The 115343-nt window shown below is 35.9% G+C and carries 115 protein-coding genes, 1 tRNA gene and 1 pseudogene (1 of these 117 only partly in view); 49 read left to right on the top strand and 68 right to left on the bottom strand.

Annotated features, from left to right (window positions below; genetic code table 11):
• The 7 genes from recC to A6A10_RS00825 all read right to left on the bottom strand — a co-directional run.
• Positions 1-2154 carry the 5' portion of an exodeoxyribonuclease V subunit gamma gene (recC, locus tag A6A10_RS00855; protein WP_121123105.1) on the bottom strand. Its footprint begins 1131 nt before the window's first position, so 2154 of the gene's 3285 nt are visible here — the first part of the coding sequence; the start codon lies at positions 2152-2154; the stop codon falls past the left edge of the window.
• A gap of 54 nt (positions 2155-2208) precedes the next feature.
• The gene (locus A6A10_RS00850; protein WP_121123102.1) at positions 2209-2523 is read right to left on the bottom strand and encodes a DUF5374 domain-containing protein; all 315 of its coding nucleotides are present in this window, start codon (positions 2521-2523) and stop codon (positions 2209-2211) included.
• Positions 2513-3112, bottom strand: a complete 600-nt coding sequence (locus tag A6A10_RS00845; RefSeq protein WP_170143762.1) for a DUF2572 family protein — start codon at positions 3110-3112, stop codon at positions 2513-2515. Before A6A10_RS00845 ends, A6A10_RS00850 begins: the two co-directional genes overlap by 11 nt.
• Positions 3113-3167: 55 nt before the next feature.
• Positions 3168-3875, bottom strand: coding sequence for a hypothetical protein (locus A6A10_RS00840; protein ID WP_121123098.1), 708 nt, complete (start codon positions 3873-3875; stop codon positions 3168-3170).
• On the bottom strand, positions 3838-4350 hold the full coding sequence (locus A6A10_RS00835) for a pilus assembly FimT family protein (RefSeq protein ID WP_121123096.1): 513 nt from the start codon (positions 4348-4350) through the stop codon (positions 3838-3840). The genes A6A10_RS00840 and A6A10_RS00835 overlap by 38 nt, the downstream gene beginning before the upstream one ends.
• 119 nt (positions 4351-4469) lie before the next feature.
• Positions 4470-5000, bottom strand: coding sequence for a bifunctional 3-hydroxydecanoyl-ACP dehydratase/trans-2-decenoyl-ACP isomerase (gene fabA / locus A6A10_RS00830; RefSeq protein ID WP_121123094.1), 531 nt, complete (start codon positions 4998-5000; stop codon positions 4470-4472).
• A 113-nt stretch (positions 5001-5113) separates the two neighbouring features.
• A complete protein-coding gene (locus tag A6A10_RS00825; protein ID WP_121123092.1) occupies positions 5114-6745 on the bottom strand; it encodes an AAA family ATPase in 1632 nt (543 codons plus the stop codon).
• 162 nt (positions 6746-6907) lie between these two features.
• Between A6A10_RS00825 and matP the strand changes: the two genes are divergently transcribed.
• Positions 6908-7354 carry a macrodomain Ter protein MatP gene (matP, locus tag A6A10_RS00820; RefSeq protein WP_121123090.1) on the top strand — a complete coding sequence of 149 codons (447 nt, stop codon included), beginning with the start codon at positions 6908-6910 and terminating at the stop codon, positions 7352-7354.
• Positions 7355-7424: 70 nt separating this feature from the next.
• On the opposite strand, the gene ompA is transcribed toward matP, so the two are convergent.
• Complete coding sequence (gene ompA, locus A6A10_RS00815; protein WP_121123088.1) at positions 7425-8516, bottom strand: porin OmpA; 1092 nt, start codon at positions 8514-8516, stop codon at positions 7425-7427.
• 581 nt (positions 8517-9097) lie between these two features.
• Between ompA and ydiJ the strand changes: the two genes are divergently transcribed.
• Both ydiJ and A6A10_RS00805 read left to right on the top strand, forming a co-directional pair.
• Entirely contained in the window at positions 9098-12190 is a 3093-nt protein-coding gene (gene ydiJ, locus A6A10_RS00810; protein WP_121123086.1) for a D-2-hydroxyglutarate dehydrogenase YdiJ, read from the top strand.
• A 29-nt stretch (positions 12191-12219) separates the two neighbouring features.
• Positions 12220-12639: a hotdog fold thioesterase gene (locus A6A10_RS00805; protein ID WP_121123083.1), complete on the top strand. Its 420-nt coding sequence runs from the start codon at positions 12220-12222 to the stop codon at positions 12637-12639.
• Positions 12640-12686: 47 nt separating this feature from the next.
• On the opposite strand, the gene glnA is transcribed toward A6A10_RS00805, so the two are convergent.
• Complete coding sequence (gene glnA, locus A6A10_RS00800) at positions 12687-14108, bottom strand: type I glutamate--ammonia ligase (RefSeq protein WP_121123081.1); 1422 nt, start codon at positions 14106-14108, stop codon at positions 12687-12689.
• A 237-nt stretch (positions 14109-14345) separates the two neighbouring features.
• On the opposite strand from glnA, the gene A6A10_RS00795 reads away from it, so the two are divergent.
• Positions 14346-15011, top strand: coding sequence for an NAD(P)H-dependent oxidoreductase (locus A6A10_RS00795; RefSeq protein ID WP_121123079.1), 666 nt, complete (start codon positions 14346-14348; stop codon positions 15009-15011).
• A gap of 60 nt (positions 15012-15071) precedes the next feature.
• Here the strand turns inward: A6A10_RS00795 and A6A10_RS00790 are convergent, their stop codons facing one another.
• Together A6A10_RS00790 and ubiE are read right to left on the bottom strand one after the other, a co-directional pair.
• Positions 15072-15704 (bottom strand): ubiquinone biosynthesis accessory factor UbiJ, encoded by a 633-nt coding sequence (locus A6A10_RS00790; protein WP_121123077.1) that lies wholly within the window; start codon positions 15702-15704, stop codon positions 15072-15074.
• 25 nt (positions 15705-15729) lie between these two features.
• The gene (ubiE, locus tag A6A10_RS00785; RefSeq protein WP_121123076.1) at positions 15730-16503 is read right to left on the bottom strand and encodes a bifunctional demethylmenaquinone methyltransferase/2-methoxy-6-polyprenyl-1,4-benzoquinol methylase UbiE; all 774 of its coding nucleotides are present in this window, start codon (positions 16501-16503) and stop codon (positions 15730-15732) included.
• Positions 16504-16618: 115 nt separating this feature from the next.
• Between ubiE and hemG the strand changes: the two genes are divergently transcribed.
• Both hemG and mscL read left to right on the top strand, forming a co-directional pair.
• Entirely contained in the window at positions 16619-17149 is a 531-nt protein-coding gene (gene hemG / locus A6A10_RS00780; RefSeq protein WP_121123074.1) for a menaquinone-dependent protoporphyrinogen IX dehydrogenase, read from the top strand.
• A 94-nt stretch (positions 17150-17243) separates the two neighbouring features.
• Positions 17244-17642 carry a large-conductance mechanosensitive channel protein MscL gene (gene mscL / locus A6A10_RS00775; protein WP_121123072.1) on the top strand — a complete coding sequence of 133 codons (399 nt, stop codon included), beginning with the start codon at positions 17244-17246 and terminating at the stop codon, positions 17640-17642.
• Positions 17643-17686: 44 nt separating this feature from the next.
• Here mscL and A6A10_RS00770 read toward each other — a convergent pair whose 3' ends face one another.
• The 13 genes from A6A10_RS00770 to yiaK (A6A10_RS00710) form a co-directional block, all read right to left on the bottom strand.
• Complete coding sequence (locus A6A10_RS00770; protein WP_121123070.1) at positions 17687-18157, bottom strand: YchJ family protein; 471 nt, start codon at positions 18155-18157, stop codon at positions 17687-17689.
• 73 nt (positions 18158-18230) lie between these two features.
• Positions 18231-19868 (bottom strand): membrane protein insertase YidC, encoded by a 1638-nt coding sequence (yidC, locus tag A6A10_RS00765; RefSeq protein ID WP_121123068.1) that lies wholly within the window; start codon positions 19866-19868, stop codon positions 18231-18233.
• Between the two features lie 138 nt (positions 19869-20006).
• Positions 20007-21005, bottom strand: coding sequence for a 3-dehydro-L-gulonate 2-dehydrogenase (gene yiaK, locus A6A10_RS00760; RefSeq protein WP_121123066.1), 999 nt, complete (start codon positions 21003-21005; stop codon positions 20007-20009).
• Positions 21006-21096: 91 nt separating this feature from the next.
• Entirely contained in the window at positions 21097-22557 is a 1461-nt protein-coding gene (locus tag A6A10_RS00755) for an FGGY-family carbohydrate kinase (RefSeq protein ID WP_121123064.1), read from the bottom strand.
• Positions 22558-22567: 10 nt separating this feature from the next.
• Positions 22568-23455: an SMP-30/gluconolactonase/LRE family protein gene (locus A6A10_RS00750; protein WP_121123063.1), complete on the bottom strand. Its 888-nt coding sequence runs from the start codon at positions 23453-23455 to the stop codon at positions 22568-22570.
• Positions 23456-23528: 73 nt separating this feature from the next.
• Positions 23529-24638, bottom strand: coding sequence for an ABC transporter substrate-binding protein (locus tag A6A10_RS00745; RefSeq protein ID WP_121123061.1), 1110 nt, complete (start codon positions 24636-24638; stop codon positions 23529-23531).
• Positions 24639-24656: 18 nt separating this feature from the next.
• A complete protein-coding gene (locus tag A6A10_RS00740; protein WP_121123058.1) occupies positions 24657-25700 on the bottom strand; it encodes an ABC transporter permease in 1044 nt (347 codons plus the stop codon).
• Between the two features lie 49 nt (positions 25701-25749).
• Positions 25750-27264: a sugar ABC transporter ATP-binding protein gene (locus A6A10_RS00735; RefSeq protein ID WP_121123057.1), complete on the bottom strand. Its 1515-nt coding sequence runs from the start codon at positions 27262-27264 to the stop codon at positions 25750-25752.
• A gap of 80 nt (positions 27265-27344) precedes the next feature.
• The gene (locus A6A10_RS00730; RefSeq protein ID WP_121123055.1) at positions 27345-28331 is read right to left on the bottom strand and encodes a TRAP transporter substrate-binding protein; all 987 of its coding nucleotides are present in this window, start codon (positions 28329-28331) and stop codon (positions 27345-27347) included.
• Between the two features lie 15 nt (positions 28332-28346).
• Complete coding sequence (locus tag A6A10_RS00725; RefSeq protein ID WP_121123053.1) at positions 28347-29627, bottom strand: TRAP transporter large permease subunit; 1281 nt, start codon at positions 29625-29627, stop codon at positions 28347-28349.
• Positions 29624-30106: a TRAP transporter small permease gene (locus tag A6A10_RS00720; RefSeq protein WP_121123051.1), complete on the bottom strand. Its 483-nt coding sequence runs from the start codon at positions 30104-30106 to the stop codon at positions 29624-29626. Before A6A10_RS00720 ends, A6A10_RS00725 begins: the two co-directional genes overlap by 4 nt.
• 6 nt (positions 30107-30112) lie before the next feature.
• Complete coding sequence (locus tag A6A10_RS00715) at positions 30113-30580, bottom strand: NanQ anomerase/TabA/YiaL family protein (protein WP_121123049.1); 468 nt, start codon at positions 30578-30580, stop codon at positions 30113-30115.
• A 104-nt stretch (positions 30581-30684) separates the two neighbouring features.
• Positions 30685-31683, bottom strand: coding sequence for a 3-dehydro-L-gulonate 2-dehydrogenase (yiaK, locus tag A6A10_RS00710; protein WP_121123047.1), 999 nt, complete (start codon positions 31681-31683; stop codon positions 30685-30687).
• 234 nt (positions 31684-31917) lie between these two features.
• Between yiaK (A6A10_RS00710) and A6A10_RS00705 the strand changes: the two genes are divergently transcribed.
• Positions 31918-32721, top strand: a complete 804-nt coding sequence (locus A6A10_RS00705; protein WP_121123045.1) for an IclR family transcriptional regulator — start codon at positions 31918-31920, stop codon at positions 32719-32721.
• Between the two features lie 29 nt (positions 32722-32750).
• Here A6A10_RS00705 and A6A10_RS00700 read toward each other — a convergent pair whose 3' ends face one another.
• Positions 32751-33425: a 3-keto-L-gulonate-6-phosphate decarboxylase UlaD gene (locus tag A6A10_RS00700; protein WP_121123043.1), complete on the bottom strand. Its 675-nt coding sequence runs from the start codon at positions 33423-33425 to the stop codon at positions 32751-32753.
• Positions 33426-33744: 319 nt separating this feature from the next.
• Here A6A10_RS00700 and A6A10_RS00695 point away from each other — a divergent pair, with 319 nt between their 5' ends.
• Both A6A10_RS00695 and araD read left to right on the top strand, forming a co-directional pair.
• On the top strand, positions 33745-34605 hold the full coding sequence (locus A6A10_RS00695; protein WP_121123041.1) for an L-ribulose-5-phosphate 3-epimerase: 861 nt from the start codon (positions 33745-33747) through the stop codon (positions 34603-34605).
• Entirely contained in the window at positions 34599-35291 is a 693-nt protein-coding gene (gene araD, locus A6A10_RS00690; RefSeq protein WP_121123039.1) for an L-ribulose-5-phosphate 4-epimerase, read from the top strand. Before A6A10_RS00695 ends, araD begins: the two co-directional genes overlap by 7 nt.
• A 73-nt stretch (positions 35292-35364) precedes the next feature.
• Here the strand turns inward: araD and rplA are convergent, their stop codons facing one another.
• Positions 35365-36054, bottom strand: a complete 690-nt coding sequence (rplA, locus tag A6A10_RS00685) for a 50S ribosomal protein L1 (protein ID WP_121123037.1) — start codon at positions 36052-36054, stop codon at positions 35365-35367.
• Between the two features lie 3 nt (positions 36055-36057).
• The gene (gene rplK / locus A6A10_RS00680; protein ID WP_121123035.1) at positions 36058-36486 is read right to left on the bottom strand and encodes a 50S ribosomal protein L11; all 429 of its coding nucleotides are present in this window, start codon (positions 36484-36486) and stop codon (positions 36058-36060) included.
• A gap of 331 nt (positions 36487-36817) precedes the next feature.
• Between rplK and A6A10_RS00675 the strand changes: the two genes are divergently transcribed.
• Complete coding sequence (locus A6A10_RS00675; RefSeq protein ID WP_121123033.1) at positions 36818-37432, top strand: TetR/AcrR family transcriptional regulator; 615 nt, start codon at positions 36818-36820, stop codon at positions 37430-37432.
• Between the two features lie 101 nt (positions 37433-37533).
• On the opposite strand, the gene A6A10_RS00670 is transcribed toward A6A10_RS00675, so the two are convergent.
• On the bottom strand, positions 37534-38703 hold the full coding sequence (locus A6A10_RS00670; protein ID WP_121123031.1) for an FAD-dependent oxidoreductase: 1170 nt from the start codon (positions 38701-38703) through the stop codon (positions 37534-37536).
• 360 nt (positions 38704-39063) lie between these two features.
• On the bottom strand, positions 39064-39822 hold the full coding sequence (locus tag A6A10_RS00665) for a hypothetical protein (protein WP_121123029.1): 759 nt from the start codon (positions 39820-39822) through the stop codon (positions 39064-39066).
• A 273-nt stretch (positions 39823-40095) separates the two neighbouring features.
• Between A6A10_RS00665 and A6A10_RS00660 the strand changes: the two genes are divergently transcribed.
• Positions 40096-41622, top strand: a complete 1527-nt coding sequence (locus tag A6A10_RS00660) for a YifB family Mg chelatase-like AAA ATPase (protein WP_121123027.1) — start codon at positions 40096-40098, stop codon at positions 41620-41622.
• Between the two features lie 19 nt (positions 41623-41641).
• On the opposite strand, the gene A6A10_RS00655 is transcribed toward A6A10_RS00660, so the two are convergent.
• From A6A10_RS00655 to A6A10_RS00595, 13 genes are all read right to left on the bottom strand, one after another.
• Complete coding sequence (locus tag A6A10_RS00655) at positions 41642-42628, bottom strand: DNA polymerase III subunit delta' (protein ID WP_121123025.1); 987 nt, start codon at positions 42626-42628, stop codon at positions 41642-41644.
• 3 nt (positions 42629-42631) lie between these two features.
• Positions 42632-43261, bottom strand: a complete 630-nt coding sequence (tmk, locus tag A6A10_RS00650) for a dTMP kinase (protein ID WP_121123023.1) — start codon at positions 43259-43261, stop codon at positions 42632-42634.
• Between the two features lie 33 nt (positions 43262-43294).
• Complete coding sequence (gene mltG / locus A6A10_RS00645) at positions 43295-44323, bottom strand: endolytic transglycosylase MltG (protein WP_121123020.1); 1029 nt, start codon at positions 44321-44323, stop codon at positions 43295-43297.
• A 135-nt stretch (positions 44324-44458) separates the two neighbouring features.
• Positions 44459-45421, bottom strand: a complete 963-nt coding sequence (gene lipA / locus A6A10_RS00640; protein WP_121123018.1) for a lipoyl synthase — start codon at positions 45419-45421, stop codon at positions 44459-44461.
• Positions 45422-45430: 9 nt separating this feature from the next.
• Entirely contained in the window at positions 45431-46093 is a 663-nt protein-coding gene (lipB, locus tag A6A10_RS00635) for a lipoyl(octanoyl) transferase LipB (protein ID WP_121123016.1), read from the bottom strand.
• 64 nt (positions 46094-46157) lie between these two features.
• Positions 46158-46454: a DUF493 family protein YbeD gene (gene ybeD / locus A6A10_RS00630; RefSeq protein WP_121123014.1), complete on the bottom strand. Its 297-nt coding sequence runs from the start codon at positions 46452-46454 to the stop codon at positions 46158-46160.
• 125 nt (positions 46455-46579) lie between these two features.
• Entirely contained in the window at positions 46580-47752 is a 1173-nt protein-coding gene (locus A6A10_RS00625) for a serine hydrolase (protein WP_121123012.1), read from the bottom strand.
• Positions 47753-47778: 26 nt separating this feature from the next.
• Positions 47779-48687 carry a septal ring lytic transglycosylase RlpA family protein gene (locus tag A6A10_RS00620; RefSeq protein WP_229583605.1) on the bottom strand — a complete coding sequence of 303 codons (909 nt, stop codon included), beginning with the start codon at positions 48685-48687 and terminating at the stop codon, positions 47779-47781.
• A gap of 46 nt (positions 48688-48733) precedes the next feature.
• The gene (rodA, locus tag A6A10_RS00615; RefSeq protein WP_121123010.1) at positions 48734-49861 is read right to left on the bottom strand and encodes a rod shape-determining protein RodA; all 1128 of its coding nucleotides are present in this window, start codon (positions 49859-49861) and stop codon (positions 48734-48736) included.
• Positions 49854-51815, bottom strand: coding sequence for a penicillin-binding protein 2 (mrdA, locus tag A6A10_RS00610; protein WP_121123008.1), 1962 nt, complete (start codon positions 51813-51815; stop codon positions 49854-49856). Before mrdA ends, rodA begins: the two co-directional genes overlap by 8 nt.
• An 8-nt stretch (positions 51816-51823) precedes the next feature.
• Complete coding sequence (gene rlmH, locus A6A10_RS00605) at positions 51824-52291, bottom strand: 23S rRNA (pseudouridine(1915)-N(3))-methyltransferase RlmH (RefSeq protein WP_121123006.1); 468 nt, start codon at positions 52289-52291, stop codon at positions 51824-51826.
• The gene (gene rsfS / locus A6A10_RS00600; RefSeq protein ID WP_121123236.1) at positions 52292-52606 is read right to left on the bottom strand and encodes a ribosome silencing factor; all 315 of its coding nucleotides are present in this window, start codon (positions 52604-52606) and stop codon (positions 52292-52294) included.
• 195 nt (positions 52607-52801) lie between these two features.
• Positions 52802-52896, bottom strand: a tRNA-Sec gene (locus A6A10_RS00595).
• A gap of 63 nt (positions 52897-52959) precedes the next feature.
• Between A6A10_RS00595 and selA the strand changes: the two genes are divergently transcribed.
• Complete coding sequence (selA, locus tag A6A10_RS00590) at positions 52960-54357, top strand: L-seryl-tRNA(Sec) selenium transferase (RefSeq protein WP_121123004.1); 1398 nt, start codon at positions 52960-52962, stop codon at positions 54355-54357.
• Positions 54354-56192, top strand: a complete 1839-nt coding sequence (gene selB, locus A6A10_RS00585; RefSeq protein WP_121123002.1) for a selenocysteine-specific translation elongation factor — start codon at positions 54354-54356, stop codon at positions 56190-56192. The genes selA and selB overlap by 4 nt, the downstream gene beginning before the upstream one ends.
• 70 nt (positions 56193-56262) lie before the next feature.
• On the opposite strand, the gene A6A10_RS00580 is transcribed toward selB, so the two are convergent.
• Positions 56263-57585 carry an anaerobic C4-dicarboxylate transporter gene (locus tag A6A10_RS00580; RefSeq protein ID WP_121123000.1) on the bottom strand — a complete coding sequence of 441 codons (1323 nt, stop codon included), beginning with the start codon at positions 57583-57585 and terminating at the stop codon, positions 56263-56265.
• A 149-nt stretch (positions 57586-57734) separates the two neighbouring features.
• On the opposite strand from A6A10_RS00580, the gene dapF reads away from it, so the two are divergent.
• On the top strand, positions 57735-58559 hold the full coding sequence (gene dapF, locus A6A10_RS00575) for a diaminopimelate epimerase (protein WP_121122998.1): 825 nt from the start codon (positions 57735-57737) through the stop codon (positions 58557-58559).
• A gap of 62 nt (positions 58560-58621) precedes the next feature.
• On the opposite strand, the gene A6A10_RS00570 is transcribed toward dapF, so the two are convergent.
• From A6A10_RS00570 to A6A10_RS00545, 6 genes are read right to left on the bottom strand one after another with little or no spacing between them, the layout of a single operon-like run.
• A complete protein-coding gene (locus A6A10_RS00570) occupies positions 58622-58864 on the bottom strand; it encodes an FAD assembly factor SdhE (RefSeq protein WP_121122996.1) in 243 nt (80 codons plus the stop codon).
• Positions 58864-59808, bottom strand: a complete 945-nt coding sequence (gene ispH / locus A6A10_RS00565) for a 4-hydroxy-3-methylbut-2-enyl diphosphate reductase (protein WP_121122994.1) — start codon at positions 59806-59808, stop codon at positions 58864-58866. Before ispH ends, A6A10_RS00570 begins: the two co-directional genes overlap by 1 nt.
• On the bottom strand, positions 59809-60297 hold the full coding sequence (gene lspA, locus A6A10_RS00560; RefSeq protein WP_121122993.1) for a signal peptidase II: 489 nt from the start codon (positions 60295-60297) through the stop codon (positions 59809-59811).
• Between the two features lie 15 nt (positions 60298-60312).
• Positions 60313-60651 carry a nitrogen regulatory protein P-II gene (glnB, locus tag A6A10_RS00555; protein WP_121122991.1) on the bottom strand — a complete coding sequence of 113 codons (339 nt, stop codon included), beginning with the start codon at positions 60649-60651 and terminating at the stop codon, positions 60313-60315.
• An 8-nt stretch (positions 60652-60659) separates the two neighbouring features.
• On the bottom strand, positions 60660-61253 hold the full coding sequence (mog, locus tag A6A10_RS00550) for a molybdopterin adenylyltransferase (RefSeq protein WP_121122989.1): 594 nt from the start codon (positions 61251-61253) through the stop codon (positions 60660-60662).
• Positions 61254-61305: 52 nt separating this feature from the next.
• Positions 61306-61686, bottom strand: a complete 381-nt coding sequence (locus A6A10_RS00545) for a YbaN family protein (RefSeq protein WP_121122987.1) — start codon at positions 61684-61686, stop codon at positions 61306-61308.
• A 191-nt stretch (positions 61687-61877) separates the two neighbouring features.
• Between A6A10_RS00545 and dut the strand changes: the two genes are divergently transcribed.
• The 8 genes from dut (at position 61878) to nemA (ending at position 68469) form a co-directional block, all read left to right on the top strand.
• On the top strand, positions 61878-62339 hold the full coding sequence (gene dut, locus A6A10_RS00540) for a dUTP diphosphatase (RefSeq protein WP_121122985.1): 462 nt from the start codon (positions 61878-61880) through the stop codon (positions 62337-62339).
• A gap of 42 nt (positions 62340-62381) precedes the next feature.
• Positions 62382-62996: a nucleoid occlusion factor SlmA gene (slmA, locus tag A6A10_RS00535; RefSeq protein WP_121122983.1), complete on the top strand. Its 615-nt coding sequence runs from the start codon at positions 62382-62384 to the stop codon at positions 62994-62996.
• On the top strand, positions 62993-63217 hold the full coding sequence (locus A6A10_RS00530) for a YheU family protein (RefSeq protein ID WP_121122981.1): 225 nt from the start codon (positions 62993-62995) through the stop codon (positions 63215-63217). The genes slmA and A6A10_RS00530 overlap by 4 nt, the downstream gene beginning before the upstream one ends.
• Positions 63218-63289: 72 nt before the next feature.
• Positions 63290-63964 carry a cAMP-activated global transcriptional regulator CRP gene (gene crp, locus A6A10_RS00525; protein WP_121122979.1) on the top strand — a complete coding sequence of 225 codons (675 nt, stop codon included), beginning with the start codon at positions 63290-63292 and terminating at the stop codon, positions 63962-63964.
• A gap of 225 nt (positions 63965-64189) precedes the next feature.
• Positions 64190-65218 (top strand): tryptophan--tRNA ligase, encoded by a 1029-nt coding sequence (gene trpS / locus A6A10_RS00520; protein WP_121122977.1) that lies wholly within the window; start codon positions 64190-64192, stop codon positions 65216-65218.
• Between the two features lie 252 nt (positions 65219-65470).
• Positions 65471-66673: an iron-containing alcohol dehydrogenase gene (locus A6A10_RS00515; protein ID WP_121122975.1), complete on the top strand. Its 1203-nt coding sequence runs from the start codon at positions 65471-65473 to the stop codon at positions 66671-66673.
• A 21-nt stretch (positions 66674-66694) separates the two neighbouring features.
• Positions 66695-67315, top strand: a complete 621-nt coding sequence (locus A6A10_RS00510) for a glutathione S-transferase family protein (protein ID WP_121122973.1) — start codon at positions 66695-66697, stop codon at positions 67313-67315.
• 53 nt (positions 67316-67368) lie between these two features.
• Positions 67369-68469: an N-ethylmaleimide reductase gene (gene nemA / locus A6A10_RS00505; RefSeq protein WP_121122971.1), complete on the top strand. Its 1101-nt coding sequence runs from the start codon at positions 67369-67371 to the stop codon at positions 68467-68469.
• An 83-nt stretch (positions 68470-68552) separates the two neighbouring features.
• Here nemA and A6A10_RS00500 read toward each other — a convergent pair whose 3' ends face one another.
• Entirely contained in the window at positions 68553-69590 is a 1038-nt protein-coding gene (locus tag A6A10_RS00500) for a serine hydrolase domain-containing protein (protein WP_121122969.1), read from the bottom strand.
• Positions 69591-69678: 88 nt separating this feature from the next.
• On the opposite strand from A6A10_RS00500, the gene A6A10_RS00495 reads away from it, so the two are divergent.
• A complete protein-coding gene (locus A6A10_RS00495) occupies positions 69679-70569 on the top strand; it encodes a LysR family transcriptional regulator (RefSeq protein WP_121122967.1) in 891 nt (296 codons plus the stop codon).
• Here A6A10_RS00495 and buk read toward each other — a convergent pair whose 3' ends face one another.
• The 7 genes from buk to A6A10_RS00460 all read right to left on the bottom strand — a co-directional run bounded on the left by buk (position 70570) and on the right by A6A10_RS00460 (position 78546).
• Positions 70570-71637 (bottom strand): butyrate kinase, encoded by a 1068-nt coding sequence (buk, locus tag A6A10_RS00490; RefSeq protein WP_121122965.1) that lies wholly within the window; start codon positions 71635-71637, stop codon positions 70570-70572.
• Positions 71638-71657: 20 nt separating this feature from the next.
• Positions 71658-72572 (bottom strand): phosphate acyltransferase, encoded by a 915-nt coding sequence (locus A6A10_RS00485; RefSeq protein WP_121122963.1) that lies wholly within the window; start codon positions 72570-72572, stop codon positions 71658-71660.
• 73 nt (positions 72573-72645) lie between these two features.
• The gene (locus A6A10_RS00480; protein WP_121122961.1) at positions 72646-73695 is read right to left on the bottom strand and encodes a PTS sugar transporter subunit IIC; all 1050 of its coding nucleotides are present in this window, start codon (positions 73693-73695) and stop codon (positions 72646-72648) included.
• An 11-nt stretch (positions 73696-73706) separates the two neighbouring features.
• A complete protein-coding gene (gene lpdA / locus A6A10_RS00475) occupies positions 73707-75119 on the bottom strand; it encodes a dihydrolipoyl dehydrogenase (protein WP_121122960.1) in 1413 nt (470 codons plus the stop codon).
• Between the two features lies 1 nt (position 75120).
• Entirely contained in the window at positions 75121-76458 is a 1338-nt protein-coding gene (locus tag A6A10_RS00470; RefSeq protein WP_121122958.1) for a dihydrolipoamide acetyltransferase family protein, read from the bottom strand.
• Positions 76459-76469: 11 nt separating this feature from the next.
• On the bottom strand, positions 76470-77447 hold the full coding sequence (locus tag A6A10_RS00465; RefSeq protein WP_121122956.1) for an alpha-ketoacid dehydrogenase subunit beta: 978 nt from the start codon (positions 77445-77447) through the stop codon (positions 76470-76472).
• A gap of 1 nt (position 77448) precedes the next feature.
• The gene (locus A6A10_RS00460) at positions 77449-78546 is read right to left on the bottom strand and encodes a thiamine pyrophosphate-dependent dehydrogenase E1 component subunit alpha (protein ID WP_121122954.1); all 1098 of its coding nucleotides are present in this window, start codon (positions 78544-78546) and stop codon (positions 77449-77451) included.
• A 368-nt stretch (positions 78547-78914) separates the two neighbouring features.
• Here A6A10_RS00460 and A6A10_RS00455 point away from each other — a divergent pair, with 368 nt between their 5' ends.
• The 20 genes from A6A10_RS00455 to A6A10_RS00360 all read left to right on the top strand — a co-directional run bounded on the left by A6A10_RS00455 (position 78915) and on the right by A6A10_RS00360 (position 95078).
• Positions 78915-79394, top strand: a complete 480-nt coding sequence (locus A6A10_RS00455; protein ID WP_121122952.1) for a hypothetical protein — start codon at positions 78915-78917, stop codon at positions 79392-79394.
• Between the two features lie 8 nt (positions 79395-79402).
• Entirely contained in the window at positions 79403-80614 is a 1212-nt protein-coding gene (locus A6A10_RS00450; RefSeq protein ID WP_121122950.1) for a beta-ketoacyl-ACP synthase, read from the top strand.
• Between the two features lies 1 nt (position 80615).
• The gene (locus A6A10_RS00445; RefSeq protein WP_121122948.1) at positions 80616-81065 is read left to right on the top strand and encodes a hotdog family protein; all 450 of its coding nucleotides are present in this window, start codon (positions 80616-80618) and stop codon (positions 81063-81065) included.
• Entirely contained in the window at positions 81062-81790 is a 729-nt protein-coding gene (gene fabG / locus A6A10_RS00440) for a 3-oxoacyl-ACP reductase FabG (protein WP_121122946.1), read from the top strand. The genes A6A10_RS00445 and fabG overlap by 4 nt, the downstream gene beginning before the upstream one ends.
• Positions 81791-81833: 43 nt before the next feature.
• Positions 81834-83072 (top strand): beta-ketoacyl-ACP synthase, encoded by a 1239-nt coding sequence (locus A6A10_RS00435; RefSeq protein ID WP_121122944.1) that lies wholly within the window; start codon positions 81834-81836, stop codon positions 83070-83072.
• A 63-nt stretch (positions 83073-83135) separates the two neighbouring features.
• Entirely contained in the window at positions 83136-83591 is a 456-nt protein-coding gene (locus tag A6A10_RS00430; RefSeq protein ID WP_121122942.1) for a hypothetical protein, read from the top strand.
• Positions 83592-83769: 178 nt separating this feature from the next.
• Positions 83770-84522, top strand: a complete 753-nt coding sequence (locus A6A10_RS00425; protein ID WP_121122940.1) for a beta-ketoacyl synthase chain length factor — start codon at positions 83770-83772, stop codon at positions 84520-84522.
• Positions 84507-85268, top strand: coding sequence for a lysophospholipid acyltransferase family protein (locus A6A10_RS00420; protein ID WP_121122939.1), 762 nt, complete (start codon positions 84507-84509; stop codon positions 85266-85268). Before A6A10_RS00425 ends, A6A10_RS00420 begins: the two co-directional genes overlap by 16 nt.
• A 3-nt stretch (positions 85269-85271) precedes the next feature.
• A complete protein-coding gene (locus A6A10_RS00415; protein WP_121122937.1) occupies positions 85272-85529 on the top strand; it encodes a phosphopantetheine-binding protein in 258 nt (85 codons plus the stop codon).
• Positions 85530-85538: 9 nt separating this feature from the next.
• Positions 85539-85793, top strand: coding sequence for an acyl carrier protein (locus A6A10_RS00410; protein WP_121122934.1), 255 nt, complete (start codon positions 85539-85541; stop codon positions 85791-85793).
• 5 nt (positions 85794-85798) lie between these two features.
• Positions 85799-86449, top strand: a complete 651-nt coding sequence (locus tag A6A10_RS00405; RefSeq protein ID WP_121122932.1) for an ApeI family dehydratase — start codon at positions 85799-85801, stop codon at positions 86447-86449.
• A complete protein-coding gene (locus A6A10_RS00400) occupies positions 86442-86999 on the top strand; it encodes a COG4648 family protein (protein WP_121122930.1) in 558 nt (185 codons plus the stop codon). The genes A6A10_RS00405 and A6A10_RS00400 overlap by 8 nt, the downstream gene beginning before the upstream one ends.
• Positions 86992-88308 carry a class I adenylate-forming enzyme family protein gene (locus tag A6A10_RS00395; RefSeq protein WP_121122928.1) on the top strand — a complete coding sequence of 439 codons (1317 nt, stop codon included), beginning with the start codon at positions 86992-86994 and terminating at the stop codon, positions 88306-88308. The genes A6A10_RS00400 and A6A10_RS00395 overlap by 8 nt, the downstream gene beginning before the upstream one ends.
• Positions 88308-89039 (top strand): glycosyltransferase family 2 protein, encoded by a 732-nt coding sequence (locus A6A10_RS00390; protein WP_121122926.1) that lies wholly within the window; start codon positions 88308-88310, stop codon positions 89037-89039. Before A6A10_RS00395 ends, A6A10_RS00390 begins: the two co-directional genes overlap by 1 nt.
• Complete coding sequence (locus A6A10_RS00385; protein WP_121122924.1) at positions 89036-89962, top strand: LpxL/LpxP family acyltransferase; 927 nt, start codon at positions 89036-89038, stop codon at positions 89960-89962. The genes A6A10_RS00390 and A6A10_RS00385 overlap by 4 nt, the downstream gene beginning before the upstream one ends.
• 38 nt (positions 89963-90000) lie before the next feature.
• A complete protein-coding gene (locus tag A6A10_RS00380; protein ID WP_121122922.1) occupies positions 90001-90426 on the top strand; it encodes an excinuclease ABC subunit A in 426 nt (141 codons plus the stop codon).
• A gap of 74 nt (positions 90427-90500) precedes the next feature.
• Complete coding sequence (locus A6A10_RS00375; RefSeq protein WP_195759404.1) at positions 90501-90944, top strand: acyl-CoA thioesterase; 444 nt, start codon at positions 90501-90503, stop codon at positions 90942-90944.
• Positions 90941-91531: a LolA family protein gene (locus A6A10_RS00370; protein ID WP_121122918.1), complete on the top strand. Its 591-nt coding sequence runs from the start codon at positions 90941-90943 to the stop codon at positions 91529-91531. Before A6A10_RS00375 ends, A6A10_RS00370 begins: the two co-directional genes overlap by 4 nt.
• A gap of 10 nt (positions 91532-91541) precedes the next feature.
• Positions 91542-93824: an MMPL family transporter gene (locus A6A10_RS00365; protein ID WP_121122916.1), complete on the top strand. Its 2283-nt coding sequence runs from the start codon at positions 91542-91544 to the stop codon at positions 93822-93824.
• 18 nt (positions 93825-93842) lie between these two features.
• On the top strand, positions 93843-95078 hold the full coding sequence (locus A6A10_RS00360) for an NAD(P)/FAD-dependent oxidoreductase (protein ID WP_121122914.1): 1236 nt from the start codon (positions 93843-93845) through the stop codon (positions 95076-95078).
• A gap of 282 nt (positions 95079-95360) precedes the next feature.
• On the opposite strand, the gene nusG is transcribed toward A6A10_RS00360, so the two are convergent.
• From nusG to A6A10_RS00330, 6 genes are all read right to left on the bottom strand, one after another.
• The gene (gene nusG / locus A6A10_RS00355) at positions 95361-95924 is read right to left on the bottom strand and encodes a transcription termination/antitermination protein NusG (RefSeq protein ID WP_121122912.1); all 564 of its coding nucleotides are present in this window, start codon (positions 95922-95924) and stop codon (positions 95361-95363) included.
• 1 nt (position 95925) lies between these two features.
• Positions 95926-96339, bottom strand: a complete 414-nt coding sequence (gene secE / locus A6A10_RS00350) for a preprotein translocase subunit SecE (protein WP_121123234.1) — start codon at positions 96337-96339, stop codon at positions 95926-95928.
• A 139-nt stretch (positions 96340-96478) separates the two neighbouring features.
• A complete protein-coding gene (torD, locus tag A6A10_RS00345; protein WP_121122910.1) occupies positions 96479-97060 on the bottom strand; it encodes a molecular chaperone TorD in 582 nt (193 codons plus the stop codon).
• A complete protein-coding gene (torA, locus tag A6A10_RS00340) occupies positions 97057-99528 on the bottom strand; it encodes a trimethylamine-N-oxide reductase TorA (RefSeq protein ID WP_121122908.1) in 2472 nt (823 codons plus the stop codon). The genes torD and torA overlap by 4 nt, the downstream gene beginning before the upstream one ends.
• Before the next feature lie 9 nt (positions 99529-99537).
• The gene (gene torC, locus A6A10_RS00335) at positions 99538-100710 is read right to left on the bottom strand and encodes a pentaheme c-type cytochrome TorC (RefSeq protein ID WP_121122906.1); all 1173 of its coding nucleotides are present in this window, start codon (positions 100708-100710) and stop codon (positions 99538-99540) included.
• Positions 100711-100726: 16 nt separating this feature from the next.
• A complete protein-coding gene (locus A6A10_RS00330) occupies positions 100727-100882 on the bottom strand; it encodes a nitrate/trimethylamine N-oxide reductase NapE/TorE (RefSeq protein ID WP_121122904.1) in 156 nt (51 codons plus the stop codon).
• A gap of 401 nt (positions 100883-101283) precedes the next feature.
• On the opposite strand from A6A10_RS00330, the gene hslV reads away from it, so the two are divergent.
• Positions 101284-101805: an ATP-dependent protease subunit HslV gene (gene hslV / locus A6A10_RS00325; protein WP_121122902.1), complete on the top strand. Its 522-nt coding sequence runs from the start codon at positions 101284-101286 to the stop codon at positions 101803-101805.
• 116 nt (positions 101806-101921) lie between these two features.
• Positions 101922-103250 (top strand): HslU--HslV peptidase ATPase subunit, encoded by a 1329-nt coding sequence (hslU, locus tag A6A10_RS00320; RefSeq protein WP_195759403.1) that lies wholly within the window; start codon positions 101922-101924, stop codon positions 103248-103250.
• Between the two features lie 64 nt (positions 103251-103314).
• Here the strand turns inward: hslU and glpC are convergent, their stop codons facing one another.
• The 3 genes from glpC to glpA are packed head-to-tail and all read right to left on the bottom strand — an operon-like array spanning position 103315 to position 107562.
• The gene (gene glpC / locus A6A10_RS00315; protein WP_121122898.1) at positions 103315-104598 is read right to left on the bottom strand and encodes an anaerobic glycerol-3-phosphate dehydrogenase subunit GlpC; all 1284 of its coding nucleotides are present in this window, start codon (positions 104596-104598) and stop codon (positions 103315-103317) included.
• Positions 104595-105881, bottom strand: coding sequence for a glycerol-3-phosphate dehydrogenase subunit GlpB (gene glpB, locus A6A10_RS00310; RefSeq protein WP_121122897.1), 1287 nt, complete (start codon positions 105879-105881; stop codon positions 104595-104597). The genes glpC and glpB overlap by 4 nt, the downstream gene beginning before the upstream one ends.
• Positions 105871-107562 carry an anaerobic glycerol-3-phosphate dehydrogenase subunit A gene (gene glpA, locus A6A10_RS00305; protein WP_121122895.1) on the bottom strand — a complete coding sequence of 564 codons (1692 nt, stop codon included), beginning with the start codon at positions 107560-107562 and terminating at the stop codon, positions 105871-105873. Before glpA ends, glpB begins: the two co-directional genes overlap by 11 nt.
• A 262-nt stretch (positions 107563-107824) precedes the next feature.
• On the opposite strand from glpA, the pseudogene glpT reads away from it, so the two are divergent.
• From glpT to nadN, 4 genes and pseudogenes are all read left to right on the top strand, one after another.
• A pseudogene (gene glpT / locus A6A10_RS00300) lies at positions 107825-109264 on the top strand (glycerol-3-phosphate transporter).
• A gap of 69 nt (positions 109265-109333) precedes the next feature.
• A complete protein-coding gene (glpQ, locus tag A6A10_RS00295; protein ID WP_121122893.1) occupies positions 109334-110422 on the top strand; it encodes a glycerophosphodiester phosphodiesterase in 1089 nt (362 codons plus the stop codon).
• 124 nt (positions 110423-110546) lie between these two features.
• Positions 110547-111161, top strand: coding sequence for a hypothetical protein (locus tag A6A10_RS00290; protein ID WP_147404746.1), 615 nt, complete (start codon positions 110547-110549; stop codon positions 111159-111161).
• Between the two features lie 20 nt (positions 111162-111181).
• Positions 111182-112978 carry an NAD nucleotidase gene (gene nadN / locus A6A10_RS00285; protein WP_121122889.1) on the top strand — a complete coding sequence of 599 codons (1797 nt, stop codon included), beginning with the start codon at positions 111182-111184 and terminating at the stop codon, positions 112976-112978.
• A gap of 65 nt (positions 112979-113043) precedes the next feature.
• On the opposite strand, the gene nrdD is transcribed toward nadN, so the two are convergent.
• Together nrdD and nrdG are read right to left on the bottom strand one after the other, a co-directional pair.
• Positions 113044-114822 (bottom strand): anaerobic ribonucleoside-triphosphate reductase, encoded by a 1779-nt coding sequence (gene nrdD / locus A6A10_RS00280; RefSeq protein ID WP_121122887.1) that lies wholly within the window; start codon positions 114820-114822, stop codon positions 113044-113046.
• Between the two features lie 2 nt (positions 114823-114824).
• A complete protein-coding gene (gene nrdG / locus A6A10_RS00275; RefSeq protein WP_121122885.1) occupies positions 114825-115283 on the bottom strand; it encodes an anaerobic ribonucleoside-triphosphate reductase activating protein in 459 nt (152 codons plus the stop codon).
• Between the last annotated feature and the right edge of the window lie 60 nt (positions 115284-115343).

Raw genomic sequence — 115343 nt, 5'->3', positions numbered from 1 at the left:
TTCCGTTGAGAGCAGAGCCTCAAGGAATAAGTAACGATCATCATCACGTTTAGCACGGTCGCCTTTTTGTGGGGCATATTGCATCAGATCAAAACTATTCAATGTTTGCTGACGAGGAAATTCGCCCTCATTCATTCCCAATAAACACACCACTTTAAATGGAATGGCTCGCATTGGTAACATTGTACAGAAATTCACTTTCCCCACTAAAAATTGAATATGGCTACGAGTGTCATTCAAGGCTTGCTCAAAGACTTGATATAAAACATCAATATCAATGGCCTCCTCAAATTGAGTTTGTTTAATTTGATCGGTAATGGATTCTACAGTTTGACTTAATAACAACAATGATTCGGTATTTTCTGCATCATCGGCATAAAAAGATTGGAGTAAATGATTAAGCTTTTCTTTCCAGCTCTCAATAGATTGCGGATTTTGTAGCACCTGAACCCAAGCGGTCAGATCCTCGATAAATTTTGCAAGTGATCCAACAAGTTCTGCCCCTAATCCGTAGCTTTCATCAAATGCTAAAATAGATTGCCAAGCATTATGTTCTGATTTTAAACTAACGCCAAGCAATAGACGATTGAGTCCATTTTCCCACGAGTTATAATTTTCCCATTCAGGATGATCTTTTTCTAAACCTGCACGAATTCCTACTCGAACAATCCAATCTCTTAACAGGGTAATATCTTCTTCGCTAAAATTAAATTTTTCTCGTATCGCTTGAATCTCCAGAAAATCTAAAATTTCTTCCGCCGTAAATTTTCTGTCTTTAATTGCGAGCAGATTTAAAAAACTTTCAATAATCGGATTCACATTACTGATTTTTTGGTCGGAAATAGAAAATGGAATAAAACGAGGATCTGGCAGATTTTTCTTACTATCAAATTTGTACTGAGAAAACACAGCGGTAATATAAGGCGCATAACTATCAATATCAGGCGACATTACCACAATATCTGTCGGAGATAAGTCGGGATTTTCCTCAAAAATCTGCAATAAACGATTATGTAAGACCTCTACTTCCCGCATTTTACTGTGGCAAGAATGAATTTGAATTGAACGATCATTTTCTAATAGCTCAAATTCAAAGTCGTGTTCTAATTCAGCAATAGAGTGCTGTACGCGATTTAATAGACTAATTTGCTCTTTCTTTTCATCATAGAAAAAATCATAGCCTTGAATATCTTGTTCAAGTAGAGAGTTTAGAAATTCTTTGCCCTGTTTGCCCCACGTTGTTAATAACGGATTACCTTGATAATCTAATAAATCGAGGTTTTTCAATTTAGGCAAATGTGATTTCAATGCGAGTTTTTCCACTACACGATCTTCAATCACATCCCCCCAAAATGTATTGGTTGGCATTGTAAAAAAGAGATAGATACGGCAATGCTCACTCAATTTTTCTAATACGGCAAGTTGGGAAGGCGGTAAAGAAGAAATACCAAAAATGAAAATACGTTTAGGTAATTTATTTTTTTCCGCTGAAGTGAGATTATCCAGTTTTTCAAAATAGCGTTGTTGCAAATAAGCACGATGAGAGGTTGAAAAAACCGCTTCATCTGTTTCTTGCTTGAGTTCATCCACTAAGGCATTCCACAAAATACTTTGCCATTGAATACTGCCCCAAATATCTTCCTCATAATTTTCTCGACTAGAGGTGCGTTGTTTAATTTCATTAAAGACCGATTGTAAATCCCCTTCTTCCCAATGGATCAACCAGTGAGAACGGTAAACTAAATATTGGTCGAAGAGTGCAGCAATTTTTATCGCTAGTTGATAAAGCTTTAATTGATCTTGTTGTTGTAAGTATCTTTCAAGAGATAAGAATGCAGGTGTTTTAATAAACTTAGGAATTAATGCCATCAATCGCCAAACTAAAATGCGTGGCTCAAAGATATTCTCTTTGGGTAAATTGGGGAATAATAGTCGGTACTGTTGCCATAAAAAGCTTGTAGGATAAGGAAATTCAACATTGCCCGCGATACCCAATTCATTAGCAATTTGTAGTTGTAACCATTGCGACATCCCCACACTTTGAACCAAAATAGTTTCAGGTTCAAATGGATTAGGATTGGGATCATTCTTTAATATTTGAATTAAGATATCTTTTTGTTGAGCAAGTTTGTTTGAGTAATAGACATTAAGCATTGCGGCATCCTCTTATGGTGAAATTATTTTATCCATTTCACTATGAAGAATCTATCAATTAGGCTGAATTATTACCTCTCCCAAGGGATAATTGACTTTAATTTTGCGAGAAGAACAAATGATAGTAAAAGAGGCATTATTTTGAATCACGTTTTGTTCGCATTCTCTACCCGACATTAGCCTACTGATTTGGTTTTCTGCAATTTGTAGAGCTTGCTGTTTTTGAAACACTCGTATCGTTTTTTGATTATACGAAGATTCCCAGTGCATATAGCCCAAGGTTAAAATAACAAATACATTGATTGCAACTAGAATACCTAAAGTGCTTTGTGCTTTTATTCTATTTTTCGTTTTTATTCTACTTTTCATTGGATAAAATATTTTTTGATTGAGGTAAATAATACCAAGTGGATAATTGTTGTTCGAGATTATCAATCACTTTCCTTTTATAAGTTAAATTACGCTCTTTTCGTGCATTATCATAAGAAGAATAAATAACACCATATATTTTCTTGCCTGTAATATCAAAATAATGATTGGTAATAACAATACCGTAAAAATTCTTTTTCAGCTTTTCATCAATATCATTGAGTGCGACAACAACTTTAGGGTCATTTATTGAGCTATGAGGCAGTTCTGATAATGAAGCAATATAATGTATATGTTCTTGATAAGTGGTTAAGTCTAACCATTCATTGATATTATCCACCTGAATATATTTACTTTTTGTTGGTTTCGGTTTGATAAAGATACTATTGAAAGTACAGTTAAATCCATAATTGATATAATCAAACTCAATATTATTTTGTGGTTGCTTGGATAAACGACAACGCTGATCATAATTATCATTTACCATAGTCAATAAATTGATCTTATCATTTAGATAGCGATGATAATCTGCTAATCTTTTTCTATCTTTGATTAATAATGAATCATAAGATAAGAAAATAAATAGCATAATACTCATTATCATAAATAATGAAATAAACAATACATTCGCTCTATATCGCATATTATGGATTAATATGATTAAAAATATAGCTATAGATCACCGCACTATATTTAATATTTTTATATTTTTTAGATTGCATTGCCAGTTCTGTTCTCATCAATTTCCCTTCTTCTACCCATCTAAAAGATAAATTTTCTACTGCATAATCAGCTAAGGCTGTCAATTTACGCCATTTCCCCTTATGACACTGAGTAAGTAATTGCTTACATCTTTCTTTTCTACAATTTCTCATTGAATCATCTTCAAAAATATAAACTGATTTCGACTTTAATTTGAAACCAAAGATCTCTTTACTGATATCTTTAGTTTTATTCTTAACTTTTGTTGTACAACTTCTTTTTTTGTATCGATGCCCAATACACCCATCACTGTCTAAATCATATAAAAAGAGAAAACAATCGGGTGAATTTAAAGAATAAGGCTTTCCATTATCAGTAAATAAAGAGTAATTACTCTTTTCTCTAAATTCACCTTGGTAGCCGATATGTTGTAAATGTTGCTGGAAATAATCCAATAATTGATGGGTTTGCTTTTGAATATTCAATAACTCATTATTTTTTGAATGTTGAATATAAATATGGCTATAAAATTTTGATAAAGAAAAAATCAATAATGTTCCTATCGCTAAAGAAATAAGAATTTCTATCATACTAAAAGCAGGTTTAACTATCTTAACTACATTTGCTACGTTTTTTCTTCTGAATAACATTAATTAGCCCATTCTGATCAAACTGTAAAACTCTACCTTCATTATTTCTTCGTAATCCTAAACATTTGGATTCTAATTTACCCGATCTACCATCAATGCTTAGGAATGGCTTTGGATATAATCCATTACTCTTTAATAAAATATCATTTGAAATATTACGATAAATAAAATACTCAGATTGAATATCACATAAATTAATAGAAAAACAATTACATTTATTAAATAGCCCATCTATTTTTTTAATAGCAATAATACAAAAACTCTTATCATCTTGTTTAATATTCACTGAATAGTTTTGTTTTGTATATCTCGCTTTAGATTGAATAAGATAAAAGAATGATCTTATATTTTCGATTTCACTAGATAAGATAATCTGATCTTGTAAACGATAAATAACAGGGGAAATGAAATAAATAGAGATGAAAGTAATCGACAGTACAGTCAGTAGCTCAATCAGAGTAAAAGCACGATACATATATCTTCCCCGTTATTTATTGGGGAAGATATTAAACTGAACAGTTTTTATGTAAATATTGGATAGGTAATTCTACGATGCGTATCGCAAAACTAGCAGACTGTACTAGAAAGCTAGATTTAGAATGTAGTAGTATCTTGGAACAATCCCACTTTTAGATCTGTCGCGGTATAAATAATGCGACCATCGACTTCCACTTCACCATCAGCAACGCCCATCACAAGTTTACGATTGATGACTCGTTTCATATTGATTCGATAAATCACTTTTTTAGAAGAGGGTAAAATCTGACCCGTAAATTTAACTTCACCTACACCGAGTGCGCGTCCTTTACCTTTACCACCAATCCAACCAAGGAAGAAGCCAACTAATTGCCACATAGCATCTAGTCCTAAACATCCTGGCATCACTGGATCACCAATAAAATGGCATCCAAAGAAAGGCAAATCATCATGAATATCTAATTCAGCCTCAATATAGCCTTTTTTAAATAATCCTTCTGTATCATTGATTTGAGTAATTCTATCCATCATTAACATTGATGGTGCAGGTAACTGAGGGCCTTCTGGACCAAAAAGCTCTCCACGACCTGATGCGAGGAGATCCTGATAATCATAACTTGATTTAATGATTGGTTTACAACTGTTCATTATTTTTTCCTATAATAATGGGTAAAACTTTACTCTATATAGCTATATATACGATCCAATCATAACAGACTTTTTAAAAAGCTAACAGATGTAAGCTGACTTATCCGAGCAGTTTAGCGTAAAAATTTGCAAAATTTAGTAAAGAATGAACCGCTTGTTTCTGTACTATTTGAATACTTATCAAATTTTTCATGAATTAAACTGAATATAGATGATTCATCACTATCTGCAGGTAAGTCTTTGTCAGAAAAATAGTGCTCAAATAAAATAGTCATTGCTTCAAATACATCTGAAACTGTCCAAATAAAAAATTGTTGGCCTTTTATTGCTGTGAATACTTCAGGCTTTAAACTGAGGTGCTTAATACATACTTTAGGGATAATGACGCCCTGTTTGCCTGTTAAACCTCGAGCTTGGCAAATATTAAAAAATCCCTCAATTTTCTGATTTACTCCCCCAACGCTTAACACATTGCCAAACTGATCGATAGCGCCAGTTACCGCAATAGACTGAGGCAAAGGTAATGCAGATAATGCACTGATTAAGGCGCAAAAAATGGCGAGTGAAGAGCTGTCTCCATCAATTTCACCATAAGATTGTTCAAAAGCTAACGATGCTGAAAAAGGAAGCTGTGTTGGTAATTCTAATAAATGCGCTAAACACGACTGGGCTAATAAAATCCCTTTTGAGTGAATATTGCCCCCTAGCTCCACTTTTCGCTCGATATCGTGAATTTCACCTTCACCGTACTGTACATTACAACTAATTCGTAATGGCTCACCAAAAGAAAATGGCACACCATCAAACTCTACCACCGATAATCCATTAATTTGCCCAACAGCTTTACCTTCTGTATCAATACGAAGCTGATGATTTAAAATATCTTGCGTGGTGTATTCACTGAAAGAAGATGCTTGCTTTTCTAAGTACTCAAAGTAAGTATTAATATCATCCAATTCCTCTTGCTCAGAAAAGAATTGGGCTAATCCAACGAGATATTTATTCAGTAATGTTGGGGAAATAGATACGATCTCTTGGCTTTCACTTTCGCGAATATAATAGCCTAAAAGTTGATTAAGCCCTTTGGTAGAAAAGGATTTACCTACGGAAGATTTAGCTACAGATTGAACATAATCGCCCCATTGTTGAGTGGTGTTGTTATCCAATCTAAGATAGGTTTCTACCTCAGCATATTGAGCAAATTGATAGAGTGTTTCATCATAAGTGGCTAATGTAGCGATATCTTCTCGACTTCCCACCAATACTAATTTGAATTTAGACTCCTGCATTGGTTGAGAAAGAGGTAAAGCATTTGCAGAGATCGGCTCATAAAATCCAAATAATAATGCTTGTTTTAATTTATCCCATTGAGCGACATCCAACAGCAAAGTATGAATATCGAGGATAAGGATCCCCCCATTAACTTGTTGCAACGCCCCTTCAATGTTTTCTATCTTATTATCTTTTTCCAAGAAAACACTGTAACCCAATAAGCTATTGCGATTAAAGTCTGTCGCTAAAAGCGTTTTATTGTTTTCTCTGGATAATCTTGCCTGAATCTCAACCAAAAACTCAGGCAAGGTTTCCGTTTTTAATACCAATAAACTGCCAGTATGGCTGACAACAAATTGGTCAATAGCTTGCTGAGCTTTCGACTGAAAATCAAAGAAACTCACCTTTTTTCCAGTTGAAGAAAAAGGATAATCAAGAATTAAAGATTGCCACGCTAAAGGAGATATCTGCACAAAAAAGCCTCAAAATAAATTTTTCCTCATTATACCTATCTCACTACTAATATTCATTAGTGGATTAGTTAATCTCATAAATTTCCAGCAATGAGAATAAAGTCCGACTATCTTTAATAAAAACAATCCATCCGCTATACTTCTTGGAAAGAGGAGGGATATATGCGATATCAAAAATTAGAAATTCAAGAAGCTAACTGGAAATGGCAATATTTATTAAAAAAATACAGAGAAGGCATAAATATAACAAAGCATACAGAAACAAGCTTAATTGAATTAAAGGTTCAAATTCTCATTACGCTACAAAACGCCCCAGAAGAAATTGAACAATGGGTAAAAGAAGAAATGACTGCTGAGCAACGAAAAAAGATGAGACAATCTATTCGAGCAAAGCGAAAACGTTTCTTTAATGCCGAATTACAATCGACAAAGAAAAAATCCATTGACCTAGAATATTCTAGCTGGCAACGCCTTGCAAAAATTTCTAATCAAATGGAACTTACGCTTTCAGAAAGTATTCATTACTTAATTGATGAATTAGAACAAAAGCAAATTTATCTCTCTCAAATTGATAATATGAAAAAAAATCTACAATCGCTTTTAAAATAAGTCATATCACATAATAAAAAATGCCCACTTAGAGAGCGGGCATTTTTACTAAACTAACTTCCAAAAGTTATTACATTACAATTTCTTTAGAACCTTGAACTTGTAATTCAACACGACGGTCTGGTGCTAAACAAGCAATTAATGCTTTACGACCTTGAACTGCATCACAAGTGTTGCCAGTTACAGGGTTTGCTTCACCATAACCTACTGCTGTTACGTTAGCAGGGTTAACACCTTTAGATACCATGTAGTTAGCTACTGATTCAGCACGACGTTGTGAAAGTTTTAAGTTAGATGCATCTGAACCGATACGGTCTGTATAGCCACTAACTTGGATAGCTGGAGAAGCTAAACCTAATTTATTGATTTCACCATTTGCTTCATCTAATGCAGCTGCTGATTCAGGTTTTAAGCTTGCTTTACCGAAGTCAAATAATACATCTGAACTGAATGCGAAGTTTTTAGTAATAACTTCTGGTTCAACTACTGGAGCTGGACCTTGAGCAAAACGGTATGATAAACCAGCACTTACAGAGTGGATATCTGGGCTATATTGGGTATTTGACTCTCTTCCTTCTTTACGAATTCCTTTGTCCATATTACCAACACGGCTTAACCATTGATATTCAACACGAGCTGCTAATGAAGGAGTAATTGCATACTCAACACCACCTGCTAACATAAGAGAAGTTTTCAAATTATGAGCTTGTTTGCGTGGAGTTCTTGCTTTCTCTTGTTCAAAATAATCAGAACGAACTAATGCTGCACCAACACGACCATAAACATCTAAATCAGCAAGAACTGGGTAACTTGCCTTTAAGCTGATATGAGTACCGTGTGCAGAATGTTTCGCAGCAAGTTTATCTTTCTTGCCAGAAAAGTTTTTATGACCACGAACTCGACCAAAATAATCATAACCAAGTTCAACAGCAAAATTATCAGTAATTTGATAGCCACCAAATACACCGTAAGTTACAGAGTTACGATTAATACCAAAACCGTTACCGTGACCATTATCTTTTGCGTCAAATTGAGTTAAACCATCGTGGAAAGATGCCCAACCAGTCTTAGCACCAACATAGAATGTATTTGCTTGTGGCGCTGCTTGTACTGAAGCAACTGCTAAACCAGAAACTGCTAATGCAATTAAAGATTTTTTCATTTTAATAATCCTCATATTATCGTCATTACGAGATAAAAATTGTCCAACACTTAAAAACAACTAGTAGTGTTGAGGTTAAATAGCCTTCTAAACACAAAAACCAAGAAGGTCCATAGTTCCAATCTATTCTATCAAAAAATAACTCAATACAAATGGAACTTTTGTAAAAAAGTGTAATACCTTCCATGAAAGGCTAAATTTTAAGCAATCAATATAAATCATATTCTCGTAATAATTTATATTTAGGGGAAAAATAAGCAAAGATCACCTTAAGCACTTCTTATATTTCCATTCGCTTAAATAAAATATAAAGGTAAATATAGTAATTTCAAGTATATTGCCATTTATACATAGCTAATTGAGCAAAAATTAACCAACAACGCTCTTAAAAACTACAGCTACCGCATAAATACGTTATTATAGCTAGAATATTTATATAATATTTCTACAAGACTATAACCAAATTAAACTCATAAGCCAATTTTTTCTTCAATTTATAAGATAAATTATCGTTACAGGCTTAAATCTCATCTTAAATCTTGCTAATATTTCAACAATTTATTTTAATGATAAAAATAACTATGATCCCTCGCCTAGCTAATGTACCAAAACTGAATTCAACTGTTAAAGATTTTCTGAAAGCTTTAACACAGCAACACTTTTCTGGTGATATTGCGTCAAATTATGCTGACCGCTTATCACTCGCGACAGATAACAGTGTTTATCAACAGTTGCCGCAAGCCATTCTTTTTCCAAAATCAGTGGCTGATGTTGTGATTCTAACGAAACTGGCACAAAAACCTGCATTTCGATCTTTAACCTTCACGCCTAGAGGTGGAGGCACTGGGACAAACGGGCAATCACTCAATAATAATATCATTGTCGATTTATCCCGCCATATGAACCAGATTTTAGAATTAAACGTAAAAGAGCGTTGGGTACGAGTGCAAGCAGGCGTGGTGAAAGATCAGTTGAATAGATATCTTAAACCACACGGGTTATTTTTCTCTCCCGAACTCTCAACCAGTAATCGTGCAACGCTAGGGGGAATGATCAACACTGATGCCTCTGGGCAAGGTTCTCTGCAATATGGGAAAACCTCTGATCACGTTTTGGCATTAAAATCTGTACTGATCAATGGCGAGATATTAGACACTGAAGCGGTAAGATCTGATAATTTTTCTGCAAATATTGATGCACTGAATTTATCGAACAATGGTAAGCATCTGCACCGTGAAATTTTTGAACGCTGTAAACAATTACGCCCAACGGTTCTAAAAGAGTTACCTCAATTAAACCGCTTTTTGACAGGTTACGATTTAAAAAATGTATTCAATAAAGATGAAACAGAATTCAATCTGACCCGAATTTTAACCGGGTCTGAAGGTTCTCTCGCCTTTATTTGTGAAGCAAAATTGAATCTGTTACCGATTCCTAAATACCGCACCTTGATCAACGTAAAATATAATTCCTTTGATGCGGCACTACGTTCAGCTCCGTTTATGTTAGAAGCAAAAGCCTTGTCAGTTGAAACAGTGGACTCTAAAGTACTCAATTTAGCTAAGCAAGATATTATCTGGCATTCGGTATCTGATCTTTTAACGGAAGATGAAAATAACCCAATTTTAGGGATCAATATTGTTGAATATGCCTCAAATGATACAGAACAAAATGAACAATTGATCAGCAATCTTTGCCAAGCTCTCGATCAAAAAATTGCAGAAGAGACAAGCGGTCTGATCGGCTATCAACTTTGCAATGATTTAGCCTCTATCGAAAAAATTTATGCTATGCGTAAAAAAGCGGTGGGATTATTAGGCAATGCAAAAGGATGGGCAAAACCTATCGCCTTTGTTGAAGACACTTGTGTGCCTCCTGAAAACCTAGCGGACTATATCGTAGAGTTTCGCAAATTATTAGATGATCATCACTTAGAATACGGGATGTTCGGACACGTTGATGCGGGCGTGTTACACGTTCGTCCAGCGTTAGATTTAACCGACAGAGATCAAGTGATTAAATTTAAACAGATTTCAGATCAAGTGGTTGAGCTAACCGCAAAATATGGTGGGTTAATCTGGGGCGAACACGGGAAAGGAATGCGTTCTGGCTATGGAGAACGCTTTTTTGGCGAAACACTTTGGCAAGAATTACGTTATATTAAATTCTTATTCGACCCTCATAACCGCTTAAATCCAGGGAAAATTTGTACGCCTTTAGATAGCCAAGCCCAGCTTTATCCTATTAACTCTACAATGCGAGCCGACTTTGATCGCAAGATTCCTATTGAAGTGCGTGATGCTTTCAAAGGGGCTATGAGTTGTAATGGTAATGGACTCTGCTTTAATTTTGATGTGCATAGCACAATGTGTCCTTCAATGAAAATCTCAGGTAATCGTGTCTTTTCACCCAAAGGGCGTGCTGCATTAGTGCGTGAATGGCTACATTTACTCACGGAACAAAAAGTTTCGCCTGATAATCTTATTTTTAATACACAGAAAAAAACAACCAAGTTAGTTGATTTTGCGAAAAAACTACGCAATCAATTGTATAAAAAAAGCGAATACGATTTTTCCCACGAAGTGAAAGCAGCGATGGATACTTGCCTTGCCTGCAAAGCCTGTGCAAGCCAATGCCCAATTAAAATTGATGTGCCGACTTTCCGTGCTCAATTTAATGCCTTGTATCATCAACGTTATTTACGTCCAATCAAAGATTATGTGGTTTCTAACTTGGAGTTTATAGCGCCATTAATGGCAAAACAGCCGACCTTTTTTAACTTTTTTAGTGCCAATAAAATTACCGAAAAAATTGCAGGAAAAACGATTGGAATGGTGGATTTACCTGCTTTATCGTCGCCAAACCTTGCTAAACAATTAAAGCAAATTGACTATCAGGCGGAAAGTTTAGAAAGCCTAGAACAGAAAGTCACAAGCGGCCAGTTATCAACAGAAATTTACCAATATTTGTTTATCGTGCAAGATCCTTTTACCTCTTACTACGATGCCAATGTAATTGCTGATTTTGTCCAGCTTTGCCAAAAATTAGGCTTTAAACCGATTGTGTTGCCATTCAAACCAACGGGTAAGGCACAACACGTTAAAGGATTTTTAAAGCAATTTGCTAAGACAGCCAAAAATCAGGCTGATTTTTTAACTCGAATTGCAAAATTAGGGATTCCAATTGTCGGGATCGATCCTGCATTAACCTTGATTTATCGAGAAGAGTATAAAGATATCCTTAAACAAGATTATGGTGATTTTAAGGTGTTGTTAGCTCACGAATGGCTGTTTGACCAATTGCAAAAAGGTGCGCTTGAAAATCGCAAAAAAGGCATAGAATCTGACCGCTTACCGTGGTATCTTTTTTCCCATTGCACCGAATCTACCGCATTGCCTAATAGCCAAAAAATCTGGCAACAAATTTTTGAACACTTTGGGGAAACATTAAGTGTCGAAAATACAGGTTGTTGTGGTATGGCAGGAACATTCGGGCATGAAACACAACATATTGTGATGTCGAAAGCGATTTATGCGCAATCGTGGCAAGTAAAATTACAAGGGAAAAATTTATCACGTTGTCTTGCGACGGGATACTCTTGCCGAAGCCAAGTAAAACGGATGGAGCATAAACTTTTAAAACATCCTGCTCAGGCACTATTAAGTATTCTGTAAAACTTATTTTATAAAACAAAGGAAATAACATGATCTGGAAAAAAACAATGTCACTTGCAGACTGCAATAAATTCTGCCAACAAACTGCTATCTCACATTTAGGAATCGAATTTACCCAACAAGGTGATGATTATTTAGAAGCAACCGTGCCTGTTGATCATCGTACGGTTCAACCTTTTGGGCTATTACACGGCGGTATTTCAGCAACATTAGCAGAAACATTAGGTTCACTTGGTGCGGCATTATGCTGTGATGAGAACCAAATTCCAGTAGGAACAGAGCTAAATATCAGCCATTTAAAAGCAGTGAGACAAGGTAAAGCAAGAGGTAGAGCAAAGCCAGTCCATCTAGGCGGTTCAAGCCAAGTGTGGCAAATTGATATCTATAACGAAAAAGACGAGCTTTGTGCCGTATCACGATTAAGTGTTCGAGTTTTAGATAAAAAATAGGACGCCAAGTGGCGTCCTCACAATCATAAAATGTATGTAGCAACAAATTATGCGTAGTACATTTCAAATTCAACAGGATGTGGAGTCATATTTAAACGCTCTACATCTTTTTGTTTCATTTCAATATAGGTTTCGATGAAATCTTTAGTAAATACCCCACCTTGTGTTAAGAAGTCATGATCTTGTCCCAATGCAGCTAAAGCTTCTTCTAATGAGCTCGCCACTGCTGGAATATCTTTCAATTCTTCTGGTGGTAAATCATATAAGTTTTTATCCATTGCATCACCTGGGTGGATTTTATTAATCACACCATCAAGCCCTGCCATTAATAATGCAGAAAACGCTAAATATGGGTTAGCAAGTGGATCAGGGAAACGTGCTTCTACACGCGTTGCTTTTGGTGTAGTTACCGCAGGAATACGAATGGATGCAGAACGGTTACTTGCAGAATAAGCAAGTAAAACAGGCGCTTCAAATCCTGGTACTAAACGTTTATAAGAGTTAGTTGTAGGGTTAGTAAACGCATTTAATGCTTTCGCGTGTTTGATAATTCCACCAATATAATACAGTGCAGTTTCAGATAATCCTGCATATTTATCGCCCATAAAGACGTTCTTACCATCTTTACTCAACGACATATTACAGTGCATACCCGAACCATTATCACCGATAATTGGTTTTGGCATAAAACAAGCGGTTTTACCATGCTCAACTGCAACGTTTTGTACCACATATTTGTAAATTTGGGTTTCATCTGCTTTTAACGTTAGGCTATTGAAACGTGTTGCGATTTCATTTTGTCCCGCGGTAGCGACTTCGTGATGGTGTGCTTCAATCACTAAGCCTAATTCTTCCATAATTAAGCACATTTCTGAGCGGATATCATGAGCTGTATCATTTGGCGCTATCGCACAATATCCACCTTTTTTCAGTGGACGATAAGCGTTGTTCCCGCCTTCATAACGTTTATTCGTATTCCATGCACCTTCAATATCATCCACTTCGTATGAATTACCATTCATACCAACACCAAAACGTACATCGTCGAATAAGAAGAACTCAGGTTCTGGTCCGAAAAGGACACTATCAGCAATGCCTGTTGATTTTAAATAATTTTCTGCGCGAATTGCAATTGAACGTGGATCGCGATCATAGCTTTGCATGGTATTTGGGTCAGAGACACTACAACGAATGGTTAAGGTTGGAATTTGAGCGAAAGGGTCGACAACAGCAGTTTCAGGAATTGGCATGAGTAACATATCGGCTTTGTTAATCGTTCGCCATCCTTCTACCGAAGACCCATCGAACATTTTACCGTCCTCAAATAAATCTTCTAAATCGTCAGTAACAAGCGAAACAGGCAATGACACGCCATGTTCTTTACCGCGAATATCAGTAAATTTGAGTAATACAAACTTAATATCATTCTCTCTAATGAGTTTTGCCACATTGGCAACAGCATCTGACATAATTAGGAAATCCTTGCGTAATAAAGTGGGAAATAACTACATGTTCACAAATATTTTGCGAAGGTAGAAAGATACTTTATTTTGATTCAAGTTTAAATAAGGATTATCAAAAATTTTATAATTTTTATGTGATAACACTAGCAGACGGTAAATCCTTTTGGTTTTTTTGTAAATTACTGTAACATTAGACCGATTGGTCAATTAATTTTTTATATTAAGAAGTGATTGGAGAATTCTATGACAACTATTACTAAAAAAGCAGTACTAGAAGGTTTTCATCGTCGTGCGTCAACTCGCCACTATGATCCAACAAAAAAAATATCTGCTGAAGATTTTAATTATATTTTAGAACTCGCGCGTCTATCCCCAAGTTCCGTTGGCTCAGAACCTTGGAAATTCGTCGTTATTCAAAATAAAGAACTTCGTCAAAAACTAAAACCATCAAGTTGGGGAATGCAAAGTCATGTTGATGATGCAAGCCATTTAGTCGCTATTTTAGCTAAAAAAAATGCACGTTATGATTCCGAGTTTTTACGTGAATCTATGATTAGACGAGGACTAACTGCACCAGAACAACAAGCTGCTGCGTTAGAAAAATATAAGAAATTTCAAATTGATGATGCACATATTGCGGATAATGAAAGAACCTTATTTGATTGGACAAGTAAGCAAACTTATATCGCATTAGCCAATATGATGACGGGTGCAGCATTAGTCGGCATTGATAGCTGTCCTGTCGAAGGATTTGAGTATGATGAAGTGAATCGAATTTTAGCAAAAGCAGGGGCTTTCGATCCTAACGAATGGGGCGTTTCAGTTATGGTAACATTTGGCTATCGTGCTAAAGAGATCAAACCAAGACTACGTAAACCAATGGATGAAATTGTCACTTGGATTGAATAAATTCAATATTCGCGATACCACAAAAAAAAGTGGAGTAACTACTCCACTTTTTACCTTTTATTAAATGCCTAATTTTGCAAATTTTTTCTCTAATCTATCCGCTTGCTGCTCTAATTCCTCAACTTGATCATAAAAATCCACAGCTTGTAGTCTATGTACAAGCACTGGACGCTCTACCATCAAATTATCAACAATATCCTGATTTGCCGTATTAAATCGTTTATTCACTTTAGAGATAATTTGTTTTACAAAATCCGTTGAGGTCTGTGCAACCACATCTCCCACAAAAGGAGAAAGAAGTTCGGCTGGATCTTTTTCTAATTCATCAAGCAAACTGGAAAAATGTTGCAAGACTTGAATATCACCTTTTAATACTAGGCTTTTATTATTGATTAAATCCGTTAATTTAGCTTTATCGGCTAATTTAGGTAAAGCGGTCGCCTCTAATGTGACAGAGCAATCACTTTCACCTTCATAATTAGATAAAAAATCCACACGCTTTTCGCTAAAAACCATCACAAATTGTATCGTTGGATGCTTAAGATGAATATGTAAATTCTTACCAACTAACTTACGCAAAATAGAAGATACATGCGGAGAACGAGTAATTAACGTATTAAATGCGGTTTCTAATCCTCCCATTGCAATCTGTGGGAGCATCAATTGTGCAAATAAACCTGATACTTGATTCATCAGAAATTCCCCCTTAAAACGCTAATTAAAATTTATATCCACGATGTAAAGCTACGATTCCCGCACTCAAATTGTAGTAGGAAACGCTTTCAAAACCAGCATCTTCCATCATTGATTTTAATTCATCTTGTTTAGGGTGCATACGAATAGACTCCGCTAAATAGCGATAGCTATCCCCATCATTGACGACTGCTTCACCTACCTTAGGCAAAATATTAAATGAGTAGAAATTATAAATTTGTCTGAGTGGGTCAATAATTGGTTTAGAAAACTCAAGGACTAATAAACGACCACCCGGCTTTAAGACTCGATACATTGAGCGAAGTGCTTTGTCTTTATCAGTCACATTGCGTAAACCAAAACTAATCACGATACAATCAAAGGTATTGTCGGCAAAAGGCAATGCTTCCGCATTGGCTTGGACATAATCTACATTCCCCACAATGCCAAGATTACGTAACTTATCACGTCCTACTTCAAGCATTGAACTATTAATATCCGCCAATACAACTTCACCGGTTTCACCCACAATGCGAGAAAATTTCGCGGTAAAATCCCCTGTACCACCCGCTAAATCCAATACTTTTTGCCCTTTGCGAACGCCACTACAATCTATGGTAAAACGTTTCCACACACGATGAATACCAAAAGAAAGTAAATCGTTCATTAAGTCATATTTATCTGCAACGCTGTGGAAAACATTCGCAACTAGCTGTTGTTTCTCTTCTTTAGCAACTGTTTTAAAACCGAAATGGGTTGTTTCTTGTTGAGACTCTTGAGTATTTTGTAATTCGTTCATAATAGAAAAATTTGAAAGGAAGATTAGTAATACAATACCAAAAAAGCGGTCAGATTTCCTTAATATTTTGCAAAATCTGCTAAGATGATAATAAATTATTTATGAGATCAGAATAATGAAAATATTAATACTCTATTTAACAAGAGATGGTCAAACCCAAAAGATTGCGGAACACATCGCCTCAACATTTCATGACGATACAGTGGAAGTGCTTTCACTCAGAGAGCATTTCCATATATCCTCAGAAAAACTACAATCCTTTGACACTATCGTCATCGGTGCCTCTATTCGTTATGGGCATTTTGACCCCTTATTAGAAAAATTTATTCAACAGCATTATGCGCTTTTGAATAGTAAAAAATCTGCTTTTTTTAGTGTGAATCTGACCGCTCGTAAAGCAAATCGTAATACTCCCGAAACCAATGTTTATACTCGTAAACTATTAGCTAAAATCAAATGGCAACCCAATATCGTCAAAGTGATTGCAGGAGCACTATATTACCCTCGCTATCGTTGGTTTGATCGCGTAATGATTCGCTTTATTATGAAAATGACTAAAGGTGATACCGATACAAGTAAGGAATATGAATACACCAACTGGCAACAAGTTTCTCAATTTTCAGAACAGATTCGTAAATTAAGTTAAAACTATTATTCATTTTTTTTAATTCGCCTATAATCTACATCAACTACCATGCTTGGTAGATTTTTTAATTTAAATTAATTATTAAGGTAACAAAATGAGTATATTAAAAGAATTCCGTGAGTTTGCGGTAAAAGGAAATGTTATTGATTTGGCTGTCGGTGTCATCATTGGTGCAGCATTCGGTAAAATTGTATCATCATTAGTGAATGATATTATCATGCCACCTATTGGCTTATTAGTAGGAGGAATGGATTTTAAGGATTTAGCCATTGTGCTTCAAGAAGCACAAGGTGAAACTGAAGCGGTTATGATTAAATACGGTGCGTTTTTACAAAATGTACTGGACTTCTTAATCGTGGCTATGGCTATTTTTGCTATGGTGAAAATGATCAATAATCTGAAAAAAGCACCTGAGCCAGAGCCAGTAAAAGATCCTGAGCCATCAGCAGAAGAAAAATTACTGACTGAAATTCGTGATTTATTGAAAAAATAAAAAAATAACTGAGCTAAAAGCATCTTTATTAAGATGCTTTTTTATCACATTAACACCCCACAACACTGCTTAAATTTCTTTCCAGAACCACAAATACAGGGCTGTTTTTTCGAAACCCTAACATTAGGATCAACAAAGAACCAACGATCATCAATATTCACAAAAAGTGATAATTCATGGTGTACATCTTGTCCATTATCAGTTTTAAACAATGCTTTAAATTCAACGGTTGCATGATTTTTACTGAACTTAGGATTATGCTGAATAATCTCTAGCCCCATCCACTGTGTTGTTTTACTCCACACTGTCATTAATTCTTTATCTAGTGACTGCTGCTGATTAGGTACTGTCGTTGCGACAATATAATCAATATTGGATTGTGTATACGCGGTATAACGAGAACGCATAAGTTGCTCTGCGTTATTTGGCTTTTCCTTACCTAAGTGTAACGGTTCACAACAATCTGCATATAATTTCCCTGATTGGCAAGGACACATAGAGGTATTTGTCATAATTTACAACGAAAATGAACTTAATATAAAAAAAGCCTGCGCAGATTACACACAGGCTTTTCACTCTAATAATGGTCTATTTCTTCACTCGTGAATGTAAACCTTTTTTCTCTAACCCACGATAAATCAACCATTGTTGCGTAATCGTAATTAAGTTAGATGTTAACCAATAAAGTACTAATCCTGAAGGGAACCAAAGGAAGAAAACAGTGAAAACTACTGGCATAAATGTCATCACTTTTTGTTGTGTTGGATCAGCAACAGGTGTTGGTGACATTTTTTGAAGTAAGAACATTGATGCCCCCATTAACACTGGTAAGATGTAGTATGGGTCTTGTGCTGATAAATCTTGAATCCAACCAAAGAATGGAGCATGACGTAATTCAACCGCTTCCATAAATGTCCAATACAATGCAATGAAGATTGGCATTTGTAGAAGAATTGGTAAACATCCACCCATAGGATTTACTTTTTCTTCTTTATACAATTTCATCATTTCTTGACTCATGCGTTGGCGATCATCACCAAAACGTTCACGCATTTCTTGAATACGAGGTTGCAACATACGCATTTTTGCCATTGAAGTATATTGTGCTTTAGTCAATGGATATAAAATTGATTTAACAACAATAGTCACACAGATAATTGCTAATCCCCAGTTTACAACTAATTTTTGAATATTAGTTAGTAACCAGAAAAGTGGTTTAGCAATAAACCAAGCCCAACCATAATCAACAGTTAAATCAAAATTATTTGCAGCCTCAGCCATTGCTGCTTGATCTTTCGGACCAGTCCATAAATGACTGGTAATAGTTGCTTCACTATTTGGTGCAATTTGCATTAAAGGACCACGATAACCGATAGTGCCTGCTCCATTAGCAGTACGAGTATACAGACTATTATCTTGATCTTGGTTAGGGATCCATGCAGAAACGAAATAGTGTTGTAAAATTGCTACCCAACCTGCTTTTGTGTCAACTGATAAATTACTTTTTTCCATCTCATCAAAGCCATATTTTTTATAATTGACCTCAGAAGATGAATAAGCACCACCGGTATAAGTTGGCATTGCAAAGTTACCAGAATTTTCTATTAAGGTGTGCTTAAGTTGCCCATATGGTTGAACTTCTACAGTTTCTGTGGTGGCGTTATTAATATCATAATTTACTGCGATGTCGTAACTACCACGTTTTAATGTAAATATTTTTGTATAAGTTACACCATCTTTTTCTAAAACCAATGGCACAGAAATTTCATCTTGTCCATCAGCTAATTTGAAACTATCTCCAGATACAGAATACTCTGCTCTGCCTGCTGGAGTATCAATCCCATTTTTACCCACTAAGCCACTTTGTGCGATATATTGGATTTGACCATTATTTTTCAATAACTCAAAAGGTATATTAGAGTTAAGTTCAGCATCAAATTTAAGCAAGTCAGAATCAACAACATCTCCTCCTAATGTATCGATGGTTAAGCGTAACACATCACTTTCAACAGTAATGGTTTTTCCGCTAGTTGCTTGTTGATTAATGCCCGATATTGCACTACTAGATGAAGTTGGAACATCTGTTCCTTGGGTAACTACTTGTTGCTGTGCTTGCGCTTGTCTTTGTGCTTGAATTTCTGGATCAAAATCCTGTTGCCATTGTGTAAAAATCAAAAATGACACAAGAAGCAAGCCCATAAGCAATAAACTACGGTTTGAATTCATTTTACATTCTCTGTGGTTAAGTTAAATGGGGAGACCCCAAACATATAGAAAAGCACCTATTCTAATATAGGTTGCCCCACGATCCAACCGACTTTTTCATATAAATGCTCGTTTAGTAATGCATACTCTAATCAGTCACTAAAGGGCTTTTAATTTTTCCCACACAGAATCGTTTACCACAATGCCATTGGCTTTATTGTCGGCTTTTACTTTAGGGTATTTATGCCCCGGTAAGCGTATTGCGATATCAGGATCCACTCTTTCTGCGGTTTTTACATATTCAATAATCTTATTGAGTTTCTCATCTTTCGTTTTGCCGTCAATTAATCTATCGACTTCAATGGCAATAAAGACTTGTGAAACACTCACATCTCCCTTTCCTTCTGCTGTAATATCTGAATTAGATAACCCATTAGAAAGTAGTGTTGCTATCATATCTAATACAATAGATAAACCTGACCCTTTCCAGAATCCCATTGGCAATGCACGATGATTTTTTTCAACGATAGCTGGATCACGAGTTAAATTTCCTTCATCATCATAGCCTGCATCTACCGCAGTTTGACGACCCGCAAGACGATGCACTTCTAATGCACCATAAGAGTACATTGAGCAAGACATATCGACCATTGTGATTGGCGATGAAGGAATCGCAATCACTAAAGGATTTGTACCAAGACGAGGTTCTTTTGATCCCCAAGGTGGAATAGCCGCCATTGAGTTAGTCCAGCAAACACCGATATAACCTTTCTCTGCCGCTTGCCAACCGTATGTACCTGCACGCATCCAATGGGTCGCATTTTTGAGTGCGACAACCCCAACCCCAAATTGATCGGCAATCTCCATTGCTCGATCCATCATTTTTTTGGCGGTTAAATTACCGATTGCTTGATGAGCATCCCATTGTTCAATTGCACCGAGAGAAAGTGCTTTAGTTGGCTCTGCATCAGGTACTACATACCCTTTTTCAAGTTGGGAAATAAAATGTGGGAAACGATTTATACCGTGGGATAAAACGCCATATTCCGTTGTATCAGCAAACATTGTTGCACACTCTTCGGCTAAATCTTCTCTCACATTGCGGGATAATAGTACGCGTTTAAATTCTGCTTTTAATTCATCATAAGATACTTTCATGTCACACCTCTGATTTCATAGAATAAAATACGATCTAAAAAGCTACTGTTTTGAACAATAAATGTCAATTGAGTATCAAAAACAAATTAAGCTACTCATTCAGATTCGCTAATACTTGTACCAAGTTTTGATACGCTTGGTATTTTTTCTGATAAGCGGAGAAATTTGCTCGGTTCGGTTCAACTCTATTCATTGTGTCATTTAAGGCTTTGATATGGGAAATATCCTCGCCTGCACTTTGCATTGCCATTAATGCCGCCCCTAAACAGCCTGTTTCTTCTACGTTTGGAATTTCTAATGCCATTCCAGTTAAATCTGCCAGCATTTGCATCCAGACTGGCGATTTGGTTGGTCCGCCTGTCACACGTAATACATTTGCATTAGGGAAACGTTGTTTCATTCGGGTTAGATGGTGCATTAAGCTGAAAAGTACCCCTTCATAAATCGCTTGTAATAAATGCGCTTGGGTATGATGGGCTTGCATACCGTAAAAACCTGCTTTCATGCCTAATTTTGCATTTGAACCATATAAGAATGGGATAAACAGTACAGAACTTTCCGCTGGCGGTAAGGCTGAAATTTGTTGATTAATTTGTTGATAATCCAAATTCCATTGTTTGATAAACCATTCTAGGTTACCAGCAGAAGTTGGGCTGGCTTCATGTACGATAAAATGGTTGTCTTCTATGTAACGACCATACACAAAGGGTAATGATTGGCTATCGTCAATCCGTTGCGTAATGCCACTTACCACCGACCAAGTACCTAAGACGGCATTTAGCGTATTTTCATCGTTTAAATTAGCACATCTTGCCGTAGAAACCACGTCAAAGAGTCCACCAACTACTGCCGTGCCTTCGGCTAACCCTGTGAGTTTAGCTGCAGCAGCTGTAACATAGCCCGCAACCTTATTCGGTTTAACAATTGGTGGGAGTTTATCCATCACTTCTAGAATCCCTAAAATATCAGCTAAGTGTGAATCGTATTCCCCTTTTGCCATATTGTATAAATTGGATTCAGAAATATTGGTTTCTTCACAAGAGAGTTGATCCGTTAAGCAAAAACGTAGGTAATCGTGGGACATTAAAATCGCCCCGATTGACTCATAACGTTGTGGCTCATTCTCTTTAATCCAACGCAAAATAGATACAGGATGTCCTGTCCATAATGTTTGGCGAGTGATTGGATATAAGGTGGCTGGGATATTTTCAGCTTGCCAACGTTTTACAATCTCTATTGAGCGTTGATCAGAGGATAAAATGGCTCTACCTAGCGGTTGATTTTGTTTATCTAATAAAAATGCCCCTTTGCCTTGTGCAGAAATACCAACACCTTTAATTTGTGTTGGCTCAACGCCACTTTTTTGTACGGTATTTTTTATAACCTCTGCACATACTTGCCATAGTTGTGGCATATCACGCTCCGCATAGCCAGATTGTTCACTGATTACCTCAACATTTTTGCGTTCAGAGGCGAGCATTTCACCTGTATTATCAAACAATGTGGCTTTGATAAAAGTGCCACCACAATCTACACCTAGGTAGTAATTCATTTTTAGTCCCTTACTGAATAGTTAAACGATACACGCTATTAGTTGCGGTAATAAAGAGTGTTTTTTGATCATCACCAAAAGTACAGTTTGAAGTCGTTTTATCTAAAATAAAACGCCCTAATAATGTACCATCAGTAGATAACACCACAAGCCCTGTTTCACAGCTACAAAAAATCACTTCATTATTGGCAATACAGAATCCATCAGGAATACCGGGAGAAATTTCTGCCACATTTCGTCTATTTTTAAGGTAATTTCCCTCTATATCAAACACCACTAAATGATGTAAACCATCTGTATTAAATTCCACGACAGACATATCCGCAACAAATAATTTAGATTCGTCGGGCGAAAACGCCAATCCGTTAGGACGCATTGTGTTGAAAGTAGCAATATTGAGTTGTTGTGTTTTTGGATCAAAACGATAGACGTAACACCCGATAATTTCACTTGGCGATTTTTTGCCTTCTTGATCACTTAAAATGCCATAAGGAGGATCGGTAAACCAGATTGTGCCGTCTGATTTTACGATAACATCATTTGGAGAATTTAGGCGTTTGCCATCTAAACTATCAACCAGTAATTCAAGGTTGCCTTGCTGATCGGTTCGACTAATACCTCTACGTCCGTGTTCACAACTGATTAAATTACCTTGAAGATCGATAGCATTACCATTAGAAAAATAAGAAGGAGAGCGTACTGTTTGAATACCTTTTTCTGCATTCCAACAATATAATTTATTGGCTTTTACATCACTAAAAAATAACGTTTGGTTTTGACTATTCCAAGCGGGACCTTCCGCCCAAACCGCCTCACTAAATAATTCGTCTAAGTGAAATTGTGATCCCACTAATTGATAAAACTGATCGTGATAGACTTCAAATTTAATGTTATTCATCTCAATACACCTCTATCAAAAAAGCGGTAAGATCTGCAAAATATTGTGCAAATCTTACCGCTTACTTTATTTATTATTTGATTTTCCAGATTGCTTTGTAAGCGTCTTTATAACCATTTTGTGGATCATAAAGATTGTTTTCTCCGCCATCAAATCCCACATTTTCTTTTGTTACAAGATGAGCTGGAGTGACATAGCCAGATGGTGCTTGTTTTGCAAATGCACGATTTAATTCATCAACTAACTGCCAACCGTGTAAGTTAAGTGGTTCAGGTACTGTAGCAAACTGTTTATCATTGTTACGGATACGTTGGTAAGCCGTTACAGAACCATCTCCTGCTGAGATGTTATATGGGCGATCTTTATTCGCTGTGCGTAAAGATGGTGCCATAAAATCAAAATAGAGATCGTTGATTGATAATGCGTACTCTAAATCATCACCATATTTTTGTAATAAATTAAAGGTTAAGTTCGGCATGCGGCTTGATGTATCAGCAAGTGGCGTATCAATAAACTCTAATACTTGGCAGTCTTGACATTGTTCGATCACTTCTTTCATTACGTTTGCTTTTCTTAATGCAATTTCGTAAAGAGAATCCGTAAGAATGACTACTTTTGCTTTACCTTCAGAATTTGCTACAGCTAACATTGCAGAAAGTTTTGCGATTTCATCTGAATCAGATGTGACATTGTAATAAATACCATATTTATCAATTGGACCTGGTTCAGGCGTTGCGTGCCATGCAACTAATTGAATACCATTTTTTACTGCTTTTTGTAATGGGATTCTCGCTACATTTGGGTTCCAACCACCAATCACAATCGCATCGGGTTGACGTGCAATTGCTTGGTTTAACGCAGATAATTGGTTATTGACTGATCCGGCTCCATCAAGCACATCTAACGTCCAACCTGTTGCTTCTACTGCTTCTTTCATGCCATCTATGACACCAAGCACACCACCATTTTTCATATCTGATGCGATAAAAATAATGGTTTTATCTTGTTGTAATTCAGGTCCAGAAACAGGGCCATTCCACGTTTCTTGTTTAGCAGTTGCCGCTGCAACAAGTTGTTTTGCCTCGTCTACAAATGGGTCATTTGCAAATACGCTATTGCTCATAGTTGAAACGGCAACTAACGTTGCAATTGTCGTGAGAGTGCGATGAAAATAACGTTTCATAATTGATTCCTCTTTAGGTTAGTTTGTTTTCTTGTGTACTGCTTTTTGATTTAATAAACGTCTACGTTGTGCGTAACCCGCAATTGTGATTGAGAGTAATAATGTTGCACCATTGAATAATGGCTCAACCCAGAACGCACCACCGAATTGTTGGATACCTGAAATACCAATCGCTAAAATCGCAATACCAACGACAGTTCCCCAAACATTAATTCTTCCAGGACGAATTGTTGTACTACCAAGGAAAGCTCCTACGAGTGCAGGAAGAAGATAATCCATCCCCACACTTGCTTGCCCAACACCTTGTTGTGCGGCAATTAAAACACCAGTAAATGCAGTAATGATGCTTGATACCATAAATGAGAAAATTGTATATTTCTTAACATTGATACCATTTAATCTCGCTGCTACAGGGTTTCCACCCACCGCATACATACAGCGACCTACTGGGGTATGCTCTGTCACTAACCACATGACAATCGCAATAATTAATACATAAAAAGCAGAAATCGGTAAACCAAAGATTTCTGTACTATTTAATTCAATAAATCCATCGGGTAAATCCCCTACAATTTGACGCCCACCTGAGTGCCAAAGTGCAACAGCGTAAAGCACTGTTCCTGAACCTAATGTTGCAACAAAGCTATCAATATCGGCTAAGGCAACTAAAATCCCGTTTAATAATCCGTACAATGCGGCAATAACTAATACAATTAAGATCGCCATTTGCCAAGAAAAGCCATATTGCACTTGTAGTGTGATGGCTAAGATGTGCCATAACACAATACCAAAACCGACGTTCAAATCGATTTTCCCAACGATCATTGTCGTCGTTGCTGCTAATGCTAATAAGGCAATTTTAGATTTACTTTCTAAGATCGCATTTAACGTTAGCATTGAGGCGAAAGATTCTGTTGTTAATGAAAAAATAATGACCAATAAGATACATAACCATAACAGACCATATCTCGTTGACATCTGCGAGAACCATGCAAAAAATCCATCACGAGCAATGGAAACAGGTTGCTCTAATGCTGTGGATTTAATATTTGTTTGAGCCATAAATTACTCCTCTTTACCTACTATTGATTCACTAGGTAATTGATAAAAATTAATTGACTTGTTTAGATTTACTGTCTGATGCTAAGGCTAATAAATTTGCAAAAGACACATCCTCATTAATCAGTTCGCCTGCAATTTCACCACGGTTAAAGACAATCGCTCGATTACAAAGATGGGCTATTTCTTCGAAATCCGTTGAAATCACAATAATGGCTGTACCTTCTCCCAATGCCTTATTGAGTAGATCGTAAATTTCTGCTCTCGCACCAACATCTACACCAGCAGTTGGATCCTCTAAAATAAGAATAGGAGTATTCAAGTGCATCCAACGTGCTACCACAATTTTTTGTTGGTTACCGCCCGATAACGCACTAACATCAATAAATAAATTTTTAGGACGAATATCAAAAAGTTGAAATTTATACCAACTTTCTTTCCATTCTTCTTTTCGGCTGTATCGTTTAAGAGGACTATGACCACTTAATGTTGGATTGATAAATAGGTTTTCAGTGGTTGTCATCGACATGACCAAACTTTCTTTTGTTCTATCTCCTGCAACAAGTGAAATCCCTTTTTTAATTGCATCCTGAGGAGAATGAGCAACATAAGGTGAATTATTTAACTGTATTGATCCGCCATCAATATGTGATAAACCAAATAACAATCGACCAATTTCTTCTTGCCCTGCTCCTCTTAATCCTGCAAGTGCAATCATTTCACCTTTATGTAAACTAAATGAAACTGGTCCAGTATCACCGATAGTGACACTATCTAGTTTTAAAATCTCTGGTGTATTCTCAGGGAGTGGAACACGCTGTCTACCTCGAGTTTCCTCACCTACAATCGCTTTAACTAAGCCTTTTACGTCATAGTCTTTCGTTTTACCTTCAGCAACAGGGAAACCATCTCTCATGACTAGAATACGATCAGAAATTGCAATCACTTCATCAAGACGGTGGGTGACATAAATCATGCCCATTCCTTCTGAGCGAAGGTGATTTAATACGGTAAATAAGTGTTCTACATCACTAGCAGGTAAAGAGGCTGTGGGTTCATCAAGCACTAATACTTCCGCCTTAATCGCAATTGCTCGAGCAATTGCAAGCAAGGCTTTTTCTGTACGGCTAAGGTCAAATACACGAGTATCTGCCGATAATTGAATCCCAACAAAATCTAAAGCTTGTTGGGCTTGCTCTCGAATCTTTTTCCAATTAATCAATCCAAAACGACGAGGGAATCCCATCACAAATGCCATATTTTCAGCAATTGTCATCCACTCAATCAAACCAAGATCTTGGTGAATAAAGGCAATAGGCTTTTTGTTTCCTTTTTCAATAGAAACAGCAGATTGGATTTTTTGATCATGAAGAAAAATATCCCCGCTATCTCGAGTATAAATACCCGCAAGGATTTTGATTAGAGTTGATTTTCCTGCACCATTTTCACCCAATAGTGCAACAACTTCTCCGGAATGAATATCAAGGCTTACATCATTAACAGCAATATTACTTCCAAACTTTTTAACGATATTCTGCAGTCTTAAAATAGGCTGTTTTGTTGTCATAATATCTTCCTGTTTATTAAGGAAATGAAGCTTGAGCGGTAGGATTATGCAAAATTTTTACACAATCTTACCGCTTGTTATTATTCAGCTAATGCATCAATTTTTTTAACTAATGAATCGCCATTTTTTTCAATGAAAGCTTTACGTACATCTGCTTCAATAATTGCTTTAAATGGTTTGTTATCCACATCTTCAATAACTTCAACACCTTCTTTTTTCAATTGTTCGATAATACCTTTTTCATTATCAAAATTTAATTGACGTTGATATTTACCTGCTTCTTGGGCGCTTTCAACAATCGCTTGTTGAAATTCTGGAGAGAGCCCATCAAATTTTGCTTTATTCATTACAACGATTAATGGGGTATAACCGTGGTTAGTTAAGCTTAAATATTTTTGTACTTCATATAATTTTGCAGACCAGAAAATACCGATTGGATGTTCTTGTGCATCAACAGCTCTTGTTTCAAGAGCGGTATATAATTCAGAAAGTGGCATTGGAACTGGGTTTGCACCAAGTAAACTAAATGCTTCAATATACATTGGGTTTTGGTTAGTACGAACTTTCAATCCTTTAATATCATCAGGTGTATTTACTGGATGCTTGGAGTTTGTGAATGAACGGAATCCAACTTCCCAGAATGCTAATCCTTTTAAACCTTGATCTTCTAATTCTTTTAATAGACCTTGTCCAATTTCACCATCTAATACTGCATAAGCGTGCTCACGGTTTTTGAAGATAAAAGGAATATCAATTGCATTTAGATTAGATACTAAGCCTGAAAAATTTGGAGAGCCTGACATTTCTAAATCAATAGTCCCACCACGTACTGCACCAATCATGGTTTGTGCATTACCTAATGTGCTATCTGGGAATAAAGTGAGTTTTACCTCACCATCTGTTTTTTCTTTGAGTAATTCATTGAATTTTTTTGCTGCTTCATGTTGCGTATCGCTACGTGGAGCTTCATAGCCAAAACGTAGTGAAGTTGTAGCCATCGCAGTGGCAGATAATAGTGTAAAACTGGTCACTAAGGTTGCTAATGTTTTTAAGTTGAAAAATTTCATAAAAATCTCCTTGAATTAAGGTTGTAACCACTTAAGTGGTGTGAGAATTAATGATGGGAAGAATATGAAAGCAAACAGTAATACAACCATCATCAACATATAAGGTGCAATCCCTCGGGCAGCTTTATCAAATGGCAATTTAGATACTCCTACGATAACATTTAATACATTACCCACTGGTGGGGTAATTAAGCCAATTGAGGTGTTTAAAATAAATAGCACCCCGAAATAAACAGGATCAATTCCTGCTTCTTCGACTAAAGGCATAAGTACTGGAGTAAGAATTAACACAGTTGGCGTTAGATCCATTACCATGCCAATCACAAATACCACTACCATAATGACAATAAGTAATAATGTTGGAGAATCAATTAATGGCTCCAATAACTCAGTCATCATTTGTGGAAGTTCAGCAATGGTAATCAACCATCCTGTTACATTTGCCGCGGCTACTAATAACATTACAACAGATGTTGTTTTACCCGCTGCAAGCAATACTTTATATAAATCTTTAAATTTCAACTCACGATAAACAAAGAGTGAAACAACCAAAGCGTAAAAGGCAGCTACAGCCCCAGCTTCAGTAGGCGTAAAAATACCTGAACGGAAACCACCAATGATAATTACAGGGAGTAACAATGCCCAAATACTGTTTTTAAATGAAATACAAAGTTCTTCTTTTGTCGCTTTAGAAAATGTCATTAAATTTAAGCGTTTCGCCTGCCACCACCATAAAGCGCCTAAACAACATCCCATAAAAATCCCAGGGAAAATACCTGCGAGGAATAATTTAGTAATAGACACGCCACTCGCTACACCGAATACAATAAATGGGATGGATGGAGGAATGATTGGAGCAATAATGCCTGCTGTACCAATTAGACCAGCAGAACGATCGAGTGGATAACCCGTTGTTTTCATCATCGGTAATAACATCGCTGCCACTGCTGCTGTATCAGCCACAGCTGATCCTGAAAGGCTTGCCATAATCATCGCGGCTAAAATCGCCACAAAACCCAATCCACCACGTTTGTGTCCAACGAGTTTCATCGGTAAGTCAATGATACGTTTGGATAATCCACCCTCATTCATTATTTCACCAGCTAAGACGAAGAAAGGTATTGCAAGTAAAGAGAAGCTATCCGCACCACTTACTAATTGTTGAGCTAATATTTGAGAATCAAACAGATCGAGATGGAGCATTAATGCTACACCACAGACTAAAAGTGCAAAAGCAACAGGAATGCCTAAAAGAATTGCACCAAGTAATACAGAAATAAAAATAACAACTGTCATTGGCTTACTCCTTTAATACCTACACGAATTGCAGCAACAATTCTGATTAAGACTAATATGGCAATAAAAGTGCTCGATACAAGGCTTGCTAAATAGGTTATTGCTGTTGGAATCTCTGAAATAGGAGAAAGATTATGTAAATTGAGCTGAAACTGTATCCAGCTACCGTCAATGATCAAATAACAACAAAAAAGAATCATTGCATCTGTTATCACTCCTAACCAATGTTTTTTAACCACTGACAAGCGTTGTGTTAAAATTGACACATTTACATGTTGATTTTCATTAAAAGCTAAAATGGCGCCAAGGAAAGTCAACCAAACAAAAAGATAACGAGAAACTTCCTCTGTCACATTAATACTACTATTAAAGCCATAACGCAAAACAACATTGAGAAAGACAAGAATAGACATTGTGGCAAGAATAACAATTACAAAAATTTCTAAAATCTTACTGACAAAATGAATAATTCTTTCCATAACACATTACTCCAATTCACTCATTGCGATCTTTACAACAATTTTTTTAATCTTGCTGTAAGCAATATTAATACATGCGGGGCGATGGATATCTTCAGGAAAAAATACTGCAAAATTGCCAGGTCTCATCACTAATTCTGATTCATCAGAAACATCTGAATAAAATAGAATATCTCGCTCAGGATCATAATCTTTAGCGATTGGATTATTGCCTAAATCAATTGCGATCCCAATTTTCTCTGTACCAGAATGAAGATACTGGACATCAAGATAATTACGATGAACTTCTGGCAAAATAGATGATTTTTCATAGGTTTCTAAATCTAAAACTTGAGCATAAATTAAATCACCTTTTATTTCATAACGCCCTGTTGCCAACGAATCAAAATCAGTTTCTTTTAAATAAGTCAGAGCCGTTTGAATTGCTTTTGGATAACGATCCAAATTGACTGTGGAAATATGATCGAAAAACATAGCGCTTCCTTATTATTGTTGGTTGTATTAAGAAAGAAATTGCAAAACTTTTGATTCATCTCACCGATCACAATTTCTTTCTCAAGCTATTGATTAATAAATCATTAAAGTGATTTCAATTTTTCCCAAACAGAATCATCTACTGGAATGCCGTTTGCTTTGTTTTCTGCTCTGATTGCAGTAAATTCATGCCCAGGCAAACGTACTGCAACATCAGGATCCGAACGCTCTGCCGTTTTAACATATTCAATAATCTTATTAAGTTTCTCATCTTTAGTTTTACCATCAATGAGACGATCAACCTCAATGGCAATAAAAATTTGTGAAACACAATATTCGTCATCTTTTTCTTCAGTTACTTCAGCAACAGATAAGCCATTAGAAAGTAATGTTGCAATCATATCTAGCACGATAGATAAACCAGATCCTTTCCAGAATCCCATTGGTAATAAACGACGATTTTTTTCAACAATTCCTGGATCACGGGTTAAATTGCCATCATCATCAAAGCCTGCATCAACAAAAGTCTGACGACCAGCAAGACGGTGTACTTCTAACATTCCATAAGAATACATGGAGCAAGACATATCTACCATAGTAATTGGTGATGATGGGATAGCAATAATTAATGGGTTAGTACCAATACGACATTCTTTGGCCCCCCAAGGTGGCATAACAGCAATAGAGTTTGTCCAACAAATTCCGATATAACCTTTTTCTGCCGCTTGCCAACCATATCCTCCACCACGCATCCAGTGATTAGCATTTTTTAGTGCAACCACACCAATGCCAAATTCATCAGCAATTTTCATTGCACGATCCATCATTTTTTTCGCTGTTAAGTTTCCTATTGCTTGATGTGCATCCCATTGCTCAATTGCTCCTAGAGAAAGCACTTTTGTTGCTTCTGCCTCTGGCATAATATCGCCTTTTTCAAGTTGCGAAATAAAACGAGGAAAACGGTTCACTCCGTGAGAATAAACGCCAGATTCTGTGGTGTCAGCAAACATTGTTGCACATTCTTCAGCTAAATCTTCTCTCACATTTCGAGATAATAATACGCGCTTAAATTCTGCTTTTAATTCATCATAAGAGACTTTCATTTAATACCCCTGATTTCATATAGTAAAATACTATTTCAAAAATTACGCTCTTGAACAAAAAATGTCAATTAAATGTAAAAAATAAAAACTCTTTTTAATCAATATGTTATTTGTAAATTTTTGGTTTTGTGAGCTTGATCTCACTTTTTTATGATTAGATTTCACAATATGAAATGGCTATAATATGGCTAAAATTTAATGAATATTAGACTAAATATAAAATAGGAATAATTAATGGCTGAAGGAAAACATAGCGGGAATCAAAGTCTTATTCGAGGATTGCAATTACTTGATATTTTAAGCAATTTCCCTAATGGGTGCCCACTATCTAAGCTAACAGAACTTTCATCACTAAATAAAAGTACTGTTCATCGATTACTACAAGGCTTACAAAGTGAAGGCTTTATTAAGCCAACAAACTCAATGGGTAGCTATCGTTTAACAACAAAATGCCTAAGCTTGGGACAAAAGACACTCTCATCAATGAATATTATTCATATAGCTTCTCCTCATCTTGAAACCCTTAATCTTATTTTAGGAGAAACAATTAATTTTTCTCGCCGAGAAGGTGATCACTCCATTATGATTTATAAGTTAGAGCCAACGAATGGGATGATGAAAACAAGAGCTTACATAGGTCAACATATGGAATTATATTGTTCTGCTATGGGAAAACTCTTTCTTGCTCACGAAACTGATAAACGCTACTTAGATGAATATTGGGTAGAAAAAAAAGCAATTATAAAACCCCTTACAAATAATACGATTACGACTGTAGAGAATATGAAAATAGAGTTAGCAGATGTGATTAGAACAGGATTTGCCATGGATAGGGAAGAAAATGAAATGGGTGTAGTTTGTATTGCTTGTCCAATCTTTGATCTTAATAATTCAGTAAATTATGCTATTTCGGTTTCTACCTCAATACATAGGTTAAATCAGATAGGAAAAACAACGATATTGACTGAATTACGAAAGACTTCACAAGCTATTTCTGAAGAGCTTGGTTGGCAACCTGATGAAAAAATGGTGGGGTAATCCACCATTTTTTGTTAGCTAGGGGATAATTACCAATACTTTTCAAGTTCAGTTCTAATAGCCATCGCTGTCTCGGTTCCTTTATCACCGACCAAAGCACGACCGGCGATGAAGGCTTTAGCTTTTTTAATTTCTTTAAATAAGTGAATATCTTCTGGCACTATTCCACCTGTAATGGACAATTCTAAACCGATTTCCTCAAGGTGTTTCATCTGTTCAAGATCTTCTGACATCCAACCTTTACCTAATAATTCGGCGTCGCGAGAACGATGATAAATAGCTTGTGTAACACCTAATTCAACCCATTCTTTCGCATCTTCAAATGTCCAATTTCCATAAATTTCAATTTGAATTTCTTTTTTCACTTTAAGATCAGGATTAGCCGCATTGAAATCATCAGCAACTTTCTTACAGGCTACTTTTGTTGCAGGATGAGCTGCAGCAGAAACTGTTAGCCAATCTGCACCTGCATCAAATGCCATTTTCGCTAGAATTGCACCTGCATCAGTTGTTTTTAAGTCACAAACAATAATGTGGTTTGGATGTAAAGCCTTAAGAGTGCTAACAGCCTTCATTCCCTCAGCAAAAGCAAGAATAGTACCAATTTCAATAATTTCGACTACATTTTCTGCTTGTTTAGCATCAGCAACTGCTTTTTCAAGAGTCAATGAATCTAGTGCAATTTGGAGTAAAGGTTTTGACATAAGATATTCCTTTTAATGATGGGATAAATCTAATATTACATATTTAATAGAAAATATTAACTATTATTTGTTGACTTTATATCTCCTTTATCTTTTATAATTATAATCGTTTCATATTATGAAATTCAATATCAAAAAATTGAGACATGGTTCACAAAGCTAGAAAAAAACAAATAACAAATTGATTCTATTAGTTTTTTATTTTTTGAGTTTGATTGACAATTAAGAATTATAGATGATAATTTGTTCAAACTATAACATAGTTATTTCATCATCATAGAAAATAGCTTAACCACTTACTAAAAAGCAGGAGTTACTTGTGAGAAAGCATAAATTAGGCATTTATGAAAAAGCATTACCTAAGAATATTAGTTGGCAAGATCGCCTTTCCATTGCAAAAGCTTGTGGGTTTGATTTTGTTGAGATGTCGATTGATGAAACGGATGAACGTTTATCTAGATTAGATTGGAGTAAGAAAGAAAGAGTAAATCTTGTTAAAGCAATCATTAATACAGGGGTAACTATTCCATCAATTTGTTTATCTGGTCATCGCCGTTATCCTTTTGGTAGCCATGATGAAGATACTCGCAAAAAAGCGTATGAAGTGATGGAAAAAGCGATTCAATTAGCTGTGGATTTAGGTGTAAGAACTATACAGTTAGCTGGTTATGATGTTTATTACGAAGAACAAGATGAAGGGACAATTAAACGATTCCAAGAAGGTTTAGAATGGGCGGTAGAACTTGCTGCAAGTAACCAAGTGACTCTTGCTGTTGAAATTATGGATACTAAATTCATGAGTTCAATTACTCGGTGGAAAAAATGGGATGAGATTATTAAATCACCATGGTTTACCGTTTATCCTGATCTCGGAAATTTATCTGCATGGAATGATAATGTCGCTGAGGAATTAAAATTAGGTATCGATAAAATTTCAGCCATTCATTTAAAAGATACTTATAAAGTGACAGAAACATGCAAAGGTCAATTCCGTGATGTACCATTTGGCGATGGTTGCGTAGATTTCGTAGCTTGCTTTAAAACATTAGCTGAATTGAATTATCGTGGTGCATTCTTAATTGAAATGTGGACTGAGAAATCTGATGAACCAATTGCAGAAATTATCAATGCTCGTCGTTGGATTGAACAAAAAATGAAGGAGGGAGATTTCCCATGTTAAAAGAATTAAGAGAAAAAGTACTTAAAGCTAATCTAGAATTACCAAAGTATAAATTGGTCACATTTACTTGGGGAAATGTAAGTGAAATTGATCGTGAATCAGGCTTAGTTGCAATAAAGCCATCTGGAGTTGATTACGACACAATGACAGCGGATGATATTGTTATTGTTGATTTAGATGGAAAAAAAGTTTGGGGCGACAAAAAGCCTTCTTCCGACACAGATACTCACTTAGAACTTTATCGCCAATTTACCGATATTGGCGGAATTGTGCATACTCACGCTCGTCACACGACAGCTTGGGCACAAACTGGTGAAGATATTATTGCATTAGGAACAACACATGCAGATTATTTCTATGGACCTATACCTTGTACTCGAAAAATGACCCCTGAAGAAATTGCAGGCGATTATGAATTAGAAACAGGTAAAGTAATCGTTGAAACTTTCCGAAATAGAAATATCGACCCTAATATGATGCCTGGTGTAATTGTACATTCTCATGGTCCATTTAGTTGGGGTAAAGATGCTTACGATGCAGTGCATAATGCCGTTGTAATGGAAGAAATTTCCTATATGAACTTATTTAGTAAATTGATGCGTCCAAATTTACAGCCAATGCAACAAGAATTATTGGATAAGCACTATTTACGTAAACATGGTAAAAATGCCTACTATGGACAGTAAACGATTGTTATAGAATATAAAAAAAGCATAGAGTTTAACTCTATGCTTTTTTTTATAAAACTATATCAGAAAATTATAGTGAAGACTGATCAACAGCAACACCAGCGCCCATAGTTGTAGAAACGCTAACTTTCTTGATGAATACACCTTTTGCAGTTGTTGGTTTAGCTTTGTTGATAGCTGCTAACAACGCTTGAAGGTTTTCAACTAATTGCTCAGGAGCGAAATCAGCTTTACCGATAGTAGTATGGATAATACCATTCTTATCATTACGGTAACGGATCTGACCTGATTTTGCATTTTTAACTGCTTCAGCAACGTTTGGAGTTACTGTACCCACTTTAGGGTTTGGCATTAAACCACGTGGACCAAGGATTTGACCTAATTGACCAACAACACGCATTGCATCTGGAGAAGCAATAACAACGTCGAAGTTCATTTCGCCTTTTTTCACTTGTTCAGCTAAGTCTTCCATACCTACTAAATCCGCACCAGCTTCTTTAGCAGCATCTGCATTAGCACCTTGAGTAAATACTGCAACACGAGCAGTACGACCTGTACCGTGTGGTAATACTGTTGCACCACGAACGTTTTGGTCAGATTTACGAGGATCGATACCTAAGTTTACAGCAACATCAACACTTTCAACGAATTTAGCTGTTGCAAATTGTTTTAATAATGCAATCGCTTCATTGATTTCGTATGCTTTAGTAGAGTCTACGCCAGCTTTGATTGCTTTCATTTTTTTAGTCAATTTAGCCATCGATTATTCCTCCACCACTAAGCCCATTGAACGTGCAGTACCTTCAATAGATTTCATCTTAGTTTCAATTGTTGCACCTGTCATATCTGCTGCTTTAGTTTCAGCGATTTGACGAACTTGCTCACGAGTTACTTTACCTACTTTGTCTTTATTTGGTTTTGCAGAACCAGATTTAAGACCTGCAGCTTTTTTCAATAATACTGCTGCTGGTGGAGTTTTAGTAACGAATGTGAAAGAACGGTCTGCATATACAGTGATTACAACTGGAATTGGTAAACCTTTTTCGATACTTTCTGTACGTGCATTAAATGCTTTACAGAATTCCATAATGTTAACACCTTGTTGACCTAATGCTGGACCAACCGGTGGTGACGGGTTTGCCATACCTGCTGCAACTTGCAACTTAACGTAGGCTTGTACTTTTTTTGCCATTTTGAGCTTCCTCTAATATGGGTAATAACGCTATTTCTAGCTCCCCTCGTTTATAAAAACATTACATAAAAAACACGAGCTAGCAAAGCTTGCTCGTGATTGGGCAGATATTCTACTGAAAAACAAGCCATCTTTCAATAAAAAGATCTCCTTGTGGTAGAAGTAGTAAAAGAGTTTTGTGTACACAGAATTATTATGACGCTTTTATTACGACAACCTTACTACGTGCATTAAACATTAAAATAGACAACCGGTCTAATATGCGTATAATCATTTCACAATAGTTATATGAATGATGAGAACTAAATAACATAAAGGAAAAGTATATTTCATGAATGGTATATTGCCAATAGAAAAAAAACACTCAGATACTAAATCACATATTTTAGATGTTGGTTATCAACTTATTGCTCAAAAGGGATTTACTGCTGTCGGTTTAAAACAAATTTTAGATACCGCAGGGATACCTAAGGGTTCTTTTTATCACTATTTTGAGTCAAAGGAAGCGTTTGGAGAAGAGCTAATAGAACATTATTCGCTTAATAGAAAAAAGTTACTCGAACAAATTTCAAATAAAGAAATTACGGCTCAACAGAAGCTTTATGAATATTTTAAATGTTGGTACGACACACAAAAAGATGGTTGTTCTGGAGAAAAATGCTTGATTGTAAAATTAAGCGGTGAGGTGGCTGATATTTCCGATATTATGCGACTCGCTTTAGCTAGAACTTATCAGACAATTATAGATTGGATTAGTCTACAGATTAAAGCGGGGTGGGAAGATGGCTCACTTCCTCAAAGACAAAATATTTCGGCAGAAAGCATTGCTAGTCGTTGGTATTACGCTTGGTTGGGTGCAAGTTTAGTGACTAAAATAAGTCAATCGGAAGTTCCTCTCACCGAAGTTTGGAACATGATGCTTTCTGAATTAGATTGCACTAGATAAGAAAAAGAATTAGCTAGTTCAAAAGCCAACCTGATAATCATCAAGTTGGCTTTTGGGTTTCAGTTGATACTATTTAATAAAAACGAAACACAATCTTCAGTCTACAACCCAATCGCGTATTTCAAGGCTTTCTTTTTGAGGGGGGTGGCTTTTTCTGCAATCATCAACGCCATATTTCTAGCAACTTTCACAGGTAATAATTCCGTTTTAAAGGCTTTGTAAAAAACATCCATCCCTGTTTGCATCACTAAATTATCGGGTTTACGCTTTCTTTCATACTGTTTTAGGACTTTTTCATCTGCAAAATCTTCGCCTTTTTTGACCGCTTGTTCGATCACATTCAAGAGGGCTTTAACATCTCTAAATCCTAAATTTACCCCTTGTCCTGCCAATGGATTAATTGTATGAGCCGCGTCACCGACCAAGACAATTCCTTGCTTCACATAGCTTTGTGCATGTTGGCGAGTAAGAGGAAAACTTCCATGAGCAGTCACTTCGATTTGACCTAATCGGCTTGGAAAATTCTGATTAATTTCGTTAGAAAGTTGTGCGTTATCCATTTGTTTTAACTCAGCAATACGTTGTGGAGAGTCGTACCACACCACACAGCCATTTTGCCCGCTCAAAGGTAAAAAGGCACGAGGACCACTTGGGAAAAATTGTTGCCATGTAACACTTTGTTGAGGTAATTCTGTTTTCACAACCGCTAATAAACAATGTTGGCGATATTGCCAGCTTGTTAAACCAATACCAGACCAACTACGTACAAGGGAGTTTGCGCCATCGCAAGCTAATAACACTGGGGCAGAATAGCTTTGTTGATCATCAAGGATTACTGTCCAAATACCATTTTCTCGATTTGCAGAAATTTTATTAAAACCGACCGCTTGTTGGCAATTTGGATAAGCTTGTAAGGCTTGCCATAATCCAATTTGAATAAGGTTATTTTCTACCATATAACCTAATTTATCTAACCCGAGATCGCTAGCATGAAAAGCGGTATTAAAACCGTCAATTTCCCACGTTTCTAATCCATCGTAAGGACATACTCGCATTGATTCAATATTCTGCCAAGCACCTAATTGCTCAAGCAAATCGACAGAGGATGCACTAATTGCAGAAATTCTGACATCATAAGAGGCTTCTTTGGAAAATGTCGGTAATGGATTTTTTTCTAATAACACGATGTTTAAGCCTAATTTAGCTAAACCTAACGCAGAGGCAGCCCCAACCATGCCACCTCCAATAACAATAATATCTTGTTGAGTCATCATGATTCCTTTTCTTCTTATTTTTAGTTTCAAGTGTACTACAAGCGGTCAGTTCTTCCTTGATTTTTGTAAAACTTTTGTGAAATAGATCGAAGAATCTGACTTCGCTATTATGAAGCAGTATAAATAATGCTTACACTGTTCCAAAAGGAGAGCAGATGTCATTAGCTATTATTTACAGCAGAGCATCAATAGGAATTTTGATATTATTCAATGATATGCATGGGATACGATAATAACTTGGGATTGAGTAAATGAAAAAACAAGGGACTGAAGTAGATTAGTAAATGTGTTAGTCTATAAAAACAAAGATAACTCATTGTAAATGTAAATTAAATAAATATAAAAAACTGATTGAATTTAACTCTTTGGTCTATTCCATGATAATATGTACCTATATCCAGCTTTTGGGTGTACAACTAAAGCTGAATAGCTTTTAGTTATATCATCAAATGGTATTTTTTGAATTTGTGTTCGTTGAGCTTTTGGTTTTTTTATCTCAATATACTCTAAAATCGCACATTCTGTTTTATAATCATCTTTTGCGTGAAGTAGATCCACTCTAAAGTGGATTGACCTAATTGGTTCATGAACAGACTGTGACAAAAAAGTAGATGACTTTTCATCACTGTCGTCGATATCCATTTTTAAATGAATCACTTCACACGAATTATACGTTAGACTCTCACCTAACATTAGATGAACCCTTTTTTGACTACTTCCATCTTCTCCTTCTACATCCTCTATTTTTTCAATTTTTTGCATATCAGAACTAATTTCAGGCATTTTTGAACCAGTCCATAGAAAATCATGCTCAAACTTACTCATAACACTCTTTTTTACTTGTATGTTACGAAATAGTTCATACTGAATATTTTTACCATCAGTCGTACAATAACGAGCAAATGTGGCAACTGGTGCAAAACCTTTGGGATAAACTTTGTTAGAAAATTTATATACTTGATAAAAAGCATAAAATATTAAAACACAAGTTAATATAAATATAGTCCATGATTTATATTCAGCATTATCCCCTTCCCAGAGATCAAATACATTTACGCCTAAAATTGCTAGAATTACAGAGATAGGAGTTATAAATGCAAACACTCTTCCAGCCATTTAACTTGCATCTCCGCCCATAATGTTCCTCCATATAATATTCAAAAATAAGCTATTTCAGATTCGTCAGTATAAGTTATATAAATTATATTTACAATTACTTATTTTTATTCATTAAAGTATTGTAAGTTTAGATATATATAATATATTACAAGCGTTCAGATCAATTCTTCCTTGATTTTTGTAAAACTTTTGTGAAATAGATCGAAGAATCTGACTGCGCTATTATGAAGCAATATAAATAATGCTTACACTGTTCCAAAAGGAGAACAGATGTCATTAGCTATTATTTACAGTCGAGCATCCATTGGGATTGAAGCCCCGTTGGTCACTATCGAAGTGCATATGAGCGTGGGTAGCCCTGGGCTCTATTTGGTTGGATTACCTGAAAAAAGTGTTAAAGAAGCCCAAGATCGAGTGCGAAGTGCGTTACTCAATGCTAATTTTGAATATCCCGCACGTCGAATCACCATCAATCTTGCTCCTGCTGATTTACCCAAAGAGGGCGGGCGATTTGATTTGCCCATTGCGATTGGGATTCTAGCAGCATCGGGACAAATTGATTCAGATAAACTGCGTCAATTTGAGTTTCTGGGGGAATTATCACTGACAGGACATTTACGAGGAGTTCATGGTGTTATTCCTGCGGTATTATCTGCCATTAAAGACAAACGAGAACTCATTTTTCCGCAACAAAATACTTCCGAAGCTGCTTTAGTTTCCGATACGCAAAGCTATTGTGCTAAGTCTTTATTGCAGGTAGTCAATTTTCTTAATAATCGAGATCAACTACCGATAGCCCAACAACTTCCGCAAAAAAATGAAACAATCTCACCGCTTGTTCAGCGAGATTTAACCGATATTATTGGGCAACAACACGCTAAACGGACATTGATGATTGCAGCCACAGGGCAACATAACCTACTTTTCCTTGGTCCACCAGGAACGGGGAAAACTATGCTAGCCAGTCGCTTGGCAGATCTACTTCCCGAAATGGAAGATAAAGAAGCGATTGAAACCGCATCCATTACCAGTTTGGTACAGAATGAACTCAATTTTCAAAACTGGAAAAAACGTCCTTTTCGATCGCCCCATCACAGTGCCTCTATGGTTGCGTTAGTGGGAGGCGGTTCGATCCCAAAACCTGGCGAAATAAGCTTGGCCAATAATGGTGTGCTTTTCCTTGATGAGTTGCCCGAATTTGAGCGGAAAGTATTAGATGCGTTGCGACAACCTTTAGAATCGGGCGAAATTATTATATCAAGGGCAAATGCTAAAGTGCAATTTCCCGCACGTTTTCAATTAATTGCAGCAATGAATCCTAGTCCGACAGGACATTATCAAGGCTCGCACAATCGTGCCTCGCCACAACAAGTGATGCGATATTTGAATAGACTTTCTGGTCCTTTTCTGGATCGGTTTGATCTCTCGATTGAGGTGCCATTACTACCGAAAGGGGCATTACAAAATAACAATGAACAGCGAGGGGAAACAACAGCACAAGTTCGTGAACGTGTCGTCAAGGCAAGGGCAATTCAGCTGAATCGCAGAGGAAAAATCAATGCACAATTAACCACGAAAGAAATTGAGCAAGATTGTAAATTAGATCAGAAAGATGCGTTATTTTTAGAAAATGCATTATTGAAATTAGGGCTTTCTGTGCGAGCCTATCATCGTATTTTAAAAGTGTCTCGCACCATTGCCGATTTAGCAGACTCCGCCAATATTGAGCAACCGCATATTGCGGAGGCATTAGGCTATCGCGCAATGGATAGGTTATTACAACGTTTAAATGGCTAATTCCCCGTAATGTAAAACATTATTCAAACACTTCTAACACTAGACGAGTAAACCCATTGGCGAGCATCAACTCTGCATTTACCGCATTGATTTCCAGTAAATCACGTTGGATTTGTTGGATAATATGATGTCCTTTTAATAAGGCTTGAGCAGGTAATCCTTGGCTAAATAATGCAATCCCTTTGAATAGATCTGGATTAACCCAACCTGTTGAAATGTTGAGTTTCGCTTTGAGTGCATCGGTAAAGAATGAGTCAATCCATTCTAGCTGTTGCAAAATGGCAGGGATTTCTTTATCAAAAGCAGAAAGGAGTAACCACACGTCTCGGTGTTTATAGAAAGTCCAAAAGGTTCTTAAAAACTCTTTTCGAGTCGTTAAACGGTCAGATTCTAAAAAAGTTTTGCAAATCAGTGGACGATTATGACAAAGGCGTACTGCGGTTTCTAATTCTTCCGCTGAAAGATCGGGAAAATGTGCTGAAAGCCACTGATAAGCGGACTGAAATTCTGGTGCTTGTAATAGCCAAGTTTGGCAACGGCTTTGAATCGTCGCTAACATTGCCGACTGTAACGGAGCTTCTAATAGAAAATAAACGTTATCGTGAGGTTCTTCTAATGTTTTTAACAATGCATTTGCCGCCGATTCCGTTAAACGTTCTGCCCCTGCGATATAAATAACCGAATTACCGCCTTGTTGCGAAAATTGTTGCAGTTGGTAGGTTAAATCACGGATCTGATCAACACTCATATCTTTTCCATCAATCGATTCAATCTGATGAAAATCGGGGTGGTTATTGCTTTCCCACAGAAGACAACTTTTACATTGTCCGCAAGGTTGGTTTCCTTGTTTGTTTTGGCATAACAACCAATAGGCAAAATCGTAAATTAAGTCGGATGTACCTAAACCAATATCTGTTTTGAATAATAGAGCGTGATGACCTCGTCCATTCAAAAAAGATTGGGTGATATTGTGATAGATTTCATTATGCCAAGGATATAAATTCATACTTTATACTTTTGCAAAAGTGAGAAAGTTTTCGACCGCTTGTTGAATATCCGCTGACACTTTTTCGATAGGTTGTTCAGCATTGATCACAACAGCTTTCGGGTTATCTTTTGTTAGGGCTAAATAACGCTCACGGGTGCGGTGGAAAAAGTCGATATGTTGTTGCTCGATACGATCCAATGCACCACGACCTTTTGCTCGCTCTAATCCAATCGCAGGATCGAGGTCGAGATAAAGGGTAAAATCTGGCTCGAAATCGCCTAAGATTTTTTCGCCAATATGATCGACTAAGTCCGCTAAATTTCTTCCTCCACCTTGATATGCTTGGCTAGACATATTGTGTCTATCGCCAATCACCCAAGTGCCTTCAGCTAAAGCAGGTTGAATAACAGTTTCAACTAATTGGGTACGGGCGGCGAAGATCATCAAGACTTCTGCTTTATCGGTGGTATGTTCACCATCAATGCCTTCTTTCCAAAGATTGCGTAATGCTTCTGCAATTTTTGTACCGCCCGGTTCTCTGGTGTTGATAAAAGAAATTTTATGGGCTGATAATACTTCACTCACAATACGCACAGCATTACTTTTGCCTGCACCCTCTAACCCTTCAACAACAATAAATTTTCCTTTCATTTATGCTTTTCTCGTACTTATAGTATGGGATGATTATTTTTTCTCTGCTTTACGTTGTCTTTCAATTTGTATCCAATTACGAACTGCACGCTCATGCTCTGCATTCGTTTTACTGAATTTATGCCCGCCCGTTCCATCTGCTACGAAGTAAAAATAGGGTGTTGTATCAGGCTGAGAAACTGCTTGAATTGCCGCTTTACTTGGCATGGCAATCGGTGTTGGCGGTAAGCCATCAATCACATAAGTATTATACGGTGTTGGCTCAAGTAAGTCTTTCTTGCGGATATTGCCATTGTAACGATCGCCCATTCCGTAGATAACCGTTGGGTCTGTTTGTAATTTCCATTTTTCTCGTAATCGATTGATAAACACCGAGGCAACTTGTGGGCGTTCACTCGCTATCCCTGTTTCTTTCTCAACAATAGATGCAAGGATCAACATTTCATAAGGGTTGGCAAGCGGTAAGTTCTCCGCTCTATTTTGCCATGCTTCATCCAAGTTTTGTTGCTGTTTTTGGTATGCTCGTTTAAGCACCTCTATATCATCAGAATGGGGAACATAACTATAAGTATCGGGCGCAAACCAGCCTTCCAGTTTTTGATGTGGAATACCCAGTAACTCCGCAATTTCTGACTCAGATTTATCTGCCAATGTTTGATTTAAATATTTAGCATTCGATAATTGCTCTCGCCAATTTTTGAAATCTTTCCCTTCAATAAATTGCACATTGAGCTGGACTTCTTTTCCTTCATTGAGGTGTTGCAATAATCCCTCAATGGTTTCAACGCCATCAAGTGAGTAAACGCCCGCTTTAAAATTACTGAATTCTGGATGTAAACGAATCAAATAAGGTAGGAATTTGGTGTTTTTAGCAATCCCCTGTTCTTCAAGTAATTGTGCTAGTTTTTGGCTCGATGTCCCTCTTTCCACAATCAAAAATTGTTCTGGTGTGGTGGTGATTTTTTGATGAGCTAAAGCTTCTAACTGTTGGTAAGCATATATCCCACCCCCAATTGCAATGACCACAAGTAACATGAATAAGATAAAAAGTTTTTTTAGCATAGTCTTAATATTGTTTTATAAAATCCAACAGAACCTTACTACAACTTTCTTTGAAAATCTATGGGTTAGAGGTGGAGTTTATGTAGAAAAAAGAAAGGAAAAAACAAAGCTCCGTAGAGCTTTATTTTTGTAAAATTATTTCACTAACTGACCGCTTGCTTGAAGATCAGCATGATAAGATGAGCGAACGAAAGGTCCACAAGCTGCATGTTCAAAGCCCATATCATTTGCTTTTTCACGGAACATGTCAAATTCTGTTGGGTGAACGTAACGAGCAACTGGTAAATGGTGGCGACTTGGTTGTAAATATTGTCCAAGAGTCAGCATGGTGACACCATTATCTCTTAGATCTTGCATTACCTCTAAGATTTCTTCATTAGTTTCACCGAGCCCCACCATAATTCCTGATTTTGTTGGAATATCTGGGAATTCAGCTTTAAATGCTTTTAACAATTTAAGTGACCACTCGTAGTTCGCACCAGGGCGAATGTCATGGTATAAACGTGGTACATTCTCTAAATTGTGATTGAATACATCGGGTGGATTTTCTTTTAAAATTTCAATCGCTTGTTCAATACGTCCACGGAAATCTGGTACAAGAATTTCAATTTTAATACCAGGATTAACTGCTCTAATTTCCTTTACACAGGCAGCAAAGTGAGCCGCACCACGATCGGGTAAATCATCACGGTCAACAGATGTAATTACCACATATTTTAATTTCATGTCTTGAATAGTTTCTGCTAGTTTTTTCGGTTCATCTACATCTAATGGAAGTGGTTTACCATGAGCAACATCACAGAAAGGACAACGGCGAGTACAAATCGCCCCCATAATCATAAATGTTGCAGTACCATGGTTAAAACATTCATGTAAATTTGGGCAAGATGCCTCTTCACATACGGAGTGTAACCCGTGACGACGCATACCTGTTTTAATACTTTGAACACGATCTAAATTTTTAGGTAGTTTTATCTTCATCCATGAAGGTTTTTTCAGTAATTCTTGGTCAGGATCGATATTTTTTACTGGGATAATGGAGGTTTTTGCAGCATCACGATATTTGACACCTCGCTCCATTTTAAATGGTGTACCCATTTCGTACTCCTATTTGTTAATAATTTGTTGCTCATTATACCCGAGAATAGAAGTAAAGTAATGAACCAATTTAGGGGCTATTTTCTCACAGGTTGCTTCATCTTGTGAGATAAAATCAGCAACTTGACACATTTCTAATCCAGCATAACCACACGGGTTAATGTTACGAAATGGTGTCAAATCCATATTAATGTTAAGTGCTAATCCATGGAAAGAACGTCCTTTACGAATTTTAAGTCCTAAAGAACAAATTTTCTTTTTATCAACATAAACACCTGGAGCATCAGGTTTTGGATAAGATTCAATATTGTAGTCTGCAAGGGTTTTAACAACACACTGCTCTAATGCGGTAACTAACTGGCGTACATTTAATTCATGTCCATTGGTTTTATGACGTTTAATATCAATCAAAACATACATTACTTGCTGTCCAATACCATGATAAGTAATCTGTCCACCTCTGTCTGTATGTACTACTGGAATTTGTGTTGGATTAAGTAAATGTTCTGGCTTACCCGCGGATCCTTGTGTAAAAACAGAAGGATGCTGTACTAACCAAATCTCATCTGGAGTTTCTTCTGTTCTTGTATCTGTAAAATCTTGCATTTTATGCCATATTTCTTGATAGTCTTGAATACCAAGTTGGCGAATAATCAATGTTGAAGATGCCATATTATTTACCGTATTAGAGAAGGGTGTATAAATACACCCTTATTAAGTTGGAAATAAGAAAAGGTTACAATACCATTCTTACTCCTTCAATTTTTGCTAAATTTGTATAAAGTGCTTCAACCTGTTCAATATTATCTGGTTGAAGTGTAATAGAAACAGAGTGATAAGATCCTTTGCCACTCTCTTTAAGAGTTGGTGAATAATCACCTTTAACCACCTTTTGTACTTCATTCACAACATCTTCAATCAGACCTTCACGTTTAGCACCGACAACTTTAAAAGTAAAAGAACATGGGAAAGACAAAAGCTCTCTTAGAGACGCTGCTGGAACTTGAGATAAATTTACTGTTTTATTGTTCATATTTTCCTCATAAATATAATGAGCAGTAATTATTTTGATAATGATTACTGCTCTAGTGCTTATAGCGACAAGATATGGGGACTATTTTTAAAATTACAAGTTTTTTACTCAAATAGCGAATTAGTTTAATTGAATAGTCCTTTAATCGTTAATATAACCCAATCCCACGCTTTTCCAAACATTCCAGCTTCGGCAACATCTTGCATAACTTGTAAATCAATACTTGCAATAGGTTTGTCATTTAATTGATAAATAATTTTACCGACAACTTGACCTTTTACTAATGGTGCTTCTAGATTCTTCTTATCTAATTCATAACGAGCTTTTAACTCTCCAGTTTTACCTTTTGGCACAGTAATGAAACTATCCTTAAGTGTACCTAATTCAACCTTATTAAGGTCCCCATAATAGATAGTTTGTTCCGACACATTTTGTCCAGCTGAAAGTGATTTTACTGTTTCAAAGTTTGCAAATCCCCATTGTAAAAGTTTTTTACTTTCTGCTTCTCTACCTTTAAGAGTTTCAACTCCCATTACTACTGAAATAAGCCGAGTATTAGTGTTATAAGCAGAAGCAACTAAGTTATAACCAGCTTTATCAGTATGACCAGTCTTCATGCCATCCACATTCATTGTTTTATCCCATAACAATCCATTACGGTTTGGCTGCTTAATATTATTGAATGTAAAATCTTTTTCAGCATATATTTTATACTCTTCTGGTAAATCACGAATAATATGACTACCAATAATTGCAATATCTCTTGCTGATGAGTATTGATTAGGATCATCCAATCCATGTACTGTAGCAAAATTGGTATTTTGCAAACCAAATTCTTGTACATATTTATTCATTGTATCAATAAAGGTTTGTTGGGAACCTGAAATATATTCCGCAAGAGCTACTGATGCATCATTACCTGAGACAACAATAATACCTCTATTAAGATCTGCGACAGAAACCTTTTGATTTAGATTTAAAAACATTTTAGATGATCCAGGGAAATTTTTTCCCCACGAACTATCAGTAATAGTAACAAGATCACTATTCTTAATTTGACCAGATTTCAAAGCAGTACCAATGACATAACTTGTCATCATTTTTGTTAAACTTGCTGGATATTGACGTTGATCAGGATTTAAACTTGCTAATACAGCCCCCGAGTTATAATCCATTAAAATGTAGGTTTGAGCATTAATTTGAGGAGCTGCAAGATCAAAAGATGTTTCTGCATAGCTTAACCCTGAAAAAATCAGGGTGGATAAAATTGTTGATTTAATTAATTGAGTTTTTAACATAATTTTTCCCGTAGTATTGTGATGGTTTATCGTATGTCAGCTTTAATTGCCAAGTAGTTCCCTTTACCTTTTACTTTTAAAGGAAGTCCCTCTTTTTTGGCTAAATTCATTAAGGTAGATACACCCTTTCCTGAAATATAACCTTGGCGATCAACCTGTAACGCCTCTATTTTTACTTGGGCTGTACCTGCATTCAACATACCTATTTCACGAGCTGCAGCAACAGAAAGATCTATCACTCGACCATTACTAAATGGACCACGATCATTAATTCTAACTATTACTTTTCTTCCATTTTTCAAATTAGTCACTAATGCATAAGAACCTAAAGCTAATGTCTTATGTGCTGCGGTAAAAGCATTTTTATCATAAATTTCACCATTTGCTGTTTTCTTACCATGAAACTTTGTTCCATAATAGCTTGCGATTCCCTTTTGACTAAATTGACGAGAATTCTCTTTATTAATCGTCGTATGTGTTTGCCCTTTAATTGTATAACTAGAAACTTTATTATTTACTTTAACATAAGAAAGTTTATCCCCTTTTACACCATACAGTTTTTTCGTTTCATTACTTGCCGTTGTTTTTTTCGTTTTTTTCTTTTTGGGTGTAGCTTTCTTAGCTAGTACTTTCTTTTTAGGTACGACTTTCTTAGTTGCAGTCTTTTTATTTGCCTTAGTAACTTTTTTAGGTGGCGTTTTCTTAACAACTTTTTTGGTTGGCGCCTTTTTGGTTGTTTTTTTATTATTTACTACTTGCTTGGTAGGCGCTTTTTCCTTCGATTTCGATACCTTTTTTACAGCCGATTTTTTCTTTGTATTAGTTACTTTTTTTGTAACTGTCGTGGATGTTTTTTCTGTTTTTGCTTGAACAGTATTAACACTAAATAAAATTAACGTCGATAACAATAGTGCAATTATTTTACGAAACATCATGATTTCTCCTATCTCGCTACCAAATGATAACATTCAGTAGTATTGATTATTTTAGTTGATTGTATGGATTATTTTTGTCTTTTTGATCTCGATGAACATAAACTGACATCATTAATCCAAATGCAGCCATCAGAGTGACATATGAAGTTCCACCATAACTTACTAATGGTAAAGGAACACCAACAACAGGTAGAATACCACTTACCATGCCGATATTTACGAAGACATAAACAAAGAAAAGCAATGCTGTTCCACCGGAAATAATCCGACCGAAAGTAGAAGTTGCCTTTGCTCCTATTGTTAATCCTCTTGCAATAATAAATAAATAAACACTAAGTAAAATTAACACGCCAATTAAGCCATGTTCCTCGCCTAGTACCGCAAAAATAAAATCTGTATGAGGTTCAGGTAAGAATTCTAATTGAGATTGTGTACCCTCCATCCAACCTTTACCTTCAAGACCACCAGAACCGATCGCGATTTTTGATTGAATAATGTGATACCCTGCACCTAAAGGATCCTTCTCTGGATCTAGTAATGTTAGAACCCTTGTCTTTTGATAATCATGCATGAGATAAAACCACATAATTGGAATGAATCCAGCAAGAAATACAACTCCCGCTAAAATCAATTTCCAACTTAAACCAGCTAAAAATAAAACAAATAATCCCGCAGCACAAATTAGTATTGCTGTACCTAAATCTGGTTGAGTTGCGACTAATAATGTTGGAAAAATGATTATTGCTAGAGCAATAATTGTATCTTTAAAATTTGGTGGTAAAGCTCGATTACCTAAATAAGTAGCCACCATCAATGGTACAGATAATTTTGCAATTTCAGATGGTTGAAAACGGATAAAACCTAAATTCAGCCACCTTTGTGCTCCTTTACTAATTTCACCTGTTATATCAACTAAAATCAATAAAGTAATACATAATACATAAATATATGGGGAAATTTTTTGATAAAACATGGGGGGGAATAGTGCCATTAATATCATCAACCCCATACCTAGAGATACTTGTATTAATCTATTAACAAACATAGTTTCATTTGCTCCACTTGCACTATAAAGCACGAGCAATCCATATCCTGTAATCGCAAATAGACCGAGTAAAAGTAATAAATCTAGTGAAAATATTTTCCAACATCTAGATAAAAATGATTTATTCATGCAATTCCCCACTATTCTTTTTTGAAAGCGAAGAGTTTGCTAAATTATTTTGCAAATTATCCGTTTTTTTATCTAATGGGTGTTCTAATACATAATCAATTATCTTACGGGCAATTGGCGCCGCCATACTAGAACCACCACCTGCATTTTCCAAGATAATAGAAACTACAACTTTTGGTTTATCGTAGGGTGCAAAAGAAGTAAACCATGCATGATCCTGCAAATTCTTTCTGACAGCATTTTTATCATAGTTTTTACCTTTTAAGCTAAATACCTGTGCCGTTCCAGATTTTCCAGCCGCACGATAAGCCGTTCCACTAAAAGCCTTTCTTGCAGTACCATTTGGAGCGTTTACCACATTATACATTCCTGTTTTTGCAATATTCCAATATTGTAGTGGAGCAACAATATCCTCATATAACAATGGATCTTTATAAGACTGAATGTCACCAGACATAATTTCACTCATCAAATGAGGCGTATTAACTTGACCATTATTAATTAAAACAGCTGTCGCTTTTGCTAGCTGCAGGGGTGTTGCAATCCAATATCCTTGGCCAATACCAATAGAAATCGTATCTCCAGGTATCCAATCCTTTTTATAACGACTTTTTTTCCAATCTCTTGATGGCATAACACCTGTTGACTCTTCACCAATATCAATACCAGTCTTCATGCCAAACCCAAAGCGTTTCATCCAAGTAGAAATATTATCAATTCCCATATCATAAGCAACTTGGTAAAAAAATGTATCGGAAGATTCTGTAATCGCTTTATTAATATCAGTTCTACCATGCCCACTTTTTTTCCAATCACGGAATTTTTGTACTGTGCCAGGTAATATCCAATAACCAGGATCAAAAACTGTTGATGTTGGAGTTATTTTCCCTTCTGTTAAAGCAGCAACCGTCATAAATGGCTTAATCGTTGATGCTGGAGGATAAGTTCCTTGAGTTGCACGGCTATATAGAGGGCGATCCTCATTGTCTAATAATGCTTTGTAATCTTTACTCGAAATTCCATCAACAAACAAATTATTGTCATAACTTGGATTTGTTACCATAGCTAAAACACTACTATCTCTTGGGTCAAGAACAACAATAGCGCCTTTATGATTACCGATTAAACTCGCAACATATTGTTGAAGGTCAATATCGAGAGTTAAACGCACACTACTACCTGCGATTGCAGGCTGATCATGTAACTTTCTAATCACCTTCCCTCGATTGTTAATTTCAACTTCTTCGAAACCTGTCGTCCCATGAAGTTGCTCTTCGTAAAATTTTTCTATACCCAATTTACCAATATCATTAGATCCAGCATAATCACCATATCGCCCTTCATCTTGTAATCGCTTTTTATCCCTATCATTGATTTTAGCTACATAACCCAAAATATGAGTTAGAATATCACCATAAGGGTAAGTACGTTTAAAATATGGATGTACATCTAATCCAGGGAAACGGTACTGTAACACTGCAAAACGAGCTATTTGTTCTTCTGATAAATTAGGTTTTAATAAAATAGGAGTATAGCGTGAAGATCTTACTTTCTCTTTTTTATAATTTTCAATATCTTCATCGCTTAAGCTAACTAATAACTTCAATTCATTGAATGTTTCATCTAAATTTTCCACTTTTTCTGGAATAATATACAATCCAAAGAAAGTGAGATTCTCAGCTAATACCTTACCATTCCTATCATAAATTAACCCTCGGGTTGGTGGTACTGGTAGTAATTTTATACGATTTCCATTAGAACGCGTTTGGTAAGATTCGTAATCTCGAACTTGTAAATTATATAAATTTGCAACCAACACACCAGTTAACCCTAATACGCCTAAAAAAGCAATAATGGCTCGTCTTATAAATAAATTCGCTTCAGCTCTTCCATTGCGGACTTTTTCATAATTTTTTGATGGTGTTAATTTTCCATATTTACTAATATTAAACATAGCCTAAACTATTCTCTATGATAAGGATGATTTGTTGTCAATGACCAAGCCCTATATAAACTTTCTGCCACGACGATCCTAACAAGAGGATGAGGTAGAGTAAGTGGAGATAAAGACCAACTTTGCTCTGCCGCTGATTTACATTCAGGTGATAATCCTTCAGGTCCACCAATTAACAAACATACATCTCGCCCATCATTTTTCCATGCTTCAAATTGTTGTGCTAATTGCTCTGTTGTAGAGGACTTTCCTGGAATATCAAGCGTAACAATTAAGCCACGCCCTGCGGCAGCGAGCATTGCCTTACCCTCTTGTTCTAAAATTCGCTTAATATCGGCATTTTTGCCTCGTTTACCAGAAGGGATTTCAATCAATTCTAAGGGAATATCTTTAGGAAAACGACGTTGATAAGATTCAAAACCTTTGGTCACCCAATCTGGCATTTTAGTACCGACTGCAATTAGTTTGATTTTCATTTATGCCCAAAGTTTCTCAAGTTGATATATTTCTCGACTTTCATTTTGTAAAATATGCACAATAGCTTGCCCAAAATCAATCACAACCCAATCTGCAACGGCTTTACCTTCTTGAGCAAAGACATCAATGCCTGCTTTTTTACTTTCTTCGATCAGATTATTAGCTGTGGAGGCAACATGACGACTAGAGGTACCTGTACAGATGATCATTGTATCAGTAATACTTGATTTTCCTTTAACATCAATTGCTTGAATATTTTGTGCTTTTAAACCTTCTAAAGTAGTCGTTAGAAAGTCGGTAAGATTATTTTCTATCATAAGTAATTTCATTTCGTTATAAATTATAAAATTTGACAATTATAGCATGAAATTTGACTTACGTTACTCATAACAGGTAACAATCTATGTTATATGGACTTATATTAAATTACATTTAAAATTTAAAAAGCTAGTATTTACAAGGATTTTAGCGTGATAGGATTACATCAGCGAACATAGGAAAACGTGGATTGGCGGAAGTGAATGGGAGTTGAACCCACCCGAGAACGCTGGCGTCCTCAACAGGATTTGAAGTCCTGCCACCTCACCGGAGATGACTCACTTCCGAAAAACTAGCGCCATTCTACTGAATTTATTAGAATTAGGCAAAATATCTCATAGGATTCAGTATGCAACACTTATTTCGCTCCATTCCTTCTATTGATAAATTGCTAAAAAGTCCAATTGGCACAGATTTTATTGCCCAATTTGGACATCAAGCCTTTGTCGAACAAGCTCGAAAACTGATCGAACAGGCCCGTAAACATATTCAACAAAAAAGTAAATTGCCCGAATTTTTACTGTCTGAATCAACCTTTCTTGCTCACTTAAAAACACAGTTACTCGCTCAACAGCAGATAGCAATGAAACCTGTGTTTAATTTAACGGGAACGGTGTTACATACAAATTTGGGGCGGAGTCTTTGGTCAGAGCGAGCAGTTCAAGCAGCAACTAATGCAATGCGAAATAATGTTGCGTTAGAGTTTGATATTGAAGAAGGTAAACGTAGCTATCGAGATATTTATATTTCTGAATTACTGCACAAAATTACTGGGGCAGAGGCGGCCTGTGTCGTAAACAATAATGCAGCAGCTGTTTTGCTCATATTGGCGACCTTCGCTCAAGGAAAAGAGGTCATCGTTTCTCGTGGTGAATTAGTTGAAATTGGCGGAGCATTCCGTATTCCCGATATTATGCAACAGGCGGGGTGTAAATTGGTTGAAGTCGGCACGACTAACCGCACTCACTTACGTGATTATCGCAATGCCATTACAGAAAATACCGCATTCTTAATGAAAATCCACACCAGTAATTTTCAGATTCAAGGCTTTACCGCCAGTGTCAGTGAAGAGGAGTTAGTTGCGCTCGGAAAAGAGTATCAATTACCTGTTATCAGTGATTTAGGCAGTGGATCACTCACGGATATGAAAGCCTTGAATTTACCAGCTGAACCGATGGTGCAACAAAAAGTCGCCTCGGGTGTTGATTTGGTTTCATTTTCAGGGGATAAATTATTAGGTGGACCTCAAGCGGGTATCATTGTCGGTAAAAAACAATGGATTGATCAGCTCCAAAAACACCCACTAAAACGGGTTTTACGTTGTGATAAAGTGATTCTTTCGGCTTTGGAGGCAACCTTACGTGATTATCTATTTCCCGATCAACTTACGGAAAATTTGCCGACATTGCATTTGCTCACACAATCTATCGAACAATTGAATGAAAAAGCCCAACAGCTTAAACAAGTGTTAGGCAAGCGGTTAGATTCTCGTTATATTTTGCAAATTGAACCGAGTTTGGCTCAAATTGGTAGCGGTGCTTTGCCGACGGAAAAAATAGAATCAGTCGCTTTGACTATTTCGAGTGAAAATCAACGTGATTTATTAGCCCTAGAGCAACAGTTTAAAACCTTACCTCAGCCGATTATCGTTCGCCTTGCTCAACAAAAAATGTGGTTGGATTTACGCAGTGTGGCACAATTTGAAAATTTAATCGCAATGTTAAACGATAAGGACAATGGATTATGATCATCGTTACCGCAGGACACGTAGATCACGGTAAAACGGCATTATTACAGGCACTCACAGGGACAAATACAGCCCATTTGCCCGAAGAAAAAAAGCGTGGGCTGACTATTGATTTAGGCTATGCCTATTTGCCGATTGAAAACGATATTTTAGGTTTTATTGACGTACCGGGACACCAACGTTTTTTATCAAATATGTTGGCGGGATTAGGTGGGATTCAGCACGCCTTATTGGTGGTATCGGCGGAAGAAGGGATCAAACCGCAAACGAGCGAGCATTTAACCATTTTAAAATTGCTAAATTTTTCGCAAATTATGGTGGTCATTACAAAAGCCGATCGTGTTGAATCCTCTCGTATCGAACAACTTATTAGTGATATTCAGCAACAATACTCCTTTCTCAATCAATCACACTTTTTTGTGACTTCGGCTCACACAGGGCAAGGTATTGCAGAATTAAAAGCACATTTAATTGAATTAAATAAATCTAGCCATTTACTTAATAAACCTTTCCGCTATGCGATTGACCGAGTGTTTAATGTCAAAGGTGCAGGACTAGTAGTAACAGGTACAGCGATTGCAGGGCAAGTCAAAATTGGCGATGAATTATATTTATCGAACGGCGAGAAAGTCCGAGTTAGAAATATTCACGCACAAAATCAAGTCTCAGCACAAGGGCTTGCGGGGCAACGTTTAGCCTTAAATATCGTGAATGTGGATAAATCAGATATTGCTCGTGGGGATTGGCTTACTTCGTTGCAACCTAATTATGCGACCGATCGCATTACAGTCCGCTTATTTGCCGATCAAATGTTAAAAGAAAATACTGTCGTGCATCTTTATCATTATGCCAGCCACATTACAGGCAAAGTGAATTTATTAAATGCTAAACAAGCGGTCAGAAATGGTGAATATTTTGCAGAAATTATTTTAGATGAACCACTACATATTGTATTGGGCGATAAACTGATTATTCGCAGTGGGGACGATAGCCAAACCTTAGCAGGTGCAGAAGTTTTAGAAATTTTTTCCCCGAAACGCCACAAACGTAGCGATGAGCGTTTAGCTTATCTCCAAAAGCTATTACAAGCGGTCACTTTAGATGATCGTTTTGCACTTTATTTATCAACCAAAGCAATGCCTCTCGAACAATTAGTGTGGCAAGAGCAAGTACAGGAAACAGAGATATTAAATTTAGATTATAACCATCATGGTAAGTGGTTATTCACTTCTGCCTTTCAGCAACAGATTCACCAACGAATAGTCGATAAACTGACAGAATATCACGCACTACATAACGACCAGTTAGGCATAACTAAAGCTCGTTTACACCGCTTATCAGCTCTTGAACAGCCTGAAAGTTTGATTACTTATTTTATTGATGAATTAGTACTTACCAAAAAGCTGGCTCAAACACGAGGTTGGATTCACACGCCAGAGCATCGCATTGAATTTAATGCAGAAGAATTGCAAAAATGGGCAGAGATCCGACCGCTATTTGAACAAACAAACCAAGCCTTATGGGTACGGGATATAGCGAATGAATTATTAGCGGATGAAACGGAAACCCGAAACTTACTCTATAAAGCAGGTAAGTTGGGCTATCTTGTGCCTATTGTAAAAGATCGCTTTTTGCTACAAGAACAAATTTCTATTTTTGCTCAAGAGATCAAACAATTTATTGAGCAAAATGGCTCAATTTCAGTTAATCAACTACGGGATCAAATTGGCTACGGACGCAAGGTTACTGTGCAATTAATTGAATATTTTGACCGCTCAGGATTTTTACGTAGAAAAGGCAACGAGCATTTGTTGAGGGATAGCGATATTTACTAACAAACAAGCGGTTAGTTTTCTGCAAAGTTTTGCAAAAATCTAACCGCTTGTAGTCTACTAATAATGGATATTAAAGAAATAGATTAGCGAAAAGTAATCCAAATCCTAAACTAAATGCCATACTTAATAAGCCAGGAATCATAAAACTGTGGTTGAAAATAAATTTCCCAATTTTCGTTGTGCCTGTGCTATCAAAATCAATAGATGCAATGATTGGTCCATAGTTTGGAATAAAGAAGTAACCATTTACGGCTACGAACACCCCAATAAGAATTGGTGCAGGAATACCTAAAGCAATTGCAACTGGGAAAAGGGTTGCAACAGTTGCTCCTTGGCTATTTACCAAAACTGAAAGCACAAATAATGCTAATGCAAATGCCCACGGTGCAGTTTCGACTAATTCAGATACCATTCCTTTTACTTCACCTAAATGTGCTTGCATTAATGTATCACCCAACCATGCAATACCAAAAATAGCAATCACTGCACGCATCCCAGCATGGAAAACAGAACCTTGAGTAATCGCATGGTTGTCTGCTTTACAAACTAAAATAATAATTGCAGCGATGGAAAGCATTACAATTTCAATAGTATGTGCCATTCCCATCGGTGAACCATTAAAGCTTGGACGAAGAGAAGGAATTGCACCCATTAATACAACAAGCAAGGCACCAATTAAAAATAAGGCAACAGAAGTTTTTGCTGTGGATGTAATTTCAATATTATCGATAGCCGTATTTGCATGGTTTGCTTCAACGTATTTAGGATCTTTCAATAAACGTTGATAATCAGGATCATCTTTTAACTCTTTACCCAATTTATTCACAATAATACAAGCGAAGAACAAACCTAATATTGTTGAAGGAATGGTTACAGATAATACGCTCTGTAATGTGAAACCTTGTGGCTCTAAATAGTGAACAACGGCTACTACGGCTGCTGCAATTGGACTAGCAACAATCGCAAATTGTGAAGCGATAACAGCCATTGATAATGGGCGTTCAGGACGGATACCATTGTGGCGACTCACTTCTGCAATTACAGGAAGCACAGAATACGCAACGTGTCCTGTACCTGCAAAGAAGGTGAATATCCACGTTACCGCAGGTGCGATAAAGGTAATATATTTAGGATGGCGACGTAAAATTGCTGTTGCGATTTTGATCATATAATCTAAACCACCTGCCGCTTGCATTGCAGCTGCAGCTGAAACGACAGCCATAATCATTAACATAACATCGATAGGTAACCCAGCAGGCTCTAATCCAAAACCAAAGGATAAGATTGCTAAACCAACGCCACCCATTACTCCTAAACCAATACCGCCTAAGCGAGCACCGATTAAAATACAGAGTAATACAATAGCAAACTGAACTAAAAACATGACAGACATAACTTGCTCCATTGTGATGTGAAAAGAATCCTTTTATCTAAAATGAAGGAAAAATTTATAAAGATAAAAAGGGCGTGAAATATATCAATAAATACATATTAGCACTATAATTCAGATCAAATAAAAATTCTAAAATGACGGGAACATATATGCAATTTTCAAAAATGCACGGTTTAGGTAACGATTTTGTCGTAATTGATGGTGTTACCCAAAATGTTTATTTAACAGAAGAGATTATTCGTAAACTTGCCGATAGACATACTGGGATCGGTTTCGACCAATTACTTTTAGTCGAACCACCTTATGATCCAGAGTTAGATTTTCACTACCGCATATTTAATGCTGATGGTTCAGAAGTTGCCCAATGTGGTAATGGGGCAAGATGTTTTGCTCAATTTGTGACATTAAAAGGATTAACTAATAAGGCGGATATTAAAGTAAGCACAGCAAAAGGAAAAATGGTCTTAAGCTTAAAAGAAAATGGGCAGATCAGAGTCAATATGGGAGAACCAATCTGGGAGCCTGCACAAGTTCCTTTTACTGCGAATAAATTTGAGAAAAATTATATTTTGAGAACCGATATACAAACGGTTTTATGTGGTGTCGTTTCTATGGGTAACCCACATTGTGTTTTACAAGTTGAGGATATTCAAACTGCTAACGTAAATGAATTAGGTCCATTATTAGAAAACCACGAACGTTTTCCAGAAAAAGCGAATATTGGTTTTATGCAAGTGATTAATCGTAATCATATTAAATTACGTGTTTTTGAACGTGGCGCAGGTGAAACGTTAGCTTGTGGAAGCGGAGCTTGTGGTGCTGTTGCAGTTGGAATAATGCAAGGGGTACTAGATAACAATGTCCAAGTTGATTTACCTGGTGGTCCATTACAAATCGAATGGAAAGGGGAGGGACATCCATTATTTATGACTGGCGATGCTGTGCATGTTTATGATGGGTTTGTTAAACTATAACCCTTTGAAAAGTTTGTTATTTAAATTACAGGCATAGTTTTTCACTATGCCTTTATTATCATTTAGTAGTCTTGCAATTTAGTGCGAATCAACTCTACTAACGCTTGTAATTTTGGTGTAGGAGCAGGAAGTTGATGCATGAACCAACGAAATAACTCAGGGTCACTATAACTGAGCATTTCCACAAAGGTCTTTTGTTCTTCCTCGTTTAAATCATCAAAATATTGTTGATAAAATGGCATAATCATTTTATCGAGTTCTCGCATTCCTCGACGACATTCCCATTCGATTTTGAAACGATTCATTAGTTGGCCTCTCTAATCCGTAATTCTTTTGGTACTTCAAAGACTGTATTTTCTTCACATCCTTCAAGTTCTGTTACTTGGTTTGCACCAAGATTTTTAAGATGTTCTACTACTGATTGCACTAATACCTCAGGTGCAGAGGCTCCAGCAGTAATCCCTACTGCATCAATATTTTCTAGCCAAGCAGAATCAATATCTTGTGGTCCATCAATTAACTTTGCAGGTGTCCCCATTCTAGATGCTAATTCTGCTAATCTATTTGAATTTGAAGAGTTTTTTGAACCAACAACAAGTACAAGTTGCGTGAGTTGAGCTAAATCTCTGACGGCTTGTTGACGATTTGTTGTTGCATAGCAAATATCATTTTTTCTAGGACCTTGAATAGCAGGATATTTCTCTTTTAACGCCTCAATTACATCACTTGTATCGTCGATAGATAGGGTAGTTTGAGTCATAAATGTGAGGTTTTGATCTTCTTTTAAGCCTAATTTAGCAATATCCTCAACATCCTCAACTAAAAATATACCTCCCTCAGGATTATCGTATTGCCCCATAGTACCAATGACTTCTGGATGCCCTTCATGTCCAATAAGAATGGCTTTAGTCCCTTTACGGCTTGCTCTTGCGACTTGCATATGGACTTTAGTCACAAGCGGACAAGTGGCATCAAATACCTTAAGTTCACGCTGTTTCGCTTCTTGTCTTACTGCTTGAGAAACGCCATGTGCGGAAAAAATCACAATCGCACCATCTGGCACTTCATCCAGTTCTTCAACAAAAATTGCCCCTTTGGCTTTGAGCCCATCAACAACAAATCTGTTATGCACAACTTCATGGCGAACATAAATCGGTGCACCGTGAATTTCTAAGGCTAATTCGACGATCGATATTGCACGATCAACTCCCGCACAAAATCCTCTTGGATTGGCTAAAATAATTTTCATTTAATCACTCTTTTTTGATTTTCGGTGTTCTAAAATGGATTCAAGAATCAGTAATCCGGCACCAACCACAATGCTAACATCCGCAATATTAAAAACGGGATAATGATAAATATCCCAATAAAAATGTAAAAAATCAATAACATAACCATTATAAGCACGATCAATGGCATTACCTATTGCTCCGCCAATAATAAGTGCATAAGCACTATTTTGTAGTTTTAATTCTCGCTTATTTTTAAATAGCATCACGATCAATGCACAAGAAATCACAATAGCTAATCCCAAGAATAAATATTTTTGCCAACCTGAATGATCAGCCAAAAAGCTAAATGCAGCACCATAATTACGCGTATAAGTTAAATCAAAAATAGGTAGAATATTTAGACTTTCATATAATTCAAAATGTTGAACAATACTATATTTTGTTCCAAGGTCGACTAGAATTGTTATTAAACTCAGCCATAACCAGATTAATCCTGTTTTCTTCATTCTTTTCCCTGTAAATTAAATTGCATCTTCATTTTCTTCGCCAGTACGAATACGGATAACTCGTTCGACATCGTAAATAAAAATTTTACCATCACCAATTTTACCTGTTTGTGCCACTTCAATAATGGTATCAATACATTCATCCACTTGTTCATCAGTTACAATAATTTCCAGTTTAACTTTAGGTAGGAAATCAATCGCGTATTCCGCACCACGATACAATTCTGTATGCCCTTTTTGACGACCAAAGCCTTTTACTTCAGTAACTGTCATACCAGTAATACCAACATCAGTTAATGCTTCTCTGACATCATCTAATTTAAAAGGCTTAATAATCGCTTCAATTTTTTTCATAATAATTCCTAACGTCGAGCAGATTTAGGTCTGAAACTGTCACAAATTTTAGGATCGGTTTCAACATAAATTTCGTTGAGTAATTGTAAACAATAAGGCACTGCACTGAAAATACCACGAACAATCACATTACCCTCAGTATCTTTTACTCCCTCTAAGGTTTCTTTTATGGCTTTCGGCTGTCCCGGTAAATTCAATATGAGAGAATCATGACGAATGACACCAACTTGACGAGAAAGAATAGCGGTAGGCACAAAATGCAAGCTGACTTGACGCATTTGTTCGCCAAACCCTGGCATTTCACGATGAGCAATAGCGAGAGTTGCATCAGGCGTAACATCACGCTTGGCAGGACCTGTACCACCGGTTGTTAGTACAAGATGGCAAGCAGATTGATCGACTAATTCGATTAATGTTTTTTCGATAATCGGTTGTTCGTCTGGAATTAAACGTGTTTCAAATTCAACAGGGGTAGTAATTGCTGATTCAAGCCAAGATTGTAATTCTGGAATGCCTTGATCAGCATAAATACCTTGAGATGCTCTATCTGATATAGAGACTAAACCAATTTTTAGGATTTCTTTGTTTAAACAAGCGGTCATTTTCTCTCACTTTTTTGCAAAAATAGACAGCTTGCTATTCTACCTTGTCAGATTAGTTTTCTAAAGGTTTAATAGTTTTAATCCTAAAGATGAAGTAATAATATTCAAAAATGAGGGCGATCACTATGGCGATTTTACCCCAGATATTAGGTAAAACGAAAAGGGCAAAAATACAGAAAGGGGTAGCAATAGCGAGGATCCCTACTTTTTGTCTAATGGTCATCGCCCTGTTTTGATCATACTCTTTTAAGTATTTATCGTACAATTTGGTTGTCATAAACCACGCTTGTAAACGATCTGAACTTTTCCCAAAACAATAAAGGGCAACTAATAGGAAAGGCGTTGTGGGTAAGCCAGGAACAACAACACCAATGATTCCAAGTGCTAAGCATAAGAAAGCAATAAGAATATAAATAAGTTTTTTAAGTGTCATAATAAAAAATTAATTGAGAATAAAAAGCATAATCAAATCATAGCTGATTTTGAGAAAGTTGCAATCTTGAGTTTTAATATTCCATACTGAATTTGACCATTTTTTATGTGTAAAACTAAAATCATAATCGTGATAAAATACTTGGCATATTTTATTAAAGACCATATTCCATTATAAAATTAGGATAGATAATGACTACAAAACAAATTGATTTAAAAATTTTGGATTCTCGTATTGGTACAGAATTTCCTCTTCCAACTTATGCAACGCCGGGATCAGCTGGATTAGATCTACGTGCATTAATTGATGAACCGTTAATTGTTGAAGCAGGGCAGACAGTACTTATTCCTACGGGTATATCGATATACATCGCAGATCCTAATTTAGCTGCAGTCATTTTACCCCGCTCTGGCTTAGGGCATAAAAATGGGATTGTACTAGGTAATTTAGTTGGTTTAATTGATTCAGACTATCAAGGGCCTCTTATGGTATCTCTTTGGAATAGAAGTGAAACATCTTTTACCGTGAATGTGGGTGATAGAATCGCACAGTTGGTATTTGTTCCTGTAGTACAAGCAAGCTTTAATATTGTTAATGATTTTGTTACTACAGAAAGAGGAATGGGTGGTTTTGGACATTCAGGCAAACAATAAATTTAATATTAATGTTTGTTATCAAGTGGTTAAGGAGAATAAATGTCGTCACCTGTAGTTAAAATACCTAAGAAATCAGTTAAAGAACGACAACAACAGGTTTTAGAGGTCTTAATTCATTTACTTAATTCTGAAAATGGAATGCAACGAGTTACAACAGAACGCCTAGCTGCTGCAGTGGGCGTTTCTGAAGGTGCCTTGTATCGTTATTTTCCAAGTAAAACAAAGATGTTTGAAGCACTTATTGAAAAAATAGAGCAAACATTGAATAGTTATATTAATACGAGTAAGCGTAAACCAAGTACTGAATTAGCAGTAAAATCTATTCTTCAAACCATTTTGGATTTTGCGCAGAAAAATCCAGGAGTAACTCGAATTTTAACGGGTCATGCTTTGATGTTTGAAGATGATCTGTTAAGAAATCGCGTTGCTAAATTCTTTGATGGATTAGAATTGCAATTTATGAATATTTTACAGATGAGTAAATTACGAGAAGGGCGGGTTTTTCGTGATGAAAGAGCATTAGCGGGCTATTTAGTCACCTTTTGTGAGGGACAATTTTTACATATGGTTCGCTCTCGTTTTGTTTTTAATTCTCATCTGTATTTTGAAAAACAATGGGTATTTATTAGACCACTCTTTAGTGAAATAGTATGATTATTCCTTGGCAATCACTTGAGTTAGATACTCTCTACAATATATTAGATTCATTTATTTTAAGAGAAGGAACTGATTACGGTCTGAAAGAACTTTCATTGGAAGAAAAACGGCAACAATTATTAGCACAATTAAAAGCAGAAAAAGTCGTAATCGTCTGGTCAGAATTAAATGAAAGTATTGATATTAAAGATAAGAAATCTTTCTTAGGGAATAATTGAATTCATGATAAAATTATCGGGTTAGATTAGCGATAGAGCTAATATTCTTCGAATTAGAGGCTGTTTATTTTTATGAAAGACGTTTCAATTTCAACTGCTCAGTTAGAAAATGTATCTCCAGTACCATCCATTCATGATCCCGCTGTTGAGTGGTTCCTCACTCACTGCCATATTCATCGTTATCCTGCAAAATATACCTTAATTCATGCAGGAGAAGATGCGGAATCTTTATTTTATATAGTTAATGGAGCGGTATCTGTCTTCATTAAAGATGATGATGGTAAAGAAATGTTGCTGACAAATTTAGGGCAAGGCGAATTTGTTGGCGAAATCAGTTTATTTGAAGACAGAATTCAACCTAGAACAGCCTGGGTAAGAACAAAAGGTAACTGTGAAATTGCAGAAATCTCTTATAAAAAGTTCAAGCAGCTTGTCCATTTAAACCCTGATATCCTCATGTATTTGTCTGCACAAATGGCAAGACGTTTAAGAATGACATCTCGTCAGGTTAGTAATTTAGCCTTCTTAGATGTAACAGGGCGTATCGCTCAGACCTTAATGAATTTAGCAAAAATGCCAGATGCAATGACTCATCCACAAGGCATGCAAATCAAAATCACACGTCAAGAAATCGGACAAATGGTGGGTTGTTCTAGAGAAACTGTGGGGCGTATTTTAAAAATGTTGGAAGATGATGGACTTATTTCTGCACACGGTAAAACTATCGTAGTATTTGGTACTCGATGAGTATTTATAAAAATAGCTCTATCATCTAATCATATTATTTTAGCATCGGCTAAAATAGAATGTGGGCTTTTCATCTTTTCGATAAAGAAAGCTAAACCTCTAAATTAAAGTAGTAAACATATTATGTTTAATTAAAACCAAGTAATTAGATTCTTGGTATTTTTTGCAAAATTCTGCCACAATCTTACCGCTTGTTTTTAAATTTATAAGAAAGAGAAGAAAATAATGTCTAAACCAATTGTATTTAGTGGGGTTCAACCCTCTGGCGAACTTAGCCTAGGAAATTATTTAGGAGCATTACGTCAATGGACGAAAATGCAAGATGATTATGAATGTCTATTTTGTATCGTGGATCAACATGCGATTACAGTACGACAAGATCCTGTTGCTTTACACAAAGCAACATTAGATACCTTAGCCATTTACTTAGCTTGTGGTATTGATCCTGAAAAAAGTACTATTTTCATTCAATCACATGTTCCAGAACACGCACAATTAGCGTGGGTATTAAATTGTTATACTTACTTTGGCGAAATGAGCCGAATGACACAATTTAAAGATAAATCAGCTCGTCACGCTGATAACGTAAACGTTGGATTATTTACTTATCCGGTGCTGATGGCTGCTGATATTTTGATTTATCAAGCCAATCAAGTACCTGTTGGGGATGATCAAAAACAACATTTAGAAATCACACGTGATATCGCTAATCGCTTTAATGCGTTATATGGTAAAAAAGATGCAGAAGGTAACTTAGTTGAGGGTATTTTCACTGAGCCTGAAGCCTTTATTGCTAAAGCGGGTGCAAGAGTCATGTCGTTACTTGAACCAACCAAAAAAATGTCTAAATCTGATGAAAATCGTAATAATGTGATTGGGTTATTAGAAGATCCTAAATCCGTTGCAAAGAAAATTAAACGTGCAATGACAGATGGTGATGAACCACCTGTTGTTCGTTATGATATTCAAGAAAAACCCGGTGTATCTAATTTGCTTGATATTCTTTCAGGTGTAACAGGAAAATCGGTTAAAGAATTAGAAGCTGAGTTTGAAGGTAAAATGTATGGACATTTAAAAACAGCAGTTGCTGATGAAGTATCTGCTATGTTGACTGAGTTACAAACTCGTTTCCACCACTTCCGTAATGATGAAGCATTACTTGAAAAAATATATCGTGAAGGCGCAGTAAAAGCGAGAGCAAAAGCACAGGCCACATTAGAAAAAGCCTATAATGCGATTGGATTTGTTTTGTAAACTATAAAATTAAAGGGCATAAAATTTATTTTATGCCCATTGTTATACTTTGATTACAGCTTATTATTGCTGATTATATCTTATCGTATCTATTACTACCCCTTACTCACTACATTTTCCATATAACACATAAGTATTAACCATAATTAATCCTTCTCATAAATTAATAGACGACCAGTCTAATCTAGTGTACTCTAGTCACGAATTAATTGGAAATACTCCAATTTTATAAATCTAAAAAGGAAAAATTTAATGAACAATTTTGATTACTATAACCCCGTTCGTATTGTATTTGGAGAAGGACAAATACAGCAATTATCTAACTTGGTACCAAAAGAGGCTCGAGTACTTATCACTTATGGGGGCGGTTCAGCTAAACGAACTGGCACTTTAGATGAAGTTAAAACAGCACTAAATGCAAATGGAAGTCGAACAATCTTTGAATTTGGGGGAATTGAACCCAATCCAGAATTTACGACATTATTAAAAGCAGCTGATGTTGTAAATAAAGAAAACATTGATTTTGTCCTAGCTGTCGGTGGCGGGTCAGTAATTGATGGAAGTAAATTTATCGTTTTAGTATCTGAATTACTGGATGAAGACGGCAACGTATCTCGTGATAAAGCATGGGAAACATTAACTAGTTTTGGTCAAAATATCACTAAAGTGTCAGTAACATTAGGTACGGTATTAACAATCCCAGCAACAGGTTCTGAAATGAATGCGGGTGGAGTCATTAATTATAGTGAACGCCAAGCAAAATTACCCTTCATCAACCCATTAGTTTATCCGAAGTTTTCTATTTTAGATCCAACAAAAACCTTAACATTACCTGAAAAACAAGTAATGAATGGGGTAGCTGATGCCTTTGTTCATGTGATGGAACAATATCTCACTTATCCTGTCAATGCAAAAGTACAGGATGCTTTTTCTGAAAGTTTACTCAGAATCTTAATAGAAGAAGGGCGTGCAGTAAAAGTACAACCTGATAATCTAGATGTGCGTAAAAATATTATGTGGGCTGCAACAATGGCATTAAATGGATTAATTGGCCAAGGTGTTCCTCAAGATTGGACAACGCATATGATTGGTCACGAGTTAACATCACTCTATAAAATTGATCATGCAAGAACATTAAGTATTGTTTTGCCATCTTTACTCCGTGAGTTAAAAGAAAGTAAAAAAGAAAAATTACTGCAATATGCACGTAATGTGTGGCAAATAGTTGATCCTCAATTGAATGATGATTCGTTGATTGAATCAGCAATTCAAAAAACCGAAGATTTCTTCCGTGAATTAGAATTACCCGTTAGATTATCAGACGTAAATTTAAATGAAGAAGCTATTCCAGCGATACTTGAGCAATTAAAAGCTCATGGTATGGTTAAATTGGGTGAACATGCCCAAAATGATCTTGAAGTATCGAAACGTATTTTGCAAAGAGCATTAAACTAATATTTATATAAAGAGGTTCATATGATTAAACTACATCATCTCAATCAATCCCGCTCACTAAGAATATTATGGCTTTTAGAAGAACTTAATCAGCCTTATGAATTAGTCAGTTATAAAAGAAATAAAGATAATAACTTAGCACCAGAAAGCTTAAAACAAGTGCATCCATTAGGTAAATCTCCCGTTATTGAATTAGATGGACAAGTGATTGCTGAATCAGGTGCAATTACTGAGCTATTAATTGAAAAATTTGCATCAGAAAGATTAATGCCTAAAAAAGATACACCAGAGTATGCAGAGTACGTGCAATGGATTCATTTTGCTGAAAGCTCATTAATGGTGCCACTTCTGCTAGAATTATTTACACATGTAGCTGGAGTTGATGATAATCCATTCTTGAAAAATTATACCTCAAGTGAAAAAGGTAAATTACTGAGTTATTTAGACAAAACATTAGAAAATAAATCTTATATTGTTGGAAATAAACTAAGTGGTGCTGATTTTATGCTTGCATTTAACTTTATTATACTTAATAAAAACAATCAGTTAGAAAATTACCCTAACATAAAACATTATATTGAAAACTTAGCTCAATTAGACAGTTTTCAACGTGCAATGAAAATTGAAGAACAAAATAACTAATTTTCAAACAATAAAAATTGGAAATTAACAGTATTGATAAAAAGGACGTTAACATGAAACATGAAGTATTGTTTAACTCAGTAAAAATGGGGAACCAAACCCTTAAAAATAGAATTGTAATGGCACCTCTTACTCGCTTAAGAGCGACAGAACCGGGTGATATTCAAACTCCATTAGCAGCAGAATATTACTCCCAAAGAGCAAGTGCAGGATTAATTATTGCCGAAGCTACGCAAGTTTCTTTTCAAGCAAAAGGCTATGCAGGTGCGCCAGGTATTCACACTCAAGAGCAAATTGAAGCCTGGAAGCCTATTACTCAAGCTGTTCATGATAAAGGTGGCAAAATTGTTCTACAACTTTGGCATACAGGGTTAGTTTCTCATGAAAGTGTTCAACCTGACCACCAAGCGCCAATTTCTGCCTCTGCGGTTGAAATAGACACAAGAACCTCTTTACGTGATGAAAATGGACACCCAATTCGCGCTCAGGTCACTAAACCTCGTGCAGCCACTTTAGAAGAAATTAAACAAGTGATTGCAGATTTTGCTCAAGCAACAAAAAATGCAAAAGAAGCAGGATTTGATGGTGTAGAGATTCATGGGGCTCACGGCTATTTATTACATCAATTTTTAGCAACTCAAACAAATAAACGTGAAGATATCTATGGTGGAAGCAGAGAAAATCGTGCCCGTTTATTATTAGAAGTCGTTGAAGCTTGTGTCAATGCTTGGGATAAAGATCATGTTGGCGTTCGCATCTCACCATTAGGTAATTTTAACGATATCGATGTGGGTTATGACGAAGAAGAAGCAATTTGGTTAGTTGAACAACTTAATCAATTTGATTTAATGTATCTACACGTTTCTGAACCTGATTGGGCTGGTGGTAAACCTTACAATGATAATTTTAGAGCGAACTTACGTAAGGCATTTACTAATACAATTATTGCCGCAGGTGGCTATACTGCAGAAAAAGCAGAAAAAATGGTAACAGCTGGTTTCATAGATGCAGCTGCTTTTGGTCGTGATTACATTGCAACCCCTGACCTTGCCGAACGCATTGCAGAAGATTTACCATTCAATGAACAACGCCCAGAATCATTCTATGGCGGTGGAGCAGAAGGTTATACGGATTACCCTTACCACCATTTATAGTAATATTTTAATCTGTGTAGGTAATAAAACATGCATTACCTACACTTTAATCTTATATAAATAAGTATTTACACTATTCTACCCTAACTATTTTTTAGTTTATTCCCTAATTTTTCTAACTCAATGAGAATGAGATAGAGTAGTTGAAAACATAATGAAGGTTGGCCGACATTATCTGTTGTTCCAGTTAAGTAAACTTCTAGTTGCGGGCAATAGAAAGCGAAGGCGCCAGATAATCCAGAATGGCCATAAAAATACAGTCTTTCGCCCATACTTATTTTCATATGTCCGCCACCATACTCTACTGGAGCATAGTCTTCTTGTAGTGGGAGATAATCGGCTAATTTTCCCCAGTGGTGTTGTTCAAATAGACGACCTTCAAGGAAAGCTTGGATAAAGACCATGAGATCGGCTGTTGTTGATATTCCACCGCCAGCACCTTGCCCGCAAGAGATGACTTTAGGTCTATCTAAGTATTCTTCTCCCGTGTAAAGCGGTGGAATTGCAGCAAATTCGCTACTCGGTAAAAATGAGTAATCAAGTCCTAATGGTCTAAAAATGTATTTATCAACACAATCATCTAAGGATTGGTGAGTAATTTTTTCAATAATTGCACCTAATAAAGCAAAGTTAATATCGGCGTAATAAGAGGATTTGCTACCTGGTACAAAGTGAGATTCTGTCTGTTTAACCCAGTCTATTAAATCTGAGAAATCATAAGCAAAATCTTCATGTTTTATCCGATTTCTCAGCAAGACTGGTTCTTCATAAAAAATATTCGGCAAGCCACTTCTCTGAAAAAGTAGATCTTCAATCGTAATTGATTGTGTGTAATCTTTACCTAAGTAATGGTGTAACCCTCTTAACTTTTCTTTTGGAAAGAAGTTAGCTACAATGCCCTGATAATCTAGTTTTTTCTGATCAATAAGTTGGAGAATAAGTGTCGTAATCCATAGCTTGGTCACGCTAGCCAAAACAAATGGCGTATGATCTGTCATATCATTCGTAGATAACTGAATGAAATTATCATCATTACGCTTTTGAATACGTATCATCGCTTTTGGTAATTTATTTTTTTGTACAAAATTATCAAAAATACGTGCTAAATTGGTCTGTTGCATATTACGTTCCTCTGATAATTCTTTCACTATAGTAAAGACCGATTGTTAGAATGAGCTTTATATGCTTATAAAAAAGGTACTTTAATTTATGGATATTCGCCAACTTTCTTATTTTATTGCGATTGCCAAAACTCAAAACTACTCGCATGCAGCAAAAAGCCTTTTTGTCTCTCAACCTGCATTAAAACAATCCATTTCCAAAATGGAAGATGAACTTAACACTCAATTGTTTGTGTACCATAATCATCGACTCCACTTAACCGAAATGGGGAAAATGTTATTAGAGCGAGGAGAACCATTAGTTCACGAGTTTAATAAATTAGTAGCCGATATTCAAAACAAATCCAAGCAAGAAAGACAATCTCTTACTATTGGTGTTACTTTTCTTACTATGCTTCAATTTATTGACCAAATTTCTCGTTTTATCCGTAAAAACCCATCCATTGATGTCCGAATTGTCCAAGAAGGCTCAATGAAATTACAACACCTTCTTATTCAAGAAAAAATTGATGTAGGTATTTTATCTTTCCCTCAAGTAGAGCAAGACATCATTATTGATCCTATCGGAATCAATAATTCTAGTTATTCTGCTTGTTTAGTTGTTACCAAAGATCATCCCCTTGCATCCAAAAGCAGTGTAACTTTTAAAGATATAAAAGACTCTAATATCGTTAGTCTCAGCGAGAATTTTGCTTTAGGAGAACTGACGAAAAAACGCTGCCGTGAATTGGGAATATCAAATCAAATTATTCTAACTCATGATGACTTTGAAATTCTTCTTCATAGTCTGAATAAATTGAATGCGGTAACAATTCTTCCTCAAGAACTCAAGGAATTTAGTTGTTCTATTAGCAATATCGTTTGGATTCCTATTCAAGATGTTCAAAGCCAATACAAGCAAGGATTGGCTTATCGTAAAAATATGGCTCACAATTCATTGATAATTAATCAATTCATTGAAGCCATTAAACATCAATAATTATTTGTTTGGAAACTCCAAAACTTGGTAGCTTTCTTCCTTGTTTGCCACACGAAGTCCACCAAGAGCAAGTGCTTCTAGCTCAAACTCTCCTGGATAGGCTTTAAATGGACCAATAAATGATACACGTTTAGAAACAGCTTCACATAGTGCTTTAGAATGAGCCATACCACCTGTCATACAAACCATATCAATAGGACCATTTACACTTGTCGCTAGTGCAGCTAATGTCTTAGCGATACCCAATGCCATTGCATCAAATGCTAATGCAGCTTCTTTATTCCCTTCTTCGATTCGTTTTTCTACTACTCTCAAATCAGCTGTTTGACATAGAGATTGAAGTCCTGCTTTTTTACGAGCGAGATGATTGAAATCATCTATGCCCATTTCTTTGATTTTTTTCACAATTGATTTTAAAGGCATTCCACCCGATCTTTCTGCTGAAAACATGATTTCATCATCTGATACAAAATCAACGATTTCACCTTTTTCATGGGCACTAGCCGTTGAACCGCCACCTAAATGAGCAATAACTAAATTGATTTCATTATATGGCTTGCCTAAATCTTCAGCGACTTTACGCGCAACTGCACGCATATTAAGGTGGTGACCTGTCGATGTACGCTCAATCCCCTTAATTCCAGTTATACGAGATACATCGCGCATAGAATCAACGGTTACTGGATCATAAACATAAGCAGGACCGCCATTTCCATATTTGTCCATTAGAGATTTTGCTAATTTTGCACCGATATTTGATGGATGTTCCACAACAGGGTTAAATTGTAAGTGATTGATTAATTCATCAGTAACTAAGATAGCACCTGGTTTTACTGGACCAATTAGTCCGCCTCTTCCTACTACAACATCAATCTTATCAATACCATGTTTAGAAAGGTATTCTTCAATATCTTTTAAACGCATATCAAATTGATCAAAAACTTTATCAAATTTATCTAATGCTTCAGATTCATATAAAATATCTTCTTTCCAAACTAATTTATTATCTTGATAAAATGCAATTTTTGTAGAAGTTGCACCAGGATTAATTGCAATTATATTTTTCATGTCAATTTCCTATTCTGTGATTAGTTAGCATCTAACATTATGATTTGTGAGAGCAAAAGTGATGCGTATTTTTCTTCGAAACTAGAACTTCTTGAAGTAATGATAACTGGAACTTGAGCTCCCATGATAAGCCCTGCCATCTCTGAACCACCAAATAAAATAAGTGATTTTGATAGGACATTACCTGTAACAATATCAGGAGCGACTAAGACATTTGCATCACCTTGGATCTTTCCTTCATATCCTTTTTCTTCTGCACTTTCTTTTGAAAGCGAAAGATCAATTGAAAGGGGCCCTTCTACGACAATTTCATTTTGATTTTTATATTCTTCAACTAATTCACTTTCCATAACTGAAGAAGGTAATTTAGGAATAACATTCTCAGCAGCAGATAAAAGAGAAACTTTGACAGGAGAAATATTTAATGCTGACATAACTTGGGTTGCATTAGCAATAATGACTTTTGCATTGTCTTTATCAGCTTGTAAGATCAAACCTCCATCAGTGACTGAAATAAGTTTATTAAGCGATGGCATTGATAATACTGCAACATGAGATAATGTATCAGCTTTACGAATACCTGTTTCCTTATTAACAACTTCTTTCAATACTTTCCCAGTTGAAATGTGTCCTTTGAGGATAGCATCCCCTTTTCCTTGACGAACTAACTCTATACCTTTAAATGCAGCTTCTTGATCATCTGCAATATTGATGATTTCATAGGAATTTTCATCCACTTTATATTTACTCAGTTTTTCTTTTAATTTATTTTCATCATCAATCAGATATGCATAAATTCTTTTTTCTGAGATGGCTCTCTCTACACAAGAAAGTACTTCATCATCAGCTGCTTTAACCACGACTAATGCCATTGGTTTATCTACATTTTTAATTTCTGGTCTAGCTTCTAATAATTTATCGATTAATAAAGACATAAGATTCCTCCCTAATAAAAAAATATGCCTCCCTCTTGCCTGATATTTTGAGGGAGGCATATACTTTAAGTGTTTAAATATTTAGACGATAATCTTCAGGAGTCACTATTTTGAAAACATTCATAAATAAATGTTTAAAAATTAATGAGAATATAATTGGTCCGCCAGCAAAAGCTAAAACAGTAATAAGTAGATTCGTTGCAGACCAGCCTCCATCGGCTAAATTTAGATGATTAATTGGACCAACTAACCCACTGAATCCAAATCCCGCACTCATAGGTGTTCCTTGAATATTGAATAGGTATGCTAAAACTCCAGAGCAAGCACTAGCTGACATAACTGGTAACAATACCTTAGGATTTTTAACAACATTCGGCATAGATATCTTAGGAGACCCTATAAAATGAGCAATGGAGGTTCCTCGTGAGTTCACAGACCAGCCAAGCATAGCAAAAGCAAAGCCTGTTGCACAAATACCTAGATTAGCTGCACCTGACCCAACGCCTGATAAGGAAATTGCTAAAGCAATTCCAACAGAAGTAATCGGTGATACGATTAATATACCGAAAATAATAGCAAGAAGGATACACATAACGAGAGGCTCTAAAACGAGTAGATGTGCAACACCTACACCTACAAGCTGTGTAACCTTAGAAACATAAGGGAGTAATAAATTACCAAGAAGTCCAACAACCAACATCATTAATGGTGGAATAACTAAGATAGTATAAGCTCTTAATTTATTTCCTACTAATAAGATGATTCCTGCCCCAAATGCTGAAACAATCAACATATTGACTATGTCTCCAGCTCCAACAATGACTATGGCTCCATCTCTAAGCGCAATGGCACCTGATGCAAATAATGTAGCAAGACCCAACGCAGCTGCCTGAATAGGATTAAATTTAAAATTTAGTCCTACTAAGAAGCCAGAAACAAGTCCCATACTTGCATTTGATACAGATAGTCCCCAAGCTAAAGGAGCCAAGAAAGGCATACTTGGAATTAAAACTTTAACGAGCTCTGAGAGTAATGCTCCGGGAATCAATACAATAACAGTCCCGGTTGCAACACCGTTGAGCACATTCATGGCAAATTCTTTGGCAGATAATTTATTTTCCATAGTTTTTTTCTCTATTGGTGTATACCATGGCCTAGTAATATTTCACTAGCATCCATGATGGTTTCAGATAAACTTGGGTGATTGTGGATAGTAAGAGTGATATCTTCAGCTGTTAATAAATTCTCAATAGCTAAAGTCACTTCACCAATTAATTCACTAACACCAGGACCCACTAATTGAGCACCAATTAATTGATTGGTTTCTTTATTAGAAATTAAGCGAACAAAACCTTCTGGCTCATCCATTGATAAAGCTCGACCATTACTTGCGAATCTAAAAGTCGCAACCTTAGGTGAAATTCCTTTTTCTTCTGCTTGTGCTTTAGTCAATCCTACAGTCGCAATTTCTGGTTGAGTATAAGCTACTGTTGGAATAACGAGATAGTCTGCCGCAACACCTTCGACGCCTGAAATAGCTTCTGCTGCCACTTTCGCTTCGTATGATGCTTTATGTGCTAATGCAGGTCCAGCGGTGATATCACCGATTGCATAGATATGCTCTTGATTTGTTTGCATTTGTTCATTAACTGGAATTAATCCTTTTTCATCTAAATCAATACCAGATAATTCAATACTCATTTGATCTGTATTTGGGCGACGACCAACTAAAACAGCAATCTTATCAGCAACAAGCTCTTCTTCTTTATCACCTACCTGGTAGAACAGATGAAGTCCTTTATCGTCTTTTTCGTAGCGAGATGCTTTAGCATTGGTTAAGATTGTCATATTCAATTTCTTAGCTTCTTCCAAAACTGGTTTAATTAAGTCTTTTTCAAAGCCATTCAATATACTATCTTGACCTTCTAAAACAGTAACATGACTACCTAAATTAGCATATGCCATTGCTAATTCCATTCCGACATAACCACCACCAATAACAGCTAATTCTTTTGGAATCGCACTTAAATTGAGAAGCCCTGTTGAATCTAAAATGTCATCATTAAATTGGAATGCTTTTAATTCAATTGGACGACTTCCAACCGCTAAAATTGCATTTTTAAAACGATAACCTTCTCCAAGCCCATCTTTAGGTGTGACAAATAACGTATCTTTTGCGACAAAGTGAGCCTCACCTTCAATGATAGTGACTTTATTTTTTTTCAATAATGTTTTGATACCCGTTGTTAACTTAGAAACAACCTCATTATTTTTCCAGTCTTGCGCTTTGGTAAAATCTAACTGACTATCACTTACAGTTAAACCAAACGGCTGAGGGTGCTTAGTTTTAGCGTACTCATGACCAATATGGATCAATGCTTTAGAAGGAATACAGCCTACATTGAGGCACACTCCCCCAATATATTGTTTTTCTACAATAACAACTTTTTGACCTAATTGAGCGGCTCGAATAGCGGCAACATATCCACCGGGACCAGAACCAACAACAATGGTATCCACCTCATTTGTTAATCCACCAACTACCATGTTAACCTCCTTCCGCTAATAATAAATCTGGGTCACTGAGGTATTTCTTAAGAAGGTTAATTGCTTTTTGAGCGTAAACCCCATCAATAGCTCTGTGATCAAAGGCAAATGAAATTTTCATCACCTGTTTAAGCACTGGATTGCCTTCTTCATCAGGAACAAATACTTTATCAATACGTCCAACATTTAAGATAGCAATTTCAGGTAAGTTAATGATTGGTGTTGACCAAACACCCGCAGTTGCAGCCGCACCTACGTTTGTAACAGAGATAGAACCTTTACCCATATCAGATGCTGAAATTTTTCCATCACGTGCTTTTTGAGCAATTTCTGAAATCTCTTTAGCAATGTCAAATAAGCTCTTACGATCTGCATGACGAATCATTGGCACAACTAATCCTCTTGGAGTATCAGTTGCTACACCAATATTGTAGTATTGATGGTGGCTAATTTCATTTTTATCCATATCCAGTGATACATTAAGATCAGGGAATTGTTTTAACATTCCAACTAACGCTTTAACTAAATATGGAGTGAAGGTTAATTTAATATCTCTTTCTGCTGCAAGAACTTTCATCTTGTTACGATGTGCTACTAAAGCATCAACTTCAGCTTGATCGAATACGGTAACCTGAGCAACTTCTGTACTGCTCTTAGATAATGCATCAGCAATAGTGCGGCGCATTGATGATAATTTTTCAACAACTTCAGGATATTCTTCGCCTGATACGACTTTTTGAGTACTTGCTGTAGCTGCAGTTTGTTCAGATTTAGCATCATCTTTAGCAGAACTTGCTTTAACTGAAGGACCATGAGCTAAGAAGTTATCTACATCTTCCATAGTAACTTTGCCATGATTTCCTGTACCTTGAATTGCACGGATATCAACACCTTTTGAGCGAGCGTAACGTCTTACTCTTGGAACAGCTAATGTGCGTACATCAACACTATCATCAACTTCTTTAACTACGATTTCTGGAACAGAATCTGTTTTTGGAACTTCAGTCTCTTTTACTTCAGATGTTGCTACTTCTGTTTTTTCAGCTTTAGGTGCTGGCGCTGAACTTGCTCCGCCTCCTGCTAAATAAGATTTTAACTCTTCTTCTGTTTCTGCAATATCCGCAATAGGTTCACCAACAATACCTGTATCACCTGCTTCGACATAGATTTTTGCTAAATAACCAGTGATAGGACTTGGTAATTCAACAACAGCTTTATCACTTTCAATCTCTAATAGAACTTGATCTTCAGTAATTTTATCTCCGACTTTAGCTGCCCAAGACATGATTACACTTTCATGTGTCCCTTCTCCTGCATCAGGTAAAATATATTGATACATTCTATGTCCTCCTAAAATTCTACGATTTCTTTCGCTTTAGCAACGATATCTTCTGTACTTGGTAACCAGTCATCTTCTGCTAAACCGAATGGGAAAATGGTATCTGGTGCTGTGACACGAGCAACTGGCGCATCCAGATCCATAAAGTTTCTCTCTGCAATTTCTGACATTACTTGTCCAGCGATACCTGCTTGACGTTGTGCTTCTTGGAGAACTATAGCTCTATGAGTTTTAGCAACAGATTTCTCAATAGTTTCATAATCAACTGGTGAAACAGTTCTGAGATCGATAACTTCTGCACTGATTCCTTCTTTTTCTAATTGTTCTGCAGCTTTGACAGCAAGAGGAATCATTAATCCGTAACCAATTAAAGTAACATCCTTACCTTCACGAACAACATTCGCTTTATCTAAAGGTACTGTGTAATAACCTTCAGGAACTTCATCTTTAACTGTACGATATAAACGAAGATGTTCTAGGAAAAATACAGGATCTTCAGATTCAATCGCTGATAATAGTAATCCTTTAGCATCATAAGCTGATGATGGAATAACTACACGTAAACCTGGAATTTGAGCAAACATACCTTCCAAGCTATCAGAGTGCATTTCTGGCGTATGAACCCCTCCACCATAAGGCGCACGAATAACGATTGGCGCTTTTCTTGTTCCTCCTGAACGATAACGTTGACGTGAAATTTGAACAATTAGAGCATCCATCGCTTCTACAATAAATCCAGAAAATTGAATTTCTGGAAGAGGAAGAAAACCTTCTTGAGCAAGACCAACAGACATATGAAGAATACCTGATTCAGCTAAAGGCGTATCAAATACACGTTTTTCACCAAATTCATCTTGTAAACCCGCAGTAATACGGAAAACGCCACCATTTTTACCAACGTCTTCACCAAAAATTAATGTATTATCATGTTTTTTCATGGCTTCTCGTAAGCCTTCGGTAACAGCTTGTGCTAATGTAAGAACGGACATATTAGTTTTCCTCCTTAGCTTCGTGGTAGGCAATTTGTTCTTTGATATTTTGTGGTTGATCTGCATACATAAATTTCAAGAAATCAGAAATTTTTTGTGGTGTGGCTTTTGCCATTTCTGCTAGTGCATCTTTAGCTTGATTTTTAACCTCTTCGTAAATTGCATCTACTTTTTCTTTACTCCACAATCCTTTTTCAGTGAGGTAATTTCCAAGACGGATTAGAGGATCCTTTTTACGCCATTCTTCTACTTCAGCATCGTCTCTATAACGTTTAGGATCATCAGACATTGTGTGAGGTCCAAAACGGTAAGTTACATTTTCAATCAAGATAGGACCATGTTCGATAGCAAATTCACGCGCTTTTTTAACTGCATAGTAAACTGCAACTGGATCCATACCATCTACACGGATAGCAGGAATACCCGCTGCTACTGCTTTTTGTGCAAGAGTTTCTGCTTTAGTTTGTTTTGAAGTTGGTACTGAGATTCCATAGCCATTATTTTGCACAACAACAACTAATTGAGCATCAAATACACCACCAAAGTTAAGCGCTTCATAGAAGTCACCTTGTGAAGTAGCAGAGTCTCCCATAAGGGCTAAAGCGATTTGTTTTTCACCCTTCATTCGTTTACCGATTCCGTTACCTAATGCCTGAATAGCCGTACCTCCGACAATAACATTCGGAGAATACATATGTACATCATCAGGATATTGATTTCCTGCAAAATGACCCTTATACCAAAGAAATGCTTGTGTTAAGGTCATACCAAATTTAACGCCCACTAAAACATCTCGATAAGTTGGAGCAAAAACATCTTTTTTATCTAGTGCTAACAGGGATCCATACTGACTTGCCTCTTGTCCACCACCTGGCGCATAGTTACTCAATGCACCTTGACGGTTTAGCAAAATCACACGTTCATCCATTGCTCGTCCCCAAGTAATCGTTTCCATTAATGTAACTAATTCTTGGTCTGTTAAATCTTTTATTGCATCTTTATCAACAACTTTTCCTTTTTCATCTAAAATCTGGTACATAGGAAAAGTGTCACCATATGATGCTGTTATTTCAGTAAATTTTAAGTTACTAATTTTCACGGCAGTCTCCTCTTCTTCACTTATAAAATATTAGAGCTTCAGGGATAGTATTGATTTATATTTAACAAGTAAACTTCTTATTTCTTATATCACTATAAGGAAAAATTTTTATTTAAATAATCAGTAAATATATATTTTAAATCTTATTATTTAATTTATTAATTAAAATATATTATTAAATATAAAAGATAGGCTTACTACTTTATGATTAAAATAAATTTAAATAATAAATTAATTATATAAGAGAAAGTCGTTTTAAATATTTTTAAGTAAATCCAATCAGAAAATAATATTCTTTTTTACTAATCTTTTGAGAGATCCGATGAGTAAGAGTTATAATACACTACCTCACATACAAGGGCCTACATATGCACTTAAAGTATCTATTTGTTTTATCTATATTTTCTCTACTTTCAGCTTGTTCATCATTACCAACAGTTATAGAATTACCGGAACAAGCACAAGAAAGTAAAATGTTCAAAGTCGAGCAGAATAGCCCAAAAGTTGAAACAAGTTTATTAGTTATCCAATTTTCAGATCAGCAATGGCGTTGGGTACAAACAGATCCTTTGGGCATTCCACTTAGCCGAGTCTTATTGACTAAAGATGGGTGGCAAAACGATGGATTTGTCCCGCCAAATGCTGAAGCTAAATGGCTTTTTTCTGCAATTGCTACATATTTAAATCCAAATCATCCATTATTTTCTTTTAGTAAGATAGTTTATGGGCCTGATATAAACACTTATTTCATTAATAGGCATCAAGCTTGGAAAATTGGAAAACAAGGTCACAATATTTATATCCAGTTACCAAAATCTGAATGGTTAATTGAAGAAATGGCACAATAGGAGAATAAGTGGAAAGATTATTTTTAACTCCACCAGCGATTATCAGCAGTTTAGGTGAAGGAATTAAAACCCACATAGATAAGTTATTAGAAGGAAAAAGTAAAACATTACATTTTTCTGATCGCGTATTTTCTTCTTCTCAGATATCGGGAAAAGAGGGAACATTTGGGGAAGTAAATATTGATTTCCGCCCTTTCCCTCAAAATTTAAATCCATTGCACCATAGCCGAAATAATCAATTGTTGTGGCATGCCTTAGAACAAATAGAAACTTATATTAAACAATGCATTGATCATTTTGGTGCTTCTCGAATTGCTGTTGTGATCGGAACATCAACAACAGGTGTTGATGAAAATATCACTGTTTTTAAAAATGTTGCGGCACATCATGATGCAAAAGAAGAATTTAATCAGCAACAGCAGTATTTCTCTGCGCCTGCAGATTTTATTGCTGAAGTGTATCAGTTAAAAGGGCTAACCTATGGTATATCAACAGCTTGTACCTCTGGTTCTAAAGCTCTAATTAGTGCAGCTCGTCTATTAAAGAATAATTTATGTGATGCGGTTATTTGCGGTGGCGTCGATACCCTCTCACCACTCACGGTGAGTGGGTTTGGTTCTTTATCTGTTTTATCAGAACAACAAACAAATCCGTTATCAATCAACAGAAATGGAATTAATATCGGAGAAGGTGCCGCTACATTTGTGATGACAAAAGAGCCCTTAGATGATCAATCCATTCAGTTTTTGGGATATGGCTCAAGTAGCGATGCTTACCACATGTCCTCCCCCCATCCAGAAGGTGAAGGTGCTATTTCAGCATTTCAAAATGCACTGCATTCAGCGAATGTTCATCCAGACCAGATTGGGTGGATAAATTTGCATGGCACAGGAACCGTTCATAATGATCAAATGGAAGCCATTGCAGTTGCAAAAGTATTTGGTGATCAGACCGCTTGTACAACAACAAAACCATACACAGGGCATACGTTAGGTGCTGCTGGCGCTATTGAAGCCGCTATTTTATGGGGAATAATTAGCCGTCGATATAATCCCGAAGGCAAATTACCTGCTCAATTATGGGATAAGAAAATAGATCCTGAATTACCCGCATTGTCTATTACTGATTCAACAAGTATGTGGAAACAAAGTAAACGTATTGGTGCAAGTAGCTCCTTTGCATTTGGTGGAAATAACACCGTATTGATTTTAGGAGAATAAAATGATCGAGCTAACTTGCCCTATTATCAATGTTGAGCCGTTAATCCCCCATAGTGAAAGCATGGTATTAATTGATAGAATCACAGACTTTGGTGATGACTTTTTAATAGCTGAAAGTGAAATTCGAGAAAATCACATCTTGATAAAGAACGGAAAATTAGAAGCATTTGCTGGTATTGAAATTATGGCTCAAGGTATTGCTGCGTGGTCAGGCTGCCAAGATATATTAGCCAATAGACCCATTAGTTTAGGGTATTTATTAGGAACGCGTAAACTGTATGTTCATACCAAAGAAATCCCTATTAGTTCAAAATTGCAAATTCAGATAAAGATGTCCATTCAAGATGCAACAGGATTTGGTGTATTCGATGCCAAATTAATAGATTTAACAGAAAATAAGATTATTTTAGAAGGTGCATTAAATGTATTTAGTCCTAGGGAGGAAAAGTGAGTAAAACAGTTCTTATAACAGGTTCCAGTCGAGGCATTGGCAAAGCAATTGCCTTAACACTTGCCAAACTAGGATACAACATCGTTGTTCACTGCCGTAGCCGAATTGAAGAAGCAGAAGCCGTGGCTCAGTCTGTTAGAGATTTAGGTCAAGATGCTCGCGTATTACAATTTGATGTGAGTGATCGTCAAGAAGTCGCCAAGCAATTACTTGAGGATGTGGAAAATTTTGGCGCTTATTATGGGGTAGTATTAAATGCGGGCTTAACAAGAGACAATGCCTTTCCTGCATTAACTGATGATGATTGGGATAGCGTTTTACGTACCAATTTAGATGGCTTTTACAATGTATTACATCCTATTATGATGCCAATGATCCGTCGTCGAAAAGCAGGTAGAATTGTTTGTATTACCTCAGTTTCTGGGTTAATTGGTAATCGTGGACAAGTGAATTACAGTGCCTCAAAAGCAGGAATTATTGGTGCGGCAAAAGCTCTCGCAGTTGAGTTGGCAAAACGTAAAATTACGGTAAATTGTGTTGCTCCTGGATTGATTGATACAGATATTTTAGATGAAAATGTCCCGATTAATGAAATAATTAAAATGATCCCTTCTCAAAGAATGGGTAGCCCAGAAGAAGTCGCTCATGCCGTTCAATTTTTAATGGATGAGAATGCGGGCTATATTACGCGACAAGTCATCGCAGTAAATGGTGGGCTTTGCTAACAAGCGGTAAGATAAACATAATTTTTTGCAAAAGGATAATTAAGTGAAACGAGTTGTTGTAACAGGTATTGGTGGAATTACTGCCTTTGGTCGTGAGTGGTCAGAAATTAAAGCGGCTTTTCAACGCAAACAAAATGCCGTTAAGTTTATGGATTGGGCAGATCAATTCCCAGACTTAGAAGCACAATTAGGTGCCCCAATATCAGATTATCAAGTGCCTAAGCATTGGACTCGTAAACAATTAAGAAGCATGGGTAGAGTAAGTCACCTATGTGTTGATGCTGCAGAACAAGCATTACAATCTGCCAATTTATATCACGATGGACAAATTGATCCGATATTAAAGGATGGGCGAATGGGGGTTGCATGTGGTTCCTCAACAGGAAGTACAAAAGATACTCGAGATGTAGGGGAACTCTTAATGACGGGCTCTTCAGACAACTTTAGTGCTAACACTTACGTCAGAATGATGCCACATACCACTGCGGCAAATATTGGGATTTTCTTTGGTTTAACAGGTAGAGTGATTCCAACCTCTAGTGCTTGCTCATCTGGTAGCCAAGGCATTGGATATGCTTATGAATCTATTAAATATGGTTTGATTCCAATGATGTTAGCAGGAGGAGGTGAAGAATTTTGCCCATCTGAAGTGTATGTGTTTGATTCTTTATATGCAGCTAGCCGTAAGAATACTCACCCAGAGAACACGCCACTTCCATACGATAAAAAACGTGATGGATTAGTTATTGGAGAAGGGGGCTGTATATTCGTATTAGAAGAGCTAGAACATGCTTTAGCTCGAGGAGCCAATATTATTGCAGAAATTGTGGGATACGGTGCAAATAGTGATGGTAGCCATGTTACCCGACCACAAAAAGAAACGATGCAACGCTGTATGGAAATGGCACTAAAAGATGCCAACATCACACCTCAGCAAATAGGCTACGTAAATGGGCATGGTACCGCTACAGAACAAGGCGATATTGCGGAAACATTAGCTGCCGAAGCTGTATTTGGTCATATTCCATTGAGTTCACAAAAAAGTTACCTTGGTCATACACTTGGGGCTTGTGGTGCTTTAGAATCATGGTTCTCTATTGAAATGATGCGAGATGGTTGGTTTGCACCAACAATTAACCTAGAAGATATTGATGAGCGATGTGGCAAAGTGGATTATATACAAGGTGATGGACGAGAAATCCAAACAGATTATGTCATGAATAATAATTTTGCATTTGGTGGAGTGAATACCTCCCTTATTTTTAAGCGATGGGTTGGGTAAGTTATTAAATAAGATAATTACAAAAGTAATTTGTAATTATCCCTAACATAAAGTGAGGTATATATGAAAAAATTGATTATTGCAGTATTTGGTGCCGCCAATCAAGGAAAAACAAAAACACTAAGAGGACTGATTAAAAACTTGAAGAAGAATAAAATAAAATTGCTTAAGGAATATAAAATACATAGTAGAGATGATGTTGCTATTTTTGACTATAAAAATATTAAAATTGGTATTTCAACATCAGGTGATAATGGTAATGAAATAAAACATTGGGTTGATGATAAACTGATTAAAGAATATAACTGTGATATTATTGTTACAGCCTCTAGAACTAGAGGAAGCTCTGTTAAACAGTTAAAAAAAAGAAAAAAGACTCATAATATAGTATGGATTGAAAAATTATATAATCCTATCAGAAAAATAAATGAAAAATTAGATGAAAATTACTTCAAAAAGCTCACTGCACTAGAAATAGAATATTTAACAGATTACATTCTAAATTATGCTATTAGATAACTTTGATTTGAATATAGTAGTTTTAGTAAATGCATTATGGTTTTTTAGTTCTTATAATTAGATATTATCTAAACAGGCATAAAAAATAATTACTTACTACACATATTAAGTTTTCATAATTTTTTAAAATTAAGTTAGAATATCATTACTTTATTTCTTCTATTCAAATAATCAACTCATGAGTAATCCGGCCTGTCATTTTTCTTTCAATATAAGCCAATGGAATGTCGTTTGTAATAAAGCATTAAGTACTGAAGATTGGAAGCTAGGTGAAAATCATTGGTTTGCTATCTCTGATTTAGCTGAAGAGGTTAAACCTAAATTAGCTTTTTTACCTCCCATTAAACGCAGACGTTTAAGCGATTCTGCTAGATTATTTTTTGAGGCTGCATGGGAATTAACAGACAATGAAAGTAATTTACCTGTAGTTTATGCTTCTTTAAATAGTGAAATTAACCGTAGTTTTTCATTATGGCAATCACTTTTAACTGACGGTGATGTCTCCCCAACGTCATTTAGCTTATCTGTTCATAACGCACTCGTTGGACAATGGTCAGAAATGCGACAAGTAAAAAACGAAACGTCAGCAATTACTGCAACAAAAGATAATTTAGAAATTGCTATCATGGAAGCTTATTGCTTATTAAACGAAGGACATGAGAAAGTACTTGTCGTTATCGTAGAAAATCCATTAAGTAAAGATATTGAGGTTCAACCTGTAACAAGACATCCTTTTGCTTATGCATTGGCGATGATCATTGAAAAGGGAAATGACTACCAACTCAGTTTATATGCAAATTCATCTCACCAATTTGAACACTTAAATTTTGCAGATAATGCATTAACGTGGATAAAAAATACCTACTTAGCTCAAAGCCACTGGCAAACCCCGAATAGTCGAGGAGGATATTGGCAATGGCAGAAAAATTAGATTGGATAAGGCGATTTCTAGCAACACTATTTGGCTTTATTTTATTTGGTATCGTGGGCATTCTCTTTTTGATTATCCTTTATCCATATGCAAAAAAATATCCCCATCAGGATTTAGCCACTCAATTAGCTGGTAGGAAGATTGTCAGTAAAACATGGCTATTTTTTGTAAAGTATCTAACCCTTGCAGGCATATTAGACGTCACCTATCACGGATTTGAACGCCTAGGTAGAGAAGGCCAACTTGTTCTAGCAAATCATCCTTCATTATTAGATGTCGTACTCATTTTTAGCCAAGAGTCTCGTTTTAACTGTATTGTGAAAAAAGATTTAATGAAAAATCCTGCGATGACTAGCCCAATTAAAGCATGTGGATTTTTGCCCAATACAGAATCAGAAGAATTGTTGGAACAATGTGATAATATACTTAAAAATCAGTCACTTTTATTATTTCCAGAAGGAACCCGCACTGGATGGGATGGCGTTGTAAAATTACATCGGGGAGCAGTATCTATTGGTTTACGTAGTGCTAAAGTTATTACACCTATTGTCATAAAAATGTCACCGCTTAATTTTAAAAAAGGTCAACCTTGGTATAAAATCCCTTCACGAAAAATTCATTATCAATTTATTGTAGGTGAAGACATCGATCCTAAAGTATGGCTCGCTGAAAAACCATTACCAATTGCATCTCGTAAATTAAATGAATATTTAGAGCATTATTTCAATTTACATTCAAAGGATTAAAACATGGAACTTGAATTACAATTAAAGCAATTAATCATTGATAGTTTAGCACTCGAAGATATCAATGTTGAAGATATATACACGGATGCTCCATTATTTGGCGATGATGGTTTAGGTTTGGATTCTGTTGATGCGTTAGAACTTGGATTAGCCATACAAAAACGTTTTGGTTTACAATTAGATAGTCAACAACAAAATCTTCGTGAACATTTTGAAAGTGTTGCAACATTAGCAACGTTTATTCGTTCTCAACAAGTTTAAGGAAGCAATATGACAGAACAAGAAATCTATCAGATATTAGTCGATGCATTAGGTTCTCTTTTCGAAATCGATAAAGAGCAAGTTACTCTCGAAACCAATTTATACGAAGATCTTGAAATAGATAGCATTGATGCGATCGATTTAATTGATTATATCAAGCGTAAAACAGGATATAAGTTACAAGCTGAAGATTTTCGCAATGTACGTACAGTAAATGATGTCGTTGAGGCTGTTAAAAAAATTAGTCAGAATGCCCAACAATAAAACTGATGGAAAATAAATTTTTAAACAGCATACAACTTTCTTTAAATAATCATAATTTAATTTCTGATTGTTATATTGCATATCATCCTCAGAAAGCAGATTTAGTCGTTTGGGCTGAATTGTCGGCAGATGGAATTAATCTTTTCCGAGAAAAAGGACGTAATGCAGTTATAGAACAATCAAAAACTTATCTTTTAAAACAAGAAGGCAATCTTACTATTCCAGAATTATGGTACTTTATCGACAAGTTACCTCGAGATCATCAATCTCATGTTGACCTTGTAGCATTTGAAGAAACATGTACCACAGAGATCGTTGATCCTATCTGGATAAAAAAAGAGTATCAAGATGAGCAACTTGTCTTAAAAGGTAAGGTACCAATTGATCTTACTTTTTTTAAAGGACATTTTGCGGGTTTTCCTCTTGTTCCTGGCGTTATCGAATTACAGTGGGTAAATGATCAAATTACTGAATGTTTGGGTGTACAAAAAACAATTTTAAGAGTGGATAATCTTAAATTCCAAAAGTTCTTACGTCCAAACGATGATATAGAATTACACTTAACATGGCAGCCTGAAAATAACAGAGTTATCTTCCAATTAAAGACAGATAATGAAATGTGCAGTAGTGGCCGAATATTATTTTGTGATGAATAAACTTCGTCTAGTCGTGACAACCTTATTAACGCTAACCAGTGTAAGTTATCCAATTATTTGGGTATTGGCCAATGGTCAAACCTACATACTTCATTACTTACTCTATGTCATGGTGGTGCTTTGGGCTATCAGAGGCCTCTTGCAAGCAAAAGGCATATATCGATATTTTTCATTCTTTATGAGTATTTTGTTGTGTATTGTTGCTCTTACTCGAACAACATCGATGATGTTTTGGTATCCAGTGTTAATCAATATGGTAATGCTGATAATTTTTAGTTCGAGCCTATTTACCTCACAAACCATTGTCGAACGTCTAGCTCGATTAACTGACCCTAATTTACCGCCGAAAGGGATCTTGTATACTCGAAATGTGACTAAAATTTGGTGTCTATTCTTTGTGTTTAATGGTGGAATTACCATTGTATTAATCTTACTAAAAGAATATCAATATTGGGCAGTTTATACTGGCGTTATTTCATATATTTTAATGGCATTATTAATGTTGACTGAGTGGCTCATTAGACAACGAGTGATGAAGAAGAATGGATAATTATCAAAATAATTTATTAGATTGTACTCACTTGGTTGCGCTCAATCCAAAATGGAGTCTTATTGATTTTTCATCTCGAGTGCAACAAATCCGCCAACAGCTAGAACAAGATAAAATTCAAAAAGTCGCATTATGGATTGAGGATGCAAGCCAGTTTACTTGTGTGCTTTTAGCCTGCTTAAATACAAATTGTACCGTCTTATTACCTCCCAATTTACTACCAGAAAATAAGCAATGGATCGATGAAAATGCAGATGTGTTCATCACATCCACTCAATTCAACACCTATGGTATTTTGCAAAAAATTGAGCAAATCCAACCGCTTGTAGATAAAAATAATCCAACAGAAATTTGGCTAAAAACCTCCGGTAGCAGTGGTAACGCAAAAATCATAAAAAAAACAGCTAAACAAATGTGGAAAGAGGCTGAAATATTATCTCAAATACTTCCATTCGATAGAGGGAATCATATTGGGATATTAGGTAGTGTAAGTGTTCAGCATTTATATGGATTAACTTTTCGCATATTTTTAGCGATAGAAATGGGGTGGATATTAGGTAGAGAGCAATTACAGTATCCAGAATATTTGATTGCAGAAAGCTATCACTATCCCCAAGTTATTTGGATTAGCAGCCCCACATTATTAACAAACCTAAATATAGATAATATCAAAGTGAACAATCTTACTGGGGTTATTTCATCTGGTGGCGTATTACATAACCATATTGGTAATCATCTTAGAGAAAGATTACAAATTCCACTTGTTGAAATTTATGGAAGTACTGAAACTGGCGCAATTGCATTCCGCCAAGACGATCAATTATGGCAATCGTTACCTGAATCTACAATTGGTTTAAATAATGATGGCGTCTTATGGGTTGAATCTGCATGGATTAGTCAGAGAGAGCAAACTGCTGATGCTATTGAAATTAATCAAAATGGTTTCCAACTCCTTGGTCGATCAGATCGCATTGTAAAATTAGGAGATAAACGTGTCTCTTTGGTAAGAATTGAACAAGATTTATTATCTCACCCTTGGGTGATTGATTGTTATATTGCAATACACCCAGAAAAACATCGCCCTGTTGCTTGGGTGGCATTAAGTGAAGAAGGAATCAATACCCTTAAGCAAAATGCTCGAAAAGATCTGATTGAAAATTTAAAACAACATCTTATGCAAACTCAAGAACGCTTTACTTTACCTCGTTTTTGGCGGTTTTGTTTGAGACTTCCTCGCAATAGCCAATCCAAAATTCAGCGAAAAGATTTTGAAAAAGTCTGCTTTGCACAACAAGATGAGATTAATTAATGAAAAGCCAATTTAAACCTATTGCCATTATTCCTCACTATAATCATTCAGATACGATTAGTGCAGTCGTTGATAAATTAAGAAAATTGAATCTGCCTGTGTTAATTGTGGATGATGGGTCTAAAGATGAACACAAGATGGTGTTATCCATATTAGCAACACAAGAGGATATAAGTGTAATTTATCGCGAACAAAATGGGGGAAAGGGTGCAGCCGTAAAAACGGGCTTGTTGGAAGCATTCAAACAAGATTTTACTCATGCACTACAAGTTGATGCTGACGGGCAACATCGTATCGAAGATGCTGAGCTAATGCTTACAAAAAGTGAGCAGTCATCTACATCTTTAATTTGTGCCAATCCAATCTATAGTGATGATGCGCCTAAAGCTAGGCTATATGGTAGAAAAATAACTAATTTTTGGATCGCAATTAATACACTTTCTTTAGATATTCCCGATGGTATGTGTGGATTTAGGATTTATCCATTACAGCAAATTATGCCTATTGTGGAAAAAGAGAAAATTGGTGATTATATGGATTTTGATACGGAAATTTTGGTTAAAATACATTGGCGATATATTCCGATGATTTGGATAGATACGCCCGTTAAATATGAATTAGGTGGAGTCTCGCATTTTCGTGGTTGGAAAGATAATTGGTTAATTAGTAAAATGCATGCAAGATTATTTTTCGGCATGTTATTTAGATTATTATCAGGTAAAAAGGTATGAGTGCAGATCACTGGGCAAAACAAAATGAAAGAGGCACTCGTTTATTTCTAACAATTACACGATTAATTGTTAAATACTTTCCACTTTATATTATTCGATTAGTGACTTTTTTTGTGGTGAGTTATTTCTTTCTGACCGCCAAAAATATGAGAAAAAATATTGCAGAATATCAGCGTAATTTAAAAAAAACTTATCCCAATGTCGTACTGCCTAAATTCTCTGTTTTTCGTCAATTCCTTAATTTTGGGGAAGCGATTACTGATCGTTTTGCGGTTTGGCAAAAAAAGATAAATTTTAACGATATAATTATTGATGATTTAGACAATCTTCTTCAAGATATGGAAAAAGAAAGCCAACGAGGACAAATTTTAATTTGTTCTCATTTCGGTAATATTGAAGTTTGTCGAGCATTAGCAAATAGTGGACAACATAAAAACTTTAAATTAAATATCCTAGTCCATAATCATCATGCTCAAGAATTTAATCGTGCTTTAGCTGAAGCGGGTGCTGATGAATTATCCCTTATTCAAGTTGAAGATCTTGATGCACAGAAAATGATAGAACTTCATGAACGAGTTGAAAAAGGTGAGTGGATTGCCCTTGCAGTAGATCGTATTCCTATTAGAGGGGATAAAATAGAATCTATCGAATTTTTAGGTCAAGAAGCTGATTTTCCCCAAGGAGCATGGCTACTAGCAAGTATCTTAAAAGTTCCTATTAACACGATTTTCTGTTTGAAAGAGAATCGCCAATATAGATTAAAATTAAGACGCTTTTCTGATGGAATTACGGGAAGAGGAGTTAATCGACATAAAAATATTAGACAAGTAATGCAACGCTATGCAGAATTATTAGCGAATGAGTGTAGAGATAATCCTTTACTATGGTTTAATTTCTATGCATTTTGGCACCACGAAAATTAATTAAATTACTTTATCCCCAACTAAAATAGGAGTCCTTTATGAAACTTATTAAAACATTTGCTGTAACTTTAAGCGTAATTTTAATTGCAGCTTGTGCCCCCACAGATACAACACATTATTATTCTATTCAAGATGCATTAAACTCTCCACAAGCCAAACAAGTATTAGATCCAAATATTAAATTATCTTTTGCTAAACAGGCTTCAGGTAAAGTAATTCAATCAGGATTAGTGAGTAATAAGAAAACGAATGCAGTAAACAAGACAGACAAAGAGGCTTGTGAATGGGCGTTTTTATCTGCAGTAAAGCAATTCCAAGATACAGCAAAAGCTAATGGTGCAACAAAAGTAGGTAATCTTGTGAGTTACTATAAAAAGAATACTTATACTAGCTCCACACAATTCGAGTGTCATACAGGAAATATTATTGGTGGTGTTGCATTAAAAGGAGACATCGTTAAATAATTTATTAAAGCGGTAAGATTTTACAAATTTTGTAATTAATCTTACCGCTTGTTTTATTTGAGATTATTATGAAAATAAAAAAACATGTTTATGCTCATCATAGTTCGGAATATGAAATCCCATTCTTTGATGTAGATTCAATGAATATTATGTGGCATGGGCATTATGTAAAATATTTAGAAATGGCACGCTGTGCTTTTTTAGAAGAAATTAACTATACCTATGATGTAATGCGTGAACAAGGATACGGATGGCCTATTGTTCAAATCAATTTAAAATATGTCAAACCCGCATTATTTCGACAAAAAATCAGAGTAAATTTAGCTGTTGTCGAATATGAAAGCTGTATTCGAATTGATTATGTAATCGTTGATGTTGCTTCTGGAAATAAATTAACAACGGGTTCAACAACACAGGTTGCTGTTGATATTAATAGTGGAGAAATGCAATTACAAACTCCTCAATCTTGGCGTGATGCCATTGAGCATTACCACTCATTTAATCCAAATAACCTATGAAAAAATATATTATCAGTTTAGTTTTATTCTTATTTTCTTCACTCTCTTTTGGCTTTTCACAAGGAGAATTATTTGAATTACTTCAAAAGCCGAATAATACACAAGGAAATTTTACACAATCTCGGTTTTTAAAGGCACTAAATAATCCAATCATTATTTCAGGCGAATTCTCACTGATTAAAAATCAAGGTCTGTTATGGCATACTCAAAAACCATTTGAAAATTACCTACGAGTGTCTAAATCAGGTATCAATCAATGGAATGGAAAAAGTTGGGTAGAAAATAATAAGCTTGGAGAAAATGAACAAGTCTCTCTATTTTTAGGTTTACTTTCTGGAAATACCGATGCCTTAGCAAACCAATTTCAACTATCTCTACAAGGTTCAGATACTCAATGGCAATTAACATTAACACCCGAAAGTCTACTAATGAAACAAATTTTCACAGAGATCGTATTAAATGGAGATCAAGTTGTTAAACAAATTGAACTGAAAGAAAAACAAGGTGATAGAACACTTATCCAATTTAAAGATATTAAATTGAACGCACCAGTTTCTGCTTTTGCTCAAAAAGCATTACAACCGTAAGAGAATGGGTATGGGAAAATATTTAACATTATATCGTTATTGTTATGGATTATTTTTATCCGTTATTTTAGTGTTATTTTTTTCCCAACTTAGAACAGCATGGTTACAAACAGACTTAACACCATTACTACCACAGAATCACGCTTGGACAGAGATTCAAGAACGAGCAGATAAAATCCAAGAAGAAAAATTTAATAAAAAAGTGATTGCTTTGGTAGGTCATAAAGATCCAGAACGGGCTTTTTCACTCGCTAAACAAATCGAAAAGACTTGGGAATCAAGTAATCTATTTGAGCAAACAAATAATATAATCACTCCAGATCTTGAACAATTAAAACAAGAAATTTCACAATTAAGTCTCGCTATCTTACCTAAAGCAATTCAAACTCAACTAATTACACACCCAGAATCCTATTTTAGAGAATATGCAGAAGAAATTATTAATCCTTTTCAACAAAGTAACTTGCTATCATTAGATCAGGATTGGCTAGGATTTGGACGATTTGCTCTACATCAATCTCAACTGCAAAGTGCTATACAGTGGGATGCAGACACCGGCATGTTATTTGTCAAAAATAACGAGATAACTTGGGTGCTATTACAAGGTGATTTAACGCAACAGGATTTAATCAATCCTCAAACCAATATTCTTAATTTAATTGCAGATAACGAAAAAAGAGTGACTCAACAAGATGGGCAATTTCTTGTCACAGGCTCTGCTCTTTTTGCAAATGCCACAAAACAGCAGGCAGAACAAGAAAGTACAACAATGAGTATTGTTGGCATTAGCTTAACACTATTACTATTACTTATTGTATTTCGTACTTTTCGAGTGCTTTGGTTATTTACGCCTATTTTGGTTGGAGTATTAGGTGGAATAGTCATTACTGTATTTACAGTTGGGCATATTCACATTTTAACTTTAGTGATTGGAACCAGTCTTGTTGGTGTATTGATTGATTTTCCACTCCATTGGTTAGCCTCATCATTATTTCATCAGCATTGGAATGGGCAAAAAATGATGGAAAAATTATGTTTTCCATTTTTTATTAGCCTTATCGTAACATTAATTGGTTATATTCTGTTAGGTGTGACCTCTTTACCTATCCTTCAACAGACAGCCTTATTCTCTGCTACTGCCCTTATTTTTTCCATTCTTTTCACGTTACTTTTCTTACCTTTAGGATTTATACATTATCAATCAAAGAATTACCATATTGCATTACCTAATTTATCTTTAACCATAAATCCAATCATAAAATGGAGCTTGGGTTTTATCCTCTTTTTAGGTGTAGGATTGGGAATATATAGAAGTGAATGGAAAGATGATATACGTCAATGGGTTGCTTTACCTGAGCCATTATTATTACAAGCTAAAAAAATTTCAGACATTACTAAAATGGATTTAGGTTCACAATATTTTCTCCTCATTGCTGAGAATGATCAAAAATTATTAGAACAAGATCAGGTATTATCCAATACATTAGCATCTTTAAAACAACATGGAAAAGTAGATTCATTTCAATCTTTAAGTCAGTGGATACATTCTGAAAAAGCTCAAAAAGAATTTATTGTGCAATTAAATAATAAGATTAAACAATCTAATTATGCTGTATTTTCTGAAATTGGTATTCCAACAGAATATATAACAAATGCAATACAGTCTCTCCCAGAAGCCCCTATTATCACATTGACTCAAGCATTAAATACTCAAATAGGCCAAGCATGGAAGACATTATATTTGGGGGAAATCGAACCAAATAAAGTAGCATCAATCGTAAAATTATCAGGAATGAAAGATATTCAACTTATTCAATCATTAGAAAATAGTGTAGATATTTACTGGCAAGACAAACGTTCTCAAATGAACAATGCTTTTGAAAGAACACGTAATGAAGCGGGATGGCTCAAATTACTTTCTTTCCTTTTTGCAGGGTTATTATTGTGGAAGATTTTTGGAATAAAAAATGCCCTAAAAATGTTAGCAGTTCCACTTACCTCAATTATTTTCACCATTGCTATTTTTGGCTGGTTTTCATTACCAATTACATTATTCACAATGTTTGGTTTACTCTTAGTATCTGCAATTACGCTTGATTATACGGTTTATATGAAAATGGTTGACGAGCCTTTATCTGCTAAACACACAACAATTACATTAGCAGCAATAACGACTTTAATTTCTTTTTCTTTATTAGGTATAAGTACTACTCCTGCAATAGCAAGTTTTGGGCTAAGCGTGAGCATGGGTATTTTATTTAGTTTATTCGTTTTATTTAAAACATTACGCTAATAGCAAAAGGGCAAGGAAATGGAACAATTTGATGTTGTTATTATCGGAGCTGGACCAGCTGGCTCAGTATCCGCCTCATTACTTAAAAAACAAGGTTTAAATATTTGTGTACTAGAAAAACAATATTTTCCTCGTTTCGTTATTGGTGAGAGCTTACTTCCATATTGTATGGAAATTCTAGCAGAAGCAGAATTAGTCGATGCAATTAATGCAGAACCGAGTTTCCAGTTTAAAAACGGTGCCGCATTCACATGGGGAAACCGATATACCTATTTTGATTTTACGGATAAATTTACACAAGGTCCGGGGACAACATACCAAGTTCGTCGAGGGATTTTCGATAAAATTTTAATTGATGAAACAGAAAAAAAAGGTGTGACAGTTCGCTTTGGACATCAGGTCATTGCCTTTGATAATAGTGGTGAGCTTGCCGTTATCAATGTTAAAAATGAGCAAGGTGAAAATTATCAAATTTCGGCTAAATTTGTACTTGATGCAAGTGGATATGGACGAGTCCTACCTCAATTACTTGATCTAGAACTCCCCTCTCATTTACCTATGCGTATCGCTCATTTCACACACATTGATGATAATATTGATGATACGGAATTTGATCGCAATAAAATTTTAATTACAACTCACCCTAAATACAGAGATGTATGGCTATGGTTAATTCCATTTGCCGATAATCGTTGTTCCATTGGTGTTGTTGGATTACCAGAAACATTATCAGGAGAAAGCGAAAGTGTTTTGAAAAAATTTGCACTAGAAGCTCCGATGTTGAAACGCATTTTATCCAATGCAAATTGGGATAATGAAGTGCCATACCGTCAGATTAAAGGTTACTCAGCCAACGTAAAAACCTTATATGGAAACCACTTTGCTTTGTTAGGTAATGCCGCAGAATTTCTCGATCCTGTATTTTCTTCTGGGGTAACAATCGCATTACATTCTGCACGTCTAGCAAGCCGATTAATCACTCGTCAGCTCAAAGGAGAGCAAGTGGATTGGCAAAAAGAATTTACTGAACCACTTATGATTGGTGTGAATACATTTAGAACTTATGTAAATGGTTGGTATGATGAATCATTTCAGAATGTGATTTATGCAAAAAATCCCCAACCTGAAATTCGCCGAATAATCTCATCAATCCTAGCGGGTTATGCCTGGGATGAGACAAATCCTTTTGTCTCAAAATCAGATGCTCGATTACAAGCACTGGCGGAATTATGTGGAGTAGCCACACAAAATTAAACTTATCCGGAAATAAGCGGTTAGATACTTATTTTTTACTAAAATTTAATATAGGCTTTGTTATACTTATATATCAAGATAATAAAGTGATAAGGAGTATTCATTCTGAAGATAAAATTATCACTATTGTGATAAAACTCTTAATATAAATAAAAAATGGAAAGAAGAATAAAAATTAGAGGGATAATTTATATTTAATACTATACAATTATCCCTTTAAAATAGACGTCTGTCTTAATACTAAAACTGCGAGTTATTCTAGTATAAAATTTGTAAACACTTTTAGCTTTGTTTTTCAACTTGATTGAATTCTAATTCAACTGGTGTTGCACGACCAAAAATAGAAACTGAAACTTTCAAACGACCTTTTTCATAATCCACTTCTTCAACTGTACCATTAAAGTCTGCGAATGGGCCTTCAGTAACACGAACTTCTTCACCTGGTTGGAATTCTTTTCTATGACGTGGCTTATCTGCCGTTTCTTGTAATCTATTTAAAATACGATCGGCTTCACGTTGTGTAATCGGTGCAGGTTTATCTGCTGTACCACCAATAAATCCCATCACGCGAGGAACACTTTTTACTAAATGCCAAGTCTCATCATTCATTTCCATTTGTACTAAAACATAACCAGGAAAGAATTTTCTTTCTGTTTTACGGCGACGACCCGCAACATTTTCTACCACTTCTTCTGTTGGCACTAAAACTTCACCAAACTGATCTTCCATGTTATGAAGTTTGATATACTCACGCAATGTCATTGCAACTCGAGCTTCGAATCCCGAAAATGCTTGTAATACATACCAACGTTTTTTTGTGGTTTCTTTTATCTCTACTTCTTCCATCTTAGAACCTCAAATTTGTTAAGAATGTAACAACAGATACGATAACTGAGTCAATACCCCATAATATTAGAGCAACAACAACACAAGCTGCTAATACAATTAATGTGGTTTGAGTTGATTCTTGACGATTTGGCCAAACAATTTTTCTCAATTCATGACGAGACTCTTTCATAAAACTGATTGCTTTTTGGCCTTGGTTTGTAATCGCCGCAAAAGCAACTGCAGCAACAAGCAATACAACAAGTAATAAAACTCTAACGATCAAGGTGAAATGACTTGCAAAATAAGCATTTCCAATAGCAGCTACAGCAATAAGAACAATAGACAGTAGCCACAAAACACTGTTTACGCCTTTACTTTTTACACCCTTATTTTCAAGCTGCTGAGGGGCTTTCTTTTGATTTTCTTTAGACATAGACAACCTAAAATTTGTTAATAATCGAGAACGTTTAATTTTTAAAGCGTGCAATTCTAGCATTTTCTGCTTTCCTTGCCACGATCTTTTATCAAATTTCTGCTATTTACTTAAAATAATAGGGAGAAAAAGTAAATAATTACGCCTTAGATAATAAGCCAACCAGAATATTGATAATTTGTGGATAAAAATCAGTCTGTGTTTTTATACCTTTAACTTTGAGAACAAATCTTTGTAGCCAAGGTAAAAAATAGATTTGAACAAATTCTTGTTCTAATTCTTGATCAGATGACTCAATAATCTTTATAAGTAGCTCTATATACACGCACAAATGATCACTTGGTTCATGTGTTTCTTTATTTACCTGTAAACCAAACTCGATTAAAAGGTCATCCAAAAAAGCGAGATTCTTACTTAACTCAACTTCATCTAAATAAACTGATGCATAAGGCAAAGCACTTACTTCTCCATCCAGTAAAAAAAGCTGAGTATAATCTGCCGCTAACTCTAAATGGGAAAACTCTCTCTCTTTTATATCAGATAAAGACTGTTTAATCCCCTTTATTTCTTCACTAAAGCCTTGCTGAGCTAAAAAATCAAAAAACTCATCAAAAGAACCATTTTGATATTGTTCCAATTGTTGTTTAGACAATTCGTGACCAAGCACATTGCTTAGCCACGAATAGACAAATAAGCGTTCTTCACTTGTTATTTCAATCATAAAGTTATCTCTGTTGGTCCTTTGAATCCTGTTACCGCAGGAGCAGAACCTTCATATTTCTCTACGTTAACAAGACAGGTATTCGCTGATACCGCTTGTGCGAGCATTGATGAGCCAATATCAAGTGTCATCGTATTAGGGTCACCATAGGTATCAATAGAGCCAATTTCTTCATTTAATGGTGAATACCATGCACCTTCTTGTAAACGTACAACACCCGTAGGGAAATTATTCGAAACGTGAGCACCAACAATCGCTTGTCCACGATCATTATAAACTCGTACTAAATCACCATGTACAATACCTAAACGTTTTGCATCCTCTGGATTCATAAATAACGGCTCACGACCTTGAATTGTGTAAGTATCGCGTAACTCTTTTGATTCACAAAGCTGAGAGTGTAAACGTTTATCTGGGTGAACTGATTGTAACCAGAAATCAAATTTATCTGATTTAGGACCACCATGAGAGCGCTCTACTTTTTCGAACCACATTGGATGCCCTTTACAATCTTCATAACCATAGCTTGCGATAGTATTACTGAAAATCTCAATAAAGCCAGATGGTGTACCTAATGCATTTAATTCAGGATCTTCTCTGAAATCTGCATGGCGTACCCATGGTTTACCTTCTGGGAATAATACGTATCCTGTTTTCCAAAACTCTGCAAATGGAGGCATTTCAAATTTACCTTCATTTTCTGCACGGCAATCTTCATACAGTTTTTCAACCCACTCCATTTCACTCATGCCACGAGTATATTCTTTTTCTTTACCAAAACGGCGACAAAGCCCACGGAAAATATCAAAGTCAGAACGAGAATCGTAAAGTGGATCAACCAATTTCTGCATGGCAATCACACCACGGCTACTGTAAGAACCATAAGCATCAATATCATTACGCTCAAAAGGTGTACATGCTGGTAAAACAATATCAGAGAAACGACAAGTTGCTGTCCAACTATAATTGATAGAAACGATAGTTTCCAAACTTTGGAAAGCTTTTTTCATCTTATTACGTTCAGATTGGCGATGCCATTGGTTACAACCAGTAAAGATTGCCATTTTTAATGGAGAATAAACAACTTCTTTACCATTAGCATTAATTTTTTGTCCTGGATTTAATAAAGCATCCGTTAAACGAGCAACAGGTATAGATGAACTGTAACCGTTGTAATCGGTATTTGGATATTTTTGTGTTTGTCCTTCATCTAAATTTAATGGGAAAGATCCTGGCATTGCTGCACCAGACTCGGGCACACCAATTGAACTGTAGTGGTGAGCATAACTAATACCCCCGCCTGGTAAACCAATTTGTCCTAACATAGAAGCAAGTACAGCAGCCATCCAGTAAGGTTGTTCACCATGTTGCTGACGTTGAATAGCCCAACCTAAAATAAGCTGAGTACGTTTACCCGCAAGCATACGAGCAAATTCTCGAATCTCATCAGCACTGATACCGCAAATTTCTGATGCCCATTCTGCTGTTTTTGGTTTTTTATCTTCAGTTTCACCCAATAAATATGGCACAAACTTTTCAAAACCAACGGTATACATATCAATAAATTTTTTATCGTATAAATTCTCAGTATAAAGTGTGTGAGCAATAGCTAACATGAAAGCAACATCACTTAATGGATTAATATATTTATACTCTGCACCAAGGTAGTTTTGTGTCTTACATTTCACTGGGTCAACACAAACAACATTGACTTCTTTATTAGCAACTTTTTGTTTTAATTGCTCTAAATACTTATAAGCTTCATGTGTTTCACAGTTCCAACCCACTTGTAAATTCTTAATTGGATCACTCGCCCAGAAAATAATATTTTCACTCTCTTTTAGGATAATTTCCCAAGATGTTCCTTGTGAATAAACTTCCGTTGAACCCAACACATAAGGAAGAATAACTTGTCCTGCCCCAGTCGAATAGTCTCCACTGGTACTCACACTATTTCCATGCATTCCAATTGCACGAATCATATGGTTACCACAGCTATGGAATTGTCCTGTCGCACGCCAGCCAACGTTTGCAGTATGTAATGCCCATGGGCCGTAATCTTGCTGAATACGCTCTAATTCTTCATAAAAGAAGTCTAAAGCCTCATCCCAAGTCACACGGACAAAACGGTTATCACCACGTTCTGCTGTGTTACTATTGTGACGTTTCTTCAACCAATCCAAACGAACCATTGGATAGCGAACACGTGATTCACTATAAATTAATCCTTTAATACCATTGATCATTTCTGTTGGATATTGGTCATATTCAAATGGTTTTATTTCTTCTACTCGACCATTTTGAATTTTTGCTCGAATCGCACCCCAGTGCGATCCAGTAATTTTCCAAGCAGTCAGATCTTCACCTTCTTTTGCAAATGCTTTTTGAGGCACAAGGAAATTTGGCATGGTAAATGTAGCTGCCATAACGGACATATTTTTTAAAAATTGACGACGTGATTGTTTCATATGATTTCCTTATTCAGCGTGCTGTTCAAAATCGGAAGAATGAAGTTGTAAGTAACGTAAAACTTCTTTACCTGTTTGTTTATCAATATTGGTAAAACCAACCATTCCATTGAATAAACCAATCCAAGTATTTGAATCAAAATGCGCCACTTCTGGTTGTCTATGACAAGTACTACATTGTGTTTTATAAGTATTTTCTGCATCTGCCCAAATTGGTTTAATGTCTTCAATTAATGAAGCTTTTGGTACCCACACTTGCATTTTTACATTCTGCCAAGTTAAACCAGTAAGTGGATCTTCTTGAGTAGCAATCACTTCAAATTTTGGTTCTGTTTGCATAAATTCTTTGCTTAATACCGCATCAGTAATATTTTTACCAAATTGATGATACCAAATTCGTCCAAAGCCCTTATTTTTACGCCACATAGTTAATTCAACTAAATCCGCATCTTTACCAGACTTAACAAAAGTCACAGGTACCGCTGTTTCTAATTGACCGATGTTGCTAGACATTGCTTCGTCATTAAATAATTTAACATTTGCTTTGGTAAAGTAGGTTTTATCTGCACTTAATGAAGAAACCACTAAATTATCAAATTTTGATGCTGAGCCTTTAGATGCTTTCATTTCTGGTAAATGGTGAGCAATACCCTTATGACAATCCATACAACTTTGATCTCTTTCCGCAGCAGGTATCATCGCTTTTTTAGCGAGATCTGACATATTGTCAAAGTCCATTCGTTCATAACTATGGCATGTTTTACACTCTTTTGAACCATTAGCAGCAAAACGCGCCCACTCCCTTTCTGCCATTTCTTGACGATGTTCTTCAAAAGAACCTTCCTCGTCATATTTTCCAGTGAATTCAGCAAACACTTCTCGCATTGCTTGCACTTTACGTGCAAATTTAGGTGTTTTTTCGTGAGGTAAATGGCAATTAGAACAAGTTGCAGTAACACCTGAACTATTTGACCAATGCACAGTTTCTTTTAATTCCGCAAGCGGTTGTTCCATTGAGTGACAACTCACACAGAACTCTTCTGTACTTGTGCTATCCATCACATCATTAAATGATTGCCAACTGATCGCACCCGCAATAAAACCTAATGTCACTAAAATACCTAAACCAATTTTAGCCGAAGGTTTCATAAATAAATTTTTAATAAATTTGAATAATTTCATAATCGCTCCATTTTGGTTAAGCTGTTGGCAAACCAATCACAAACATCTGTAATAGCCATACAACCAGACCATACGCTCCTACACAAGCAAACATTAAAATAGGTAGTACTACACCGATTAATGCAACAGTTTTAATTACATCTTGAAACAATGAATTTTTCACTTGTTCCATAAATCCCCCTGAAAAACAGCTCTAAAAAATAAAAAAGTAATTACACATATATTATTCTTCACTATACGTTAATTCATTCTTTATTAATTGATAATAATCAATAAACACTCCATAAAGAACAAATAACTCACTTACCTGGTATAATATTTACACAAAATGATAATTATTTTTATGTTTTAAAAATGTGAATTTTTTGTTATTTTTTAATAAGTTACTATTTAAAAAATCAAATAAAAAAAGATACAATATTAATACTTATTTTACTTTCAAAATTTTTAAAAATTCCCTAATAACTAAGTCTATATTGGTGAAATATTTAGCCTATATTTTTCTTTTCCCTTGATATTTGAAAAATCACCCCTAGATCTGCAAACAGTTTTATAAAAATAAAAGGATTAAAGATGACAACAATCGTATGCGTTCGTCGTAATGGGAAAGTTGCAATAGGCGGTGACGGTCAAGCAACATTGGGAAACTCAATAGAAAAAGGTACGGTAAGAAAAGTTCGCCGTATGTATAAAGATCAAGTTGTAACTGGATTTGCAGGCTCAACCGCTGATGCTTTTATTTTGCGTGAATTATTTGAGAAGAAATTAGAATTACACCAAGGGCATCTCATTAAAGCCGCCGTTGAATTAGCCAAAGAATGGCGTTCTGATCGGGCATTACGTCGCTTAGAAGCGATGATGATTGTTGCCAACTCAAGTGAATTCCTACTTGTCTCTGGAAGTGGCGATGTTATCGAGCCAGAACAAGACGTACTAGCGATTGGTTCAGGTGGAAATTATGCAAAAGCAGCCGCTCTTGCTTTACTTAGAACAGAGAACAACCTTTCTGCTAAAGAAATCGTATCAGAAGCCCTTAAAATTTCAGGTGATATTGATATTTACAGTAATCATAATCACGTTATCGAAGAAGTTTAACTAAGATAAGTTTAAATCAAGGAATTTGCAAAAAATCGGAAAAAAGTGACCGCTTGCAGATTCTATTTTGAATACTTGAAAACTAGGTATTCAAAGAAAAAAAGATAAAGGAATAAATTATGTCAATGACACCTCGTGAAATCGTATCAGAACTTGATGCACATATTATCGGACAAAACGAAGCAAAACGTGCGGTGGCAATCGCATTGCGTAACCGCTGGCGTCGTATGCAATTACCAGAAGAATTGCGCCAAGAAGTGACTCCAAAAAATATTTTGATGATCGGACCAACTGGGGTTGGTAAAACTGAAATTGCTCGTCGTTTAGCGAAATTAGCCAATGCACCTTTCATCAAAGTCGAAGCAACTAAATTTACTGAAGTGGGTTATGTCGGGAAAGAAGTTGATTCAATTATCCGTGATTTAACAGATGTTGCGATCAAACTTGTCCGCCAACAAGCCGTAGAAAAAAATAAATTCAGAGCAGAAGAAGCTGCAGAAGATCGCATTTTAGATATTTTACTTCCGCCGGCGAAAGATCAATGGGGAAATTCTGAAGAAACGGAATCGAATAAAACTACTCGTCAAATTTTCCGTAAAAAATTACGTGAAGGCTCACTTGATGACAAAGAAATTGAAATCGAAATTTCATCCCCTGTGAGTGTAGAAATCATGACTCCACCGGGTATGGAAGATATGACTTCACAACTTCAATCTTTATTTGAGGGTATGTCGCCTAGTAAAACCAAAAAACGCAAAATGAAAATCAAAGATGCGTTTAAAGTATTAATTGAAGAAGAAGCGGCGAAACTGGTTAATCCAGAAGAGTTAAAACAACAAGCGATTGAAGCAGTTGAACAACACGGGATCGTATTTATTGATGAAATCGATAAAATTGCTAAGAAAAGTGGCAATAGTGGTGGCGATGTTTCTCGTGAAGGGGTACAACGTGATTTACTCCCTATTATCGAAGGTTCAACAGTCAATACTAAGCACGGTATGGTAAAAACCGACCATATTTTGTTTATCTGTTCAGGGGCATTCCAAGTGACTCGCCCATCTGATCTATTGCCAGAATTGCAAGGTCGTTTACCAATTCGGGTAGAATTAAAATCACTCAACCAAGCTGACTTTGAACGTATTTTAACAGAGCCAAGTGCCTCATTAACCTTACAATATCGTGAGTTAATGAAAACAGAAGGTGTGGAAATTGAATTTACGAAAGACGGTATTAGCCGTATTGCTGAAGCTGCGTTCCGTGTGAATGAAAAAACTGAAAACATTGGGGCAAGACGCTTACACACCGTGTTAGAACACTTGATGGATGATATTTCATTTGATGCGAGCGAACGCTCAGGTGACAAAATTGTAATTGATGAACAATATGTTGCTAACGCTCTAAATGATGTGGTTGAGAATGAAGATTTAAGTCGTTATATCCTGTAATCGTTCAATTAATATAGCGGTCACTTTCTGCAAAACTTTTGCAAAAAGTGACCGCTTGTTTTTATTAAGCTCTATCTAATGACATTGCCAATAATGTAATTGGATGCAAACAAGTTAATTTAGTGGACATATCTATTTGCCATTTACAGGTTTCACATTCTGAAATAACAAAATCAAATCCGCCATTATTAATATTTTCAAACAATGTATTACCTATCGCTTGGGAAACATCATAGTTCTCAGATTTAAAGCCATAAGTCCCTGCAATACCACAACATTGTGAAGGCAACATCACAATTTCTAGATCAGGGATATGCTTTAATACCTCTAATGTATAAGGAGCCCAACCTGCTTTATCAACGTGACAAGCAGTGTGATAAGCAATGCGTAATGGCATTGATTTAAAGCGAGGTTTTTTGCCTGCATTGAATAATTGATAAAGATATTGTGTCACGATATTCATATGAGGACGAACCTTGGCATTATCCATCCCTAAAATATGATGATATTCATCACGTAAATTCATTGTACAACTGGATGATGTGCCAACGACTTCGATTTCTTTATCAACGACTTTTTCTAACTCTTTTAAATTAAATTTTGCTAATTTTTTTGCTTTATCTGGGAAACCATTCACCGATAAAGGCAAGCCACAGCATTTTTCTTTTTCAAGAAGAACGACCCCAATATCCATTGCATTAAAGACATCAATCAGATCTTTTCCTAACTGTGGATTATTATAATTCACATAACATCCATGATAGTAAGCAACTTTTTCTCGGTAGAGTGATTGACGTTCCGCCTCTTTTTTCAAATACCAATTTCTAAAAGAACCGAAAGAGTACTTAGGTAATGTACGATGACGGCTAACATTCAGTGTTTTTTCCAGTAAAAAACGAGTTGCTTTCAAGCCAGTAATACCATTTACAATCGGGGCTAATGGCGTATTTACCTTACCCATTAAATCGGTATTACTGAGTACGGCATCACGTAATTTATGCATCAAAGGTTTATTCTGACGATCAAGATGATTATTTCTCGCTCGGACAATTAAGTCCCCAATTTTTACATCCGATGGGCAAGCCACTTCACAACGTTTACAGTTAGTACAATATTTTAATGCTTCATCATAAAGCTCGGCACTTTTTAGACGTAAACGCTCGCCATCAGGACCCGATTGTTTTGGTCCCGGATAAAATGGATTTTGGCGAGAAACAGGGCAAACAGCAGTACAAGCCGTACATTTGATGCAACTTTCGAAAGATTCATCTATTCCGCCATGATGATGAATAGCTGAAGCGGATTGCATTTGTTGCTGTGCACTGTCAATTAATTGTTGAAGATTCATTTTGCACCTCCAATTTGTTCCGCTACATACAATGCTGTTACCACAGCAATGCCTGAACCACAACCAAGTTCTAAACTATCCGATCCACCAATAACATTACCGATGGCATAGAGATTATCCATAAATTGCCCCGATACTTTGACTTGGCAATATTCGTTGATAGCAACTCCTGCCGATTGATAAGGCTGAGGCGCGGAAAAACGTTGTGACGTCCAAGACAAGCGGTTAGATGGTTCAAAATTTTTGTAACCAATAATGTCTGAATTAAATACAGGCTCATATATCCGTTCAAATTCAGCAACTAAGCCATTACTGAAAAAACTGCCTGTCGCCAATACAAAATGTTCAGCTTTAATCGCATCATTTGGATGCAAAGAAGTGAAAATTTGACTGACCTTACCATTCTCAATATCTGCTTTAACCGCTTTATCGCCATTCAGCATTAGACCACCTAACATTTCAAAATGGCTACGTAATTGCTTATGTTGTCGAATGCCTAATAATGATGGAGGTAAAGTCGGTAATTCAAAAATGGCTTTGCCCACTTTCTCTTTTAATATATTAAAGAAACCTTGATCATCTAACCCAAAGCAAGCAGGTAAGAAAATCGCCTCTGCATTTTTGCTCGAATCTCGAATTTCTGTAATTAAATCTCTAAAGGCTAGTTTATGCTCCAATAATTGGGCGATATTCACACTTCTAAATTCTCGTGCGTTATCTCGTAGCTGATCTAATTCAGGAATATTGAGATAGCCTGTCGATAATTCACAATGGGCAAACTGTGGATTTTGTTTTAAGTTTTCCGCTAATAATTGTGGTTGGAAATCGTGATAGCCTTCAATCCCTAAAATCGCGATAGATTTATGCGGAAAGGTTTCGCTATTTTGTATAGTTGGTACACTGTTTGGCGATAGCCAACTACCACGCAATCCGCCTAAAGGCGTAACGCGAAAATGGTTCCCTTGAGTTGAACCCTCTAAATCTAAATTTAACGTTTTGGCTAATTTTTCAAATTGTTGCGCTTTTTCTAATACTTTTTCCGCCCCAATTAAACTATAGGGGTGTTCAGGTAACTGTTGCTGTAACAATGGATAAGATTTGCAAAACTCATTCACAATCTCACCGCTTGGTAAGCGACTCAATAAGTCCATTGAACCTGAAGAGAAATCAATTGCTGCTTGACCATTGTTGATGATCACACAACGTTTACCTTGTTCTTGTAGCGTAATCCCACAAGTTAATCCCGCAAGACCGCCACCAATAATTACGACATCAAAATTCATTGTTATCCGTCCCTTGCTGAGCTTGTTGATCAAGTGGTTGAACATCGTTTAAACCAAGTAGGCTGTAATAGATCCAACTGGTGAAATCGGCTTCTCGAATAGCATCCCCCCACGCAATAGGTTCAATTCCTCGCCAACGCTCTTCCATAAAAGAGGCTAATTGGGTGGTTGATTGACGAGGTGTAGCAACATCAAAACGAGTCATTAAACCCGCAGCACGACAGGCACAAAGTTCAGCTTGACAAGTCCCCATTCCCACACGAGTACGGCGACGAAGATCGACTAAATTATTAACACTTAACTCATCCACGGCATAACGAACTTCACCCGCAGTTACCGCTTCACATTCACAGACGAGAGAACGGTCTAAACGCTCTTTATCAAGTAAGCGTGTTGCACGAGAACCGTGACGATATACGGCAGAGTAGCGAATGGTACTTGGCAATGAAATGACTTTATTATTGGTTTCTGCTCGGCTTTCACTTGAACCCGGTAAGACATTTTCAGCAGTCACACAGCGGGCAGATTTGTTTAATTTTTTGCAAACGAGATCGGTCGCCCATTCAGCCATTAGACGATAAGTCATTAATTTACCACCAGTGATAGTGATAAACCCATCTAGTCCATCACGCTCTTGGTGATCGAGTAAAACAATTCCTCGGCTGACATTACGTCCTGAAGGATCGTCATCGGCAGCCACTAATGGACGAACACCCGCATAAGCACGTAAAACACGAGTATGGCGTAAACTTGGCGCTAATTTTTCACCTTCTCTAAATAAGATATCGACTTCTTCTGGCGTGACTTCCATATTATCGATTTGATCGTAAGGAATACGACTTGAGGTAGTACCAATCACACAAATGGTATCACCTGGTACTAAAATATCGGCATCAGCAGGGTTACGGCAACGATTGATAACCATTTTGTTGATACGATGCCCCATAACTAATAAAGCACCTTTGGCGGGGAACATTTTGATTTTTAAATCAGCATATTCGGCAATACCTTGTCCCCAAATTCCACCTGCATTGACCACGACTTCGGCAAAAAATTGACGATCGACTCGATTTTTGTGATCGTAAACATTCACTCCAATCACTTTACCACCTTCTCGGATCAATCCTTTTACTTCGCAGTAGGTAAAGACTTTAGCTCCATTCTCTGTTGCATCCATCATATTTGAAGCAGTTAAGCGGAATGGGTCAATAGAGCCATCAGGCACAACCACCGCTCCAACTAGATTGGGATTAACGGAAGGTTCCATATATTTGGCAAGTTTAGGATCGATAGCAATCGCCTCAATCCCTGAAGCTGAACAAGCATCTAGGAATGTTTTTTGATAAGCAAGATCATCTTCAGGCAAGGTAATGAATAGACCTTCAGTTTCATCAACACAGTGACGAGCAATTTTACGTAAAATCTTATTCTCTTCGATACACTCCGTTGCAGATTCTCTGTCTTTTACTGCATATCTTGCACCACTGTGTAGTAAACCATGATTTCGACCAGTTGCACCAGTCGCAATATCTCGACGTTCGAGTAAAATGCAATTAATACCACGTAAAGCACAATCACGAGCAATCCCCGCTCCCGTTGCACCACCACCAATAATAATCACATCTGTGGTTTGTGGTGAAAAATCGCCCACATTTCGATATATTTGAGGTGATATAGTCATAACCTCCCCCACAAAAAATGTTTATAAAAGAAATAAAATTGGATTAATTTTATCCAAATGAGCATTTTCGAACAAGAAAATAAATCATATAATGTGAAATAGATCACTATTCTTTATTCTTTTATCTTTTTTAACATCTAAAACACATTATTTTGTGAGTATCTTCACAAATTTAAATAAAATTTCTGATGTTTTTTTTTCTTTTTCGCTATGATGTTAGTCGCTTTATAAAAAATACAATCACAACCCTTTGGAGATTACTATGTTTGGTCCATTTAAACCGGCTCCGCATATTCCGGAGCTACCAAAAGATAAAATAGATCCCACTTATAGACGGCTGCGTTGGCAAGTTTTTGCAGGGATTTTCTTCGGCTATGCCGCTTACTATTTTGTTCGTGCTAATTTCGATTTAGCTCAAAAAGGGCTAATTGATGCAGGAATGTATACAAAAACTGATTTAGGGGTTATTGGTACTGCTGCTGGTTTAGCATACGGACTTTCTAAATTTATCATGGCGGGGATGTCTGACCGCTCAAATCCGAGAGTTTTTTTACCGTTCGGTTTACTACTTTCTGGTTTATGTATGACCTTAATGGGACTTGTTCCTTGGGCAACATCAAGCATTCTTGTAATGTGGGTAATCATCTTCTTAAATGGTTGGTTCCAAGGTATGGGATGGCCTCCATCAGGAAAAACAATGGTACATTGGTGGTCTAAAAGTGAACGTGGAACAATCGTTTCTATTTGGAATACTGCTCACAATGTTGGGGGGATGGTTCCAGGTGCAATGGTATTACTAGCAAGTGCATTATATTTCAGTAACCACGGCGTTCAAGCAACGGCTAAAGATGTATGGCAACAAGCTTTATACTTCCCTGGTATTGCTGCGATGATTGTTTCTGTACCGATTTTCTTAATCATGCGTGATACACCACAATCTTGTGGTTTACCACCAATTGAAAAATAGCGTAACGATTATCCTGATGATTATGACGAAAAAACTTACGAAAATGAATTAACAACAAAAGAAATTTTCGTAACTTACGTATTAAAAAATAAATTATTATGGTACATCGCAATCGCTAATGTGTTTGTTTATCTAATCCGTTATGGCGTATTAAAATGGTCACCTGTTTATTTAGGTGAAGTTAAACATTTCAATATTAAAGGAACAGCTTGGGCATATACGATTTATGAATTAGCAGCGATTCCAGGTACATTAATTTGTGGTTGGGTATCAGATAAAGTATTTAAAGGTAAACGTGGTTTAACAGGATTAATCTTTATGGCATTAACAACAGCAGCAGTTGTCGCATATTGGTTAAACCCTGCAACACCTGAAGCGGAACTCGCACAATATAAAGTATGGTATGAAAATCCATATCAATTAACAGACTTTATTTTAATGACTGCAATTGGTTTCTTAATTTATGGTCCAGTAATGTTAATTGGCTTACACGCCCTTGAACTTGCTCCGAAGAAAGCAGCAGGTACAGCGGCTGGATTTACAGGTCTATTTGGTTATCTCGGTGGTACTGTTGCAGCATCTGCGGTTGTAGGTTGGGCAGCAGATAGATTTGGCTGGGATGGCGGTTTTTATGTCATTATTGGTGGAGGGGTAATCTCTGTATTACTTCTACTCATTGTGACGATAGAAGAAGCTAAGCATAAAGCAAAACTTGAAGACCATTACGGTAAATAAAATCTAATTTAAAAAGGAAGAATGGTCATTCTATTCTTCCTTTTTTTATATCAATTACAGGAAAAAATTATGAAATTAAAAAATATTGCACTCAGTTTAATTGGTATTGCGGTTTTAGCAGGATGTAGTAATGCCATGAATCAATCATCAACACAACTCTCGGATAAAATTGTTATTGCCCACAGAGGAGCAAGTGGTTACTTACCTGAGCATACTTTGGAGTCTAAAGCACTAGCTTTTGCACAAAATGCAGATTATTTAGAACAAGACTTAGCAATGACCAAGGATAATAAATTGATTGTTATCCACGATCATTTTTTAGATGGTTTAACGGATGTTGCTAAGAAATTCCCAAATAGGGCAAGAAAAGATGGTCGCTATTATGTGGCTGATTTTACTTTGAAAGAAATTCAATCTCTTGATATGACCGAAAACTTTAAAACAGAAAATGGCAAACAAGTTCAAGTCTATCCAGATCGTTTTCCTATGTGGAAATCGCATTTCAAAATTCATACTTTTGAAGATGAAATTGAGTTTATTCAAGGTTTAGAAAAATCCACAGGTAAAAAAGTAGGGATCTATCCTGAAATAAAAGCCCCTTGGTTACATCATCAAGAAGGGAAAGATATTGCGCTTGAAACATTAAAAGTACTTAAAAAGTATGGCTATGATTCCAAATCTGATCCTGTTTATCTACAAACCTTCGATTTTAATGAATTAAAAAGAATCAAAACAGAATTATTACCTCAATTAGGAATGGATTTAAAACTTGTCCAACTTATCGCTTATACGGATTGGAATGAAACCGAAGAAAAGGATAAATCTGGTAAATGGGTAAACTATGACTACGATTGGATGTTTAAAGATGGCGCTATGGCTGAAGTCGCTAAATATGCCGATGGTGTAGGTCCAGGCTGGTACATGTTAGTCGATGAAGAAAAATCTACTCCGGGTAATATTATTTATACACCATTAGTTAAAGAATTAGCTAAATATAATATGGAATTGCACCCATACACCGTACGTAAAGATGCCCTACCAAGCTTTTTTACTGACGTAAACCAAATGTATGATGCTTTATTAAATAAAGCTGGAGCAACAGGGATATTCACTGATTTCCCTGATACTGGTGTAAACTTTTTAAAGAATCAAAAGTAATACCACAAAAGAAAGTAAATGATTGGGTAAATATGTGTATATATACTATTTATCCAATCATTTTTATTACTACATAGATATCTTATCTATTATAATGGAGCTATGTTTACTAATAGAATAGTGTATGTCTATGAAAAAATATTTTATCCTTAGCTGTGTAATGTTATCAGTATCTAGTGTTGCTTTGGCAACATCAAATGATATTACCTCACAGCAATACAAATATAAAAAAGAAAAAGTTGATGAAATGTTGAAAGATGTTTTGAAAACAGAACATCAATTAGTGCCTAAGTATTGCCGTTCTATTGCCATTTCAAATGTTTCTAAAGAAGAATTATCAATTGCTATTCCTGCAATAAAATTGGCTGTTCTTGCTAATTCTACCTCAAATGAAAATGTCATCATTTACTTAGATAAAAACCAAGAAGCATTTGAGGACATTAAATCTTTATTATCAAATTACCCTGTTAAAATTGATATTTATGAAAACAGCGATGAATTAGTTAATAAGGTTATTGAAAGACAATCAGATGAATCAAGTTTGGATGAACGTAGATTAGCAATCATTACAAAATCTACCAAAATGAGAGAAACATTAGCTAGTACAATAAATAGTCTAGGTAATAATCCTAAAAATATTATCATTGATAATTTTGCTTACCTTTATAACACAACTAGATCTGAATACGATAAACCTTCAGAAGAAGAAATAAAACGTGTTTATGATCAAATCAAATAATCCCTAACCTTGGAGAATCCATGAAAAAGAAGTCGTTACTTATTGCTATTCCTTTAGTTGCTGCAGCTGTTCTTGTTGGTAATTATTTTACCAAACAACCTGTTGAAGTGAATATTTTACACATCAATGATCACCACTCTCATTTAGAACCTTCAGAACTTGATTTTGTTATTGATAATAAAAAAACAAAGGTAAAGATCGGCGGATACCCTGAACTTGTCAGTGTTATCAAAGAATTTAGAGAAAGTCACAAAGATAATACTCTTGTGCTACATGCTGGAGATGCTATAACAGGTACACTTTACTTCTCTTTATTTAGAGGATCTGCAGATGCGGAACTAATGAATGAAACTGGTATTGATTATTTCACGTTAGGTAATCATGAATTTGACGCAGGTAATGAAGGATTAAAAAAATTCTTGGACTATTTAAAAATCCCTGTTCTTTCTGCAAACGTAATCCCTCAAAAAGGGAGTATATTAGAGGGCTATTGGGAACCCTATGCAATTAAAGAAATTAATGGTGAGAAAATTGGTATCATAGGATTAGATGTTGTAGGAAAAACCAAAGAATCTTCAAATCCAGGTAAAGACATTGATTTTACTGATGAAGTAGAAACAACACAAAAATACGCTGATATATTAAAAGAGCAAGGTGTTAATAAAATTATTCTTCTATCCCATGCAGGCGCAAATGGGAACTTTAATATCGCTCAAAAAGTGACTGGTGTAGATGTCATTATCACTGGCGATACTCACTATCTCTTTGGTAACGACGAAATCAAAAAGATGGAATTACCCGTTGTTGCTGACTACCCAACAAAATTTATGTCTCCAGCTAATGAACCCGTTTACGTTGTTGAAGCTTGGGAATACAGTAAATTAGTTGGTAATCTCAATGTAAAATTTGATAGAAATGGTATTGTTGAAGAAGTTGTAGGTAATCCTGTTATTCCTTATCATTTGGATTCATCATTCACTCGTAGAGATGAAAATGGAGAAAAATACACACCTGAAGGTGAAGAAAGAGAAGCTATATTAGCAGAATTAAATGCAACAAAAACATTCCAAGTCGCGAAAGCTGATGAAAAAGCGACAGAAATTTTAAATAAATTTAAACAAGAAAAAGAAATATTAGGTAATCAATTTGCAGGTGAAATAGTGGGAAGTGTAATGCCCGGCGGTTCTGCAAATAGAATTCCTAGTGCTGAAAATCCTCAAGGTTCTATTGCAACTCGATTTATCGCAGAATCTATGCTAACAAGTATGAGAAGCTATGGGGCACATATTGATTTAACCATTCAAAACTCTGGTGGAGTAAGATCTGATATTGAACCAGGCAAAATGACTTATAATGATGTCTATACAATGCTTCCATTTGGTAATACCTTGTTCCTATTAGAAATGAGTGGCGAGGAAATTAAACAAGTCCTTGAAGATGCAATTAACTTTGCTATGAATAAATCAACAGGAGCGTTCCCTTATACCGCAGGACTACGCTATGAAGCTAATCAATACCCAAATGAACAAGGGAAACGTTTAGTGAAAGTTGAAGTTCAAAATGAAACAACTGGAGAATTTGAACCAATTGACGATTCAAAATTATATAAAGTTGGAACTAATAGCTACATTGCTGGCGGACAAGATGGTTACTATACTTTTGCGAAAGTTGTTGAAAAACGTGGAGGAGAAGATACTTATCTTCCAGATGCTGAAAACTTTATTAAATTCTTAGAAATCAAAAAATCTGTAGAATCTTATAAAGACTCAAATGCTATTTTCCACTTTGATGCAGAAAATCCTGTGACTAAAAAATAAATAAAATAAGCGGTTAGATTTGCAAATTATTTTACTAATCTAACCGCTTGTTTATGAGAAAAAAATCACATCTGACGATGATAATATCTCAATCCATGTTCTTTTTGTCTGGCTGAGCTGAATGCTGAAACGCGTTTTAAATAACCAATGACACGTGTTCCATAATCAATATTTTTAGATCCACAGCAACTACATTGTTGAAGCGTTCTTTTATCTATATGCTCACACTCATTACAAATTGTAATTTTGACATTGATACAGAAATAGTTACAACCTGTCTTGGCTGCAATATTTAACATTGAACGATAGCCTGTTTGATCCAGAGCCTCTTCTAAATTCAAATGTAGAGCAGATCCTCCATCTAAGAATTCAACAAGTTCTTTTCCATGTAATAAAAATTTATCTAATGCGTTGGTGTTATCATCTTCAACGACATAAAAATAGGAATTGTAACAATCGCGAGGGACACTATATCCATCTTCTTTATCCCATTTGGCATTTTTTACCCCTAAGTTTTCAGCAGGGACAAATTCCGTATTAAATTTAATTCCGTATTCTTTACTTGCTTGTTGATTAGCTGAATAGATAGTGAATAATTTATTGCGAACAAAATCGATATAATCTCGATTATAGCCTACTTTGATTCCTCTAAATTCAGCAGCTTCCGCCATTCCATTAATTCCAATCGTCAAAAACTGTTTGTCTAAAGAGATAAACCCTGCATCATAAACAGGCAACATGCCAGACTGTAAATACTCTTCCATCAACTGACGATAAGCATATTGGTACTTATGTATTTTCTCGACTTCCGTTTTAAGATCTCGACCATCTTGTTCTAAGCGGTTCATATTGATCGTAATGACATTAATTGAGCCTGTTGCCACTCCGCCAGCACCTAATGAATAAGAAAAACTGTGATCGGCAATTTCATTACGTAAACGACAACAAGAGGCCAAAGAGTCGGGATTATCTGATTGATAAATAAAAAATGAATTGCCCTCAGAAAGTGATTTAGCCAGTTTATCCGCAAATACACTATCTTTGCACTGCCCATTTTCAGTCAACATAGCCGCAGTTACCACAGGGAAGGTGAGGATTGATTTACTCCGCTCTTTATTAAACCAATCCATGAAAAAGTCCTGTAACTTATCAACACTTTGCCAATTAGGTGAAGTTAAATCAGGGAAAACAAAATTACTGAAAATGGCAGAAAAATAGTATTCATCGTAAATAGATATATTCCAAAAAACGCTCTGATAACCACGAGCTGCCGCAGGCTGATTAATACTATAAACAACTTGTTGTAGGCAACTTTCAACTTCCTTGCTATGCGTAACAAGATAATTATCGCCATAATCTTTACGTGCAAAGTAATCAAAATAAGTTAAAAATTCTACTGTCGCTACGGCGCCAGCAAATTGAGAGCTAATAGCAAAAACAAGATTGATAAAAGAGCCACAAAATGAGGATAGGTGCTTAGGCGCTTTTGATTCGCCACCTAATTTTGTTAAGCCATCTAGCAAGAAAGGATAAAGCGTCGCTGAAACACAATAAGGTTTTAAGCTTGTTTCATCATGCACATAAATTTCATGAGCTTCGATTTGGCGTAAATATTCATTTGCAAGGGAATCATCAAATATTTCTGCAATTTTTTGGCTAACTTTATTTCGATTTATCTGAATGAAAAAATCTTTCATTAGCTCATTTTCCATTGTTGCAATATTTTTTTGATTTACATTTGCATTTGCATCCAATTTTGATCCATCCGCTGCATTCTTAGCATGAATGTATTGTTCAATAAATTGTTGCTTGCCTGAAATTTGTGATGAATCAAGTCTGATCACGATTATTTACTCCTACAAAAAAGGTGATTAAGTACTTCGCCTGTTTTCAAATGTATAAACCGCTGATTCGTGGTTAAGCTGTTTAATCCTCCTCGTTCAGCAATCCAACGTCCAGTTTTAATATAAGTCAGCTTTGACAATATATAATCTGGAATTTGCTCTTTTTCCAATCCGGTATAAAGACATGTATTTAACCCTCGTTGTTGTGCTATGGTAAGCAGAGAACACAATTCCTCAGGATGCCATTCCCCCCCCATAAATAACACACAACTAATTAGATTTTGATAAAGAGTCAGACGTTCTTCAAAATATGGCTCAGATAGTAGATGACCCACTCTACTATCCCAACTATAGGCGCTATGGCAACCTTTACAGCCTAATGGGCAACCACTAATAAGAAAAGCTAAAGAAACTTCATTCGGTACTTCTTGCCAAACGATATCTTCAGAAACAAACCGCATATTAATATAATACTATATATTGTGTATGATATTAAATTTAACACAATATATAGTGTTTAA

The sequence above is a fragment of the Otariodibacter oris genome (assembly GCF_009684715.1).
Lineage (GTDB): Bacteria > Pseudomonadota > Gammaproteobacteria > Enterobacterales > Pasteurellaceae > Otariodibacter > Otariodibacter oris.
The sequence above is the reverse complement of the archived record's forward strand: the minus strand, read 5'-3'. Positions and strand labels throughout refer to the sequence as shown.

Excerpts from the sequence above, each read along its gene's own strand:
- A6A10_RS00850 (WP_121123102.1), bottom strand. The coding sequence starts at position 2,523 with ATGAAAAGTAGAATAAAAACGAAAAATAGAATAAAAGCACAAAGCACT.
- A6A10_RS00845 (WP_170143762.1), bottom strand. The coding sequence starts at position 3,112 with ATGCTATTTATTTTCTTATCTTATGATTCATTATTAATCAAAGATAGA.
- A6A10_RS00840 (WP_121123098.1), bottom strand. The coding sequence starts at position 3,875 with ATGTTATTCAGAAGAAAAAACGTAGCAAATGTAGTTAAGATAGTTAAA.
- A6A10_RS00835 (WP_121123096.1), bottom strand. The coding sequence starts at position 4,350 with ATGTATCGTGCTTTTACTCTGATTGAGCTACTGACTGTACTGTCGATT.
- fabA (WP_121123094.1), bottom strand. The coding sequence starts at position 5,000 with ATGAACAGTTGTAAACCAATCATTAAATCAAGTTATGATTATCAGGAT.
- matP (WP_121123090.1), top strand. The coding sequence starts at position 6,908 with ATGCGATATCAAAAATTAGAAATTCAAGAAGCTAACTGGAAATGGCAA.
- ompA (WP_121123088.1), bottom strand. The coding sequence starts at position 8,516 with ATGAAAAAATCTTTAATTGCATTAGCAGTTTCTGGTTTAGCAGTTGCT.
- ydiJ (WP_121123086.1), top strand. The coding sequence starts at position 9,098 with ATGATCCCTCGCCTAGCTAATGTACCAAAACTGAATTCAACTGTTAAA.
- A6A10_RS00805 (WP_121123083.1), top strand. The coding sequence starts at position 12,220 with ATGATCTGGAAAAAAACAATGTCACTTGCAGACTGCAATAAATTCTGC.
- glnA (WP_121123081.1), bottom strand. The coding sequence starts at position 14,108 with ATGTCAGATGCTGTTGCCAATGTGGCAAAACTCATTAGAGAGAATGAT.
- A6A10_RS00795 (WP_121123079.1), top strand. The coding sequence starts at position 14,346 with ATGACAACTATTACTAAAAAAGCAGTACTAGAAGGTTTTCATCGTCGT.
- A6A10_RS00790 (WP_121123077.1), bottom strand. The coding sequence starts at position 15,704 with ATGAATCAAGTATCAGGTTTATTTGCACAATTGATGCTCCCACAGATT.
- ubiE (WP_121123076.1), bottom strand. The coding sequence starts at position 16,503 with ATGAACGAATTACAAAATACTCAAGAGTCTCAACAAGAAACAACCCAT.
- hemG (WP_121123074.1), top strand. The coding sequence starts at position 16,619 with ATGAAAATATTAATACTCTATTTAACAAGAGATGGTCAAACCCAAAAG.
- mscL (WP_121123072.1), top strand. The coding sequence starts at position 17,244 with ATGAGTATATTAAAAGAATTCCGTGAGTTTGCGGTAAAAGGAAATGTT.
- yidC (WP_121123068.1), bottom strand. The coding sequence starts at position 19,868 with ATGAATTCAAACCGTAGTTTATTGCTTATGGGCTTGCTTCTTGTGTCA.
- yiaK (WP_121123066.1), bottom strand. The coding sequence starts at position 21,005 with ATGAAAGTATCTTATGATGAATTAAAAGCAGAATTTAAACGCGTACTA.
- A6A10_RS00755 (WP_121123064.1), bottom strand. The coding sequence starts at position 22,557 with ATGAATTACTACCTAGGTGTAGATTGTGGTGGCACTTTTATCAAAGCC.
- A6A10_RS00750 (WP_121123063.1), bottom strand. The coding sequence starts at position 23,455 with ATGAATAACATTAAATTTGAAGTCTATCACGATCAGTTTTATCAATTA.
- A6A10_RS00745 (WP_121123061.1), bottom strand. The coding sequence starts at position 24,638 with ATGAAACGTTATTTTCATCGCACTCTCACGACAATTGCAACGTTAGTT.
- A6A10_RS00740 (WP_121123058.1), bottom strand. The coding sequence starts at position 25,700 with ATGGCTCAAACAAATATTAAATCCACAGCATTAGAGCAACCTGTTTCC.
- A6A10_RS00735 (WP_121123057.1), bottom strand. The coding sequence starts at position 27,264 with ATGACAACAAAACAGCCTATTTTAAGACTGCAGAATATCGTTAAAAAG.
- A6A10_RS00730 (WP_121123055.1), bottom strand. The coding sequence starts at position 28,331 with ATGAAATTTTTCAACTTAAAAACATTAGCAACCTTAGTGACCAGTTTT.
- A6A10_RS00725 (WP_121123053.1), bottom strand. The coding sequence starts at position 29,627 with ATGACAGTTGTTATTTTTATTTCTGTATTACTTGGTGCAATTCTTTTA.
- A6A10_RS00720 (WP_121123051.1), bottom strand. The coding sequence starts at position 30,106 with ATGGAAAGAATTATTCATTTTGTCAGTAAGATTTTAGAAATTTTTGTA.
- A6A10_RS00715 (WP_121123049.1), bottom strand. The coding sequence starts at position 30,580 with ATGTTTTTCGATCATATTTCCACAGTCAATTTGGATCGTTATCCAAAA.
- yiaK (WP_121123047.1), bottom strand. The coding sequence starts at position 31,683 with ATGAAAGTCTCTTATGATGAATTAAAAGCAGAATTTAAGCGCGTATTA.
- A6A10_RS00705 (WP_121123045.1), top strand. The coding sequence starts at position 31,918 with ATGGCTGAAGGAAAACATAGCGGGAATCAAAGTCTTATTCGAGGATTG.
- A6A10_RS00700 (WP_121123043.1), bottom strand. The coding sequence starts at position 33,425 with ATGTCAAAACCTTTACTCCAAATTGCACTAGATTCATTGACTCTTGAA.
- araD (WP_121123039.1), top strand. The coding sequence starts at position 34,599 with ATGTTAAAAGAATTAAGAGAAAAAGTACTTAAAGCTAATCTAGAATTA.
- rplA (WP_121123037.1), bottom strand. The coding sequence starts at position 36,054 with ATGGCTAAATTGACTAAAAAAATGAAAGCAATCAAAGCTGGCGTAGAC.
- rplK (WP_121123035.1), bottom strand. The coding sequence starts at position 36,486 with ATGGCAAAAAAAGTACAAGCCTACGTTAAGTTGCAAGTTGCAGCAGGT.
- A6A10_RS00675 (WP_121123033.1), top strand. The coding sequence starts at position 36,818 with ATGAATGGTATATTGCCAATAGAAAAAAAACACTCAGATACTAAATCA.
- A6A10_RS00670 (WP_121123031.1), bottom strand. The coding sequence starts at position 38,703 with ATGACTCAACAAGATATTATTGTTATTGGAGGTGGCATGGTTGGGGCT.
- A6A10_RS00665 (WP_121123029.1), bottom strand. The coding sequence starts at position 39,822 with ATGGCTGGAAGAGTGTTTGCATTTATAACTCCTATCTCTGTAATTCTA.
- A6A10_RS00660 (WP_121123027.1), top strand. The coding sequence starts at position 40,096 with ATGTCATTAGCTATTATTTACAGTCGAGCATCCATTGGGATTGAAGCC.
- A6A10_RS00655 (WP_121123025.1), bottom strand. The coding sequence starts at position 42,628 with ATGAATTTATATCCTTGGCATAATGAAATCTATCACAATATCACCCAA.
- tmk (WP_121123023.1), bottom strand. The coding sequence starts at position 43,261 with ATGAAAGGAAAATTTATTGTTGTTGAAGGGTTAGAGGGTGCAGGCAAA.
- mltG (WP_121123020.1), bottom strand. The coding sequence starts at position 44,323 with ATGCTAAAAAAACTTTTTATCTTATTCATGTTACTTGTGGTCATTGCA.
- lipA (WP_121123018.1), bottom strand. The coding sequence starts at position 45,421 with ATGGGTACACCATTTAAAATGGAGCGAGGTGTCAAATATCGTGATGCT.
- lipB (WP_121123016.1), bottom strand. The coding sequence starts at position 46,093 with ATGGCATCTTCAACATTGATTATTCGCCAACTTGGTATTCAAGACTAT.
- ybeD (WP_121123014.1), bottom strand. The coding sequence starts at position 46,454 with ATGAACAATAAAACAGTAAATTTATCTCAAGTTCCAGCAGCGTCTCTA.
- A6A10_RS00625 (WP_121123012.1), bottom strand. The coding sequence starts at position 47,752 with ATGTTAAAAACTCAATTAATTAAATCAACAATTTTATCCACCCTGATT.
- A6A10_RS00620 (WP_229583605.1), bottom strand. The coding sequence starts at position 48,687 with ATGATGTTTCGTAAAATAATTGCACTATTGTTATCGACGTTAATTTTA.
- rodA (WP_121123010.1), bottom strand. The coding sequence starts at position 49,861 with ATGAATAAATCATTTTTATCTAGATGTTGGAAAATATTTTCACTAGAT.
- mrdA (WP_121123008.1), bottom strand. The coding sequence starts at position 51,815 with ATGTTTAATATTAGTAAATATGGAAAATTAACACCATCAAAAAATTAT.
- rlmH (WP_121123006.1), bottom strand. The coding sequence starts at position 52,291 with ATGAAAATCAAACTAATTGCAGTCGGTACTAAAATGCCAGATTGGGTG.
- selA (WP_121123004.1), top strand. The coding sequence starts at position 52,960 with ATGCAACACTTATTTCGCTCCATTCCTTCTATTGATAAATTGCTAAAA.
- selB (WP_121123002.1), top strand. The coding sequence starts at position 54,354 with ATGATCATCGTTACCGCAGGACACGTAGATCACGGTAAAACGGCATTA.
- A6A10_RS00580 (WP_121123000.1), bottom strand. The coding sequence starts at position 57,585 with ATGTCTGTCATGTTTTTAGTTCAGTTTGCTATTGTATTACTCTGTATT.
- dapF (WP_121122998.1), top strand. The coding sequence starts at position 57,735 with ATGCAATTTTCAAAAATGCACGGTTTAGGTAACGATTTTGTCGTAATT.
- A6A10_RS00570 (WP_121122996.1), bottom strand. The coding sequence starts at position 58,864 with ATGAATCGTTTCAAAATCGAATGGGAATGTCGTCGAGGAATGCGAGAA.
- ispH (WP_121122994.1), bottom strand. The coding sequence starts at position 59,808 with ATGAAAATTATTTTAGCCAATCCAAGAGGATTTTGTGCGGGAGTTGAT.
- lspA (WP_121122993.1), bottom strand. The coding sequence starts at position 60,297 with ATGAAGAAAACAGGATTAATCTGGTTATGGCTGAGTTTAATAACAATT.
- glnB (WP_121122991.1), bottom strand. The coding sequence starts at position 60,651 with ATGAAAAAAATTGAAGCGATTATTAAGCCTTTTAAATTAGATGATGTC.
- mog (WP_121122989.1), bottom strand. The coding sequence starts at position 61,253 with ATGACCGCTTGTTTAAACAAAGAAATCCTAAAAATTGGTTTAGTCTCT.
- A6A10_RS00545 (WP_121122987.1), bottom strand. The coding sequence starts at position 61,686 with ATGACACTTAAAAAACTTATTTATATTCTTATTGCTTTCTTATGCTTA.
- dut (WP_121122985.1), top strand. The coding sequence starts at position 61,878 with ATGACTACAAAACAAATTGATTTAAAAATTTTGGATTCTCGTATTGGT.
- slmA (WP_121122983.1), top strand. The coding sequence starts at position 62,382 with ATGTCGTCACCTGTAGTTAAAATACCTAAGAAATCAGTTAAAGAACGA.
- A6A10_RS00530 (WP_121122981.1), top strand. The coding sequence starts at position 62,993 with ATGATTATTCCTTGGCAATCACTTGAGTTAGATACTCTCTACAATATA.
- crp (WP_121122979.1), top strand. The coding sequence starts at position 63,290 with ATGAAAGACGTTTCAATTTCAACTGCTCAGTTAGAAAATGTATCTCCA.
- trpS (WP_121122977.1), top strand. The coding sequence starts at position 64,190 with ATGTCTAAACCAATTGTATTTAGTGGGGTTCAACCCTCTGGCGAACTT.
- A6A10_RS00515 (WP_121122975.1), top strand. The coding sequence starts at position 65,471 with ATGAACAATTTTGATTACTATAACCCCGTTCGTATTGTATTTGGAGAA.
- A6A10_RS00510 (WP_121122973.1), top strand. The coding sequence starts at position 66,695 with ATGATTAAACTACATCATCTCAATCAATCCCGCTCACTAAGAATATTA.
- nemA (WP_121122971.1), top strand. The coding sequence starts at position 67,369 with ATGAAACATGAAGTATTGTTTAACTCAGTAAAAATGGGGAACCAAACC.
- A6A10_RS00500 (WP_121122969.1), bottom strand. The coding sequence starts at position 69,590 with ATGCAACAGACCAATTTAGCACGTATTTTTGATAATTTTGTACAAAAA.
- A6A10_RS00495 (WP_121122967.1), top strand. The coding sequence starts at position 69,679 with ATGGATATTCGCCAACTTTCTTATTTTATTGCGATTGCCAAAACTCAA.
- buk (WP_121122965.1), bottom strand. The coding sequence starts at position 71,637 with ATGAAAAATATAATTGCAATTAATCCTGGTGCAACTTCTACAAAAATT.
- A6A10_RS00485 (WP_121122963.1), bottom strand. The coding sequence starts at position 72,572 with ATGTCTTTATTAATCGATAAATTATTAGAAGCTAGACCAGAAATTAAA.
- A6A10_RS00480 (WP_121122961.1), bottom strand. The coding sequence starts at position 73,695 with ATGGAAAATAAATTATCTGCCAAAGAATTTGCCATGAATGTGCTCAAC.
- lpdA (WP_121122960.1), bottom strand. The coding sequence starts at position 75,119 with ATGGTAGTTGGTGGATTAACAAATGAGGTGGATACCATTGTTGTTGGT.
- A6A10_RS00470 (WP_121122958.1), bottom strand. The coding sequence starts at position 76,458 with ATGTATCAATATATTTTACCTGATGCAGGAGAAGGGACACATGAAAGT.
- A6A10_RS00465 (WP_121122956.1), bottom strand. The coding sequence starts at position 77,447 with ATGTCCGTTCTTACATTAGCACAAGCTGTTACCGAAGGCTTACGAGAA.
- A6A10_RS00455 (WP_121122952.1), top strand. The coding sequence starts at position 78,915 with ATGCACTTAAAGTATCTATTTGTTTTATCTATATTTTCTCTACTTTCA.
- A6A10_RS00445 (WP_121122948.1), top strand. The coding sequence starts at position 80,616 with ATGATCGAGCTAACTTGCCCTATTATCAATGTTGAGCCGTTAATCCCC.
- A6A10_RS00430 (WP_121122942.1), top strand. The coding sequence starts at position 83,136 with ATGAAAAAATTGATTATTGCAGTATTTGGTGCCGCCAATCAAGGAAAA.
- A6A10_RS00425 (WP_121122940.1), top strand. The coding sequence starts at position 83,770 with ATGAGTAATCCGGCCTGTCATTTTTCTTTCAATATAAGCCAATGGAAT.
- A6A10_RS00420 (WP_121122939.1), top strand. The coding sequence starts at position 84,507 with ATGGCAGAAAAATTAGATTGGATAAGGCGATTTCTAGCAACACTATTT.
- A6A10_RS00415 (WP_121122937.1), top strand. The coding sequence starts at position 85,272 with ATGGAACTTGAATTACAATTAAAGCAATTAATCATTGATAGTTTAGCA.
- A6A10_RS00410 (WP_121122934.1), top strand. The coding sequence starts at position 85,539 with ATGACAGAACAAGAAATCTATCAGATATTAGTCGATGCATTAGGTTCT.
- A6A10_RS00405 (WP_121122932.1), top strand. The coding sequence starts at position 85,799 with ATGGAAAATAAATTTTTAAACAGCATACAACTTTCTTTAAATAATCAT.
- A6A10_RS00400 (WP_121122930.1), top strand. The coding sequence starts at position 86,442 with ATGAATAAACTTCGTCTAGTCGTGACAACCTTATTAACGCTAACCAGT.
- A6A10_RS00395 (WP_121122928.1), top strand. The coding sequence starts at position 86,992 with ATGGATAATTATCAAAATAATTTATTAGATTGTACTCACTTGGTTGCG.
- A6A10_RS00390 (WP_121122926.1), top strand. The coding sequence starts at position 88,308 with ATGAAAAGCCAATTTAAACCTATTGCCATTATTCCTCACTATAATCAT.
- A6A10_RS00385 (WP_121122924.1), top strand. The coding sequence starts at position 89,036 with ATGAGTGCAGATCACTGGGCAAAACAAAATGAAAGAGGCACTCGTTTA.
- A6A10_RS00380 (WP_121122922.1), top strand. The coding sequence starts at position 90,001 with ATGAAACTTATTAAAACATTTGCTGTAACTTTAAGCGTAATTTTAATT.
- A6A10_RS00370 (WP_121122918.1), top strand. The coding sequence starts at position 90,941 with ATGAAAAAATATATTATCAGTTTAGTTTTATTCTTATTTTCTTCACTC.
- A6A10_RS00365 (WP_121122916.1), top strand. The coding sequence starts at position 91,542 with ATGGGAAAATATTTAACATTATATCGTTATTGTTATGGATTATTTTTA.
- A6A10_RS00360 (WP_121122914.1), top strand. The coding sequence starts at position 93,843 with ATGGAACAATTTGATGTTGTTATTATCGGAGCTGGACCAGCTGGCTCA.
- nusG (WP_121122912.1), bottom strand. The coding sequence starts at position 95,924 with ATGGAAGAAGTAGAGATAAAAGAAACCACAAAAAAACGTTGGTATGTA.
- secE (WP_121123234.1), bottom strand. The coding sequence starts at position 96,339 with ATGTCTAAAGAAAATCAAAAGAAAGCCCCTCAGCAGCTTGAAAATAAG.
- torD (WP_121122910.1), bottom strand. The coding sequence starts at position 97,060 with ATGATTGAAATAACAAGTGAAGAACGCTTATTTGTCTATTCGTGGCTA.
- torA (WP_121122908.1), bottom strand. The coding sequence starts at position 99,528 with ATGAAACAATCACGTCGTCAATTTTTAAAAAATATGTCCGTTATGGCA.
- torC (WP_121122906.1), bottom strand. The coding sequence starts at position 100,710 with ATGAAATTATTCAAATTTATTAAAAATTTATTTATGAAACCTTCGGCT.
- A6A10_RS00330 (WP_121122904.1), bottom strand. The coding sequence starts at position 100,882 with ATGGAACAAGTGAAAAATTCATTGTTTCAAGATGTAATTAAAACTGTT.
- hslV (WP_121122902.1), top strand. The coding sequence starts at position 101,284 with ATGACAACAATCGTATGCGTTCGTCGTAATGGGAAAGTTGCAATAGGC.
- glpC (WP_121122898.1), bottom strand. The coding sequence starts at position 104,598 with ATGAATCTTCAACAATTAATTGACAGTGCACAGCAACAAATGCAATCC.
- glpB (WP_121122897.1), bottom strand. The coding sequence starts at position 105,881 with ATGAATTTTGATGTCGTAATTATTGGTGGCGGTCTTGCGGGATTAACT.
- glpA (WP_121122895.1), bottom strand. The coding sequence starts at position 107,562 with ATGACTATATCACCTCAAATATATCGAAATGTGGGCGATTTTTCACCA.
- glpQ (WP_121122893.1), top strand. The coding sequence starts at position 109,334 with ATGAAATTAAAAAATATTGCACTCAGTTTAATTGGTATTGCGGTTTTA.
- A6A10_RS00290 (WP_147404746.1), top strand. The coding sequence starts at position 110,547 with ATGTCTATGAAAAAATATTTTATCCTTAGCTGTGTAATGTTATCAGTA.
- nadN (WP_121122889.1), top strand. The coding sequence starts at position 111,182 with ATGAAAAAGAAGTCGTTACTTATTGCTATTCCTTTAGTTGCTGCAGCT.
- nrdG (WP_121122885.1), bottom strand. The coding sequence starts at position 115,283 with ATGCGGTTTGTTTCTGAAGATATCGTTTGGCAAGAAGTACCGAATGAA.